Genomic DNA, 115,343 nt, shown 5'->3' with positions numbered 1-115,343 from the left:
ACGACGTACATAACGCGCTGAGCCGCAATACCAGTATGAACGCCGATGAAGTCGAGCGGGCCACTGACGCCCTGATGCGCGATAAACAGCGGATGGCCGCCGAGGCGAAAAACCGGCTGGAAGACATGGAGCAGAATATCAACACCCTGCGCGATGAAGCGCAGCAATGGCAAGAGCAGGCCAAACAGAAAGCCGCGGCCGCCGCTAAAGCCATTGCCAAATCGGCGCTCTGGTCGTTCGTCGCGCTGCTTATCGGCGCGGTGGTGAGCGCATTCTGCGGTTTATGGGGCGTACGCGCCACGCACCGTCACCGTTTTTAAGGCCTTTTTTCGCAGCGAAATGCAGCAAAAAGCAGGCTAATCGTCAAGCCGGCCATGGGCCGGCTGATGTTGTCCCCGACGCACCGCGAAACGCGCCTCAAGGCGGCTGACGCCCATTCCGTTGACCTTCCTGACTTTAATTTGCACCGGGATCCGTTCCTTCATGGCCTCGACGTGGCTTATCACGCCAATCATCTTGCCGCCGGCGTTCAGCGTATCCAGTGCGTCCAGGGCGATATCCAGCGTTTCGGCGTCCAACGTGCCGAAGCCTTCGTCGAGAAACAGGGAATCAATGCGGGTTTTGTGGCTGACCAGGTCCGAGAGCGCCAAGGCCAGGGCCAGACTGACCAGGAAGCTTTCGCCGCCGGACAACGTCCGGGTATCCCGCGCCGCTTCCGCCTGCCAGGTGTCAACGACTTCCAATTCCAGTTCGGCGTCATCTTTGCGTCGCAACTGATAGCGATCATGCAGGCGCAGCAATTGCCGATTGGCCAGACTCACCAGATATCCCAGCGTCAGGCCCTGGGCGAATTTACGGAATTTGTCGCCCTCCCGGGACCCTATCAACTCATTGAGAAAACCCCAGTCCGCATAGGCCGCTTCGCCGGCGGCAATGGCCGCGATCAGCGTCTGTTGTTCCTGCAAACGCGCCTGGTGGCCCGCCAATTGCTGGCGAATGCCGCCCTGATGCCGGGCATGTTCCGCCAAACGGCCGTTTATCTCGGCCAGACGACGTTCCACGTCGGCCGGCTGCGCTTCCTCCTCAAGCGTCGGCGGGCGCTGGGCGGCGAGTTCCCGCCATGCCGACTCCGCCTGTTCGAGCAATGCCCCGGTTTGCTGCCGCCTTGCGGTAAGCTGCTCGCGCAAGGCTTGTAACCGTTCCCGCGTTTCGGGGGGCAACAAGGCCCCTTGCAGCTCGCCGGTATCGGCGAAGGGGCTGCGGCGCAATGCGTCGTCCAGCGTGTCGGCGGCCTGCCGCGCCGCCTGGGCCAGCGTCTGCAATTGTTGTCGCTGGGCGTCGATAGCGCCGTTCAATTGCTGCAACCGTTCCCGAGCCTGTTGCAACTGCTGTTCCGCCCGCTGCCTGGCCTGCTCCAGCAGGTTGTCTTGCTGGCGAAGCGCTTCCCCTATCCGCGCCACGCTCTCATCGCCTATCAGCGAGCGCCGTTCCTCTCTGGCCCGCGCCAGTTCATTATCGGTTTGCAAACGTTGCCGCTCGCTGTGTTCCAGATCTTTTTCCCGTTCCGCCAGCGCATCGCCCAGATGACGTATCTCGCCCCGCAGAGCGGCGACGGCGGGTGTTAACGCCTGTTGCCGCTGTGATTGTTCTGACCAGGATTGCCACTCCCGCTGCCGGTCCGTCATCCACGGGTCAATGGCGTGATCTTCGGGGACGGTGAGCCCCCTGGGTTGTAGATCCGCCGCAATCTCTGTGGTCAGGCGGGCGATAAGCTGGCGCTGGTCGTCCAGGCGTCGGGCGACCAGCGCCAGATCCCGCTCGGCGGTTTCGCGCCGTTGATCATGCAAGGCCAACCGGCCGGCGGCCGTTTGCCAAGCGGTTATGGCCTCATTGGCGGCATCGCGGGCTGCCTGCCATTGCCGGTCGGCCTGCCTGCGCGCCTCAAGCTGCTCGCCAAGCGCCATTTCCCGCGTCTCTTGTTCCGACAGCCAGTCTTCCGCGCTCGATGCGTCATCGGTGAGCGGTCGGCAATCCAGCGCCGCGGCCAGCCGACGCCATTGCCGGTCGGCGGCGGCGATATCGGCTTCGCGTCGTTGCCGCTCGGTCTCGGTCTGATCCCGTTGCTGTTGCAGTAAATGGTGGCGGGTTTCGGTCTCAATGCTTTGCGCGGTCAATGTCGCCACCTCTTCCTCCAGCGCGTGACGGCGGCTTGCGGTCTCGGCCGGCGCGGTCCGGGGAAGCAGGGTGGCGAAAGGATGATCCGTGGCGCCGCATAACGGACAAGGCTGGCCCGGTTGTAATCGGGTTCGCTGTTCTTGCAGGTCGCTTATCCGCAGTTCCAGTTCATGACGGGCGGCGACCTCTTCCAAGAGCGAGGATTTTTCCATCCATTGCCGCCGACGGGTATCGTGGACGGCGGCCAGGTCGCCGCATTCGACGTCCAGTCCGGACAACCGCGCGACAATCGCCGCCAGATCCTGCTGGTGCCGCCGATATTGCAGCAAACTCCGTTCCAAGGCATTCCGTTGCGGACGCCGCCCCTGGCTTAACCGCCAGGTTTCTTCCAGCGTGGCGATGGGCATACACTGTTCGCGCGCGTCCCGCTGTCGCGCCTGGCGTTCGACGTCGACCCGCGTGCTATCCGCCCGCCGCCGGCGCTCGTCGGTTTCGGTTTGCAAGGCGCGGTATTCTTCAAGCCATTGCCGTTGCTGTTGCGACAGCGCGTCTTTTTGCCGGGCCAGCTCGTCCGCCGTCTGGCATTCCCGCCGCCGTCTGTCGAAGCGTTCACGCCATAACGGCAACTGCGCGCCCCAATGCCGGTGGTTGTCATGACCGGCCAGAAACCGCTCGACGTCGGACAATTGTCGTTCAGTCCGGGACAGGTCGGCTTGCATGCCTTCCAACGCCAGGCGTTTTTGCTGCTGCTGCGCCGCCAGGGTTTCCGTGGCGCGTCGTTGTGATTCGGCTTGTCGCGCCAAACCGGCTATCGTCTGATCCAGCGGGGTGATCCGCTCGTCTATTAATTGCTGTTGCCGCTGATGGTACGCCATTTGCGCCTGGCAGGCTTGGCGGGCGCTGTCCAGCGCATCTTCCAGCGGCCGAATCCGCTGTTGTTCCTGTTGGCGCAGAGCGATTTGCTGGTCCAGCGACTGCGCCGACTGGCGTTGACGGAGCGCGTGTTCGGCAGACGCGTTCAGCAGGGGCCGCAAAGCCTCCGCCGGCTCGCCGCGCGCCAGCCGGGACAGTTCCGGTTCGGCCAGAGTCAGGGCTCCCTCGGCGTCTTCTTTTTTTCCCCGAGCGCCGGTAAGCGCCTCATCCAGCCGGCATCGCTGATTAAGCCAGTCCAGATGCCGTTGTCCCGTGCGCTGTTCCTGTTGTAACTGTAATTCCGCCGCTTGGCTTTGCCGCAAATCATCGGCGAGCGCCGCCAACTGCGATTCACTCAGGAGTTGGATGGCGGCGGCGCGCAGTTGTAGCGTGTCCAGTTGTGCCTTGGCGGCTTTGTGCCTCTCAAAGACCTCGGCGGAGATCCGGCCGTAAATATCGGTTCCGGTCAATTCTTCCAGCAGCTCGGCGCGTTGTTTGGCATCGGCATTGAGAAAAGCGGCGAACTCCCCCTGGGCCAGCAGCATGGATTTCGTGAACCGGCCAAAATCCAGTCCGGTGATTTCCGCCACCTTCCGCCGCTTATCGTTGATTTTATCCGCCAGGATCCGGCCGTCGTCAATGCGGGCCAATTCAGCCCTGACCGGTTGCAGATTGCCCTGGGGATGGTTTTTGGCCCGCCGCTGACTCCAGAAGGCCCGATAACCGACGCCTTTGACCTCGAATTCGACCTCGGCCAACGCATCGGCGGTATGCCGGGTCATCAGCTCCTGACCGGGGTTATCGCCGAGGCGGGGCGTTTGATGGTAAAGCGCCAGGCAAATGGCGTCGAGCAAAGTGGATTTGCCGGCGCCGGTCGGGCCGGTAATGGCGAATAACGATGTGCGATCAAAAGGCGCGGCGGTGAAATCGATTTTCCACTCCCCTTGCAGGGCATTAAGGTTTTTCAGCCGCAAGGTCAGAATTTTCACGATGCTTGCTCCTCTGGCGGTGACGCGAGCCGCAGATCGGCCACCACTTGGGCGTAAAGCTGGCGAATGCGCTCCAGATCCGCCGCTTCTTTGCCCGCGACCTGCGAGAGGCGCCGTTCAAATACCTCCTCGACGCTCAGTTCGGCCAGGGTTTCGCGCGGCGATTGCGCCAACGACCGGAGCCGTTGTTCCCGGTTGCGGCGCAGCAGCACGATTTCCACCGGCAGATCGGCGGCCGTTTGCCGTATCCGTTGTTGAATATCGTTTAGCCAGTCGTCGGTGGTCACTTCGATATCCAGCCAGATGGGCTGCCCGCCCTGGCTGCTCTCCAAGGCGCGCAATTGGGTTTCGATTTGTTCCGCCGTTCCGCTCAGCAGGCGCATGGGTTGGACTTCCGGTATGGGCAGCGGGGTGATTTCCGCTTTCCGGCCGTCGGCGAACGTCACCAGATTGACCTGTTTGGTTTGCCCCGCCTCATCGAAGCTCAGGGCGATGGGCGAACCGCAGTAATGTATGGGAGGATCGACATTGACGACCTGGGGCCGATGAATATGACCCAGCGCGAGATAATCCACCGGCGGGAATCGCTGGGCGGGAAACGCCTCAAGACTGCCAATATAGATATCCCGCACCGACTCGCTGGTACTGGCGCCCACCACGGTCAGGTGTCCGGTGGCGACGATGGGCACCGGCGACGGCAGGGTGGAGCGCAACGCCAGCGCCTGCTCATGGCATTGCCGGTAATGGTCTGCGATGGCTTGCGCCAGCGCGCGCTGTTTATCATCGGCCGATTCCCCAGGCCGGCTGGCCAGCAGATCCCGTGCGCGTAAAAAGGGGACGGCGCACAAAATCGCGCCGGGTTTTCCGTTACGCTTATTAAGCGGAAAAACCTGTTGTCCATCGGCCCGCGCGATAACGCGGGTATGGAGGCACGCCAATAAGTCACGCGACTCGTTGAGGGTGGCCGCCGCGTCATGGTTGCCGCCGAGCACGATAAGCTGACAACCGGTAGGCTGTAGATCCGTCACAAAACGGTTGAACAATTCGCGCGCGTAACTGGGCGGCGTACCGGTATCGAAAATATCGCCGACCACCAGTACGGCATCGACGTGATACCGTTCGACCTGTTCAATGAGCCAACGGAGGAAAGTCTGATGTTCCCTGGCGCGGTTTTTGGTATAAAACGACTGGCCCAGATGCCAGTCGGAGGTATGGATGATTCGCATGCAGCCCCGGCGAGATTCCTCTTGTCAGGGCAAAAGTATACTCCTAACCGCCGGTCGCCGCCGCCGTAAAAGTTTATACTCGTCATACTTCCCGCCGCCTTTTGCAGGCTGCGACCGACACCCCAGCGGCCTTGCCGGCTATGCGCCTGGGGGTGAGCGGCGGCTTGTTTCTCGCCGTGGATCCGCCGTTGGCGGTTCACATTTGTTCCCGACGGATCTGCCGCTCACATGCCGCCGGGATGCGACTTGACGTATTAAGAGCCTATTTCCGACAATCGTGCAGAAAAAGCCCGCTATTTTCTATGCTTATAATGGCTATGCTTAATTAATAAATCTGTCATAAAAGTGACGCATAATGCCCGGGCACGATAACCGCAGAGTATAATGGCAGGGAATTTATGGCAAAACGCATATTAGTCGTGGAAGATGAAGCGCCCATCCGTGAAATGGTCTGCTTTGTTCTCGAACAGAATGGTTTCCAGCCTATCGAGGCGGAGGATTACGGCGGCGCGGTCAATCGTCTGGTGGAACCGTATCCGGATCTGGTTTTGCTTGACTGGATGCTGCCCGGCGGTTCGGGGATTCAGTTCATCAAATTGATGAAGCGCGAGGCACTGACCCGGGACATTCCCGTCATGATGCTGACCGCGCGCGGCGAAGAGGAAGATCGGGTGCGTGGTCTGGAAGTGGGGGCGGACGACTATATTACCAAGCCCTTCTCGCCTAAAGAGCTTCTGGCGCGGATTAAAGCGGTTATGCGGCGGATTTCGCCCATGGCGGTGGAAGATAAAATCGAAGTGCAGGGGCTAAGCCTGGATCCCTCATCGCACCGGGTCACGTCTAATGAGTTGGCATTGGATATGGGGCCGACCGAATTCAAGCTGTTACATTTTTTCATGACGCACCCAGAAAGGGTATATAGTCGCGAGCAGTTGCTTAACCATGTATGGGGCACTAATGTGTATGTTGAAGATCGCACGGTGGACGTGCATATCCGCCGCTTGCGCAAAGCGCTTGAAACCGGCGGACACGATCGCATGGTTCAGACGGTACGAGGCACGGGGTATCGTTTTTCGGCCCGATACTGAATGGGCGACAAAGGAGAACGGCTTGTGCTAGAACGTTTATCCTGGAAGAAACTGCTGCTCGAACTGGCGCTATTCTGCCTTCCCGCCTTGGCGCTATCGCTTATTATCGGCCATTTACCCTGGCTGCTGGCATTGTCGTTGCTGGCGGCGTTATTGCGTAATTACTATTATCAGTTGCGGTTGTCGTGGTGGCTTTGGGTCGATCTTAGCCGCACGCCCCCCGTGGGGCGCGGCAGTTGGGAACCGTTGTTCTACGGACTACACCAGATGCAGTTGCGCCATCGCCGTCGCCGGCGCGACCTGGTCACCTTGTTCAAACGGTTTCGCAGCGGCGCGGAGACCTTGCCCGACGCGTTGGTCATGTTGACCGGCGACGGCCATATTTTCTGGTGTAACGGGCTTGCGCAGCAATTGCTGGGTTTCCGCTGGCCGGAAGACAACGGCCAGCATATCCTCAATTTGATCCGTTATCCTGAATTCAACGATTATATGCAGCGCCAAGGGTTTCAACGTCCGCTGACACTGAATATGAGCAATCAGCGTTATGTGGAATTCCGGGTGATGCCCTATACGGACGATCAGCTCTTGATGGTGGCGCGCGATGTGACCCAAATGCGTCAACTGGAAGGGGCCCGGCGGAATTTTTTCGCCAATGCCAGCCATGAGCTGCGCACACCCCTGACCGTGCTACAGGGTTATCTGGAAATGATGGACGACGAGAATATGGACGCCGCGTTCCGCGCCAAGGCCATCCATACCATGCAGGACCAGACGCGGCGCATGGAGCGCCTGGTCAAGCAATTACTGATGCTCTCGCGCATTGAGGCGGCGCCGCAAGGGGATACCTGCGAGAACGTGGATATCCCCGCCATATTGAAACGTTTGCAGCAAAGCGCGGCCGGGTTAAGCCAGGAGCGTCATGAAATGGTCTTTCGGATCAATGAAAAGCTCCGGGTACGCGGCAACGAAGAACAACTGCGCAGCGCCATGTCGAATCTGATTTATAACGCGATAATTCACACGCCCCCCGGCACCCGCATCGAAGTCTGCTGGCAGCGCACGGTCGGCGGCGCTGAATTCCAGGTAAGCGATAATGGTCCCGGCATCGCGCCGGAACACATTCCCCGCCTGACCGAACGATTCTATCGCGTGGACAAAGCCCGTTCCCGGCAGACCGGCGGCAGCGGGCTGGGGCTGGCCATCGTCAAGCACGCGCTAAACAATCATGACGCCCGGCTGGACATTATCAGCGCACCGGGGGAGGGCACCCGGTTTTCCTTCACCTTGCCGAACCGGTTGATAGTTTCCGCCCCGGTGGCGGAAGACGGGGCTTTGTCTTCGCCATCCATTGAGTCCTGATGGACCCGCCCCCGGGTGAACAACGCCTTCCATAAGACTATTTTATGGAATTCCTGCGACGCATTAAGCTATGATATGGCCGGATTTGTGGTATTTTTGACATTATCCACTGTGTTTTTGGATTTTTTTCGGATAAATGCCCAGTATTGACCCCGCGCTCTTGTATTACATCGTCCGACCGGTTTAAAGTGCGCCGTCCTGGCCGGCGCCCCCTCGCGTATGCATCTATGCTCAATCGTCTGGACCGTCGCCTGCGGCCAGGCGGCGTATAACGTGCGGATCGCCGGCGCGGCGATTGGCGGCCGCGTGATGATATCCATCACTTTTTCTTATTTATAAAGGCATTATAGGGTTTCATGAGTCAGCGTTTAACGACCAGAGATATTCTGGCATTGGGATTTATGACTTTCGCGCTGTTTGTCGGCGCCGGCAATATCATTTTCCCGCCAATGGTGGGTCTACAATCCGGTCCTCATGTGTGGTGGGCCGCGGCGGGTTTTCTGGTGACGGCGGTGGGGCTGCCGGTGCTGACCGTGGTGGCGTTGGCCAGGGTCGGCGGCGGCATCGACACGCTGAGTTCGCCCATCGGCCGTAAGGCGGGGCTGCTGCTGGCGGTCGTCTGCTATTTGGTGGTGGGGCCGTTATTCGCCATTCCGCGTACCGCGACGGTCTCTTTCGAAGTGGGTATGGCACCCTTTACCGAGCCGGGCGCCAAGCCGCTGTTTTATTACAGCCTGGTCTATTTCATTTTGGTTGTCGGCATTTCCCTGTATCCGGGCCGTCTGCTGGATACCGTCGGACATATCCTGGCGCCCCTGAAAATGGCGGCCCTGGCGGTCCTGGGCATCGCGGCCCTGTTTTGGCCGGCGGGCGCGCCCATTCCCGCCAACGAAGCTTATACCCTGATGCCGTTTTCCACCGGGTTTATGAACGGCTATCTGACCATGGACACCCTGGGGGCCATGGTGTTCGGGATCGTCATCGTCAACGCCGCCCGTTCCCGCGGCGTGGATAGCCCCTCCCTGCTGACCCGCTATACCATCTATGCCGGCCTCATCGCCGGTATCGGCCTGACGGCGATTTATATCACCCTGTTCAAACTGGGCTCCGGCAGCGGAGTGCTGGCGCCTTCGGCGCAAAATGGCGCCGAACTTTTGCATGCCTATGTGCAATTCCGGTTTGGTAACGGCGGCAGCGTTTTTCTGGCGGTGTTGATTTCCATCGCCTGCATGGTGACCGCGGTCGGGCTGACCTGCGCCTGCGCCGAATTTTTCAGCGCGCGGCTACGCTGTTCCTACGCAAAACTGGTTATTGCGCTGGGACTGTTTTCCATGCTGGTGTCCAATCTCGGCCTGAGCCATCTGATCCAGTTCTCCATGCCGGTGCTAACGGCGATTTATCCTCCCTGCATCGTGCTGATCCTCCTAAGCTTCACGTTACACTGGTGGCACCGTAGCGCCCGGATTGTCGCGCCGACGATGCTGGTCAGTCTGATATTCGGCTGCATCGGCGCGTTGCGCGCATCGGCGTTCGCCGGCGCCTTGCCTGGCTGGATGGGCGATTTGCCCTGGTCGACGCAGGGTCTGGCCTGGCTGCCGCCGACATTGCTGATGGGGGTTATCGCCGCGGTTTACGATCGCTACGGCACCCGGCATGAGGCCGCGGCGCATTAAGCGACTTGCGGCATTTTCCGTTGTTTTTAGCCATGACGCCGCCGCCGTGGCTTTTTGTTCAACACAGGGCAATAGGGTTATGCAACAGACACCCACCACATTGAAACGCGGGCTCAGTACCCGCCATATCCGGTTCATGGCCCTGGGATCGGCCATCGGCACCGGCTTGTTTTACGGCTCCGCCGACGCGATACAAATGGCCGGCCCCAGCGTACTGCTGGCTTACCTGATAGGCGGCGTGGTGGCTTATATCATCATGCGCGCCCTGGGGGAGATGTCGGTACATAATCCCAGCGCCGGTTCCTTCTCCCGCTATGCGCAGGATAATCTGGGCCCGCTGGCCGGTTATATCACCGGCTGGACCTATTGTTTCGAAATTCTGATCGTCGCCATCGCCGATGTGACCGCCTTTGGCATTTATATGGGGGTATGGTTTCCGGCAGTGCCGCATTGGATCTGGGTGCTCGCCGTGGTATTGGTCATCGGCGCCGTCAATTTATTGCACGTCAAGGCCTTTGGCGAACTGGAGTTTTGGTTTTCCTTTTTCAAGGTCGCCACCATCGTGGCAATGATATTGGCCGGACTGGGGATTATCTTCTGGGGCATCGGCAACGGCGGCCGGCCGACCGGCATACATAACCTCTGGAGCCACGGCGGTTTTTTCAGCCACGGGGCGATGGGCATGATTTTGTCGCTGCAACTGGTCATGTTCGCTTATGGCGGTATTGAAATCATCGGCATCACCGCCGGCGAGGCCAGCGAGCCGGAGAAATCCATACCCCGGGCCATCAATTCCGTCCCCTGGCGCATACTGGTTTTTTACGTGGGGACGCTGGCGGTGATTATGTCGCTTTTTCCCTGGAACCAGGTCGGCACCGCCGGCAGTCCCTTTGTGCTGACTTTCCAAAAACTCGGCATCCCCACCGCCGCCGGCATTTTGAATTTTGTGGTGATTACCGCCTCGCTCTCGGCCATCAACAGCGACGTGTTCGGCGTGGGCAGGATGCTGCACGGCATGGCCGGACAGGGACACGCGCCGGCGGTTTTCGCCCGGGTATCGCGCCAGGGTATTCCCTGGGTCACCGTACTGGTTATGGTGGCGGCGCTGCTGGTGGCCGTTTACCTCAACTACCTGATGCCGGAAAAACTGTTCCTGGTTATCGCTTCGTTGGCCACCTTCGCCACTGTCTGGGTGTGGATCATGATTTTGTGCTCGCAGGTGGCGTTTCGCCGCTCGCTGAGCGCAAAACAGGTGCGCGCCCTGGCCTTCCCCCTTCCGGGCGGCTCGGCGACCTCGCTGGCGGGCATCGTGTTCCTGGTTTTTATTATCGGCCTGATCGGTTATTTCCCCGACACCCGGGTGTCCTTGTACGCCGGCGCGATTTGGGTGCTGTTGCTGTTGGCGGGATATACCTTGACGCAGCGACGCGCCGCCGCCGCGCAAAGCCGCTGACCAAGCGCCCTCGCCGGCCTGTCGGGGCCTATCCCAGTGGACGCATTGGCAAGTTGACTGGCCCTGAAGGGGTAGGGGTTTAACATGGCCCTGCCTGCCAGGGTCTGAATCAGACGGCGCATCGGATAAAAAAAACCCGACGGCAACGCCGGCGGGTCTTATTGCGACAAGGGCGAAAACCCCGGTCCTACTTACAGGTTATTGAAGTGCTCAGACAGGTATTTGGCGACGCCGGCCGGGGACGCGCCCATGCCTTCACGACCTTTTTCCCATTGCGCCGGGCAGACTTCGCCATGTTCTTCATGGAACTGCAACGCGTCGACCATGCGGATCATTTCGTCGATATTGCGGCCCAGCGGCAAATCGTTAACCACCTGGTGGCGGACAATGCCTTCTTTGTCAATCAGGAAAGAGCCGCGCAACGCAACGCCGGCATCCGGATGTTCGATACCATAGGCCCGGATGATTTCATGTTTGACGTCGGCCACCAACGGGTAACGAACTTCGCCGATACCGCCTTTTTCCACCGGCGTTTGACGCCAGGCGTTATGGACAAACTCGGAGTCGAAGGAAACGCCGACGATTTCCACGCCGCGCTGCTGGAATTCCTCAAACCGTTTATCGAAAGCGATAAGCTCGGACGGACAAACGAACGTGAAGTCCATCGGCCAGAAAAACACCACCGCCGGTTTGCCCTTGATAAAGCTTTTGAGGTTAAAGTCATTGACGATTTCACCACTTCCCAGAACCGCTGCAGCGGTAAAGTCGGGTGCTTGACGAGTTACCAGGACCATGTGTACTCCTGTAAAATGCGGTTAGGTTTAGAAGAATGGGTTTAATCAAAACGTGACAAGTATAGTTTCACCCCGCCGCGCATTAAAGCCCATGGCGCCAATCGATGAGATAGTTCACACCTATTGATATGATTACTATTTCTTTTTTATATTACAAATTAACCCTTTTTACAAAAATAACAAGAAAGCGTCTTACTGGCCTTTTCGAAACATCGCCGGGGCCAATCAGAGAAAGACCTCCGGCAATTGGCCGGTGGCGGCGGTGTGGCGCGCCAGCCGCAGCATATCCGGGTAGAGTTCCCAAAAGCGGCTTTCCAGCGCCGGGTAATGCCGCGCGATTTCCGGATAAATGTGCCCCAGGGCGGAAAGTCTTGGGCGTCGCTCAGCCATCCGGCATAAAACCTGTTCCAGGAATAGCGGCTCGGCATAGCGCTCCAGCCAGCGCTCACGCCATAGCGCACGGTTCAAATGGCGAAACGGCTCCGGCGAGGCGGGCAGGGCCGGCGTAATGGCCGCTTCGGCCATCCGGGCGAAGCGGGATAAAGACATGTCCGGCTCCAGTCGCGTCCAGTGGCGGGCCAAAAAATGGTCCCAGACCACGTCCAGGGCGATGGGCGATACCCGGCGAACGTCGGCGCCGAATAATGCCTTGGCGTTTCTCACCGCTGGATGCGTATCAGTCAGACCGTCGATGCGTCGATGCAAACGGATGCCGGCCGCCACCGCGGGCGGATAGCGGCCGTCGGGATTGCCGCGGACATAATCGGCCATCAGGTTGCCCAGCAGGGAACTGCCGGCCGTGGCGGCGAGATGCAGGTGCGCAAGAAAGTTCATGATACGAGTATACATCAGACAAAACTTCGCCGTAGCCGCTTATTTCTTGCAGGTCGTGCCGCATAGCCCTAGACTAGGCCGCCTGTTTTTTACGTAAGTGAATTGCCATGCGTGTCGCCGATTTTTCCTTTGATTTGCCCGAACAACTGATTGCCCGCTATCCCCGAACACAGCGTAGCGCCTGCCGCCTGCTCGGGTTGGACGGGCCTACCGGGGCATTATCCCACGGCGTATTCACCGACCTGCTTGATCAGTTGGCGGCCGGCGATCTGCTGGTGTTTAACAATACCCGGGTGATCCCGGCCCGGCTATATGGCCGCAAAGCCAGCGGCGGTAAAATCGAAGTACTGGTGGATCGCATTCTTGATGATCACCGGGTATTGGCGCTCGTTCGCGCCTCGAAAGCGCCGAAGCCCGGCGCCGTACTGCTGTTGGGCGACGACGAGAGCTTGTCGGCCACGATGCTCGCCCGTCACGACCAATTATTCGAGCTCGGTTTCGATGACCCGCGCGATGTGTTGACCCTGTTGAACGCCGCCGGCCATATGCCCCTGCCTCCCTATATCGATCGTCCGGACGACGCCGCGGACCGGGAATTGTACCAGACGGTTTATGGCGAACGTCCGGGGGCGGTCGCCGCGCCCACTGCCGGATTGCATTTCGACCAGCCCCTGCTGGACGCGCTGCGCGATAAAGGTATTGAGATGGCCTTTGTCACTTTGCACGTGGGGGCCGGTACATTTAAGCCGGTACGGGTGGATAATGTCGAAGAGCACGTGATGCATTCCGAATATGCCGAAGTGCCCCAATCGGTGGTGGACGCGGTATTGGCCTGTAAACAGCGGGGCAACCGGGTGGTGGCGGTGGGAACGACATCGGTGCGTTCTCTGGAAAGCGCTGCCCGCGCCGCGGGGGATCAGGGTATTTCGCCGTTTTTCGGCGACACCGATATTTTTATTTTCCCCGGTTACCGCTTTCGGATTGTCGATGCGTTAATCACCAATTTCCACCTGCCGGAGTCAACCTTGATTATGCTGGTATCGGCCTTTGCCGGTTACGGCCACACCATGGCGGCCTACCGCGAAGCGGTGGCGCGGGAATACCGGTTTTTCAGTTACGGCGACGCCATGTACATTACCCGCAACGATCGGGCCGGCGAAGACCAGGTCGGCCGGCCCTAAAGCCACACCCTGCCGGCTGGCGCGCCGCCAGCCGGTTTCATTGCCGCTGCGCGCGCAGTCGGCGTTATCAGCATCGGACTGTTTCTCTGATGTCGGAGGATATGTGAAGTACCAATTAATCAAAACAGACGGTCCGGCGCGGCGCGGCCGCCTGCTGTTCGAACGCGGTGTCGTGGAGACGCCGGCCTTCATGCCGGTGGGTACCTATGGCACGGTAAAGGGCATGACGCCGGAGGAAGTGGCCGCCACCGGCGCGCAGATCATCCTGGGCAATACGTTCCATTTGTGGTTGCGTCCCGGTCAGGAAGTCATGCGTCAGCATGGCGACCTGCACGATTTCATGCAGTGGCACGGCCCCATTCTTACCGATTCAGGCGGTTTTCAGGTGTTCAGCCTCGGCGATATCCGCAAAATAACCGAGGATGGCGTGCATTTCCGCAACCCCATCAACGGCGACGCCATCTTCCTCAGCCCGGAAAAATCCATGGAAATCCAGTATGATTTGGGTTCCGATATCGTCATGATTTTTGACGAATGCACGCCGTATCCGGCTGAATACGATTTCGCCCGCCGCTCGATGGAAATGTCGTTGCGCTGGGCCGAGCGCAGCCGCCGCCGTTTTGACGAATTGCATAACCCCAATGCCCTGTTTGGCATCATCCAGGGGAGCGTTTACGAAGATTTACGCGATGTTTCGGTAAAAAGACTGGTAGAGATTGGCTTTGATGGTTACGCTGTGGGCGGCTTGGCCGTGGGCGAGCCGAAAGCGGATATGCACCGGATTCTCGAACATGTTTTGCCGCAGATCCCCGCGGATAAACCCCGCTACCTCATGGGCGTGGGCAAACCGGAGGATCTCGTCGAAGGCGTGCGCCGCGGTATCGATATGTTCGACTGCGTCATGCCGACGCGCAATGCGCGCAACGGCCATTTGTTCGTGACCGGCGGCGTGGTGAAAATCCGCAACGCCGCCAACAGAAATGATTTGTCGCCGCTCGACGAGCACTGTGATTGCTACACCTGTCGCAATTATAGCCGTGCATACTTGCATCATCTCGACCGTTGCAACGAAATACTCGGTGCCCGCCTGAACACCATCCATAATCTGCGGTATTATCAGCGTCTGATGGCGGGTTTACGCCAGGCTATCGATGAAGGTAAATTAGAGCGGTTTGTTGAAGAGTTTTATGGACGGGCCGGCAAAGCCGTTCCGCCTTTAGTCGTTGAGTTCAATTACAATGAGGGAATTTAAATGAGCTTTTTCATTTCCGACGCCGCAGCCGCAACAGGCGGACCGTCCCAGGGAAGTCCCATCTCCCTGGTAATCATGCTGGTGGTGTTCGGCCTGATTTTTTATTTCATGATCCTCCGGCCCCAGCAAAAACGCACCAAAGATCACAAAAAGCTGATGGACTCCATCGGCAAGGGCGATGAAGTACTGACCACCGGCGGCTTGGTCGGGCGCGTAACCAAAATTGCGGATACCGGCTATATTGCGATTGCGTTGAACGATACCAACGAAGTGGTTATAAAGCGTGATTTCGTGGCCGCTGTCTTGCCGAAAGGTACGATGAAAGCGCTGTAATAACTGATTTTCCCCAAGGGAACTGCCGTGTTGAACCGTTATCCTTTATGGAAGTACATCATGATTATCCTGGCATTGCTCGTCGGGCTTCTCTATGCGCTTCCAAACCTTTATGGTGAGGATCCGGCCGTGCAAATCACCGGCGCGCGGGGTGCCGCCGCCAGTGAAGCGACGCTGGTCCAGATCCAAAACATCCTAAAAGAACAACATATCACCAGTAAATCCATTACCCTGGAAAACGGCGCCATCCTGGCCCGTTTTCCCAATCCGGACGTGCAGTTGCACGCACGGGAAGTGTTGCTCAACGCCCTTGGCGAGAATTACGTCGTGGCGCTCAACCTGGCGCCGGCCACGCCGTTCTGGCTTTCCGCCGTGGGCGCCGAGCCGATGAAGCTGGGTTTAGATCTGCGCGGCGGCGTCCACTTCCTGATGGAAGTGGATATGGACACCGCCCTGGGCAAATTGCAGGAACAGACCATGGACTCGCTGCGCGGCGATTTGCGGGATAAGGGCATTCCGTATGCCACAGTGCGCAAGTCCGACAATTACGGCGCGGAAGTGACTTTCCGCGACGGCGCCACCCGCGATCAGGCGATAAGCTACCTGAGTCCCCGCCATCGTGATCTGGTCATCAGCAGCGTGGGCGATAATGCCCTGCGCGCCGTCATGACGGATGCCCGCCTGCGGGAAGCGCGGGAATACGCAGTACAGCAGAATATCACCATCCTGCGCAACCGGGTGAACCAACTGGGCGTCGCCGAGCCGCTGGTGCAGCGCCAGGGCGCCGATCGTATCGTGGTCGAGCTGCCGGGTATCCAGGACACGGCCCGCGCCAAGGAAATCCTCGGCGCCACCGCCACCCTTGAATTCCGCCTGGTGAACACCACCGTGGATCGGGCCGCCGCCGCGGCCGGACGGGTTCCGGGCGATTCGGAAGTGAAATATACCCGGGACGGTCAGCCAGTGGTGCTTTACAAGCGGGTTATCCTGACCGGCGACCACATCACCGATTCCACCTCCAGCAGCGACGAATACAACCGTCCCCAGGTCAACATTTCCCTGGATAGCACCGGCGGCAACGCCATGTCCAATTTCACCAAGGACAATATCGGCAAACCGATGGCGACCCTGTTTGTGGAATACAAGGACAGCGGCAAGAAAGACGCCAAGGGCCGGGCGATACTGGTCAAGCAGGAAGAAGTTATCAATGTCGCGACAATCCAGTCTCGACTGGGCAACAGCTTCCGCATTACCGGCATCGACAACCCCAACGAGGCCCGGCAACTTTCCCTGCTGCTGCGCGCCGGGGCCTTGATCGCGCCGATTCAGATCGTCGAGGAGCGGACCATCGGCCCGACGCTGGGCATGCAGAATATCACCCAGGGGCTGGAAGCCTGCTTGTGGGGCCTGGTGGCGTCCATCGTTTTCATGGTGGTGTGGTATCGCAAGTTCGGCATGATCGCCACAACGGCGCTTATCGCCAACCTGGTGCTGATCGTGGGCATCATGTCCTTGCTGCCGGGGGCAACGCTGACCATGCCGGGCATCGCCGGGATCGTCCTGACCCTGGCGGTGGCGGTGGACGCCAACGTGCTTATCAACGAACGCATCAAGGAAGAACTTCGCAATGGACGTACCGTGCAGCAGGCCATCCATGAGGGATACAAAGGCGCGTTTTCCAGTATCGTTGATGCCAACATCACCACGCTTATTACCGCGATAATCCTGTATTCGGTGGGTACCGGCTCCATCAAGGGCTTCGCCATCACCACCGCCATCGGGGTGGCCACCTCGATGTTCACGGCTATCGTCGGCACGCGCGCCATCGTGAACCTGCTTTACGGCGGCAAGCGGATCAGCAAACTGTCTATCTAGGAGTATGTTGTGGCACAACAACATAAGGTTGAGGATTTAAATTACGGCCGTAAAGTGTATGACTTTATGCGCTGGGATTATGTCGCGTTCAGTATATCCATAACGTTGCTTATTATTTCGGCAGTGCTGATGGTGACCCGCGGCTTCAACTGGGGCCTGGATTTTACCGGCGGTACGGTCATCGAGTTGAACCTCAGCAAAACCGCCGATCTGGACGCCATGCGCAATGCTCTGGAACATGCCGGCTTCAAGGAGCCGGTGATCCAGAATTTCGGCAGTAGCCGGGATGTCATGGTCCGCATGCCGCCGGTTCAAAACGGCGCCGGCCAGGAATTGGGCAACCAGGTGCTATCGGTCATCAAACAGTCCTTCGATCAGAACGCGTCCGTCAAACGCATAGAGTTCGTCGGGCCGTCCGTGGGCAGCGATCTGGCCCAGGCCGGCGGCATGGCGCTGCTGGTGGCGCTTATCTGTATTCTGGTTTATGTCGGCTTTCGGTTCGAGTGGCGTCTGGCCCTGGGGGCGGTACTGGCCCTGGCCCATGACGTGCTGATCACCATGGGGGTTTTGTCGCTCTTTCATATTGAAATCGACCTGACCATCATCGCCTCGTTGATGTCGGTCATTGGGTATTCGCTTAACGACAGTATCGTGGTGTCCGACCGTATCCGGGAAAATTTCCGTAAAATCCGGCGCGGCAGCTCCTATGAAATCATTAATGTGTCGCTGACCCAAACCCTCAGCCGGACGTTAATGACCTCCGCCACCACCTTGGTGGTGGTGCTGATGCTGTTTATTTTCGGCGGCCCCATTCTGCACGGCTTCTCGCTGACGATGCTCATCGGCGTGACCATCGGTACGGCGTCTTCCATCTATGTCGCCTCCGCGCTGGCCTTGAAGCTTGGCATGAAGCGTGAACATATGCTGCAGCAAAAGGTCGAAAAAGAGGGCGCCGATCAGCCTTCGTTGTTGCCTTGATGACACGGTGATTGCGCTCCCCGTCCGTATGCGTGGGGGGTGTCGCGCCGTGGCGGCCAGTGGCCGTGCCTTTCGTAAACCCCGCCCGTGCGCGCGGGGTTTTTTATTTCATGCCCGCTCCAACACCAGAATGGGTCTAACTGCGCCGCCCATTGTCGTGGGGCGAACTGTCGCACCAAGCGCCGCGCCCCAATCCGTTATTCCCGGGACAAGGGCGGGGTGGCGTCCGCCGCCGCCGGCGAAGTCGGGGTAATCGGCAGAATGTCATGCACGCGGATAAAACCAATCTGTTCCGGAGCCAGCCCGCTCAGGCGCAGCTCAAGGGTGGCTTCCGGTTTGGGCAGCAGGGCGGTGGGCACGACGATGGGCTGGCTGAGCGCATCGGCGGTCAGCGGCCTGCCGGTCGCGGGGTCCACCTGGCCCCAATCCACCATGGCGTGGAAGGCGCGCAGGGGCGTGTTGTCAGCGGTGCGGATGCGCAGCAGCGCCCTGGAGCCATTGGCTTCCGGATCCACCCGGTCGAGGGATACCATCAGTCGCCCGATCCGGCTATCCACCTGGGCCGCCGTCTGGGCAGCCGGATAGATATACACGCCGCTGGTGGATTTTTCGTTGAGGCTGTTTTGCTGCATCAGCGCCGAGACCTGGGTATTGAGGGAATCCACCTGCCTATTGAGCTGGCCCATTTCAGCCTTGAGCGCGGGCGCTCCAGGGCCGCGTTGTTGCGCACACCCGGCCAGCAACCCCCCGGCGGCAATGCATAACGCTAAACGATAACCGATTGGCATAACGGCTCTTTCCTTATTTTACCGACAAATTACAGCTTAGCCCGTAACCTGGCAAAAGTCATGATGTGAAAGGCGCGTTGCCTCGCAGATCCCGGCGCTTGCGGGGCAATACGCTTTGTTGTCTCGCCCGTTCGCGCTAAAATGACATACCCTTATGGCTGTCCAGGAAGCATTATGCATTGCCCTTTTTGTTCTGCAGTCGATACCAAGGTTATTGATTCCCGTCTGGTGGGCGACGGTTCCCAGGTCCGGCGGCGTCGGCAATGCCTGGTTTGCAACGAACGGTTTACCACTTTCGAAGTGGCGGAACTGGTATTGCCGCGGGTCATCAAAAGCAATAATGTCCGTGAACCCTTCAATGAAGACAAACTGCGCGGCGGCTTCCTGAAGGCGCTGGAAAAAAGGCCCGTCAAATCCGATGATGTTGAAATGGCCATCAATCATATCAAATCACAACTGCGGGCGACCGGCGAACGCGAGGTGCCCAGTAAAATGATCGGAAATCTGGTGATGGATGCGTTGAAAAAGCTGGATAAAGTGGCTTACATCCGTTTCGCCTCCGTTTATCGCAGTTTCGAAGATGTGCGCGAGTTCGGCGAGGAAATCGCCCGTCTTCAGGATTGAGGCAAGGTTATGCAACAAGATGAATTTTATTTGGCCCGGGCCTTCTCACTGGCCCGCCGCGGTCGATTCACCACCACGCCGAATCCGAATGTCGGCTGCGTCATTGTTCGCGATGGCCGCGTTGTCGGTGAAGGCTTTCATTGGCGCGCCGGCGAACCCCATGCCGAAGTCAATGCCCTGCGCATGGCCGGCGATGCGGCGCGGGGCGCCACCGTATATGTCACTTTGGAGCCGTGCAGCCATCAGGGCCGCACGCCGCCCTGCGCCGATGCCCTGATCGCCGCGGGCGTGGCCCGGGTGGTGGTGGCGACCCAAGATCCCAATCCGTTGGTGGCCGGCCGCGGGTTGCAGCGGCTGCGCCAGGCCGGCATCGAGGTACGGCACGGATTGATGTTGGATGAGGCCGAAGCGGTCAATCCCGGTTTTCTCAAACGCATGCGCACCGGTTTCCCTTACCTGCAGCTCAAACTGGCCGCGTCGCTGGACGGCCGTACCGCCATGGCATCCGGGGAAAGCCAGTGGATCACGTCCGAACATGCCAGGCGGGACGTACAGACCTTACGCGCTCAAAGCTCGGCTATCCTGACCACCAGCGCGACGGTCCTGGCCGACGACCCCTTACTGACGGTCCGCTGGCCGTCGTTGCCGGCTGCGGTTCGCGAGCAATATCCCGAAGAGGCGTTGCGCCAGCCGGTGAGGGTCGTCATCGACAGCCACAACCGCGTCACGCCGTCGCATCGCCTGTTCTCACAGGCGGGGCCCGTCTGGCTCGCCCGTTTGCAGGCCGACGAGCAGGCCTGGTCGTCATCGGTGGAGCAATTAACGCTGCCCGCCGGCGACCAGGACAATGCGCGCGTCGATTTGGTGGTGCTGATGATGCAACTGGCCCGGCGCCAGATCAATAGCGTTTGGGTCGAAGCCGGGGCATCGCTGGCCGGCGCCTTGCTTGAAGCCGGTCTGGTGGATGAGATCATTCTTTATCTGGCGCCCAGGCTGCTGGGGGAGGGGGCGCGGGGGCTGTGCGCATTGCCCGGTCTGGAAAAACTGTCCCAGGCGCCGGCTTTCTCGCTGACCGATCTTCGCCAGATCGGGCCGGACATCCGGCTACGGCTTAAACCGCGGTATTCGGAGTAATCCGCGCGCGCAGCCAATCAAAAGTTATGTTAGAATCCGCCCCCTTGTAGGGCCGTTATCGCCATTTGCCAATCGAAGGAAAGCCATGAACGTTATCGAAGGTGTTGTTGCCGCCCCGGATGCCCGCATCGCGATCGCTATCGCGCGCTTTAACCATTTCATCAACGACAGCCTGCTGGAAGGCGCCATTGATGCCTTGAAACGCGTGGGCCAGGTTAAAGACGACAATATCACCGTGGTATGGGTACCCGGCGCCTACGAGCTGCCGCTGGCGGTTCGGGCGCTGGCCGACAGCCGCCGGTTCGACGGGATAGTGGCGCTGGGCACGGTTATCCGCGGCGGTACCGCCCATTTCGAATACGTCGCCGGCGAATGCAGCTCCGGCCTGTCCGCGGTGGCGGCCGCCAGCGAGCTGCCGGTGGCCTTCGGGGTGCTGACCACGGAAAGCATTGAGCAGGCCATTGAACGGGCCGGCACCAAGGCCGGCAACAAAGGCGCCGAAGCCGCGATGACCGCCCTGGAAATGATCAATGTACTCAAAGCCATCAAAGCGTAAGTAAGGGGAATTCAGTGAAACCTGCTGCTCGTCGCCGTGCGCGTGAATGTGCCGTCCAGGCGCTTTACTCATGGCAGTTGTCTCATAACGATATTGCCGATATTGAGGTCCAGTTCCTGGCGGAACAGGATGTCACGGATGTGGATATCGCTTATTTTCGCGAGCTGTACACCGGTACGGCGACGCATGCGGCGGAACTGGACCAGTTGATGGCCCCTTACCTTTCCCGCCAGTTGGACGAACTCGGCCATGTCGAGAGGGCGATATTGCGGTTGGCGCTTTTCGAGCTCAGTAAACGACAGGATGTGCCTTACAAAGTGGCCATCAACGAAGCTATCGAACTGGCGAAGACCTTCGGCGCCGAAGACAGCCATAAGTTCATCAATGGCGTGCTGGACAAGGCGGCTCCCCAACTCCGTCCCGGACGTAAATAAGGCGGGTGCGGGCCTCGGGGCCTGACATGCAACGAACAATATCTGGATAGGTTATGGCCAAAGGCGAATTTGATCTGATTACCCGTTATTTTGACCGGGTAAGAAGCGTGCGCCGGGATGTCGTGCTTGGCATAGGGGATGATTGCGCGCTCCTGACGGTGGACGAAAAACGGCTGCTTGCGGTCAGCTCCGACACCCTGGTGTCCGGTACGCATTTTTTGCCTGACATTGCGCCGGGCGATCTCGCCTCCAAATCCCTGGCGGTTAATTTAAGCGATCTGGCCGCCATGGGAGCGGACCCGGCCTGGCTTTCCCTGGCGCTGACCTTGCCGTTCGCCGATGAAAACTGGCTGGCCGCATTCAGCGACAGCCTGTTTGCGCAACTGGACTATTATGGCATGCAATTGGTGGGCGGTGACACGACCCGCGGCCCGCTAAGCCTGACGATGACCATCCACGGGCTGGTTCCGGCCGGTCGCGCCATTACCCGCGCCGGCGCCAAAATCGGCGACTGGATCTATGTTACCGGTACGCTGGGCGATAGCGCGGCCGGTCTGGCGTTGCTTCAGCGGAAAATAACCTCTGATTCCGCCGCGGACGAAGCCTATCTCATCGGGCGGCATCTGCGGCCGCAACCACGGATCCTGCAAGGGCAGGCTTTGCGCGATTTGGCCAGTGCCGCCATCGATCTGTCCGATGGCCTGATTTCCGATCTCCGGCATATTCTCGAACGCAGTCAATGCGGCGCGCGCATCCATCTTGATGATCTGCCGCTCTCCCAAGCGCTTCGTCGTCAGGCCGAGCCCGGACAGATTTTGCGCTGGGCGCTTAGCGGCGGGGAAGACTACGAACTTTGCTTCACCGTTCCGGAGATCAACCGCGGCGCCCTTGACGTGGCGCTGGGGCATGCCGGCGCCGATTTCACCTGTATCGGGCAAATCATGCCGCGCAGCGAAGGGTTGCAGCTATTGCAGAATAATCGTCCCATCGACCTTGACTGGCGGGGTTATGATCATTTCAATGACGGCGGGTCGGCATGACCGGTGAAGCGGCACCGGCAATGAGTCGCATCCGGCTCAGTAACCCCTGGCATTTGCTGTCAACCGGTTTCGGTAGCGGGTTATTTCGCTGGATGCCGGGCACGGTGGGGTCGCTGGCGGCTATTCCTTTCTGGTGCCTGCTGATACTGCTGCCCTGGCAAATGTATTCGCTGGTGGTGCTGCTGGCCATTTGCCTTGGCGTATATGCCTGCCGCCAGACCGCCCGCGACATGGGCGTGCATGATCACGGCTGCATCGTCTGGGATGAATTCGTCGGCATGTGGATTACTCTGATGGCCCTGCCGGCCAATAACTGGCGCTGGGTATTGGCGGGGTTTGCGCTGTTTCGCCTGCTGGATATCTGGAAACCCTGGCCCATCAGGTGGTTTGACCGCAATGTGCAGGGCGGCATCGGCATCATGATTGACGATATTATTGCCGGTATCGTCGGCGCGGCGGCTCTATACTGGCTCGGCCATTACTGGCCGTTGTCCTGACCTCCGCGCGCGCTCGTTTTTCAGGGCGTCGGCCAATCAGGCGAAGCCAACGGGGAAATGCGGTGAGTAGGCTGTTTCCAGCTCGGCTATTTCCTCTGAATCAAGCTTAACCTCAAGCGCCCCCAACAAATCCGCTAATTGATCCGGGCGCGATGCGCCAATGATGGGCGCGGTGACCGCTGGCTTGCTCAATACCCAGGCCAGCGCGATCTGCGCCCGCGAGATACCGCGTGTATCGGCCAGCACGCCGACGCGTTCAGCGATACGAGCGTCAATCTCCTCAGTGGATTCATACATGGCTTTACTGACCTGGTCGGATACCGAGCGGGCGGTGGTCTCGCCCCACGGCCGGGTCAGCTTGCCGCGAGCCAGCGGACTCCAGGGCAATACCGCAATATTCTCCCAGCGGCAGAGAGGGTGCATTTCGCGCTCTTCCTCGCGTTGGATCAAGTTGTATTGATCCTGCATACTGACGAAGCGCGTCCAGCCGTGCATATCCGCCGTATACAATGCGCGGGCGAACTGCCAGGCGTACATGGAGGATGCGCCGATATAGCGGGCCTTGCCGGCTTTGACCACGTCATGCAGGGCTTCCAGGGTCTCTTCCAGGGGCGTGTGGTAATCCCAGCGATGAATCTGAAACAGGTCGACATAATCGGTACCCAGCCGGGTCAGGCTATCGTCGATGGATTGCATTATCTGCCGACGCGACAGGCCTTGCGGCAGGTTGCTCATTTCGTGATAAACCTTGGTCGCCAGAACCACTTCGTCACGGCGGACGAAATCCTTCAACGCCCGGCCGACGATCTCTTCGCTGCCGCCATCGGAATAGCTGTTAGCGGTATCAAAGAAATTGATACCGGCATCAAGGGCCTGTTTGATAAGCGGCCGCGAGCTTTCTTCCGGCAGTGTCCAGGCATGTTTGCCGCGGGTCGGTTCGCCGAAGGTCATACAACCCAGGCATAAACGAGATACACGAAGATCTGTGTTGCCTAACGTGGCAAACTCCATGGCTGCCTCCTAATTGCAATGCTGATTATTTGTTCAAAAAATAATTATAACTTTAAATAATTAAAGTTGCATCGCGGCGGTGATTTATCAGGCGCGCCGTGATACTCCCTCCTGCAAGGCGGGGGGAGGATATCGGGGGTTCAGGCATCAAACGCGGGGGCCGCCGCCGCGAAGGATCTGTGCGTCTTTATCGTGTTTTTTGCTATATCACAAGGAATTTCAACTGACCATGGACGAAAATGCGACCCATTCTTTTATTCACTTTTTTCTCTACGCATCAGGCGACTGATTGACGGGAAATCCATGTCCACATCCAATAAACTCACGGTCAGTATTCTGGCTTGTATGGTGCTCGGCATTGTTGCCGGCGCCCTGGTACATCAATTTGCCGCGCCGGAAAGCGCGCGCGCCTATGCCGCTAACATCACCCTGCTGACCGACATCTTTCTCCGGCTGATTAAGATGGTTATTGCGCCGCTGGTTTTTACTACCCTGACCGTCGGTATCATGAACATGGGCGATACCTCCGTCATCGGCTCTCTGGGCGGTAAAGCGTTTGCCTGGTTTATCGCTTCTTCGGTGATATCGATTCTTATGGGATTGACGGTGGTCAGCATGCTTCAGCCCGGCGCCGGGCTGAACCTCCCCATCCCGTCCCAGACGATGGATACCGGCCTGGCCGCCGACAGCATGTCCTTAAAAACCTTTATCGCTCACACGTTTCCCACCAGTATCATTGATGCGATGGGGCATAATGAAATATTGCAGATCGTGGTTTTCTCGCTGTTCTTCGGTATCGCCGGCGCCTCGCTCGGCGCAAAATTCAACAAGCCGCTGTCGGACGGTCTGAACGTCGTTTCGCATATCATGTTGAAGGTTACCGGCTATGTGATGTTTATGGCGCCCTTGGCGATTTTCGCGGCGGTATCGTCGGTCGTCGCCAAGGAAGGACTGGGCATTTTGCGTAACTACGCGTCGTTTATCGGCGGCTATTATCTGGCTGTGGCGCTGTGCTGCCTGATGATGATCGCGTTTTGCTATACCCTGTTGAAATCGGCGACTTTTCATTTGCTGAGTTTGCTTAAAGAGCCGGTCATCCTGGCATTCACCACCAGCAGTTCCGAGGCCGCCTATCCTAAGACACTGGAACAATTACGTCGGTTCGGGTGTCCGGGCAATATCGCCTCCTTCGTGCTGCCGTTGGGCTATTCATTTAATCTGGTCGGATCGATGATCTACTGTTCATTCGCCGCCATGTTTATCGCCCAAGCTTATAATATCCGGTTAACCGGCGGTGAAATCGCCATGCTGATGCTGACATTGATGATGGCGTCGAAGGGGATTGCCGGCGTTCCGCGTTCGGCGCTGGTGGTGCTGGCGGCGACGGTGCCCAGTTTCCATATTCCTGTCGCGGGCATTCTATTGCTAATGGGGATTGACCATGTGCTGGATATGGGGCGTTCGGGCATTAATGTCCTGGGCAATGGCCTCGCCACCGCCATGCTGTCCCGTACTGATATGCGCCAGGATGCGGCCGCGCAGTGGCAAGAAGACCATTGAAAAAATGCGGTCCGTTAATGGGATGAAATAAAATCTGAATCAATAGGCGGCGCAGGCAAGGCGAAATCCGCCTTTAGCCGCCGGGTTTCGCTTTTCGGGCTGAGGCCGAACAATCGCCTGAACTCCCGGCTGAACTGCGAGGCGCTTTCGTAGCCCACCGCCAGACCGGCCGACGCCGCGGTCAAGTCGTTGCGCACCATCAATAGCCGCGCCTGATGCAGTCGCACCGATTTCAGATATTGCATGGGCGACGTCTGGGTGATGGTTTTGAAGTGGCTGTGAAAGGTCGGCACGCTCATCCCCGCCTCGGCCGCCAACGCCGCGACATCCAGATGGCGCTGATATTCGCCATGGATGCGCCGTATGGCCTTGGCTATTCTGCCGAACCGCCCCTGCATGGACAATGCCGCGTGCAACACCGCGCCTTGTTCCCCGGACAGAACATGGTAATAGATTTCCCGAATTAGCGCCGGGCCGAGAATTTCCGCTTCCAACGGCCGGGCCATGGCCTCCAGAAAACGCAATACCGATTCACTGAACCTTCGGTCCATCGGGGTTGACAACATACTTTGCGGGTCCGCCGGCAAAACGGTCTCGCGTCGGTTTATCTGCACCAGCAAGTCTGCCGCCATATTGAAATCCAGATGCATATAAATGGCGAGCAAGGGTTCTTCGGCCGAGGCATCGGTTTCCATAATAAAAGGCACCGGCACCGACACGGCCAGATAATGCTGACTATCGTACAGATACACCCGCCGACCCCAAGTACCCCGTTTCCGTCCCTGACAGACGATGACGATGCCCGGATCGTATAATACCGGTGTACGCGCAAGCGGCCGGTCCGAACGCAAAAAACGGATATCGGGCAGCGGCGAGACGTTATAGCCTTCCTTGGGCGCCAGGCGCCGCAGTAACGCGACCATGCGCCGCCGCAGCGCGTCATCGTAATCCGCTTGTTCCACCCTTATCTCCCTGACCAGAGATGATCAGGCAGGTATTATGCCATTACTTCCCTGATGATCCAGTTTTCTCATAGGAATAGACAATAAAAACAGATTAACCGACATCGGCATTCTTTCCCTTGAACGGTACCATGCTTGTCCCTAGTCAGTTACGGAGTCGAATTCATGAAGCCATCCAACCAAACCGCAATCGGCCTTGCGCCAAACGGCCCCAAGGTACCCAAGACCCTGCTTATCACCGGCGTCAGTAGCGGGTTCGGCCGCGCGCTGGCCTGCGCGGCGCTCTCGGCCGGCCACCAGGTTATCGGTACGGTACGCAATGAGGTGGATAAAGCCGCTTTCGAATCCCAAGCGCCGGGCCGGGCACAGGCCATTTTATTGGATGTGACCGATATCCGGCGCATCGACGGTCGGGTAAACGAGCTGGAAACCCGCTATGGCCCCATTGACGTGCTGGTGAATAATGCCGGCTACGGGCATGAAGGCATATTGGAGGAATCGCCCCTGGAAGAGATGCGGCGGCAGTTCGACGTCAATGTCTTCGGCGCGGTGGCCATGATTAAAGCCATCGTGCCGCATATGCGCGCGCGGCGTGCCGGGCGTATAATTAATATCACGTCCATGGGCGGCATGATCACCATGCCCGGCATCGCGTATTATTGCGGCAGCAAATTTGCGCTGGAAGGCCTATCCGAGACGCTGGGAAAAGAATTGCAACCTTTCGGCATCGCGGTAACCGCCGTCGCGCCCGGTTCGTTTCGCACCGATTGGGCCGGCCGCTCCATGGTACGCAGCCCCCGCGTCCTGGCCGATTATGATCAACTCTTCTCCCCCATCCGCCAGGCCCGCGAAGAGAAACACGGCAAGCAACTTGGCGATCCTGATAAAGCGGCTCAAGCCATCCTGACGTTGATAGACCATCCCCAACCGCCGGCCCATCTGTTGCTGGGCAGCGATGCCCTGACGCTGGTGCGGCAAAAGTTGCGTGATTACGCCGAGCAACTCGATGCCTGGGAAGCATTGACCCGTTCCACTGATGGTTGATTAAATCGGTGATATCCAGGCGGCGCCATACTGCCCACCCCACAAGCGCCTTCCTGTGGCTTGTGGGCCGCGTTTGCCCGCCGCGCGGCAGCACAAAGTATTTAAAGTTTAAACCTGTGATACATGCTGAAAGATAAAATTGATTAACACATGACTCTCGCTTGTCGCCGGCAAAAGTCCTATGTCGCGGACAACCCTTTGTTATTTCTCATTCGGCGAATTTGCGGAGGGAAACAATAAATTGATATTTATTGTATCATTCAATAATCTCAGTATTACACAATCAAATATATCTATTTTGATTATTATTATTCATCTTTTTCGTACTACCAAAACGTTAATTAAACGATATAGTAAAAACCGGAAGATAATAGTTAATGGGACAATGGCATGTTCCGGCATTTACTTTGAAATAGATTCATCATTATTCAAGTGGCCTCTTTGTTGGCTATGCGCCGGCAACGCGCAGTGGGACGATCATTACCGTAAAACCGTCATCGGGGCGCCGTCATTCATAAGGAATTCGTCGGCCATATCCACCTGTTTCTTAAGGACCCGTTTGCATGAGGCACTTGCCCGCTAAGCCCATAAAGAAAATGCGTTCCCGGAGCGGTTTTACCGCGTGGTTTTCATTAAACGAGCGGGTCACTGGCGGTCTGTTGCTCTTGGCTATCCTACTGTCCTGGCCGGCTTGGCCGGCGAGGACGGCAATGGACGGCGAATCGGCGCCCTCGGGGGTATATGGCACCGTCAACGCCGGGTTTGCGCTGGATGAAGATGATCGGCACGACGTCAGTTCCCTTGATGTGTTGGCGCCATTACTGGAAGGTCCCGATTCGTTGATATTCGCCCAATTCGGCGGGCGCAATCAGGATAGCCGCAATACCGTGAATCTGGGCGCCGGCGGCCGGTTATTCATACATCGCTGGATGCTGGGTCTCAATGCGTTTTTCGATAATGACGCGACAGGCAAAAACCGGCGTCTGACATTGGGATCGGAAATTCGTACCGATTATATCAATTTGTCCGCCAATATTTACTATCGCCTGACCGATGAGCGTCAGTCGCGGGATTTCAGCGCCCTGGATGAGCGTCCGGCGACCGGCTATGACATGCGGGGCGAAGCCTATTTGCCGGCGCTGCCGCAGTTGGGCGCCAAAATGGTGTTTGAGCAATATTTCGGCGAAGGCGTCGCCCTGTTCGATAAAAATATCCGCCTGGACAGCACGCGGGCATTGACGGTCGGCCTGAGTTTTACGCCCATCCCCTTGCTGACGCTGGCGGCGGAAGAACGTGCCGGCAGCGGCGATCAAAGCGACAGCCGTATTAGCCTGCGAATCATTTATCGTCTGGGACTCCCTTGGCGGGAACAAATCGATCCTCAGGCCGTCGCCCGTATGCGGCTACTGGACGTCAGCCGTTACGATGCGGTGGACCATGAAAACCTCATGGTGCTGAATTATCTCAGGCCGCGTTAAACACGGCTTAACAGCGGCAAAACACCCATTCAGGACGCGGAACGACCCCTTGCCGGCAATCGTCCTCTTGCCGTGCCGCCTGCCGCATCAACGGCTATCCTGGGGCAGCCAGTCGCGAATCTGTTTAAGGATACCCGCGCTGTCCAAACCGACATCGGCCCGGATTTCCGCCTGGGATCCTTGCGGGACGAACCGGTCCGGCAGACCGATGTTCAACACCGGCGTCATCAAGCGTTGCCGTAGTACATATTCATTAACGCCACTGCCGGCGCCACCCATCACGACGTTTTCCTCCACCGTGATCAGCGCCTCGTGATTGGCGGCCAGTTCCAAGATCAGTGCTTCATCCAAGGGTTTGACGAAACGCATATCCGCCAATGTGGCGTTCAATTGCTCCGCCGCCGCCTGGGCGGCAGGCAGCAGGGCGCCGAAGTTTAGAATGGCGATATTCGCGCCTTGCCGGCGTATGACGCCTTTGCCGATGGGTAAAGGCGCCAGCGGCGAGAACGCCGCGCCGGTGCCCGCCCCGCGAGGATAGCGTACCGCCGCGGGGCCGGCGTCGTAATGGTATCCGGTATAAAGCATCAGGCGGCATTCGTTTTCATCGCTGGGCGCCATGATCACCATATTGGGGATGCAGCGCAAATAAGAAAAATCGAAAGCGCCCTGATGAGTCGGTCCATCGGCCCCCACGATACCGCCGCGGTCAATGGCGAACAATACCGGTTGCCGTTGCAGGGCCACATCATGGATCACCTGGTCGTAAGCCCGCTGCAAGAAGGTGGAATAAATTGCCACTATCGGTTTATAGCCGCCGATAGCCAGACCGGCGGCAAAGGTCACCGCGTGCTGCTCGGCGATGGCCACATCGAAATACTGGGCCGGAAATTGCCGTGAAAACGCCACCATACCGGAGCCTTCCCGCATGGCCGGCGTAATGGCCATCAATTTCGGATCATTGGCGGCGGTCTCGCACAGCCAGTCGCCGAAAATGGCCGAATAGGTCGGCGGTCCCCCGGCCTTCTTGGGCAAGGCGCCGCTTTGCGGATCAAATTTCGGCACCGCATGCCAGCCGATGGGATCTTTTTCCGCCGGGGCGTATCCCTTGCCTTTCTTGGTCATGATGTGCAGAAACTGCGGGCCTTTCATTTCGCGCATATTCTTAAGCGTATGCACCAGACTCAACACATCGTGCCCGTCCACCGGCCCAATATAATTAAAACCCAGTTCTTCAAACAACGTGCCGGGTACCACCATCCCTTTGATATGCTCTTCAGTCCGTTTCACCAGTTCCTTAATGGGCGGCAGGCCGGAAAGGACTTTTTTGCCTCCTTCCCGCAACGTCGCATACAGTTTGCCGGACAAAATCTGAGCCAGGTGATTATTCAGGGCGCCGACGTTTTCCGAGATGGACATCTCGTTATCGTTAAGGATAACCAGCAGGTCGGATTTAATGTCGCCGGTGTGGTTCATCGCCTCGAAGGCCATGCCGGCGGTGATGGCGCCGTCGCCTATCACGCACACTGTACGGCGGCCCTTGCCCTCGTGTTCCGCCGCGACCGCCATGCCGAGCCCGGCGCTGATGGACGTGGAGGAATGGCCCACCGACAGGACGTCGTATTCGCTTTCTTCACGCCAAGGGAAGGGGTGCAGACCGTTTTTCTGGCGGATCGTGGCGATATGGTCGCGTCTTCCGGTCAGGATCTTGTGCGGATAAGCCTGGTGGCCCACATCCCAGATAACATGATCGAACGGGGTGTTATAGACATAGTGCAACGCCACCGTCAACTCCACCGTGCCGAGCCCCGAGGCGAAATGGCCGCTTGAGCGGCTGACGCTATCAAGCAGAAACTGCCGCAGCTCATCGCACAGTTTGCCCAAACTCTCTTTGGGCAATAACCGCAGCTCCGCTGGGATGTCGGCCAGTGCGAGCGTTGGGTATTTCGTTATATCAAGGCTCATCGGATACTCATACCTGAGGAAAAAACAGCCACTATCACGGATTTACTTGTCGCGTTCGATGACGAACCGGGCCAACGCCGCCAACGTAGAAGTATCATAGCCCAGGGCGGCGACATATTCTAAGGATGCTAATGATTCATTGTGCAAATCACGGGCTTTTGCCCGCGCGCCATCCAGTCCAAGCAGCGCGGGATAAGTATTTTTACCCAAGTGCTGATCAGCTCCCTGACGCTTGCCCAATATTGCGGTATCGCCCACCACGTCAAGAATATCGTCCTGGACTTGGAACGCCAGTCCGATAGCGGTGGCATAGCGATCCAAATAAGGCAACGCCTGCCTGCCGGGCTCGCCGGCGGCCAGCGCGCCAAGCTTGACCGCCGCCCGGATGATATCGCCGGTTTTTCGCCGGTGTATGGTTTCCAGCGCCGGCAGTGAAACCGTTCGACCCTCCGCCGCCAGATCCAACGCCTGTCCCAGGCACATGCCGCCGGCGCCGCTGGCCTGGGCCAGCGTTGAAATCATCGCTAACCTGTCCCGATCCGCTAGCGACGGCACCGGCGCATCGGCCAGGATGGCGAACGCCAGGGTTTGCAGCGCGTCGCCGGCCAGGATGGCGGTCGCTTCGCCGAACCGGATATGGCAGGTCGGTTGGCCGCGACGCAAATCGTCGTCGTCCATGGCCGGCAGATCGTCGTGAATCAGCGAGTAGGCGTGCACGCATTCGATAGCCGCGGCCGGCGCATCCAGGGCGTCCGGCGTCAAACCGAACAGCCGGCCGGTGTTATAGACCAAAAACGGCCGTAATCGTTTACCGCCCAATAGCGCGCCATAACGCATGGCCTGCACCAGGGACTCGCCATTGTCCAGCGTCGCAAAGAGGCGATCCAGCGCCTGATCCACACGCTCATGGCTGGCCTGAAGCAGCAGGGCGAAATCTGTCATGACATTATTCCGATTCGGGCGTAAACGGCGTTAACGCCGCGTTCGGGTCGTCGCTAAGCAGAATCTGTACGCGTTGCTCGGCCTGTTGCAATGTTTGCTGGCCCTGGCGCGCCAACTGCACGCCCTGTTCAAATGCGCCAAGGGCCTCTTCCAGCGGTAATTCGCCGGACTCCAGGCGGTTGACTATTGCTTCCAGTTCTTTGAGGGCCGTTTCAAAACTGGCCGGTTGTTCGGTTTTTTTCGGCATAGTGTAATCGATCTGTTGACAGGCTGCATTTACCCTTGGGTATGATAAAACTGTAAACGTTAGCTCAGTGTGCGATGATAAGCAAATAGAGCCTCAATCCGGTGGCGGAAAGTGTTATACTCCGCGCCTCGTAAGGTATCGGCGATGCCCGCGCATGGGGCGGCGACGCCGTTAATACCGCATTACGCATTATACGACGCAATACCCGGCGTCGCCTTTGAATGATCTTATAACGACAAGCGCCATGAAGTTTATCATTAAACTGTTTCCGGAAATCACGATAAAAAGCCAATCCGTGCGATTGCGTTTTATAAAAATCCTGACCAGCAATATACGAAATGTGCTGAAACCCCTCGATCAAACGCTGGCGGTGACGCGTCACTGGGATCATATCGAAGTCCGCGCCGATGATGAACGCCGCCGTGGGGATATCGCCGACGCGCTGACGCGCATTCCCGGTATCCACCATATTCTCGCGGTGGAAGATAGACCTTATGCGGATATGCACGATATCTATCTGCAGGCGCTTGAGCTGCATCGGGGAAACCTGGTCGGCAAAACCTTCTGCGTCCGGGTAAAACGGCGCGGCACCCATGATTTCACCTCGCAGGATGTCGAGCGCTATGTGGGCGGCGGCCTTAACCAGAATGTGCCGGGCACCAAAGTCAAACTGACCCGCCCGGAGGTTACCGTTCACCTGGAAATCGAGGATGACCGTTTGCTGCTGATCACCGGCCGTTATGAAGGCTTGGGCGGTTTTCCCATCGGCACGCAGGAAGACGTTCTGTCGCTCATATCCGGCGGTTTTGACTCGGGGGTGTCCAGCTATATGCTTATCCGCCGCGGCTGCCGGGTACACTATTGTTTCTTCAATCTCGGCGGCGCCGCGCACGAGATCGGCGTAAAACAGGCCGCCCACTATATCTGGAATCGTTTTGGCAGCTCCCATCGGGTCCGCTTTATCGCTATTGATTTCGCGGCGGTGGTGGGCGAGATCCTGGAGAAGGTGGATGATGGCCAGATGGGCGTGGTGCTCAAACGCATGATGGTGCGGGCGGCGTCGAAGGTGGCCGAACGTTACGGTATTCAGGCGCTGGTGACCGGCGAAGCCCTGGGTCAGGTTTCCAGTCAAACACTGACCAACCTGAGCCTGATTGACAGTGTTTCCCCGACGCTGATTTTACGGCCGCTTATCTCCCATGATAAAGAACATATCATCGACCTGGCGCGCCAAATCGGCACCGAAGACTTCGCCAAAACCATGCCGGAATATTGCGGGGTCATCTCTAAAAGTCCGACGATTAAAGCGGTCAGGCAGCGAATCGAGCAAGAAGAGGCGAATGTTGATTTCGCCATACTCGATAAAGCGGTGGCCGAAGCGCAGAGCATGGATATTCGCGATATTATCCGGCAATCCCACGATGAGTCGGTCATGGAGATAGAGACCGCGGCGGAAGTCAAGGAAAACGAAATCGTGTTGGATATTCGCTCGGCGGACGAACAGGAAAACCAGCCGTTACGGCTGGAGAACATTATAGTGCAAACCTTGCCGTTCTATAAACTCGGCAGCCAGTTCGGCGCGCTCGATCAAAGCAAATCGTATTTGCTTTATTGCGAGCGCGGGGTCATGAGCCGGTTGCAGGCGCTTTATCTGCGCGAGCAAGGATTTGCCAACGTCAAGGTTTACCGGCCCTGACGTCCGTTCGGCGGCGCTTTGCGTTCAGTGGCGGTAATCCTTGATGCCCAGCGGGAGCACAAGCTGCGAAGCCACATCGGCCGCCCGGTCGCCGCCTAGTAGAATAGCGATGATTTTTAAGGCGAAATCCATTGCCGTCCCCGGCCCTTGACTGGTGAGCAACCGGCTGTCCGGGTGATAGACCCAGCGTTCGTCACGCCACTGCGCCGGCGGTATACGGTCTTTAAACGCCGGAAAACCGGTCATCGGCACGCCCTGGAAAAGCCGGTGATGCTGCAAAACGACCGCGGGCGCGGCGCAAATGGCCGCCACCACTTTACCCTGTTCCTGGAACCGGCGTAGGATCTTCACCACGCGCGGGTCGTCCCGCAATGCTTCGGCGCCCTTGGCGCCGCCGGGCAGCACAATGACGTCGAACGGCTTTTCGTCCACGTCGCCTAAAACGGCGTCGGCGAGCAGCCTGACCCCTCGTGAACAGCGGACTTCCCGTTTGCCGGACGAGCCGGCGGCGGCGGTTGTTACCGCAATGCCGGCTCTGACCAGCAAGTCGATGATGGTGACGGCTTCGGTTTCTTCACTCCCAGTTGCCAGACATATCAGTGCCGAGACGGTCATAGCGATCCTCCTTTTGCTTGATAAGCTCGTACAGTCGTTGATTCGCCGGCACATTGATGCCGTGTATCCGCGCGCGTCGCACCAGGTATCCGCTGATATAGTCGATTTCGGTGTGCCGCTGGGCGCGAATGTCTTGCAGCATCGATGAGGTATTGCCGGCGGTGCTTCTAATCACCTGTCCGACATAAAACAGCAGACTTTCGTAGGAGGTATGGAAACCCTCCCTGTCCATGACTTCCGCTATTTCACGGCAAATCGCCTCGATTTCCTCGGTATAGCGTTCAATTTCACCATTCTTGCAACCGTAAGCCGCGGTGAGGGGGTTAATGACGCAGTTGGATGCCAACTTCAACCAGCAGGAGGCGGCGATATTGTTGTGCCAGGCAACGTCTGGCAGCGCGTCATGCAAGATTTCCGCCAACTGGCTGATGGTTTGCGCGTTGGGGGTCAGCGGACCGATTCGGGTCGTACCGCTGTAGACATGGACGATACTGCCGTTTTCATGCCGATAGGCCGCATGGGTCGTGATACCCTGCAGCAAGGGTTGACTCATGGCGGGTAATTCTTCCCGCGTACCCAGTCCGTTATGCAGCAGCAAGACGGCGCAATCCGGTTTAAGCAAGGGCAACAGGCTTCTCAACGCGCCGGAAACTTGCCAGGCTTTCAGCGTGACCAGCAGCAGATCGCTTTGCGCCAGATGGGTGTTGTCATTGGCGGGCAATTGATAATGAAAGGTCTCCCCCAGCGGCGATACCACATTGACGAGACAATGGGATTGCGGCACCCGCAGCCAGCCTTGCAGATGATGTCCCTGGCGGTGTAATCCCGCCAGCCAGAGCTGACCTATCGCTCCGCAACCCAAAACGGTAATATTCATGTTTCCAAACCTTTGTGTAGAATGATTCTTCGCCCGGCTCACAGCGCGTTGCGACAGTTTAATTATAGACTTTTACGCTATCAGATTACGCAACACGTCGCGCCATGGAGATGCCATCGGTGATGGCGGGCTTTTGTATCTGGCAAACCAAGCAGGTATGATGCTTGCCAAAGTCTACTTGATGGAGATTCATTATGCCTTCATTTGATATCGTTTCAGAAATAGATATGCAAGAAGTTCGCAACGCGGTGGAAAACGCCAGTCGCGAACTAACGACCCGTTGGGATTTTCGCAACGTGCCGGCCAGTTTTGAACTCAATGAAAAAAATCAGACCATCACGACCAAAAGCGAGTCGGAATTCCAGGTACGGCAGTTGCTGGAAATTTTACGGGAAAAATTAGCCAAGCGCGGTATCGAAGGGGGCGCCATTGATGTGCCCGAACAAATGGAACACAGTGGCAAAAGCTACAGTCAGGAAGCGAAGCTTAAACAAGGTATCGATACGGCCCTGGCTAAGCAGATAGTCAAACTGATCAAGGACAGCAAGCTGAAGGTACAGGCGCAAATTCAGGGCGAACACGTCAGGGTGACCGGCAAATCCCGCGATGATCTGCAAAGCGTTATTGCCCTGGTGCGCGGCGCCGAACTCGGTCAGCCCTTTCAGTTCACCAACTTCCGTGACTGATTTTACCCTTCGCATGTTAAATCGCATCGCGGCGGCAAGTGGGCGACACATTCAACGGAAGCGAATTTGTACCGCCAACGACGGACCAGGTTCCTTACCGACGGGTATGTCGTTTATCAACCACCGCGAAAGCGCGCCAGTGGTTTAGCGTAGGTGGCGGGTATGATTTAACAAAACAACGTCTGAAATGTTGTCCCGGACAAAAGGTCCATAGATTGACGGCATCGAGGCATCCAGCAATGGCGGTATGTAAGTGGTGGAATTGAGGGCATCGCCAATGGCCGGGTGGAGGGAATTATGCACATAAGAAAGACTCTTTAGTATTGGCAGAAGAATAAAATGGGTGCTAAGTAACAACCGGAAGAGAATATGCGGCAAGAACCATATCTTTGGGAAAGCAACCGGCCTGGAGGGTCGGCTTTTGCTATTTTTGATTTTTCTAATTTCCTTAAGAAAGTCAAGCCCTGAGTTTTTTATTTTTTTGCGGGGACGTCGAGGTTGAAAATACGTGAGTAGAGTGCTGTTTCTAGAGGCAACCTGTTTCGATATTTCCATCTGTTTTCTCCTTGATTGTCGGATCGTACTGAATAATTCATGCCAGCCGCTTGCGGCGCGCCGATGGTGAGTACCCTTATCGAAAATACCTGTATTCATGCAATGGGCCATGGGTAAGAGACAAAATATACTCACATCCAATTACTCCAGACGCTTGGCTCACTCTATGTCGGTGGAACGGACCTGACCGGCGTGAGGGTAATGTAAAATATGATGAGTCTGCTTCAATTTATCAACATTGATGAAATGACTCAATGAAATGAGTTATTAGGGGCATCCTTTCGGGAATGACATTGTCATTTTCTTTATATTTAATCTCGCTGTGCTTCGATGTGTTCGCAATATTAAATTTATCCTCGTCATATTCCAAGTTGCCTCTTTGTTGGCCGCGCCCGTTCGCCCCAGTCAGCGCATTATCCATGCTCCTGGGGACCGAGAGAAACGTCCCGTCTCTCGCCGAGGTCCTATCAACCAAGAATCTTGCAGACGAGTGTGTCGGCTTTGAGGAGAATAGAGGTTGTTCATAAAACAGTATATGTCAAAAAGAGTGTCCATTGACGATGAGTTAATCTCGTTTTGCCAAAACGAAAGCGACCGGCGAGCGGCCCGAAATCTGTTCGATACACTGAAGAGGGTTAGGGCAAGACAAAATCCGCAGTGGTTTGAACCGGCTATAAAAAATATTCGCTCGATCAAGCATGTAGCGCTTTGCTGGCTCTATGCCGCCGGTGTCGGGCCGGCGCGGGGAAGCGGCCGCTACAGCGCAGTGACGAAACCTTTCGACGTCATGGCCGCCTATGACTCCGGCGTGCCACTAGACAGGAAGCTCCGGTCTGTTTTTAGCCAGCCGCTAACACATGAAGCGCCGATAATACCCCCGCGCAACGCGCCTTCCGCGGTAAACGGCACGTTATCGCGTCTTGTGGGATTATATTCCCCCGAGGAAAGCCCGATTAGGTACAGTCATGCCTATCTGCCATCCGACAAAGTGAGTCGCGGTAATATCGAGGAATTTCTTATCGGCAAAGGCCTATTGACGAAAAGGCAGGCCAGTCTCGATTACCATGTTATCAACGCCGCCGTGGCGTACATGAAAGGTGACCCGCAGGGATTGGAGCGAGTGGTTGGCGTGTTGACGCAATCATCGGGCCTATTCGGGGCGAATGATGGGGAAACGCTCACCCTCGACGTGCAGAAGAAAACGTTGCGGTCGTGGATGTCATCGTTGTTGTTTCACCGAGGTGTCGATTATTTTATCGTCGATGCGTTCAGGCAATTGCAGCATGGCGATGGCAAAAGAAACGCCATTACCATGCCCAGGCTCCATCAGTCACTCAAGGAACAAGATTATCATGACACCAGCGATAGCAGGCCAAAAGGCGAACTGACCGCCTTGGCGAAATCCTATATCTTCGAAAACATTATCTTACCGGCCATCCCGACCCTCCAAATGCACCCTCTATCGCAAACGCCGCTGGTGGGAACATTGGAGTGGGGCTATCTCCATATTGGATTGTCATTCGCTATTAATGCCGACCTGGATTGGCAGGTATTATCCCATGACGAGCTTTCGGCTTTAGGGATGATGCTGGAAACCGCCTTGCGGTCAGGTTTGATGAAATACGCGCATATCAAAAGCGTTATTTTGCCAGCTTTGCTTTATTATGTTTTGTCTCATGATTCGACAGGTCAAAAAGTGAAATATGAAGAATTATTCGGCAACCGTGAGATAAACCGTTCAATCCTTATAAATTACTACACTGCCTGTGATAAGTTGGAGAGTCAGCGAAATCCCGAGACCTATTTCTTTGAGGTAATGAGTAATTACCTTAACAGAACTAAGCTGGCAGAGGAAGTTATCCGGCTGGATTGCGCGACGGAATCTATCCCTTTAGCCGGTACGATTGAAAGATATAAAGACAATCACGCTAACAGCCGTTGTTCTGATTTTGTGGGTATCCGCTCTGGCGTTAACGCCTCCTTGCCGGATCTTAATCTTCTTTTCCATCAGCAAAACGCTGAGATTGCCGATGCTTTCCTGTTATTTGATAAACGGCGGATTCTATTAGCGTTCAGTTATTTGCTGACTGATGAACGGGTGTTTTTACAGGAAGCTAAAATTACCAAGGCCAAAGTGACTTTTTCTCACCGTTTAAAACCGCAAACAGTGTGGGGATATATGGGACGGCCGCATTACAACGCGCTGATGATGGCTGAAAACACGGATTTATTTATCGTTGAAAGCGCGTACCGGGATGCAATTTATGCCTTGGTGGGCCACGACGACGCCTATCAATTTCGTCGAATTGAACAGAACATATCCTCGTTGTGGGATCTGACCAGAACCGCGTCGCTCAAACTGAAGCATGATGCCGATATTCACTGTGCCATTGTCGCTGAGAACAGTAAAATACTCAAAGCCCCCCATGACGATATCGATTTTTTTGCCGAACGCATTGGCGCGGTACACCGGCAACGTTTGCTGACCAGACTGAATGAATCCGGTTACGATGCCACGCTCCAGGAACAGATCAAGGATTTCCTGTTATCATTGATTCCTTTGCATGATTGTATCAGCCAGGTCATCAAGAAAAATCAACAAGCCGCGGTGATGGCTTGTAGCGCCGATGCATTGGCGTTGATCCCGATAATGGGTCATGGCGCCAAACTTGCCGGGCGCATGGCGTTTAACGTGGGTTTCGGCGCGCGGATCGCATTGCGGCCATTACTGGCAGGCACGTCTATCAGACACTTTTTAAAGACGCATGCGAAAATCGGCATATTACGGTTGGCGGAGCATGCCTTTATACCCGCTTCACAGGAACTTAATCGGCAATTTATGGCGCAACTTGGAGTGGATTTTCTCCGCTTGTTTGATCCGGGCATTGAGCTTACCGGCCGAATCGGTTATTCCACATTGAAACAGACCAGTGAAGCGGCGCTTAAAGTCGGTAATGATTTACCCATCTTAAATAAAATCGCTCTAATGCTGAGACAAAAGCTGGCGGTATCCCAAGCATTATCGACGACACATATTTTCTGCATGGCCCATCATCCTGTTTTGGGCCGAAAAGTGCCGGTGGTTCGTCTGTCCGGCGATAGATTCCGGGGCAAGGATATCTACGTCAGAGTGGATCCCGAGAGCGGCGATCCCTTTGGCTTGAAGTACACCTTGAGCGCTGATCGGATTTTACAGCGTATTCCAACCCGCATGGCGCTAAGACTGCGCAATCTGCTAGACCAGGGATTAGGCGGCCTGGGGGCGGTGACCAGCGGTCGTCGCTGGCAGACAAACGGTGTCATCGCCGCTGCCGAGGGTAGGGAAACCTACATGGACGTTCAGTTGTATCAACATGATCCCGCGACCAACGCCGTACATCACGAAAACAGTCCGGCCGACCAGGCTGACAGTTATGATCAATTCTGGCGAAGAATGTACGAGCGGGAAAAATACAAACCGGTACAATTTCACATTCGGACTCACGGCATAACGGAAAGCGAGGCGATCCTGTTCCCCGAGCTCGGCGTCCCCCTGTGGCAGGAAAGTATTGACGCGACGGAATATGAAAGGGCTATTGCCCTATTAAGCCCTCAGGAAAAGCGGGCGGTGCGCACCTGGACGCTTATTGAAAGCGATGGGAAAAGCTATAGCGATGGCACGCCCAACCTCACCAAACAATTCCAAGCGCCGATCAATGTGGAAATCAATGAAAAACTGCGCAACGGGATACCGTTCAATTATGAAGAACAACAAGTATTCACTGGGTTAATCAGTTTCCTTTCCAAAAATATTCCCCGGCAAGGCGGCAGTTATCTGCGCGTGGCCGAATACCTCGACTACGATGCCATCCCTTGGCGCAATCGGATCGCTGTGGGCGATATCGTCACCAATTATCCGCAATTTATGAGTGTATCGGCCGACAGTCAATTTGCGCGTTTGTTTGTGGAACAGGCCGCCGAAGACGGTCCCTGGCAGGCCAATGCCATGGCGGCGGTCATTCTTTATCGCTTTGACAATGCGCAAAAATGCACGCCATTGTTGCCGATGGCTGCCAGTACGGTCATTCATGAAGTGGAATATCTTTATCCGCCGGCCAGTTTTTTCCGGGTCAAAGGCATCAGTATCGCGACTGGCATTTCAGAATTTTTACATCCCAAGATACGGATAGGGGTGATTTTAGAAGAAATCGAAGGCATCCCCTTGGCGGCGAAAAATCTTTTTACGGGGGCGCTGAAACAGTATCGGCTGCCCTCGCTATACTCCACGGCTGTCCACCCAGCTTAGATTATCCTGCTAGACCGCGTCCACCAAACGCTCCAGTTCCAGTCGGTTGGTACGTTTGGTGTCCACTTTGACATAGGCGCTGCGTTCCTCCGGCACCACAACCACTTCGGTTACCCCGGGTTGTGATTTCAGCTTTTGTTCCAGACCACCGTCTTTCGCCGCCAAGGCGGACAGAGTCAGGCGCAGGCTACTGACATAGGGGGGTTCTTGAAGACGGATACTGACTCCCCACCAAACCAGGGCGACGGCCACCCCGCACAGAAATACCAGGCTGGCGCCGGAAGACTGGAACAGCCAGCCGCCCAGGCTACCGCCAAGCGCGACGCCGAGGAATTGACAGGTGGAATAGATACCCATGGCGGTACCTTTGTAACCGGCCGGCGATTCTTTGCTGATAAGCGAAGGCAAAATCGCTTCCATAATGTTAAATGCCAGGAAAAATAACTGTACGCCGACAAAAATGATCCAGAGCCGATGTCCAGCCAGCCATAACAGCGCTTCGGCCAACGCCAGAACCGTGATACAGCCCATAAATACCCTTTTCATGCGCCTTTTCACTTCGGCATAAATGATAAAAGGCACTACCGCCGCAAACGAAATAAGCATGGTCGTCAAATAGACTTTCCAATGATCGGCGGCCGGCAATCCGGCTTTTATCATCATCGGCGGCAAAGCGACAAAGCTGGACATCAAGAGGGTATGCAGGCAGAAAATACCGAAATTCAGTTTCAGCAATTGGGCATTGGCCAGCACTTTGGAGAAACTGCCTTTGACGATGCCGGATTCGCGATTAAGTACATGGTTTTTGGCGCTGGGTACCACCGCCAGCGTCAGCACAACGCCCAACAGCGCCAGAGCGGCAATACACCAGAACAAGGCATGTAAGCCGAGTACATGGGTAATGATGGGACCGGCTACCATGGCGACCGCAAAAGTGATGCCAAAACTGACGCCGATAAACGCCATGGCCTTGGTACGGTTCTGTTCCCGGGTCAAATCCGATAACAGCGCCATGACCGCGGCGGCGATGGCGCCCGAACCTTGCAGGGCCCGTCCTAATATGACCCCCCAAATCGAATTCGTCATGGCGGCGATCACGCTGCCGAGCGTGAAAATCAGTAAACCGCCCACGATAAGCGGTTTACGGCCGATCCGATCGGATACCAGACCGAATGGCAGTTGGAATACCGCCTGCGCCAGCCCATAGATGCCGATGGCGAGTCCGATCAGCGCTTCACTGGCGCCTTGCAGAGCCATGCCGTAGGTGGTGAGCACCGGCAGGACCATAAACATGCCCAACATCCGCAAGGAAAATACCGCACCCAAGCCCCATGTCGCGCAGAGCTCGGTACCGGTCATTTTGTTATCGTTCATCGTTACCTCATAATACTTGAGTGGCTTATTTTACCGTCATTCTTAAGTGGGGGAAATGGATGGACTTTTAACAGATGTTACCAATGCGGCGCCTGTTACCCGCGGTAAACGGCTAATACTGACAGGGCAGGTGAGGTAAACGGAAAACAGCGCGGCGGGAAAGCGGCGAGATAAATGGGGGGGAATCGGTATAAAAAACGTCTGAGGGGGAAACGCAGCGAAAATAACCGGCAAAGCGTTCACTTTGCCGGTGAGATCGCCATTTAGCGGACATAGGATAATAAGCTGGTCGGGGACGGGACCATGAAATCCACCGACATCATCACGCTAAGTGACGTAATGGCCACGATGGAAAAAATGAACAATTTCCGCGCCCAGACACGATCGTCATTGGCCGATTTGTAGCCTTGCAGGGCCATGCCCAACCACCAGACACTGACGGATGCCGCGACCACCAGGTATTTATAACCGGCGTAGCCGCCCAGCGTCAGCATCAGCGTGGCCACCATAAAACCAATAATATAGAAGGTGATATGGTGTTTAGTGACGGATATGCCCCGTTTGACCGGCAACACCGGAATCGACGCCGCCTGGTAGTCCTTAAAGCGGAAAATGGCGATGGCGTAGGAATGGGGCATCTGCCACAGGCTGAATATGGATAACAGGATAAGCGCGCCCATATCGAACCGGTCGCTAACGGCGCAATAGCCTATTACCGGCGGCGCCGCGCCGGAAAGACTGCCAATCAAGGTGCCATAGACCGATTTGCGTTTCATATACAGGCTGTAGACGCCCACATAAACGATAAAGCCCATGACCGCCAGCCACATGGCCAGCGGATTGGCCGCCGTATACAGCACAATGAAGCCTGCGATGCCCAGCGCGGTGGCGTATGCCAACGTGACTCTTGGCGTGATAAGCCCCTTCACCAGGACGCGGTTTTTGGTCCGCTCCATTTTCCTGTCGATATCCCGGTCGATGTAATTATTGAAAACACAACCGGAAGCAACCACCAGGGAAACACCGAGCAGCGTGGCAAGAAACAGCGGCGGGTCGATACGGCCTTGGGAAGCCAATAAAAAACCGCCGATAACGGAAATGAGATTACCGAAGATAATCCCTGGCTTGGTGACTTGCAGGTATTTGTTCATCATCGGGATCGCGCTCTATTAATGGCTCATCAGATTATGGTTCAGGTACCACATAATCCAGAGAGAGCCCGCAACGAGAATAAAGATGATCAAGACGGCGAAAACAAAAGCCACCAGGTTCCATCGCTGTTCCGAAGATGTATCCAGATGCAGGAAACAGATCAGATGGACAATGATTTGCACCACCGCGCAAATCACCAATACCGCGATAAGCGTTTCTTTGGCCGCCGAACCGGACATCACCATACCAAATGGGATAACGGTTAAAATGATCGACAATATAAAACCGGTCAGGTAGGTTTTCAGGCTGCCATGACTGGCGCCGCCGTGCCCGGTCGTGGAATGACTGCTCATCACAAGGCCCCCATCAAATACACCACGGTGAATACGCAAATCCAAACCACATCAAGGAAATGCCAGAACAGGCTCAGGCACATCAGGCGGGTTTGATTGGTGGCGTTCAGGCCGCGGCGCCAGACATGCGCCATCATCACCAAAATCCAGATCAGGCCGGAAGTGACATGCAGCCCGTGGGTGCCCACCAGCGTGAAGAACCCGGAAAGGAAACCGCTGCGATCCGGGCCAAAGCCTTCGCCGATCAGATGATGGAACTCGTAAAGTTCCATGCAGATAAAGCCCAGACCGAACAAAAAGGTGAATCCCAGCCAGGTGATGACCTGATTCTTTAGCCCTTTGTGCATGGCCAGGATGGCCATGCCGTAGGTGATGCTGCTGATAAGCAGAAACAGGGTTTCGACCAGTACGAAGGGCAATTCGAAAATGTCTTTGCCAGTCGGCCCGCCGGCCACGCTGTTGACTAAAACGCCATAAGTCGCGAACAGGCTCGCGAACAAAATGCAGTCGCTCATCAGGTAGATCCAGAAGCCAAATACCTTTATGGCTCCCGCATCGTGATGCCCATGCGCGGCATGGGCGTTATCGTGATTAGTCAGAGTCTCAGTTGACATTGTTCAGGCCTGCTTCGCTGATTTGTTCAAAATGCCGGTTTTCGATACGTTCCACTTCTTCGACAGGCACGTAATAATCCACGTCTTCGTTAAAGCTGTGGGCAATCCAGGTCACTATCATGCCGGCAAAGCCGATAATGGCCATCCACCAGATATGCCAAATCATGGCGAAACCGAACACCAGGCTGAAAGCGGCGATAATGACGCCGGCGCCGGTATTCTTCGGCATATGGATTTGTTCGTAGGCCTGCGGTTTCTTATAGGCCGTGCCGTCTTCTTTCATCTGCCAGAAGGCGTCGCGATGATTATGCACATCAGGCACCAGGGCGAAGTTGTAAAACGGCGGCGGTGAGGATGTGGACCATTCCAGGGTGCGGCCGCCCCACGGGTCGCCGGTCAAATCGCGGTTCTGGTCGCGCTGGATGACACTGACCACAATTTGGATAACCTGGCAGAGAATGCCCAGGGCGATAAGCGCCACGCCGCCGGCGGCCACCACCAGCAACGGATGGAATTCAGGATCGATTTGCTGGCTCAGGCGACGGGTCATCCCCATAAAGCCCAACGCATACAACGGCATAAACGCCACGTAAAAACCGATAATCCAGAACCAGAAGGCGCGTTTGCCCCAGGTTTCGTTCAGGGTATAGCCGAAGGCCTTCGGCCACCAGTAGGTCATGCCGGCGAAGCAGCCGAACACCACGCCGCCGATGATGACGTTATGGAAGTGGGCGATGAGGAACAGACTATTGTGCAGCACGAAGTCCGCGCCGGGCACCGCCATCAGCACACCGGTCATCCCGCCGATGGAGAAGGTGATGATGAAGCCCACGGTCCAGAGCATGGCCGAACTGAATACAATGCGTCCCTGGTACATGGTAAACAGCCAGTTGAAGATTTTCACCCCGGTGGGAATGGCGATAATCATCGTCATGATGCCGAAAAACGAATTGACGTTGGCGCCGGACCCCATGGTGAAGAAGTGGTGCAGCCAAACGCCGAACGACAGCACGGTGATGGCGATGGTGGCCCACACCAGCGAAGTGTAGCCGAACAGACGCTTCTTCGAGAAAGTGGCCACCACTTCGGAGAAAACCCCGAACACCGGCAGCACCAATATGTACACTTCCGGATGACCCCAGGCCCAAAACAGGTTGACATACATCATCATGTTGCCGCCCATGTCATTGGTAAAGAAATGGGTGCCCAGGTAGCGGTCCAGGGTGAGCAGCGCGATGGTCACGGTCAGGATGGGAAACGCCGCGATGATAAGCACATTGGTGCACAACGCCGTCCAGGTGAACACCGGCATCTTCATCATCGGCATGTTCGGCGCGCGCATCCGCAGAATGGTGGCGAAGAAATTGACGCCGGTAAGCGTGGTGCCGATACCGGCTATCTGGATGCTCCAGATCCAGTAATCCACCCCGACGCCGGGACTGTACTCCTTGCCGGCCAGCGGCGGATAGGCCACCCAGCCGGTCTGGGCGAATTCGCCGACGCCCAGGGAGATATTGATGAGAATGACCCCGACCACGAAAAACCAGAAACTGATGGAATTCAGGAAAGGGAAGGCCACATCCCGCGCGCCGATTTGCAGCGGCACCGCCAGATTCATCAGCCCGACCACGAACGGCGTAGCCATGAAGATAATCATGATCACGCCATGGGCGGTCACGACCTGATCATAATGATGGGGCGGAAGGAAGCCCGCCTCGCCGGCCGAGGCCAGCGCCTGCTGGGAACGCATCATGATGGCGTCGGCGAAGCCGCGCAACAGCATCACGAAAGCCACAATCATGTACATCACGCCGATTTTCTTATGATCGACCGAGGTGAACCATTCATTCCAAAGATATTGCCATTTGCCAAAATAGGTGATTAAGGCCACGATGACCAGCCCAATCACGATGATGGCGGCCACGGTAACCATGATGATGGGTTCGTGATACGGAATCGAATTCAGTGTTAATAATCCGAACATCGTTTTATTCCTCGGTTCCGGTGTGAGAATGTCCGTCCATGTCCATACCCGTCCCGGCGTTTTTCTGCATGTTCATGGCATCGTCCGTGCCCGAATGATCCGGGGCATTTCCGCTCCTTTGCGAAACGGCATCATGCGGCGTGCCCATGTCCGCGTCCGCGTGCTGGGTCGTGTCCATGCTCATGCCTTTGCCCATGAATTTATTGATGATGGCGCTGTATAAACCCGGCTTGACGCTGGCGAAATATTCCACCGGATGATTCTCGCTGGGGGCGGCCAACTGCTCATAGGCAGCCATGGTATTGAGCGTCTCCGGGGAGGATTTCACTTTGTGGACCCAATCTTCGAAACTTTGTTGATCCGGCGTGGCGATGGCGGTGAATTTCATGCCGGAAAAGCCGCGGCCGCTGAAGTTGGATGAAATGCCCTTGTAGGAGCCGGCTTCATTGGCAATCAGGTGAAGCGTGGCGTTCATGCCGGCCATGGCGTAAATCTGGCCGCCGAGCCGGGGGATGAAGAAGGAGTTCATCACTGAGTTGGAGGTAATGCTGAACCTGATCGGTACATTGACCGGGAAGGCTATCTGATTAACGGTGGCGATACCCTGTTCGGGATAAATGAACAGCCATTTCCAATCCGTCGCCACCACTTGGATATTGATGGGTTTCGCGTCGGAAGCGATGGGCTTGTAAGGGTCCAGCGCATGGGTGGATTTCCATGTCAGGATCGCCAGGAAAATGATGATAAGGATAGGCACCGTCCAGACCACCAATTCCACTTTACCCGAATGGGACCAATTGGGGCTATATGTCGCCTTGGTGTTGCCGGCGCGGTATTTAATGGCGAAAACAAGCGCCATGACGATGGCGGGCACAACCACCAGCAACATCAGCCCTAGGGCGGTCAGTATCAGTGAACGCTGCTCTAGTCCGATCTGTCCTTTGGGATTCATTAATGCCATATCGCAACCGCTTAGCAAAACGGTTGCGGATATCAATGACAGAATCCCTATACTTTTATTGTATTTCCTGCGTCTCATCTAACGACCTCAATAAAAAGGGCTCTAATGTCGTTTCTTGTGTGTGGGCATTTTACGGGAAGGTTGCAGTACTGTAAACACGCTTAAGGTTATGTCAGAGACATGTTTCCGGCTACTGCGAGCGGTATCATGATTCAAGAAAATTATGACAAAATATGAACATGCACAAAGGCTTAGTGGGAAATGCGTTCGCAGGTGATTTTTCTCACGCAATAAAGCATAAAACCCGTCCGTTATTATCAAAAAATTAACACTCACGCATCATCAAGCGACAAGTAAGCTACAAAATGACAAATACGTCCGCGCCAAAACAATACGGTATCTAAACTATCACTGCGGTGATGTGATGTAAAAAAAAACTCCGGATACAAAAATAGGTCGTTTTATATACTTCCTTGATACATTTCCGCGACAAACGAGCAGAGAGCCCGGCCTTCTTTAATCTGTCCTTTAAGCCGCCGCCCGGCGCAGCGAAAGGACATCCAGCCAGCAACCGGTCCCGAACGCCATGGCGATCAGTAATGCGCCGCTTTGCCAGCAGAACTCGGCGATCGGGCCGGCGGCCGCCCAACTCAGCGATCGCAATAACAGCATGAGCAGCCCCAGGCCGAGCAGCAGCGCGCCAAACAACATCAACCGTAGCGCCCAACGATAAGCGCCATGGTAATGGCGCCGTCGGGCGAACACGCCGGATTCCTGCGCGTCTTTCAATGTCAGCCGGCATAACATCAAAATAATCAGGCCGGGAAAGCCGGCGACGATGGAAAAGGCGTAAAACCAGGCCCAACCGTGCAGTTCAACAAACCAGCCGGCTATGGGCCCCACATAGACCCGGCCGATAGCCGAGAGCGCGGAGAGCAGCGCGAACTGGGTGGCTGAAAAGGATTTGTTGCATAAGGTCATCAGCAAGGCGACAAATGCCGCAGTACCCAGGCCGCCGCACAAATTTTCGATAAAGATGACCGCCGCCATGGTCGCCAGGCGTGGTTCGGTGACCGTGAGAAACCAGTAACCGGCATTGGAAAGGGTTTGCAGCAGTCCGAACAGCAACAGGGCCCGAAACAACGACAGGCGCTGCATTAAAACGCCGCCCGCCAGCGCGCCGACGATAGTGGCCAGCAGGCCGAGGGTTTTATTCACCACGCCGACCTCGCCGGCGGAAAACCCGGCGCCGCGAATCAAAAACGTGGTACTCAGGCTGCCGGCGAAAGCGTCGCCGAGTTTGTAGGTGACAATCAGCAACAGCATCAGCCAGGCATTGTCGCGGCTGAAAAAGTCCCGCAAAGGTTCGACGATGGCCTGCTCCAGGCTGCGCGGCGCGGGGATGGCATAATCCGGTTCCGGCGCCGCGAGCGTGGCCGCGACGCCGACCAGCATCAGACCGGCCATCAGCCAATAGGTGTTGTGCCATCCCAGCCAGCGATCGGCCAGCCACAGCGCCAGTCCGCCGGAAACCAGCATGGCCAGGCGATAACCCAGCACAGAGACGGCGGCGCCGGTTCCACGCTCTTGCGCCGGCAGCAGATCGGTTTTATAGGCGTCGAACACGATATCCTGCGAGGCGGAGCAAAAGGCTACCCAGACCGCCAACAGCGCCATGGCGCCCAGGTTGGCGATCGGGTCCAGCCCGGCCATCGCCGCCAGTCCGGCGATGATGAGCAATTGGGTGAGCACCAACCAACCGCGTCGGCGGCCGAGCCGGGGCGGCGCATAGCGATCCATTAGCGGCGCCCAAAGGAATTTGAATACATAAGCCTGACCCACCAAGGAGAAAAAACCGATGGTCTGTAAATCGACGTTCGCCACCGTCATCCAGGCCTGCAGGGTACCCGAGGTCAAGGCCAACGGCAGTCCCGAGGAGAATCCCAGGAAGAGCAGCAGCAGGGAACGTGGTTGCAGCAAAACGGCGGGGCTTAGGCGATGTGCGGACATAGGCGGCGAGTCGGCGGTTTTCACTGGGGGAACGAAAGCCCGCCCGTCGACGGCGGGCGGGCTTCCGGCGTAACCATGGAATGAACGCGGGGCGGATTAATGCGCGTTTTCCTTGATAAATTGGCTGATGCTGGTGTCTTGCGCCATCGCGCTGATGACATCGCTCAGCACGCTGTTGACGGCACTGGTGATTTTGGCGTTAGTGGCCGTCAATGCCCCCTGGACACTATAGGTCGATTGATAATGCTTGATTTGCTTGTTGCCGTTTTTGGCCGTGGCGATGATGGAGATATCGGCGTTGGTGGTGATGCTATAGCGCAGATTGCCCTCGGTCACATCGGCGTAGAGCTTATTAACGATGATCTGTAGGTCGACCGCGCCATTGGGTCCGATCATATAGCCGCGGGCGGCCATTTGTTTTTCCAGCACTTCCTGAAGCAGGAAGCGCAGGTCGCGGGAGGGGGTCAGGGTGACCAGCTGGCCGTCGCGGTTAACCCGGGCCAGGGCCTGATCGGGACGTTGGTCGGCGCCGTTGATGCTCACGGTGATACCCATTAAGGTGGGATCTTGCGGCGGCAGGTCGATTTTCGGGGTTACTTCAAGCGTGGTGCTGGTACTGGCGCAACCGGCGAGCGCCAACACCGCCAGTAAAGGGAAAAACCATTTTTTCAGCATATTCGTCTTCTCAATCATCAAGATGCACGGGGGGGAGATAAATAGCCCACATGATAGCATCGCCGCCGGCCGGGGGAAGATCAGAATCACGCTAAATTGTGTTAATTAACGTCAGCTTCTCCATCGGACCGCTCGGCGGGGGGCGGTTTAACGGCGGCGGACCCGCTTGGCCTAGGCAGAAATGGCGCGATCCTGTACGCGCGCTAACGTTTCGGCGTTTTTGGACAAAAATTTAGGATAATATGACTATACGTTAATAAAAAGTCGGCTAAAGTTTAATTGTCGGTATAGCGCTCGGCCTATGCGGTAAGGAGAAAACCATGTTACGCGAGCAGATTGAAGCGAAAATAAGGGCTGCGTTTGATCCGGTGTATCTGGAGGTGACTGACGAAAGTTATCGACATAATGTTCCCGCGGGGTCGGAGAGCCATTTCAAAGTCGTGCTGGTAAGCGATTGCTTCGCCGGCGAGCGCATTCTGACGCGCCATCGTTCTTTATACGCGACACTGGCCGAAGAGCTTGCCGGTCCGGTGCACGCCCTGGCGTTGCACACCTATACGCTAAAAGAATGGGCCAGCCTGCAAAACGCCGTGCCGGCATCGCCGCCCTGCCGCGGCGCGGGGCTGCTCGCCTAGCCCTTGGTCTGACCTACCCGTTTCCCATCGGCGGCGCAAAGGATGATCGGTTGGATCGCCGGCCCTCACGCCGTCTTTTTTCTGCGACGTTCCCTCACGGCGGTTACCGCGTCGTGACGGCGCCTCGGGCCTATCATCGGCAATGAAAATGCGTCACGACCCATGGGGCATGCGCTTGCCGCCGCGTCACCACTGGAAGTCTCTGGGTGTGTCGCTTTTTTCATGAAACGGCCGCCGGGCCATTTTCATTTTATGTGCGCTATGACTCTCTGTATGTTGCAATTTACGCGCTGTTCTCGACTCATAAACCCTATGCCGCTATAATGCCGCGTCTTATATTTCCGGAATGTATTCGGGACGCTTCTGACGACGACGGGAAAGAGGCCGCTCTTTATTCGGGCGGGCCCCCGGTTTTCTGAGCCTATCCCGGCAGGCGTTATTGGCGCGGCCGGCATGCATGCGGATAACGGGCGGAAATCCGTACCTGATCCCGTTAGCGTGGCGCCGGGAAATGACCAGCGTCGCCCGGCGCCGACCCGGTATGTGAGATAACCCTGACGGGATGGGCGCCAAGAGGCCGTTTTCACGTCAGCGGACCTGGATGACCGCTTCTTTGAAAACGGCTTCTGGAGTTGACCGAGCACTGTGATTTTTTGAGGTAACAAGATGCAAGTTTCTGTTGAGACCACTGAAGGCCTGGGGCGTCGCGTAACTATTACCGTTGCCGCCGACAGCATTGAGCAAGCGGTAAAAAGCGAACTGGTGAACGTCGCCAAAAAAGTTCGCATTGACGGTTTCCGCAAGGGAAAAGTGCCGATGAACATAGTGGCGCAACGCTATGGCGCTTCGGTACGTCAAGACGTGCTAAGCGATCTGATGCAGCGTAATTTCGTCGATGCCATCATCCAGGAAAAAATCAATCCGGTCGGCGCCCCCGACTATGTTCCCGGCGATTATAAGCACGGGGAAGATTTTACCTATCATGTTGATTTTGAAGTCTATCCAGAAGTCGAATTAACGGGGCTGGAATCCATCGAAGTCGAGAAACCGGCGGTCGCCGTTAACGAAAGCGATGTGGATCAGATGCTCGAGACGCTGCGTAAGCAGCAGGCCGACTGGAAAGAAACTGATCGCGCCGTGGGCGCCGAAGATCGCGTGACCGTGGATTTTAGCGGCACGGTCGACGGCGAGGAGTTCGATGGCGGCAAAGCCAGCGATTTCGTGCTTGCCATGGGACAGGGCCGGATGATCCCTGGATTCGAGGACGGCATCATGGGTCATAAGGCCGGCGAAAGCTTCGATATCGACGTGACGTTCCCGGATGATTACCATGCGGAAAATCTGAAAGGCAAGGGCGCAAAATTCGCCATTACGTTGAAAAAGGTTGAAGAGCGCGAATTGCCGGAACTGACCGAGGCGTTCATTAAACGGTTCGGCGTGGCCGACGGTTCCCTTGAGGGCTTGCGTGCCGAAGTACGCAAGAACATGGAGCGCGAGCTGAAAAACGCCGTGCGCAATCGCATCAAGACCCAAGTGATCGACGGGTTGATCAAGGCCAATGAGATCACTGTTCCGGGGCGGCTGGTCGAGAGTGAAATCGATGTTCTGCGCCGTCAGGCCGCGCAGCGGTTCGGCGGCAACGAAAAACAGGCGTTGGAATTGCCGAGGGAACTGTTCGAAGAACAGGCTAAACGCCGTGTCCAGGTCGGGTTGCTGTTGGGCGAGGTTATTCAGTCCAACGGCCTGAAAGCCGATGAGACGCGGGTCAAAGCCCTGATTGAAGAGATGGCTTCCGCTTATGAAGATCCCCGTGAAGTCATCGAGTTTTATGCTAAAAACAAAGAAATGATGGACAACATGCGCAATGTCGCTCTGGAAGAGCAAGCGGTGGAAACCCTGCTGTCCAAGGCGAAGGTGACTGAAAAGGACATCTCGTTCAACGAACTGATGAATCAGCCAAACGTGGCTTAATCGGTCCCCAGGGCGGTCCGCCCTGGGTGGCGCGCAGTGATTATCACGACTTGCCCGTCATCCCTTGATGGCGGGCTTTTCATTTTTACAGGTGTGTCGGGGAGTGAAAAAGACTTATCACCGTCGCGAAACAGCCGCATCGGACGCTTTTCCATCCGCAAAGAACCCGCGGACGCGCTTGAAATCCAGCCGACGAACCCCAATTAATGAATGAAACAAGTCATAACGCAATGCAGGGACACCCGGGGAACCGACCAGCGAGGGCTGCACCCTTGGCTTGGAGGTGGTGATTGATCCACTTCTCAAGTAAAATCGGTAATAATGGCGCCAAGCTATATTTATCTAGGAGATGATGATGTCATACAGTGGCGAAAAAGATCAATACGCACCCCATATGGCGTTGGTGCCGATGGTGGTTGAGCAGACGTCCCGCGGAGAACGTTCTTACGACATCTTTTCGCGCCTGCTGAAAGAACGGGTTATTTTCATGACCGGCCAGGTGGAAGACTACATGGCCAATCTGATTGTCGCGCAGATGCTGTTCCTTGAGGCGGAGAATCCTGAAAAGGACATCTATCTCTATATCAATTCGCCGGGCGGCGTGATCACCGCCGGCATGTCCATTTACGACACCATGCAGTTCATCAAACCCGACGTCAGTACCATTTGCATGGGGCAGGCCGCGTCCATGGGGGCGTTCCTGCTGACCGCCGGCGCCAAGGGCAAGCGTTTTTGCCTGCCGAATTCACGGGTCATGATCCATCAGCCGCTGGGCGGTTTCCAGGGCCAGGCCACCGATATCGAGATCCATGCCAAGGAAATTCTCAAGGTGAAGTCCCGCATGAACGAACTGATGGCCAAGCACTCGGGGCAACCTCTCGAAACGATAGAAAAAGACACGGAACGCGATCGTTTTCTATCCGCCGATGAGGCGGTAAACTACGGTTTGGTGGATTCCGTGTTAAGCCATCGCGATTGAGGCGAAACTCTGATTACCGATAGACTATAGTTACAGTAAAGAGTCATTCGAGTAGACTGTGGCTAGCGTGTCGGTTTTACGTGGAGTGGCCGCGTTGCCGACGGGGTGGGCTTGCGGGACAAAGACGAGAGAAAGAGGTTTACTGATGACAGATAAGCGCAAAGACGGTTCAGGAAAGTTGCTGTATTGCTCTTTCTGCGGTAAAAGCCAGCATGAGGTGCGGAAGCTGATCGCCGGTCCGTCAGTGTATATCTGCGATGAATGCGTCGATTTATGCAATGACATCATTCGCGAAGAAATCAAGGAAGTTGCTCCGCACCGGGAACGCAGTGCTTTGCCGACGCCCCATGAAATTCGCCACCATCTGGACGATTATGTCATCGGCCAGGAAAAAGCGAAAAAAGTGCTGGCAGTGGCGGTGTACAATCATTATAAGCGCCTGCGCAATGGCGATACCACCAATGGTATCGAACTGGGTAAAAGCAACATCCTGCTGATAGGCCCAACCGGCAGCGGGAAAACCCTGCTGGCCGAAACGCTGGCTCGTTTCCTGGATGTGCCTTTCACCATGGCGGATGCCACAACGCTGACCGAAGCGGGTTATGTTGGCGAGGATGTGGAAAATATTATTCAGAAATTGTTGCAGAAATGCGATTACGATGTGCAAAAAGCCCAGCGCGGCATTGTGTATATCGATGAAATCGACAAAATTTCCCGTAAATCGGATAACCCGTCGATTACCCGTGACGTCTCCGGCGAAGGCGTACAACAGGCGTTGCTCAAATTGATTGAGGGTACCGTCGCCGCCGTGCCGCCGCAGGGCGGGCGCAAACATCCGCAACAGGAATTCTTGCAAGTCGACACCTCCAAAATCCTTTTTATCTGCGGCGGTGCGTTTGCCGGCCTGGACAAGGTGATTGAACAGCGCACTGAAACCGGTCGCGGCATAGGTTTCAGCGCTACCGTGAAGGGCAATGCCTCCAAAATCTCCGAGGGGCAACTGCTTTCCCAGGTGGAGCCGGAAGACTTGATCAAGTTCGGTCTGATCCCCGAATTCATCGGCCGTCTGCCAGTGCTGGCCACCTTGAGCGAGCTAAATGAAGAGGCGCTGATCCAGATCCTCAAAGAGCCGAAAAACGCCCTGACTAAGCAATATCAGGCGTTGTTCAATCTGGAAGGGGTAGAGTTGGAATTTCGCGACGAGGCCCTGATCGCGATCGCCCGCAAAGCCATGGCGCGTAAAACCGGCGCTCGTGGATTGCGCTCCATCGTTGAAGGCGCCTTATTGGAAACCATGTACGAGTTGCCCTCCCAGGATGGCGTCGAGAAAGTGGTTATCGACGAGTCGGTCATTGAAGGTCAGTCCGAACCCTTGTTGATCTACGGTAAACATGAGGCTCAGCAGGCGTCCGGCGAATAACCGGGCCGGCGGGGTCGCAAGCGGAAAGCAAGGGTGTGCGCCCGTGATTCAGTCAGATTCAGACCATGGCCGCGGGAGCCCCGGAACCCTGGAGATCAGGCAACCGGGGCGTGTCGATGAGCAACAACGGTAGGCCATCGGCCGGCGGGCGTTGGGTATTTCTGCGACCTCCTTTCTGCACTCAGGGGGCGTCTGCGCCTAGGATGCATAAGCGATCACCGTTACGGCGCGTTTTCAGCGACTTATCAAATACACTCCAGATGCTTCGAGTTGCACCGCGGCGGCAAGTGAGCGGCACATTGCTCGGGAACGCCTGTGAACCGCCAAAAGAGGCAAGTTGAAGCGCGATGGGGAGATTATTCTTCATTTGTTTTTCCACTATTCTGGCTGTTGAATATAAGTGATTCGCCCCCATATTTACTCTAAATACTTTGGGTTGCAGCGCGGCGGCAAACAGGCGTGTCCCCAGGAGCATACCGACTATGCGACTGGGGTGAGCGAACGCAGCCGACAAAGAGGCAACGTAAAGTATGACGAGTATACTCAATCACCTAATGTTGAAACTGGCGTAAGCCGCGTTTTGCGAATCCCCTTAACCTGGCGGAAGCTAAACTAAGAGAGAGCTCTATGAATGCTGAGCGTTCCGAACGCATAGAAATCCCCGTATTGCCTTTGCGCGACGTGGTGGTCTATCCGCATATGGTCATCCCGCTGTTCGTCGGGCGGGAGAAATCTATTCGGTGCCTTGAAGCAGCCATGGACAGCGACAAGAAAATCATGCTGGTGGCGCAGAAAGAAGCCTCTACGGATGAACCGGGTATTAACGATCTCTTTTCAGTCGGGACCGTCTCTTCGATTCTCCAGATGTTGAAATTGCCCGACGGTACGGTGAAAGTACTGGTCGAGGGATTACAGCGCGCCCGCATTACCACCTTGTCCGATAGCGGTGAGCATTTCGCCGCCCAGGCTGAATATTTCGCTACTCCCGAAATCGACGAGCGTGAACAGGAAGTGTTGGTTCGCACGGCGATCAATCAATTCGAGGGGTATATCAAACTTAATAAGAAAATACCGCCCGAAGTTCTGACGTCATTGAATAGTATTGACGACGCTCCTCGCCTGGCTGATACCATTGCCGCCCATATGCCCTTGAAACTGGGCGATAAGCAATCCGTGCTGGAAATGGCCGATGTGACGGAGCGGCTTGAGTACCTGATGGCGATGATGGAATCGGAAATCGATCTTTTGCAGGTGGAAAAGCGTATCCGCAACCGCGTCAAAAAACAGATGGAAAAAAGTCAGCGCGAGTACTATCTGAATGAGCAAATGAAAGCCATTCAGAAGGAGCTCGGCGAAATGGACGACGCGCCGGACGAAAACGAGGCGCTGAAACGCAAAATCGAAGCGGCGAAGATGCCCCGCGAAGCGCGGGAAAAAACCGAGTCGGAGTTGCAAAAACTGAAGATGATGTCGCCGATGTCCGCCGAAGCCACGGTGGTGCGCGGTTATATCGACTGGATGTTGTCTGTGCCCTGGCATGCGCGTACCAAGGTGAAAAAAGATCTGGTGAAGGCGCAGGAAGTGCTGGACAAGGACCACTACGGTCTGGAGCGGGTGAAGGAGCGGATCCTGGAATATCTGGCGGTACAAAGCCGGGTCAGCAAAATAAAGGGGCCGATTCTGTGCCTGGTGGGGCCGCCGGGGGTGGGTAAAACGTCTTTGGGGCAATCCATCGCCCGCGCCACCGGACGTCAGTATGTGCGCATGGCGCTGGGCGGCGTGCGCGATGAAGCGGAAATCCGCGGACATCGTCGCACGTATATCGGTTCAATGCCGGGTAAGCTTATCCAGAAAATGTCCAAGGTCGGGGTAAAGAACCCGCTGTTCCTGCTGGACGAAATCGACAAAATGTCTTCGGATATGCGTGGCGATCCCGCCTCCGCTTTGCTGGAGGTGCTGGATCCCGAGCAGAACGTGACGTTCAACGATCATTATCTGGAGGTGGATTACGACTTATCCGACGTGATGTTCGTGGCGACCTCGAACTCCATGAATATCCCGGCGCCGCTCCTGGATCGTATGGAAGTCATCCGTTTGTCGGGCTATACCGAAGACGAAAAGCTGAATATCGCCCGCGAGCACCTGTTGGCGAAGCAAATTGAACGCAATGCCCTGAAGCCCGGTGAGTTGACCATTGAGGACAGCGCGCTGATCGGCATCATTCGCTACTACACCCGCGAGGCGGGGGTGCGTAATCTGGAGCGGGAAATTTCCAAGTTGTGCCGCAAGGCGGTCAAAACCCTGCTGATGGATAAGACCACCAAGCATATCCACATTAGCGGCGACAATCTGAAGGATTATTTGGGCGTCCAGCGTTTCGATTACGGCCGCGCGGAAGGGGAAAACCGGGTCGGACAGGTCACCGGCCTGGCCTGGACCGAAGTCGGCGGCGATTTACTGACCATTGAAACCGCTTGCGTGCCCGGTAAAGGCAAACTGACGTATACCGGTTCCCTTGGCGAGGTCATGCAGGAGTCTATCCAGGCGGCCTTGACCGTGGTGCGCGCCCGGGCGGATAAACTGGGGATCAATGCCGATTTTTATGAGAAAAGGGATATCCACGTGCATGTGCCGGAGGGCGCCACGCCAAAAGACGGTCCCAGCGCCGGTATCGCCATGTGCACGGCCCTGGTTTCCTGCTTGACGGGCAATCCGGTACGGGCCAGCGTCGCCATGACTGGCGAGATCACGCTGCGCGGTCAGGTCCTGCCCATCGGCGGATTAAAGGAAAAACTGTTGGCGGCGCATCGAGGCGGAATCAAGACGGTGTTGATTCCCTATGAGAACAAACGCGATTTGGAAGACATGCCGGCAAACGTCATCAATGATCTGGATATCCATCCAGTTCAGCGGATCGATGAAGTCCTTACGCTGGCTTTGCAAAACTCGCCGTTCGGCATGGAAATCGCCGCCGCGGCGGTGAAATAGTGATTAGACATAACAGATACCGTTAAAATTGGGGCTGACAGGTGAAATCCCGCTTGCCAGCCTTTTTTTGTACCGTTAAGTTAGGTAGCTGTCTGGCCTGGTCGGTATTTGCTTTACGCTTGCCAGTACATAACAGGCTTGGTATAACAGCTGCGCTGTCGCGTTTAAGGAAAAATCCGCCGCGACGAGAGAATTTTAGAGGGGATGAAAAAGTGAATAAGTCACAACTGATCGACAAGATTGCCGCAGGTGCTGATATTTCCAAAGCGGCCGCCGGACGTGCATTGGACGCCATTATCGGTTCGGTAACCGAAACGCTGCAGCAGGGCGACGATGTCGCGCTGGTGGGTTTTGGCACGTTTACCGTTCGTGAACGTTCCGCCCGGACGGGCCGTAATCCGCAGACCGGAAAAGAAATTAAAATCCCGGCGGCCAAAGTACCCGGTTTCCGCGCTGGCAAAGGGCTGAAAGACGCCGTCAACTGATTGTCGCACCGTTGTTTTTGCGTCGAACTATTACCTGACGCAGCCGGACGGGTAGGGTAGAATACAGGGCGCATCTCCAGATGTGCCTTTTTTGTTTTTTTTATCTCTTCTGACAAAAGGGCATCACCGTTGTCAGAAAAATGACTCAACACATTCGAATGCGTCGGGGCGGCGAGCGCGAGCGTCTACGGTATGCGGCCGGGACGGCGGCGGGCGCCCGTTTCGAGGCAAGGGGATGAATGAAGAGTATAGCTTTGGCGCGCAGCCGTCCCCGGACACGGCAGGGGGGCGGAATGACACTGCCGCGCAGGGTTTTATTCATATTACAGCGGAGTGTTGTCACACCATGATGGACAATTTACGCGCGGCCGCCAACCACGTCGTGCTCAAAGTTATTCTGGCTATTATCGCCATCTCATTCGTGCTGACCGGGGTAGGCAACTATCTTATCGGCGGCAGCGGCGATTATGCCGCGAAAGTCAATGGTCAACAAATCAGCCGCGCGCAATTGGAACAAGCGGTGCAAAACGAACGCAACCGACAGCAGGAGGCGATGGGCGACAGTTTCTCGACGCTGGCCGGCAACGAAGGCTATATGTTGCAAATGCGCCGGCAGGTCCTTTCCCAACTGATAGACGAAACGCTACTGGACCAATATGCGCAAACCCTGGGTCTGGCGGTGAGCGATCAACAGATCAAGGACGCCATTTTCGCCATCCCGGCATTTCGCACCAACGGTAAGTTCGACAACGACAAATACCGATCCCTTATCAATAACATGGGGCTGACGCCCGACCAATACGCCCAACTGATGCGCAAACAGATGCTGACCCAGCAACTGATTCAGGGACTGGGCGGCACGGCATTCATGCTGCCGGCTGAAACCGATCGCCTGCTGGCGCTGGCCGTACAGGATCGTAAGGTGCGTCTGGCCACCCTTAACCTCGATAAACTGATGGCCGCGCAGACGGCCACCGATCAGGAAATCCAGGACAGTTACGACCGGAACAAAGGCGCCTACGCGTCTCCCGAGTCGTTTAAGGTGGCCTATATTTCCATGGACGCCGCGGCCATGCAGGATAACATCACCGTCAGCGACGATGAAATACAAGCCTATTACGACCAGCACAAAGATCAGTTCACCCAGCCGGAGCGCAAGCGTTACAGCATCATCCAAAGCAAAACCGAGGCTGATGCCAAGGCTATCCTCGCGCAATTGCACCAAGGCGCCGACTTCGCCACGCTGGCCAAACAAAAATCCACCGATGTGATTTCGGCGAAAAACGGCGGTGATATCGGCTGGATGGAGGATGCGGCCACCGTTCCGGAACTGAAGCAGGCCAATCTCACCGAGAAAGGCCAACTGTCCGGGGTGATTTCGTCCTCGGTGGGCTATTTGGTCGTGCGGCTCGATGATATCCAGCCGGCGCAAACCAAGCCGCTGTCCGAGGTGCGTGGCAGCGTTGCCGACAAGGTCAAGCAAGAGAAGGCCGTGGATGCCTATTACGCCTTGCAGCAAAAAGTGAGCGATGCCGCCAGCATTGATAACGAATCCCTGGCATCCGCGGAGACCGCCGCCGGCACCAAGGCGATTGAGACGGATTGGTTCACCCGCGACAACGTTCCGGCCGCCCTTAACTTCGAGCCGGTCAAACAGGTGTTGTTCGACGGTTCGCTGTTGGGTTCCAACGGCGCGCCGGGCAGTAATTCCGACGTCATTACCGTGGATGGCGATCGGGCGTTAGTCATGCGTATCATCGATCACAAACCGGAGAGCACCAAGCCGCTTGAGGCGGTGCGCGATCAGGTCGCGCAGCAGGTCAAACGCGCCAAAGCCGCGCAGCAGGCCAGGGCTGACGCTGAAAAGCTCCTGACGGCGCTCAAGGAAGGCAAAGGGGATGAGGCGATGAAAGCGGCCAACGTGTCGTTTAGCGAGCCGCGGGACTTTGATTCGACCCGCCAGAACGATCGGTTGAGCGAGGCCGTGTTTGCCTTGCCGCAGCCGCAGCAAGGCAAATCCACCTACGGCATCTCCACAGACGATCAGGGAAATATTGTTCTGATATCCCTGGATCAGGTAACGCCGCGTAAACTCGCTGACCAGCAGCGCAGTCAGATTGTCGCCCAGTTAAATCAGGGCATGACCGGCGTGACCTTTGATTCGTTGCTCAATAACTTGCGCAGCGAGGCCAAAATTAAACTCGGCTCAGCGGCGCAAACGCAGTAGCGCTCAAAAAAATTCTGTTATTGTTGCAACGAGACAAGGCCCCTGCGGGGGCCTTTTGCATTTTCGAGGGTTGTCTATTGTCCCTTTCGTCTGATAACGGCATGCTTTGCCGGTGCCACAACAAGGAGAAAGCACAATGAGAATGTTATGGAATTCCCCCCTCGCTATCGTCATATCCGCCGGTTTATTTTTTATGCCCTTGAGCACCGGCGCCGTTGTACATGACGGCTCCCCGACTATCGCCGTCGGCGAAAATGAACAGACGGATGCGGTGGGTGCGGCCGCGCCGGCGGAGGAAGCCGCCGGTTTGACCGAATTGCCGTCCGCCGATCAGCTGAAAGATTCCGACGATCCGCTTAACGATACCCCGACGGCCAAACCGGCTGACGACAGTCGGCAGCCGGACGGCGCCACACATGCTGATTCAACTGGCGAGTCTGCCGCTTCTGCGCTGGAAGGCAAGCGGGATCAGGCGACGCAAACCGACGATACGAGCGGCATGGACAAATCGCCGCGCGCTGGCGACAAGAAAGGGTCAGCCGCGGATTCCAGTCAAGACGATGAAGACCAGGATTTGAAAGTCAATATTAATACGGCTGATGAGGATGAGTTGGTGGAAAGCTTGAAAGGTATAGGCCCCACCAAAGCCAAGGAGATTGTGAAATACCGGGAGAAGCACGGACCTTTCAAGCGGATTGATCATCTGAAAAAAGTCAAAGGAATAGGGCCGGCTATATTTGAAGAAATAAAATCCCAGTTGGAGCTGTAAGCCTGATCTGATTAGGTAAATTAAACTCTAAATACTTCGAATTTCATCGCGGCGGCAAGCGGGAAAGTCCTCTGAAGCATAACTGACTCTGTAACTGGGGGTGAGCGGGCGCAGCCAACAAAGAAGCAACGTGAAGTATGACGAGTATTACCAAATGGGCTTTGATGGCAAAGACGCCAACAAAGCCCCAACACCTTGCACTGTCTGATGCTTAACATGATGTCCCCGCCCCGACGTTCTTCACCCCCGTCGCATAACGGTCAATGTCCCCGAGGGCCGCGCGCTTGCCGCGGTGCTGATACGGGAAAATATCGAGTTTATCTCTGATAATCTATTGAATTCTAATTTTTTTGTCGTGAAGTGCGTTTGCAGATATCGGCCCATGCTTTTCAGCCATACACTTAAAGTGTAGCATTTTTTTGATATTAATATTAAATTTTTATGACACACTGGACAATGACATCTAACTTTCCTACCGTAATGATTCTTCTATAAATAGGAAAACATAATGAGTGAGACAGCGAATTTAACGATCAAAATACCTCTTGCATTGAAGGAAAAAATAAAAGCGCTGGCGGAATCCAAAAACACTTCAATGAGCGCGGAAATCGGCGCCATGCTAGAGTGCAGCTTGAGTGAAGACGCTGCGCTCGCGCACGGGGATCAGGTAGCGGATGAAATTGATAATCAGCATACTGAGGAAATTACCGAGCAGCCATTTACGAATGGTGAAATAAAAAAACTGCGTGCTCTGCTGAATGCGGCGACGAAAAAGAAATCCAAGAAAAAATAACTCAATGTCTGCGCCGCCGTTGTGAACATCCCTACCCAGGAGGCAAACCGCTCGTCCCCTGGGGAGATGACGCTTTGCGTTAAGCGGGCAAGGCGGTTTTTCGCCTCATCTCGGCGGCGACCCGATCAGGATCGCTCAAGTAGGTTTGCAAACCCCTGGCGCGTAAATGACAGGCCGCGCATTGGCCGCAACCGTCGCCCTGGATACCATTATAACAGGTCAGTGTTTCGTGGCGCACCTTGTCCAGTTGATGATAATAATCCGCCAGCGCCCAGGTTTCAGCCTTGTTCAGCCACATCAGCGGCGTGACGAAACGTATATCGCGGGCCATGCCCAGGCTGACGGCCTGGTTCAGCGTTTTGATGAATTCATCCCGGCAATCGGGATAGCCGGAGAAATCCGTTTCGCAGACCCCGGTGATGACGGTTTGCGCGCCCACCTGGTATGCATAAATGGACGCCAGGGTGAGAAAAAGAATATTGCGGCCGGGCACAAAAGTTGAGGGCAGGTCCCCTGCCTGTTCGTCAAAATTCGGCAGCGGGATATTGTCCCGGGTCAAACTGCTGGCAGCCAACTCATTGAGCAGGCCCACATCGATGACTTTGTGGATTCTAGCGCCCAGTTCATGGGCCAGCCCGCGGGCAATGTCAATTTCCGCCCGATGACGCTGGCCGTAATCGAAAGTAACGCAATCGACCTCATCGTATTGCGTTAACGCCTGAATAAGGCAGGTCGTGGAATCCTGACCGCCGCTAAAAACCACCACAGCTCGTTTCATGACGCGACTCGTTTTTACCGTAACTGGAAAAGGCTATGTTACTGCCTTAAGTCGCCGCGGCAAAGCCGTGATTCGGTCCCGGCTACATATCCTCCAGCGCCTGCCGCCAGGGGGTGAGAGAGCCGAGATGCTCGCGTAGCCAGACAGGATTGTAATACGTTTCCAGATAACGGTCTCCGCTGTCGCATAACAGCGTCACGATGGCGCCTTGCCGTCCCTCATCCCGCATGGCGCGGGCCAGTTGCAGCGCCCCCCACATGTTTGTGCCGGTTGAGGCGCCGACCCGGCGGCCGAGAATCGGCTCCAGCCAGTGCAGCACGGCGATGCTGGCCGCGTCGGGCACCTTTAACATTTCATCAATGACGCCCGGAATAAACGAAGGCTCCACCCGTGGTCTGCCAATGCCTTCGATAAGGCCGGCTGAGGAAAGGGTGATATGCGGGTCGCGCTGTTGGTAATAATCGTAAAAAACGGAATTCTCCGGGTCGACCACCACCAGGCGGGTGCGGAATCCCCGGTAACGGATATACCGGCCGAGCGTGGCCGAGGTCCCGCCGGTGCCGGCGCCCATCACAATATAAGCCGGTTCCGGGTAGGGCTCGTGTTCCATCTGGCGAAAAATGCTGTCGGCGATATTGTTATTACCCCGCCAGTCGGTGGCGCGCTCGGCATAGGTAAATTGGTCCATATAATGCCCCTGCAACGACTCGGCCAGGACACGCGCTTCTTCATAGAGCTGGCTGCAATGTCCGACAAAGTGGCAGCGGCCGCCATAAAAGGCGATTTGTTCGATTTTCCGTTTGGCGGTGCCCTCCGGCACGACCGCGATAAACGGCAGACCCAGTAATCTGGCGAAATAGGCCTCCGACACGGCGGTGCTTCCCGACGAGGCTTCCACGATCGGCGTGTCTTGCTCGATCCGGCCATTACAGAGGCCATATAAAAACAGCGACCGGGCCAGGCGATGTTTCAGGCTGCCGGAGGGATGGGTACTTTCGTCTTTCAGGTAAAAATGGATACCGGGAAAGGAGGGTAATTGCAAACGCATAAGATGCGTATCGGCCGACCGCTGGGCGTCCGCCCGTATTTCGCTGATGGCCTGTTGGCGCCAGGATGTGTTCATGTTGTGTTTTGGTGTGGAAAACGTAACGATAGCTTACGGTGAAGCCGGAAAAAAAACGTTGCTTTTTTCATAGCAAAAGGCTGTCATAGGAGAAAATTTTTCTCTTATGGGCAACTAACGTGGATAAAATTGACCGCAAACTCCTGGCGTTATTGCAACAAGATTGCAGTATGCCGCTACAGGCGCTGGCGGAAGCGGTCAATCTGACCGCCACGCCTTGCTGGAAGCGCCTAAAACGTCTAGAGGACGACGGCGTCATTCGTGGTAAAGTGGCGTTGCTGGATCCCGCGCAGTTAGGGCTGGCGCTGACGGCGTTTGTTCTTATCAAAACCCAACAGCACAACAGCGATTGGTATCGTCTCTTTGTCAATCAAGTGCAGGATATGCCTGAAGTTCTGGCTTTTTACCGTATGGCCGGCGAGTATGACTATCTGATGCGTGTGTTGGTGAAGGACATGAAAAGTTATGACGACTTCTACAAACGGCTGGTTAATGGTGTGCCGGGGTTGATCGATGTGACGTCCAGTTTCGCCATGGAGGAAATCAAAAATACCACCGTATTGCCGGTTTAAACCCGGTTGATGGTAAGTTGTGCCGCGCCGGTCGTCAGCGAAATCAGCATCATTGCGCGATTTGGCGGGTAAGGGCACGGCGGCATTTTCCAATATCGAGCATTCTTATCATTATCCTGCTTATGCCAACGGGCAACCAGGGAGTGGGCGGTCGCATACTTCTGGAACGGTAATTCGTGAAATTTTTCGTACAACTGAACTGGTATTTTCGTCGAGAGTGGCGGCGCTATCTGGGGGCGGTGTTGTTGCTGATCCTCATTGCCTTGCTACAACTGATTCCACCTAAGCTGGTGGGCATTATCGTCGACGGCGTCACCGGGCATCGGGCCTCGAACCGGATGATCATGCTGTGGCTCGGCGCCGTGGCGGCGATCGCCCTGGTGGTGTACCTGCTGCGTTATGTCTGGCGTTTGCTGTTATTTGGCGCTTCCTACCGGCTGGCGGTGGAGCTGCGCGCCCGTTTTTATCAGCTGCTGAGCCGGCAACTACCTGATTTTTACCTGCGCCACCGCACGGGCGATTTGATGGCCCGCGCCACCAACGACGTGGATCGGGTGGTGTTCGCCGCCGGCGAGGGCGTGTTGACGCTGGTGGATTCCCTGGTTATGGGCTGCTCGGTTCTGGTGGTGATGAGCTTGCAGATAAGCTGGCAACTGACGCTGTTGTCTTTGGCGCCGATGCCGGTTATGGCGGTCATCATCAAGTACAATGGCGACGAATTGCATCGCCGCTTCAAATCGGCGCAAGCGGCGTTCTCATCCTTGAATAACCAGACCCAGGAAAGCCTGAGCGGTATCAGGATGATCAAGGCATTCGGACTGGAAGACTATCAATCCGATCGCTTCGAGCAGGTGGCCGCCGATGCCGGAGCTAAAAATATGCGGGTGGCGAGAATCGACGCCCGTTTTGAGCCGACCATTTATCTGACGGTGGGGTTCGCGAATATGCTGGCCATCGGCGGCGGAAGCTGGATGGTTATGCAAGGCGAGTTGACCCTGGGACAACTCACCAGTTTCATCATGTATCTTGGCCTGATGATATGGCCGATGTTGGCGTTGGCCTGGATGTTTAATATCGTCGAACGCGGCAGCGCCGCCTATGCCCGCATCCGCCAGACCCTGGAAGAAGAACCCGGAATCAAAGCGGAAGGGCTGGCCTTGCCGCCAGGCGCCGGCACATTGCGGGTGGAACTGACGGGTTTTTACTATCCCGGCGCGCAGCAGCCGGCTTTGCGCCATATTCGCCTGACGCTGCCGCCAGGCAAAATTCTGGGGATCTGCGGCCCCACAGGCGCCGGCAAGAGCACATTGCTGGCGTTGATTTTGCGCCATTACGATCCGTCCCGAGGGGAAATCCGGTTTCACGATTTACCCCTTGACGCAATCAGTCTCGAGCAATGGCGCGGGCGGCTGGCGGTCGTCAGCCAGACGCCGTTCCTGTTCTCCGATACCGTGGCGCGTAATATCGCTCTGGGAAGGCCGGATGCTGAAGAGCGGGATATTGAGCGGGTTGCCCGCCTGGCCTGTGTGCATGAGGATATACTCCGTTTGCCCGAGGGTTACGCGACCCAGGTGGGTGAGCGGGGCGTCATGTTGTCCGGCGGACAAAAGCAGCGTATGTCCATTGCCCGCGCCCTGCTGCTGGATGCGGAGATCTTGGTGCTTGATGACGCGTTATCCGCCGTCGATGGCCGCACCGAACACCTTATCCTGGACAATTTGCGGCAATGGGGCGCGAATCGCACGCTTATTATTACCGCTCATCGCCTCTCCGCCTTGCTTCACGCCGACGAAATACTGGTTCTGTCACACGGTGGGGTACAGCAGCGTGGGCAACATCAAGCGTTGGTGGAGCAATCCGGCTGGTATCGCGACATGTTTCGCTACCAACAGTTGGAAGCGGCGTTTTCCGGCGACGCCGACCGGCCGGAGGCGATAGATGCGTAAGTGGCGGACACTCTGGCCGTCGTTGAAGCGGCTGCTTTCCTACAGCGCGCCTTACCGCATCCCCCTGTTGCAGGCCATGGCCATGTTATGGCTGGCGGCGGGCGCGGAAGTGGCCGGCCCGGCGATTATCAGTTATTTTATCGATCATATTTTGCCGCTGAAAACCTTTCCGGCGCTGCCGATCGCGCTGTTGGCGCTGGGTTTTATCGCCTTGTTGTGCCTGTCCGCCTCCTTGCGTTATTTTCAGGCGCTGTTGTTCAACCGGACCGCCCTGGCCGTGGTGCAAACGCTGCGGACCGAGGTGATGGACGCCGCGCTGCGTCAGCCGCTCAGTACTTTCGATAATCAGCCGGTGGGGCAGCTTATCTCCCGTGTGACCAATGATACCGAAGTGGTCAAGGATTTGTTCGTTACGGTGATGGCCACGGTGCTGCGCTGTTTCGCTCTGATAGGCGCCATGCTGGTGGCGATGTTTGCACTGGATTGGCGCATGGCATGCGTCGCCTTGGTGATGTTCCCGGCGATAGCGATAGTGATGATGATTTATCAGCATTACAGCACGCCGATTGTCCGTCGCCTGCGCGCCTATCTGGCCGATATTAATGACGGCTTCAATGAAGCCATTAGCGGTATGAGTATCATCCAGCAATTCCGACAGCAGCGGCGATTCGGCGACAGGCTGGCGGAAGCCAGCGAGGCCCATTATCAGGCCAGAATGCAGACCTTGCGGCTGGAGGGATTTCTGCTGCGGCCGTTATTAAGTCTGTTGTCGGCCTTGATATTGTGCGGGCTGTTGGCGCTGTTTGGTTTCAGTCCGGTGGGCACGGTGGGGGTGGGCGTCCTCTATGCCTTTATTAATTATCTGGGGCGGTTGAACGAGCCGCTGATTGAGCTGACTTCCCAACAGGCGATGTTGCAGCAGGCGGTGGTGGCCGGCGAGCGGATCTTCGAGCTGATGGACGGCGATCGGCAGCAATACGGCGGCGATAACCGCCCCCTTGCCAGCGGCCGCATTGATATCCGCGATCTGACGTTTGCTTATCGCGCCGACGCGCCGGTATTAAGACGGATTTCCCTGACGGTACCGTCGCGACGGTACCGTCGCGCAATTTTATCGCGCTGGTGGGGCATACCGGTAGCGGTAAAAGCACGCTGGCGAATCTGTTAATGGGCTATTACCGGATAGTCCACGGACAGTTATGGCTGGACGGTCGGCCCATTGAACAGCTCTCCCATCAGGTGCTGCGGCAAGGCATCGCGATAGTGCAGCAGGATCCGGTGGTCATGGCGGATTCGGTCTTCGTCAATGTTACGCTCGGGCGCGCCATCAGCGAGCAGCAAGTCTGGCTGGCGTTGGAACAGGTGCAATTGGCCGGGTTGATACGGGAACTGCCTGGCGGGTTGTACGCGGAACTCGGCGAGCAAGGCAATACCCTGTCGGTCGGCCAGAAACAGCTACTGGCTCTGGCCAGGGTTCTGGTGTTGACGCCGGAAATCCTGATCCTGGACGAAGCGACGGCCAATATCGACTCGGGGACGGAACAGGCCATCCAGCGAGCACTGGCGGTTGTGCGCCGACGCGCCACGTTGGTGGTGATAGCCCACCGGCTTTCAACCATCGTCGATGCGGATGACATTCTCATGCTTCATCGCGGAGAGGTGGTGGAGCGGGGGGCCCATGAGCAACTGTTACGCCGACATGGCCGCTATTATCAGATGTATCAGTTGCAATTGGCCGGCCGGGCGCTTGATGCCGGACTGCCGTCGCCCGCCGCCCGCCCGGCGTAGCGGCCGGATTAACCGGCGGGGCGGTTAATGCCCGTTCATTGCGCGAGGGCGATGGGTGAGACAATGGCGCGAATTTATGCCTGAAGGCCGGTGATCTCGACCCGCACCGCAATCGGGCAAGAAGTCGTCGGCTTAAGCCATTATGCACTCAAAAAACGCATCATGCTCCGTTTCAGTGCGCGCCGGCTCCCCATCACTGGACGCGGTGCCGGTCCGCCGGGTGTTTTAAGCCATCCAGGCTTTAATTACAGGCATCAAGACGTAAATTTTCATGTCAAAACATTTATGGCACATGCTTTGCTTTAATCAGGCGTAGTGATCGCGAGTTCGGATCCAAATTCTTGAGGGGGAAGATATGAAGTTGGTAACCGTGGTGATTAAACCATTCAAATTGGAAGATGTGCGAGAAGCACTATCTGCGGTGGGCATACAAGGGCTGACGGTCACCGAGGTGAAAGGGTTTGGACGGCAAAAAGGCCATGCCGAACTTTATCGCGGTGCCGAGTATAGCGTGAATTTCCTACCCAAGGTGAAAATCGACATCGCCATCGCCGATGATCAGCTTGATGAAGTCATTGATGTGATTAGTAAAGCGGCCTACACCGGGAAAATTGGTGATGGCAAGATATTTGTCGCGGAATTACAAAGGGTTATCCGTATTCGTACCGGTGAAACCGATGAAGCAGCACTTTAACGACACGCGCGAATTTTGTGGATAGGGATGAGTTGAAAATGAAAAAAATCGTATCAGTAACCGGCCTGACGGCGTTGGCGTTGCTGCCGTCATGGGCCATGGCCGCCGCACCTGCGATCGATAAGGCCGATAATGCCTTCATGATGTTGAGCACCGCTTTGGTGCTATTTATGACCATGCCCGGCATCGCCTTGTTCTACGGCGGTTTGTTGCGGGGCAAGAATGTCTTGTCGATGTTAACTCAGGTGGCCGTCACTTTCGCTTTGGTCTGCGTATTGTGGATGATTTACGGTTACTCGCTGGCCTTCAGCGATGGCAATCCCTTCTTCGGCGGCTTCGGCTGGACCATGCTGAAAAATATCGCCCTGACCGCGCCAATGGGCACTTTCTACCAGTTGATCCATGTCGCGTTCCAATGTTCGTTCGCCACAATCACCGTGGGTCTTATCGTCGGCGCGCTGGCTGAACGTATCCGTTTTTCGGCCGTACTGATTTTCGTGGTGATTTGGCTGACTTTCTCGTATCTGCCGATGGCACACATGGTCTGGGCGGGTGGCTACCTGGCTTCCATGGGCGCGTTGGACTTCGCCGGCGGTACGGTTGTGCATATCAATGCCGCCAGCGCCGGTCTGATCGGTGCTTATATGCTGGGTAAACGCTCCGGCTTCGGCAAGGAAGCCTTCAAACCCCATAACCTGCCGATGGTATTCACCGGCGCGGCCATTCTGTATGTGGGCTGGTTCGGCTTTAACGCCGGTTCCGCCAGCGCCGCCAATGAAATCGCCGGCCTGGCATTCCTCAACACCGTCATGGCTACCGCTGGCGCTATCCTTTCCTGGGTATTCGTTGAATGGATGCTGCGCGGCAAGCCTTCCTTGCTGGGCGCTTGCTCCGGCTGCATCGCCGGGTTGGTCGCCATTACCCCCGCCGCCGGTTTTGTCGGTGTCGGCGGCGCGCTGGTCATCGGACTGGTGGGTGGCGTCGCTGGCCTGTGGGGTGTCGTTGCGCTGAAAAAATGGCTGCACGTGGATGACGTTTGCGACGTCTTCGGCGTGCACGGCGTGTGCGGTATCGTTGGCTGTCTGCTGACCGGCGTATTCACCTCCGCTTCCCTTGGCGGCGTTGGTTATGCCCAGGGTGTGACCATGGGCCATCAACTGTGGGTACAATTGTACAGTGTCATCGTTTGCCTGGTGTGGTCCGGCGTGGTGGCTTTCGTCGGCTTCAAAATTGCCGATATCGCTGTGGGTTTGCGGATTCCCGAAGAACAGGAACGCGAAGGGCTGGATGTCAACAGCCACGGCGAAAGCGCCTACAACGAATAACGGGTTTTATTGCAGTGGCGGCCTGGCGACGGGCCATTACAATAAGAACGACGACCGGGGCGGTAACGCCCCGGTTTTTTTGGGGGGGACAAGTGTTAGCGCGTCTTCATGCGTATCAGCCCCTCTTGCGCCGTGCTGGCCACCAATAGCCCCGTGCGGGTGAAAAAGCGTCCGCGAACATAGCCGCGGCCGCCCGAGGCGCAAGGGCTGTCGATGGCGTAGAGTAACCAGTCGTCCAACCGTACCGGCCGATGAAACCACATGGCATGATCAATGGATGCGATAATCAGGTTGGGATCCAGGAAGCTGATGCCGTGAGGCTGCAAGGCGGTGGGCAAAAAATTGAAATCCGCCAGATACCCCAACAGGCATAGGTGACTGTCGTCGTCGTCCGGCAGCGGGCCATTGGCTTTTAGCCAGATGTAGCGCAGCGGATCGTCGGTTGCATTGTCCAGGGGATGATGAAAATTCACCGGACGCATGTCGAATGCCTGCTCACCGGCAAGCGTCCGGCGCAGCAGGGGGGGCATCCCCTCAGTACGCCGGGCGATAAGGTCGGGCTCACCGATCAGGGCCTCCGGCTCTGGTACCTGCGGCATGGTATCTTGATGTAATACCCCGTTCTCGGGCCGTTGAAAAGAACCGGTCAAATAGAAGATTTCCTGCCCTGACTGCTCGGCGATAACCTGGCGCGTACTAAAACTTTTACCGTCGCGCAGCGAAACGACCCGGTAAACAATGGGCGAGCCACTGTCGCCGGGGCGCAGAAAATAGCAGTGGTAGGAATGCAGGCCGCGTCGATCCGGCACGGTCCGCAAAGCGGCGTGCAACGCCTGGCCCATCACTTGTCCCCCGAAGACCTGCGGCAGCCCCATGTCTTGGCTTTGGCCGCGAAACACGCCATCGCCTATTTGCTCCAGATCCATTAGCGCCAATAATCGTTGTAATGTGCGATTCACCTCTTTGCCCCTAACAAAAGCGCCCCGAGGAGCGTCGGCCGGCCATGCCGCCCATGTTCTATTCCAAGCGTTATCGCCGGCCGGCGGCGATAAGACGCGAATATGGCCGGCAGGAAAATATCAGGATCCTGTGCCATCATTAATGCATTGGGTGGTATTAACCACTATGCGCTCACCACCGCTGGTGGTGACATGGTCAACAAAAATTAAAAGGAGAAGTTCATCATGAAACTCTGGCAAGTCATGGGCGGTGTCGTTTTTGCGGCCACCCTGGCCGGCTGTGCCGATAAAGGGCATCAGGTCGCGACTCCCGCTTTCGCCACACCGGGAACGGCCCAGCAAAACAACGCTATCCGGCAACCGACGGTGAGTGGCTCGGTATGGATCAGGCAACGCATAGCCCTGCCCCCTGACGCGGTGCTGACCGTGACCCTATCCGATGCAAGCGTGCCCGACGTACCCTCGACCATTATCGCCCAACGGGTGATGCGCACCAACGGCCGGCAGGCGCCATTCAGTTTCCTGCTCCCTTATGCGCCGTCTTCCATACGGCCTAACGCCCGCATCCTGCTTAGCGCGGCGGTGACGGAGAATGGACGCGTCACCTTGATGACCGAACAGGTTAAACAGGTGATCACCAACGGCAATACCAAGCAGGATTTGACATTGATACCGGTTACATCGGTGGCGTTGCCCACCCGGACATTGCCGGCGACCACTGTTCCATCAAGCTCGCCGACTCAGGTGACGCCATCCAGCAGCGTTCCCGCGCCAAGCCAGATGTAATATCCCGGCCTTTCTTTGCCGACGGGCATGTCGCGAAGGGCTAACCCGGCCTCCTGATCATATCTGCCAGCGGTAGCGCTTGAGATCGAGATACCCGCGAACGTCCAGTTCGACGCCTTCGGCCTCAAGGGCTGCTTTTTGGCGGTGGAAACCGGCATCTGGCAAGGAAATGCCGCCCATACGGTTGACCACCCGATGCCAGGGAAGCCGGGTGCCCGAGGGTAAACGGCTAAGTATTCCCCCCACTTGCCGGGCGGCGCGCGATGAACCGGCCAAACGGGCGACATCGCCGTAAGTGGCGACATTGCCTCGGGGGATGGCGTTAACGACTTGAAAAACGCGCTGTCGAAAGGAGTCCGTTGGCTCATCCATTTTTGCTGCTATCGGCCTGACATTAACGAGACACCATGTTGACATAGATCGCCCAAAGCGGGAAGAGGGCAATGAGCGGCCAAGGCGGCAGGGTGTTTCGACCAAGAAATCAGCGCTTAAAACACAGCGTCTTGCATTTAGTCGGGGCATCGCCGATAATGCCCGCGCCTGGTTAATCCAGGCAGTCCATGGAGGCCCCGTTGGTGCTCCCGCAACACTACCCTGCGAACCCGGTCAGGTCCGGAAGGAAGCAGCCGTAGCAGGCGATGTGTGTGCCGGGATGCCGCTGGCGGGGCCTCCACCCACCTAAGCGTTTCGCAAACGTTACACTCACCCTCACGGATAGATTTCCAGAACGGCGATTCACACCACGGCGGCAGACGCGTCGGACACGAATTTCCGCCATTCATAACGGGCTCTGGGTAAGTGATGGGAGTCTCTCATCGCCCCGGGCGCATCGGCCAAGGCGATGACTGGTGCGAGTCAACGCCAGGCTGTAGCCCGGTAATGGCGTGAATATACCCACACGCCGATTGCGTCAAATAGGGACGGCGAATGTCGGTAATAGGTTTTCTGTCCATTGTGTTGTCCAACCCCGGCGGGACTGAGGCGAATACGTGACCGGCGATAATAGGAAGACAGTGTATTGCTGGCGGGCACTTCCAGGGGATCATGGTTTATCCCGGCTGAAATTAACCACTGGTAAATCCTATTTAAACCGCTCTTGATGCTGCCAAGATATTCCCTCAGGCTATATTGCGATAATGGATGAATGATATGAAAGTAAAACCGGATATCCGGTAAACATCGGTTAAGCTTATGGTCAACAAACAACGCCATGAGCAGAATCGGCGATCCCTTTCATAAAAGAAACCCAGCTCATTTATATGAGCGAGGATAGATATTAGTTATACTATTACGAGGGGCGTCATTCACTTGACACTATCTGACATACTTCCAGACGGAAACTGGAACCTTGTCATACAGTTTATCCATAGTCAGTTCCGCGAGTCGATGGTCGGCGGCGGAGTTGAATATCTCGAGTTCATCATCGGAAAGTTCATATCTGTTCTTTTCAATGACACGTTCCAACGTATCCAGCGTTCGGCATTTCCGCAACCGCATTAAATAGTCGATTTTTTTCATAATGGCCTTTAAAGTTATGTCTAATGTTAAAATATTATTTACTATTTAAGAAATACAGAGTTCCGTCTCTGAGAAAGTTCCGAATAAACGAGAGCGGCTGGCACGCCAACGTCGAATGTCCAGGGCGTTGATGCCGTAGCTGCTAAATAGCGTAAATGTATCATCTAAAAAGGATTCGACCTGTTCGGTCAGCTCGCTTTCATTGTGGTATTTGAGTTTGAAGCTCACCATATATGACGCTATATGATCGATTAATTCATTCATCTGCAAATTGATGCAGGAAGCAGGATCATTAACCCAGCCATGATAACTGTTCCCCAGGCTGGCGATACCCTCATCGTAAAGCGTAGCACAAAGGTATTTTAGCTGTGCGATATCATGTCGTTTGGGCGAATACTCATCCATATCAACCCTCCTAGGCAGAACGAATTACCTTAAGCGCTAATCGAGGGGATCGCCAATACCGCCGTCCCGGTCGACTCAAAAACCCCTTTAAAGATAGAAGATTTAACGAGTATAGCACATTCTGTCTACATTAACTTATAGTTCCATACCAGCGCAATTTATATCACACGCGACGTCGCCGATTTTTCGCCACTCCGGCTTGGCTCGGGATACCGTCGGTACGGTTTGGATAAGTGAACTTTGTTATATTGAAAATGCATTGAAAAAGCATTAAAAGCGCAGTGCTTAAGCTGTTCAAGGCCCGACGACCGGTTGAGCAATGACTCTTTTCTTCACGCTTGCTTCACTCTTAATATTATTACCATTTCAAGTCCTATTGGACAGATTTTATTGCCAAAAAATTATGACAATACATTGCAGGTTAACCGAAAGCATGACAATTTCCTGGCATTTCATCGCCCCGGCGATATGCGGGCGACAACTGCCCATGAAAAACGGATTGCCGCGCCCTGTGTCTCCGTCATCCCAGTAGTAGGATGGTGTTTGGCGCGGCCAAATTCAAGGCTATATTCGCTAAATATTTTGAGTTGCGCCACTGCGGCAAGCGGGAAAGTCCACAGCGGCATGGATAACTCTGTGACTGGGGCGAACGAGCGGCCCCTATACAAAGAGACAATTCGTATGAGTTGAGGCAGATGGGCGTTGACGGCTATCTTTTCTTTCCGCCGCCCTGAACGGCCTTGAAACGCGGATGGGATTTGCAAATGACGTAGATGCGTCCGCGCCGGCGGACGATCTTGCAATCTTTATGGCGTGTTTTTGCTGAGCGCAGCGAGCTTAATACCTGCATGTTGATTTTACCTTAGACGGCGGAATTTTTAAAAAACCGGCCGAATCGTTGTTCAAAGCGAGCTGTACTGCCTTCTTTGTCGATGATCCGCTGTTTACCGGTGTAATAAGGATGCGATTGCGACGACACGTCGATCGTCGCGTAGGGATAGGTTATCCCGTCAATTTCGATGGTACGGTTGGTTTTCAGCGTTGAACCAATTCTAAAATAGGTATTTGCGCTGGTATCGTGAAAAACCACTGTACGGTATTCGGGATGAATACCAGGTTTCATTTTGCCTCCACATGTTATGTTATAACATAATTATTATTCTATCGTATTTTCTTCGCCTGTCAATTGCTGGGAAGTATCGCCGGGAGGGTTTTTCACTGAGCCGGCAAAGTGGCTCAAGAGGGGGCATGTTGCCGGTAAAAGAAAAGGCCACTTACGTGGCCTTGTCTCAATGTGACGCATTAATGCCGGGAAAATCCTTATTCCTCGGTGTGCGGCGGGGTATTCTCGGTTTTCCCGCCGAAACGGCGCCGAACCACCACAAAGAATACCGGGACAAAGTAAATGGCCAGCAGGGTCGCGGTCACCATCCCGCCCATGACCCCAGTGCCCACCGCATTCTGCGCGCCGGAACCGGCGCCGGTACTGATGGCCAGCGGCAGCACGCCAAGGATAAAGGCCAGCGATGTCATCAGAATGGGGCGCAAACGCATGCGAACTGCTTCCAGTGTGGCTTCCACCAGTCCTTTGCCTTCCTTCTCCATTAAATCCTTGGCGAATTCGACAATCAGAATGGCGTTCTTGGCGGACAAACCGATCGTGGTTAATAGCCCCACCACGAAATAGACGTCATTGCTCAAACCGCGCAGCGTGGCGGCCAGCAACGCTCCTATAACCCCAAGGGGCACGACCAACATTACCGCGAAAGGAATAGACCAGCTTTCGTACAAGGCGGCCAGGCAAAGGAAGACGACAATCAGCGAAATGGCATACAACGCTGGCGCCTGGTTACCCGACAACCGTTCCTGGTAAGACATCCCGGTCCAACTATAGGTGATACCAGCGGGCAACTTGGCGGCCAATTGCTCCATCATCGCCATGGCCTCGCCGGTACTCTTGCCGGGGGCCGCTTCGCCCTGGATTTCCATGGACGGCAAACCGTTATAGCGTTCCAGGCGCGGCGAACCATATTGCCAATGGCTGGTGGTCACGGCAGACAACGGCACCATCTGTCCGTCAGAGCCCCGGACGAACCAATTGTTAATGTCGGTCGGCAGCATGCGGAACGGCGCGTCGCCTTGGACATAGACCTGTTTAACCCGCCCGCGATCGACGAAGTTATTAACGTATTCGCTGCCCAATGCCGCGCCGATGGTCGTGTTCAGGTCGGAAAGGGACACTCCCAGCGCCTGCGCTTTTTCCTGATCCACATCCAGCTTGAACTGCGGCGTGTCCTCCAGACCGTTGGGGCGGACCCCTACCAGCATATCCGGATGCTGGGCGACCATGCCCAGCAACTGGTTACGCGCCTCGGTCAACTTCTCATGGCCCAATCCGTTGGAATCAATCAATTCAAAGTCGAAGCCGGTGGCATTGCCCAGCTCGACGATGGCCGGGAGGTTAAAGGACAGAGCGATACCGTCTTTGATTTTGGAAAATGCGGCGTTGGCCCGTCGAATTATGGCCGGCACCTTGTTCTCGCTACCGTTGCGTTCGCTCCAGTCCTTCAGGCTGGCAAAGGCCAGGCCGTTGTTCTGACCACGTCCGGAGAAACCGAAGCCGCTGACGGTAAACACCGAATTGACGTTATTTTTCTCGTCGTGGAGGAAATGATGGGAAACCTGATCGAGCACCGCCTGTGTGCGTTCCTGGGTCGCTCCCGCCGGCAGTTGCACCATGGTCAGAAAGACCCCTTGGTCTTCGTCCGGCAGGAAAGAGGTGGGCAGGCGGACAAACAACAGCGCCATGCCGATCACCAGCAACAGGTAGATGATCAGGTACCGGCCGGTGCTGTTGAGGATCTGCCCGACGCTATCGGTATAATGGTGCGTACTTTGGCTGAATTTTTTATTGAACCAGCCAAAGAAGCCGGTGGTGATGCCATGATCGCCTTTTTTAACCGGTAGCAGCAGCGTGGAGCACAATGCCGGCGTCAAAATCATCGCCACCAGTACCGACAGGATCATGGCGGATACGATGGTGATGGAGAACTGGCGGTAAATAACGCCGGTAGCCCCGCCGAAGAAAGCCATCGGCACGAACACCGCCGACAGGACCAGCGCGATGCCTACCAGCGCGCCCTGAATTTGACCCATGGACTTGCGGGTGGCCTCTTTGGGACTCAGACCCTCTTCGGCCATGACCCGCTCGACGTTCTCCACGACCACGATGGCGTCATCCACCAATAACCCTATCGCCAGTACCATGGCGAACATGGTGAGGGTATTGATGGAATAACCAAAGGCGTTGAGGATGGCGAAGGTCCCCAGCAGCACAACCGGCACCGCGATGGTCGGGATCAGGGTGGCGCGGAAGTTTTGCAGGAACAGGTACATGACCAGGAAGACCAGGATAATGGCCTCAACCAGGGTTTTGACCACTTCCTGTATGGATATCTTCACAAATGGCGTGGTGTCGTAGGGATAAACCACTTTCATTCCCGCCGGGAAGGTCGGTTCCAGGCGCGCCAGTTCCGCCTTGACCGCTTTGGCGGTATCCAGCGCGTTGGCGCCGGTGGCCAGTTGAATGCCCAGACCGGAGGCGGGACGGCCGTTGAACTTGGCGATAACGTTATAATTTTGGCCGCCCAGCTCAATGCGCGCCACATCCCGTAGCCGCACTTGCGAGCCATCCGGGTTCACCTTAAGCAAAATATTGCCGAATTCCTTCACGCTGGTGAGCTGGGTCTGCACGATAATCGAGGCGTTGAGCTGCTGATTATTGGTCGCCGGTAAACCGCCCAACTGGCCGGCGGCGATCTGGCTATTCTGCGTTTCCAGCGCGCTGATGACATCAACCGGCGTCAGCTGATAGTTATTCAGCTTGTTCGGATCCATCCAGATACGCATGGCGTACAGCGAGCCGAACAACTGGAAGTTGCCCACCCCCTGGGTCCGACTGATGGGATCCTGGATATGCGACCCCACGAAGTCGGAGATGTCCTGCTGGGTCATGTTGGGATCATCGCTGATGAAGCCGACCACCATCAGGAAGCTGGAACTGGATTTCTGGATCTTGACGCCTTGCTGCTGCACTTCCTGCGGCAGCAACGGCATCGCCAGTTGCAGTTTGTTCTGGACCTGCACCTGGGCGATATCCGGATCGACGCCGGAATCGAACGTCAACGTGATCTGCACCGTCCCGGACGAGTCGCTGTTAGACGACATGTACAACAGGTGATCGATGCCGTTCATATTTTGCTCGATCACCTGCGTCACGGTATTTTGCGCCGTTTCGGCGTCCGCGCCCGGGTAAGTGGCGGTAATCTGGATGGCCGGCGGCGCAATGGCCGGATACTGCTCGACCGGCAACCGGATTATCGATAACGCGCCGGCAAGCATGATGATAATGGCAATCACCCATGCAAAAATAGGGCGATCTATAAAAAACTTAGCCATGAGAGTTATCCGTTCCTGTTAAGACTTGCTGGCGGTTTCAGGCTGCGCGGTTTGCGCCGATTGGGGCTGGGCGTCGACTTCCTTGGCGATAACCGGTATGCCGGGCTTGACCTTTTGCAAACCGGTAACGATAACCCGATCGCCTTCCTTCAGACCGGCCGTGACCAGCCACTTGTCGCCGATGGCCTGCGGCGCGGTCAACTGACGCAAGGCCACTTTGTTGTCCGGACCGACCACCATTGCCGTCGCCTGGCCGCGGGGGTCATGGGTAATTCCCTGCTGGGGGACCAGCAGCGCGTTTTCGTTCACGCCCTCATCCAGCCTGGCCCGAACGAACATGCCGGGCAGCAGGGCATCGTTCGGATTGGGGAATACGGCGCGCAGCGTAATGGAGCCGGTGGTTTCATCCACAGTGACATCGGAAAATTCCAGGGTGCCGGTTTGCGGATACAGACTCCCGTCTTCCATCAAGAGACGAACTGTCGCCTTGCCATCGATTTGTTTTAGCGTGCCGTTGTTCAGTTCCTGTTTCAGACGCAAAAAATCATTGCTGGACTGGGTGACATCCACATACATGGGGTTCAATTGCTGCACGACCGCCATGGCGGTGGTCTGGGCATTGGTGACCAGGGCGCCTTCGGTGTAGGCGGATTTGCCGATACGGCCGCTGATTGGCGAGGTTACCCGGGTATAGGCCAAATTAATGCGGGCGGTTTCCAACGCCGCCTTGGCCGCGACCACGGCCGCATCATTTTGCTGCAAGGTGGCGACCGCGGTATCGTAATCCTGCTTGCTGACAAAATGGGTGGGCAGCAGTTTTTTATAACGCTCGACAGTCACGCGGGCGATATTGGCGTTGGCCTGGGCTTGCGCCAGATCGCCGTTGGCGCTGTCGTAGGACGCTTGATACGGCGCGGGATCAATCTGGTAAAGCGACATCCCCGCCTTGACATCGCTGCCTTCGACGAAGTTTCGCTTCAGAATAATGCCGTTGACCTGGGGGCGGACTTCAGCGATGCGAAAAGCGGCGGTCCGGCCGGGTAGTTCGGTGGTGACATTCAAGGATTGTTTTTTTACGGTCACTACGCCGACTTCGGGAGCCTGTTGCTGATGTGCCTGTTGGGCTTCTTTATTGTCACATCCAACAAGACTAAAGCTGCCTGTAAGCATCAGAACGGCTGCCAGAGGCAGAAGCCCTCTGTTTTTGCTCATAGATAAACCTCAAGAGTCCGATTTTAAAATGAAAAGTTGATCAATGGATCACAAGCCAACAAACCTATTGCTGCGTAACAATGAGCCTTATGCTATGTTACATACATTCGTGAATGTATGTAAATCACAAGACCCCCGAAAAAAAACGCCATGGCACGAAAAACCAAACTTCAGGCCCAGGAAACCCGGCAACACATATTAGACGCCGCGGTCCTGGAGTTTTCACGCCGAGGCGTATCCGCCACGTCGTTAGCCGATATCGCGGCGGTGGCGGGGGTGACCCGTGGCGCCATCTATTGGCATTTTAAGAATAAAGTCGAGTTATTTAATGAGATTTGGCGTAACGCTGAATCCAAAATTTACGCATTAGAGCTTGAGTATCAAGCAAAACATCCCGATGATCCACTTTATGTTCTTACCGAGACATTGATTTACATTCTCCAAAGCACTGTTTCCGATACAGAATGGCGCGCACTGATGGAAATTGTATTTCATAAATGTGAATTCGTCGGCGAAATGGCTTTATTCCAGGAAGTCCGGCAGGAATTGTACGCCGAATGCTACGAGCGGATCGAGCAAATCCTTGAAAATTGCATTGCGCATCAGCAGCTACCGGCGGATTTGCATTGCCGTCGCGCCGCCATACTACTCCGCGCCCATATGACCGGACTTATGGAAAACTGGTTGTTTATTCCAGGCACCTTCGATCTTAGCGGTAATTCCCGACTGTGGGTCGCCTCACTCATTGATATGCTGAAATTTTGTCCTTCCCTACGGCACGACGCGGAAGCAAACGACGCCGACTAGCGCAAAAAAACGGTTCTTTACGGCGGTTGTTACAACGGCGGCTTTTTCTCCTGTTGGCGGGTTTTTGTCAAAAAATCCTTTTTGACGATTTCCAGCGCCGCCAGAACCAGCTTTGGGTCAAGACTATTACTTTCCAGCAGCATAATCAGATCCACCGCCAATTTGATCTCCGGAGATTCATTTTCAAGCTTCACTGACCTCTCCCGCATGGCTTCCGGCCGCTAATAAGGAAGAGAGTATAATTGAAATCGGTATCATGACAAATAGTAAGCGCATCATTAAAAAATAAAATGGAAATTATCCGGCCGCACCGCTGTCATCACGCTCAATTTGCTGCTCAAGCCGCGTCAGCGCTTGTCGACAGCGCGCCAGTCTTCCTTCCAGTGCGGCGATTTCCCGTTGCAACTGTTGTTGTCGAACCGGGTTGCCGGCGTCGCGCAACAGGCTTTCCCTATCGCGGATAAGGTTAGTTAAGCGTCGCGCGTAATCCTGGTGTTGAGCGAGCCGGGCATAAGGATCCGTTGGCTGTTCCGCCGGTGGTCGGCGGCGCAAATTTCCCGTCGCGATTTCCCGCGCCAGCGCGGTTATTTGATCAACGAGACGTTGCGCCAGCCAGGCCACCTGCTCGGTCCGAGCCTGTTCGGCCGCTTCAGTCAGTTGGCGCAGTGTGCGCTGGCTGTCGGTCAGATAGTCGCGAAGCGTCGTGCCGCGGCATTGGAAAAGGCGGTGATCGAAACGGGACTGCGCGATGGCGTCGGCGTCGGAGGAATCGATGCGTTGGGCCAATTCCGTCAACCGATCGCTCAACGTCTGTATTAAAGAAGATGATTGCACGTCCTTTACCTGTCGTTGAAGGACTTCTGAAAGCCGCCGTCCTTGCCGCCCGCCCTAAATGGCAGGGAACATCGGCGCGGATAGGCGGAATATGTCTTTCGCGCGCCGGCGGGATCCCGGGCCGCGGCCGTAATCGCCATGAAGCCGCTTTGTCCGGCGGTTGATGTTAAACAATAAATCACCGGATGGCGATGCGCCAATGTTGCAATTTTCTGCCGGTTTGCCTAAATTTGGTCGCTTTCCCGCGCGGTAATTCCTGCCAGTTCATGATAGCCTGTATTGACTCGCGGGCTGGTTCCCATGCCCGCGCGGAGTGTCTTTCCCTTAGTTTCAGGCGCAAATATGATGACCGCTATGGATCCTCAGCTCGAACTCATAAAAAATAGTATCAAAACAATCCCTGATTACCCTAAACCAGGCATTTTTTTTCGTGATATCACCAGTCTGCTGGAACGGCCTGAAGCGTATGCCGCCACCATCAGGCGGCTAAGCGACCATTATCGCGGCACGGGACTGAGCAAGGTGGTCGGTACCGAGGCCCGCGGTTTCCTGTTCGGTGCGCCGGTGGCGCTGGCGCTGGGCGTGGCCTTCGTACCCGTTCGCAAACCCGGCAAGCTGCCGCGCGCCGTGTTAAGCGAAAGCTATGAACTTGAATACGGCGTCGATACGCTGGAAATCCACCAGGATGCCGTCCAACCCGGGGACAAAGTGCTGGTGGTGGATGATTTACTGGCCACCGGCGGTACCATTGAGGCGACGGTGAAGTTGATCCGCCGGCTGGGCGGCGAGGTTCGCGATGCGGCTTTCGTGATAAACCTGGCCGACCTTGGCGGCGAGGAACGTCTTAAAGCGGCGGGCGTGCGAAGTTATAGTCTGGTGGCTTTCCCTGGCCACTGATCCATATCGGCCTCGCACTTCTGCGCGAGGCTGTGTTAGCATTATCTCCTGTTTATCGACTTTTCGCGAGCCATGAGCTATCAGGTCCTTGCCCGTAAATGGCGCCCGCAGACATTTTCCGATGTGGTAGGTCAGGAACATGTGCTGACGGCGTTGACCAACGGCCTTTCAATGGGCAGGATTCACCATGCTTATCTTTTGTCGGGCACCAGGGGGGTCGGTAAGACCACCATTGCCCGTCTGCTGGCCAAAGGATTAAACTGCGAGACCGGCGTCACCGCCAGCCCGTGCGGCGTCTGTGATAACTGTCGCGAGATAGAGCAAGGCCGTTTCGTCGATTTAATTGAAATCGACGCCGCGTCGCGGACCAAGGTGGAGGACACTCGCGACTTGCTGGATAACGTCCAGTATGCGCCGGCCAGGGGCCGCTTCAAGGTTTATCTGATCGATGAAGTGCACATGCTCTCCCGGCACAGTTTCAATGCGTTGCTCAAGACGCTGGAAGAGCCGCCGTCACATGTCAAATTCCTGCTGGCGACCACGGACCCGCAAAAGCTGCCGGTCACCATTTTATCCCGTTGTCTGCAATTCCACCTCAAGGCCCTGGATGTCGGGCAGATCCGCGGTCAACTGGAATATATCCTGCAACGTGAGAATATCGGTTACGAACCGCGCGCCCTGCAACTGCTGTCCCGCGCCGCCGACGGTAGCCTGCGCGATGCCTTGAGTTTGACCGATCAGGCTATCGCCATGGGCGGGGGACAGGTTTCCGCCCAGACGGTGGGCGACATGCTTGGCGCCTTGAATACCGAGCAGCCCTTGGCGCTGATCGAGGCGTTGGCCGCCGCCGACGGCAATGCCATGATGGCGCAATTGGCGGAGTGTGTGGCGCGCGGCGCGGATTGGGAAATGCTGCTGGTGGAAATGCTGACGCTGCTGCATCGCATCGCCATGGGGCAATTGCTGCCGGACATGCTGGCCGAGGATGACGACGCCGCCGTCGCGTCGCGCTTGCGTGAACTGGCCAAACGGATCCCGCCAGCCGATTTGCAGCTTTATTACCAGACATTGTTGGTGGGCCGTAAGGAGTTGCCCTATGCGCCGGATCGGCGCATGGGCGTGGAAATGACGTTGTTGCGAGGATTGGCTTTCCACCCCCGGTCGGGCGCTGCGCCGTCGGACGGCGGCGGGGGAAAAAAAACCGTTCCCGGTGACCGGCGCCGCCAAGAAGGCGCGGCGTCCGGTGAAACCTCGCCGGTAAACGGCGCGTCGTCGCCCCGCGCTCCCGCCTTTGTCTCCCCATCCTCTTCTCGGACCGCCGCGCCCGACAAGCAGGGTAGCCGCGGCGGACAACATTCCGTGCCGGTTTTTGTTTCGCCGGGTCATTCCGCCGCAATCAGCGGCAATCCGTCCCTTGGCGCCGCGCCGGCTCCTGTTTCGAAGGGCGATGCCGGCGATTATCCCGATTTAAGCGCCCAACTGGACGACGAAACGGCCTATGCTTACGCTTTGGCGGATGATGCAGGCGAACCGGGCACGGGGGGCGTCCCGTTATCGCCGGGGCCGGCCGTGGTCAATGGAGCCGACGCGTTGCCGGCTGACTTGCCCAATAGCACGGCGCAATTGCTGCAAGCCAGAAACGCGCTGTTGCGCCATAGCGAACAGCAGAAATCACAGGCGACGCGGCCCGTGTCCGCCCCGACGCGGCAAAAACCGGGCAATGGCGCCCTCGAGCGCCTGGCCGCGGTTACCGAAGAGGCGCAACACCGCCGCCCCGCGCTCGAGCGGCAATCCAATGCCGATAATGAGGCCAAGCCGGAGGCGTATCGCTGGAAAGCCAGCGTAGAGCCTGAGCCGAACGAACCGGTGGCGACGCCCAAAGCGTTACGGACCGCCCTCGAACATGAAAAAACGCCCGAGTTGGCGCTGCGGCTGGCGGCCGAAGCTATTTTACGCGATCCCTGGGCCGCGCAGGTGGACCGGCTGGCATTGCCCAAATTGGTTCAGCAACTGGCGCTGAACGCGTTTCGCGAAGATGTGGCGCCGGGCAAAATCCGTTTGCATCTGCGTTCCGGCCAGCAGCACCTCAACTCTTCCTCTTCCCGCGACGCACTGACGTCGGCCCTGGGCGCCGATTTGGGCGCGCCGGTTGAATTAACGGTGGTCGCTGACGATAATCCCGCGGTGCGTACTCCGCTGGAGTGGCGTCAGGCCATTTACGAAGAAAAATTGCAGCAGGCGCGCCAAGCGATTATCGCGGATACTCATATACAAACGTTGCAGCGTTTTTTTGATGCCGAATTGGATGAGGACAGCATCCGTCCTGTTTAACCTCCGCACTGCGGCAAATAAGCCCTGATGCGGTTAGCTAAGAGAGAGAAAACTATGTTTGGTAAAGGCGGCATGGGCAATCTGATGAAACAGGCTCAGCAGATGCAGGAAAGAATGCAGAAGATGCAAGAAGAGATCGCCCAGATGGAAGTGACTGGCGAATCCGGCGCGGGGCTGGTTAAAGTGACCATCAACGGGGCGCACAATTGCCGTCGGGTGGAGGTGGACCCCAGCCTGCTTGAGGATGACAAGGATATGCTGGAAGATCTCATCGCCGCGGCCTTCAATGACGCGGCCAGACGTGTCGCAGAGACCCAAAAGGAAAAAATGGCGTCGATTTCCAGCGGTATGCCGCTACCCCCCGGTTTTAAAATGCCGTTCTGATGCAGACCAGCCCGTTACTCGAAGCCTTAATGGAGGCATTGCGCTGTCTACCGGGCGTCGGCCCCAAATCAGCGCAGCGCATGGTTTTTCACCTGTTGCAGCGCGATCGCGGCGGCGGGGAGCGTCTGGCCCAGGCGCTGACCCGCGCAATGGCTGAAATCGGTCATTGCGCCGATTGCCGGACATTCACCGAGCAAGAAATCTGCAACATCTGCGGCAATCCCCGCCGTCGGCAGACCCGGCAGATTTGCGTGGTGGAAAGTCCCGCCGATATCCAAGCCATTGAACAGACCGGGCAATACGCCGGACGTTATTTCGTGCTTATGGGGCATTTATCGCCGCTCGATGGCATCGGCCCCGATGATATCGGCCTGGGGCGCTTGCAAGAACGCCTGGCCGGCGAGGATATCGCGGAAGTGATCCTGGCGACCAATCCCACGGTGGAAGGTGAAGCTACTGCCAACTATATTGCCGAGATGTGCGCGAGCCACGGCGTGCTGGCCAGCCGAATCGCCCACGGCGTGCCCGTGGGTGGCGAGCTGGAAATGGTTGACGGCACCACGCTATCCCATTCCCTGGCCGGTCGCCATCCCATCAAATTCTAACCATGGCGGGGCGATTTGCTCCGGCCTTGCCCGTTGAATCGTCCGGTCTTTTTTGTTTTCGGGCTTGAAAAACCCCGCTGTTGTCCCCATTTCGAATTCATCGCAGTGCGCGGCGGGGTCCGGCGTCATGAATCATGACGGGACACGGCTAAACGCACGCCTGACTGTTAGCTATCTGGACTGAGGTAAGCATAGGTATGAAAGGACAAGAAACGCGCGGCTTTCAATCTGAAGTGAAACAACTGCTTCAGTTAATGATTCATTCACTTTATTCCAATAAAGAAATTTTTATACGCGAACTCATTTCCAATGCCTCCGATGCGGCGGATAAATTGCGCTTTCGCGCCTTGTCCCAGCCGGATCTGTATGAGGGGGACGGCGAATTGCGCGTTCGTCTGTCTTGCGATAAGGAAAACCGGACGCTGACCATCAGCGACAACGGTATCGGCATGAGCCGGGATGAAGTCATCGACAATTTGGGCACCATCGCCAAATCCGGCACCAAGGCGTTTTTGGAATCCATGGGTTCCGACCAGTTGAAAGACAGCCAGTTGATTGGGCAGTTCGGCGTCGGCTTCTATTCTTCGTTTATTGTGGCCGACAACGTCACGGTTCGCACCCGCGCCGCCGGAACCGGGGCCGATCAGGGCGTTTTCTGGCAGTCCGCCGGGGAAGGGGATTATACCATCGCCGATATCGCCAAACCGGAACGGGGTACCGAAATTACCCTGCATTTGCGCGAAGGAGAGGATGAATTCCTCGATAGTTGGCGGCTACGCAGTATTATCAGCAAATATTCCGACCATATCGCCCTGCCGGTGGAAATCGAAACCCGCAGCGTCCCGGAAAAAGAAGATAACGCCGAGGAGCCAAGCGCCGATGCCCAAAACGCCGAAGAAACCGTTACCTGGGAAAAAATCAACAAGGCCCAGGCGTTATGGACGCGCAGCAAAGGCGAAATCAGCGATGATGAATATCGGGAATTCTACAAGCATATCTCCCATGATTATTCCGATCCGCTCTCCTGGAGCCACAATCGCGTGGAAGGCAAACAGGAATACACCAGTTTGTTGTATATTCCCGCTCAAGCGCCGTGGGATATGTGGAACAGGGAACATAAGCATGGCTTGAAGCTTTATGTCCAACGCGTGTTCATCATGGATGACGCAGAACAGTTCATGCCTAATTATTTGCGGTTCGTTAAGGGTCTGATCGATTCAAATGATCTGCCGTTGAATATCTCCCGTGAAATTCTCCAGGACAATCGTGTAACGCAGAACCTTAAAAGCGCCCTGACCAAACGTGTCCTGCAAATGCTGGAAAAACTGGCCAAGGATGAAGCGGAAAAATACCAGACTTTCTGGCAACAGTTTGGCCTGGTATTGAAAGAAGGACCGGCGGAAGATCAGGCCAATGCCGAAGCCATCGCCAAGTTGCTGCGTTTCGCATCGACGCATAATGACGGACCGGAGCAGACCGTGTCGCTGCCTGATTATGTAGGCAGAATGAAAGAAGGGCAGGAAAAAATCTATTATCTGACGGCCGACAGCTATGCCGCCGCCAAGAGCAGTCCGCATCTTGAACTGCTGCGCAAGAAAGGCATCGAAGTTTTACTGCTTTCCGATCGAATCGACGAATGGATGATGAGCTATTTGACCGAGTTCGATGGCAAGTCGTTTCAATCGATCAGTAAAAATGACGCGTCACTGGATAAATTGGCCGATGAAGAAACGCCAGCCGAGCAGAAAGAGGCCGATAAAGCCCTTGAGCCGTTTGTCGAACGGGTGAAAACGCACCTGGGCGAGCGGGTCAAGGATGTGCGGCTGACCCACCGTTTGACCGATACGCCGGCCATCGTCACCACTGATGCCAACGACATGACCACCCAAATGGCGAAACTGTTTGCCGCCGCCGGTCAGAAGGCGCCGGAAATCAAGTATTTGTTTGAACTCAATCCGGATCATCCGCTGGTGAAACGGGCCGCCGATATCAATGATGAAAGTCATTTCGGTGAATGGATCGATCTGCTGCTGGATCAAGCGCTGCTGGCGGAGCGGGGCGCCCTTGACGACCCGAACCAGTTCATTCGTCGCATGAATCAATTGCTTATTCAATAATCGTCGATGGCGATTTTTTGCCGCATCGCATATCGCTTTTCGGGGCCGGACCGGCCCCGAAGTGTTTTTTGGCGCATCATTTGGTGGGCACGGTCGACGGCCCCGATCGGGCATGAATCCGAAAGCCGCCGAAAATCCTCTACCGTTGCGGCCATACCTTGAGCCAGGCCATATACTAGTGGTAAGGTTGAGCGTTTTCTTATTTTTTATATTTAGCGTAAGTAAGGGGATAGACCCAATGCGTATCATTTTGCTGGGGGCGCCGGGCGCCGGTAAGGGCACTCAGGCACAATTCATTATGGAAAAATACGGTATTCCGCAAATTTCAACCGGCGATATGTTGCGCGCCGCGGTGAAAGCACAATCCGAATTGGGAAAACAAGCCAAGGAATTGATGGATGCCGGTAAACTGGTCACCGATGATCTGGTCATCGCGCTGGTGAAGGAACGCATCAAGCAGGATGATTGCCGCAATGGTTTTCTGCTGGACGGCTTTCCCCGCACTATTCCACAGGCCGACGCGATGAAAACGGCCGGCATTAACGTTGATTATGTACTTGAATTCGCCGTACCGGATAGCCTGATCATCGAGCGTATTGTCGGACGACGGGTTCATGCCTCTTCCGGACGGGTCTACCATGTTAAATTCAACCCGCCCAAAGAAGAAGGCAAAGACGATTTGACCGGCGAACCACTCACCACCCGCAAGGACGATCAGGAAGAGACGGTTCGCAAACGGCTAGTGGAATACCACCAGCAGACCGCGCCGCTGATTAATTACTATCGCCAAGAAGCGGATGCCGGTAATACCCGCTATTTCCGCATTGATGGCACCCGCAAGGTTCGTGAAGTGAGTGACCAACTGGCCGATATTTTAGGCTAATCCCCCCCGCTGCCGGCAGTTCGGACCCTATCCGGGCTGCCACCTATCGTAATGATTTTTATTATCATCGATTATCGCCACTCCGACATCCGGTTTTCGGCTACACTGTCTTCTTGTTGAACGCCCGGCGGCTTTTGTTGCTTAACAAGCCGTCGCCGGTCAAATCTTAATGGGAAGGAAAGGTCATGGATCAGGAAAAAAAGGGGGTGTTGCTGGTCAACCTCGGCACGCCCGATGCGGCGACGCCCGCGGCGGTAAAACGTTTCTTGGCCGAGTTCCTCAGCGACCGGCGCGTGGTGGATACACCGCGCTGGCTGTGGCGGCCGATATTATACGGCATCATTTTGCCGTTTCGTTCTCCCAGGGTGGCGAAGCTTTATCGCAGTATATGGATGACGGGAGGCTCGCCGCTACTGGTATATAGCAAACGTCAGCAAGCGGCGTTGGCCGCCCGGTTGCCGGATGCGGTAGTGGAACTGGCCATGAGCTATGGCCGTCCCGAGTTGCCTGGCGCTTTGCGCCGCCTGCTGGCGGCAGGCATCAGTGAACTGGTGGTGCTGCCGCTTTATCCCCAATATTCCAGTTCCACCAGCGCTTCCATCTGGGATGCGGTGGCCCGGGTCCTGGCCGGCTGCCGCAAGCTGCCATCCGTGCGATTTATCCGCGACTATGCCGATCACCCCGCGTACATTACCGCGCTGCGCGACAGTATCTCTGACTCTTTCGCCAAGCATGGCCGGCCGGATCGGCTGATACTGTCCTTCCACGGTATTCCGCAACGCTATGCCCGGGACGGGGACGATTATCCGCAGCGCTGTGAGGATACCCGACGCCTGCTTGTGGCGGCGCTGGATTTCCCTCCTGAACGGATAATGCTCACTTTCCAATCCCGTTTCGGCCGCGAACCCTGGCTGACGCCGTATACCGATCAAACGTTGGGGGGCCTGCCGGCGCAAGGCGTCCGGCATGTGCAGATCCTGTGTCCGGGTTTCTCATCGGACTGCCTGGAAACGCTGGAAGAAATCAATGTCCAAAATAGAGAAATCTTTTTGCACGCCGGCGGTGAAAAATACCACTATATACCCGCGCTTAACGACAGCCCCGCGCAGATTGCCTTGTTTTGCCAATTGATCGGCGGGTCCGGCCCTTGTTTTGGCCAGCGCTCAGAAGGGTAGCGCTTCCTGGCGGCTTTCCATCGGATCCATGGGTTGGGCGCCTTCTATTTGCAGCAGGGCTATCATGCTGCCGGCGATTTCCCTTTCGCCCATGATCACCTGGTTCGCGCCGCGTTCAAGGATATGCCCGACTTCATCGTCATAATGGGCGCGGGCGATAATGGTTAAATCCGGGCGCCTTTGTCGTGCCATGGCGACGATTTCCCCCGACTCGAAACCGTTGGGGATGGTCAATAATAGCCAGCGGGCGCAATCCAGGCGGGCCAATGACATAATCTCCGCCTTGGCGGCGTTGCCAAGCACCACGTTGACACCCTGTTCGCGTAGGGCCTCAACCCGGGCGCGGGCATTTTCCACCACCACCAGCGGCATGCCCGCCTCGGCCAGCCGGGCGCCTATCAGACTTCCGACCCGTCCGTAACCCACCAGCAGTACATGATGACAGATTTCCATCGGCGTCTGTTTTTCTTCGCCGCCATGCTGTTCGTTATACAGGTCTTCGTCGCCATCGTCACGGGCGAGATAGCGCTCCAATAGGGCGAACAATAGCGGGTTGATCATGATGGACAATATCGCGCCGGCCAACACCAGGTTTTGCCCTTCATCGCCCAGCATACCCAGCGCGATGCCCAGCCCCGCGAGGATAAAGGCGAACTCGCCGATTTGCGCCAGGCTGACTGAAATGGTGAGCGCGGTGCGAACCGAGTGGCCGAACAATCTGACCAGAACGAACGCCGCCGCTGATTTGCCCAGCAAAATAATTGCCAGCGTGGTCAGAACCGCGGCCGGCTCGTCGATAATGATCAAGGGGTCAAACAGCATGCCCACCGAGACGAAAAACAATACCGCAAAGGCGTCGCGCAGCGGGAGGGTATCCTGCGCGGCGCGGTGGCTGAGCTCTGACTCGCTCAGTACGACCCCGGCGAAAAACGCGCCCAAAGCGAAAGAGACATCAAACAGTTTCACCGCGCCGAAAGCAATGCCCAACGCCATGGCCAGCACCGATAGGGTGAAAAGTTCCCGCGAACCGGTGCCGGCGCTTTTGACCAGCACCCAAGGCACGACGCGGCGGCCGACCACAATCATCAGCGTAATGAACGCCACCACTTTCCCGAGGGTAAAAGCCAAATCCGCCCACAATTGCGGGTTGCCCGCCAATCCGCCGTCGAGCAGATCGCCATAGGCCGGCAACAGTACCAGCGTCAACACCATGACCAGATCTTCAACAATCAACCAGCCGATGGCGATGCGGCCGCGCTGGCTGTCTATCAGTTGCCGCTCCTCCAGCGCCCTCAACAGCACCACTGTACTGGCCGTGGACAGACACAGGCCGAATACCAGGCCATTTACCGGCGTCCAGCCCAATACTGAGGAAAACACCATGCCAAGCAGGGTGGCGACGGCGATTTGCGCCACGGCCCCTGGTATGGCGATGGATTTCACCGACATGATGTCTTTGAAGGAAAAATGCAGACCCACGCCGAACATCAAGAGGATAACGCCAAGCTCGGCCAGTTCGGGGGCCAGCGACGTGTCGGCGACGAAGCCGGGAGTATGCGGTCCGACCAGTACGCCCGCGACCAGATATCCCACCAGGGGCGAAACCCGCAACCGGTTGGCAAGGGCGCCTAGCAGAAAGGCGAGAACCAGACCGCCGACAATGGTGTTGATGAGTGGTGTGGCATGATGCATCCCGACTCCTCGATAGGCAACGCCAGAAACAAAAAGTTACATATCAAGTGTATGGCATGGGCGGCCAATTTGGGTAGAAATTAATTGTCAGGTTATGAAAAAAGGCATATTGGGGAAAAAAGCTGAACCGGGGTTTTACTCCGTTACCGGATCGCCATAAATCGGTTCGCCGAGGGCGCGCCCGTTCGCCGCGAAATCGCATTTTTGCGGAAACGGGGGGCTTGCTAGCGGGGATTAGGCAGGAAAACCGTCAAGATCCCCAACAGGGGCAGATAAGCGCAGATTTGATAAACAAATTCGATGCTGGTCATATCGGCGATATGACCGAGCACCGCCGCGCCAAGGCCGCCCATGCCGAAGGCGAAACCGAAAAACAGTCCCGAGACCATGCCTATCCTTCCGGGCAGCAGTTCTTGGGCATAGACCAGGATGGCGGAAAACGCCGAGGCGAGGATCACGCCGATGAACAGCGTCAGCACGCTGGTCACCAACAGCGAGGCATGGGGCAGCCACAGGGTGAAGGGCGCCACGCCGAGAATGGAACCCCAGATGACATATTTGCGGCCGATGCGATCGCCTACCGGACCGCCGATCACGGTGCCGACCGCCACCGCCAATAAAAAGGCGAATAAATGAAGCTGCGCCGCCTGGACCGACAGGCCGAACTTGTGCATCAGATAGAATGTGTAGTAACTGCTGATACTGGCGAGATAAAAGTATTTGGAAAAAATCAATATCAATAAAATGACAATGGCCCAGACCACCTTGCGCGTCGGCAGGCCGGTGGCCACTGAGGACAGGGCCCGAGGCGTCTTGGGCGCCGCCATCGTGTGGCGATACCATTTGCCCACTTGCAGCAAGATAATCGCGCCCAGCAACGCGGCCAGCGAAAACCAGGCGATATGTCCCCTACCGTAGGGGGCGATAAACAGAGCCGCCAGCAAGGGGCCGAGCGAGGCGCCGAAATTGCCGCCCACCTGGAACAACGATTGGGCCAGACCGTGGCGGCCGCCGGAAGCCAGACGCGCCACCCGCGAGGATTCCGGATGGAATACCGAGGATCCGGTGCCCACCAGCGCGGCGGCGGCCAACACCCAGGCAAAATTTTGAGCGGTCGCCATCAGCAGCAGGCCCAGCAGGGTAAAGCTCATGCCGACGGGCAGCGAAAACGGCTTGGGATGCTTATCGGTATAACTGCCTATCAGGGGTTGCAGCAGCGAGGCGGTAATCTGGTAGGTCAGGGTGATCAGGCCGACCTGAGTAAAGCTCAGCGCGAAGGCGGACTGCAACAACGGATAAATCGCCAGTATCAGGGACTGGATCATGTCGTTAAGCAGATGCGCCGCGCTGATGGCGGCCAGCACCGAATAAACCGTGCGTCGCCTGGGCGCCGTCTCGTCGCGGGGGGCGGAAAGGGTTCGTTCGCTCATGGGAATCCCGCTAATCCTGGCCGTCGCGTTTGGCAATATCGGCAAATGTCGCCGACAATAGGCGCCCGAGATCGCCCGGTTGCAATTCAATATCCAGGCCGCGTTTGCCGCCGGAAACGTAAATAGTGGTAAAGTCCCGCGCCGGTAAATCTATCACGGTGGGCAGGCGTTTTTTCTGGCCCAGGGGGCTGATGCCGCCCAAGAGATAGCCGGTGGTCTTCTGCGCCAGCACCGGATCGGCCATCTCGGCCTTTTTGGCGCCCAACGCCCGGGCAACCTTTTTCAAATCCAGTTGCAGCGCCACCGGCGTGACGGCCACAGCCAGTTGCCTGGCCTCGCCGTTTAGCGATACCAGCAGTGTCTTGTAGACCTGCTCGGCGTTCAATCCCAGCTTTGCAACCGCTTCGTCGCCGAAATGGGTTTCGTTGCTGTCGTGCTCATAAGGATGAAGGGTAAACTCGATATGGTTCTTTTCCAAAAACGTTACCGCAGGGGTCATGATCGCAACCTGGATAGCACCCTAATGACGAAATGACTAGGTTAACTTACCCGGTTCGGAGGGTAAATGCCGGCGGTTAAAAAAATTCACTGCCGCAACAAAGAGGGCAGATTCTGATCGCCGTAAAGATGCAGGGCCCCGACCGCCACGACATAGACCCCGGACGGCAGTTCTTGCAGCGCGGTTCGCCAGCGCCGATTACGTTCGGTCATCAGATACTGATACAACTCGCCGCTGAAGGTGGAAGGAAAAGCCTTGGCGATGTCGGCCGGGCCGCGATGCACCCACCAACTGATCATGGTTTGCAGCAGGCGGGCATTGGTATGCCAGTGGCTTAGGGTATCCAGCAATAAAGCGTTGCCCTGATCGGGCAATTGTCGCAGTAGATCCAACTGTTCGTCAGGCCCTTCCAGTTCGATAATGGGAATATTCATTTCCCTGGCCGCCTGAATTAATTGGTAGTCGATGCCGTAGGCGGCGCGCAATCCCAGCTCCTCAGCCTGGCGGGCTTGTAGCATCAAGGCGATATGCCAGGCGGGCAGACTGGCCAAGGCGCCCTCATCCAGACCATATTCCGCGCATAAGCGCCGCAAGGTCGCCAAAGGATCCGGCGGCAGCCGCTCGGCCAGCGGCGTCATCACCGGTTCCTGATTGGTCAAGGGCGCGCCAACGGTGATATCCGCCTCCACCACCAGCGCGCGGGCGTCGCGCAACAGCGTCATTAGACTGGCGGGCAGCGGGGACATATCCCGCGTACCCATATGAATGCTGCCCACCAGATGCAGCAGCCGTTCCGCCGGCAACGGAATGTCCATTCCCGGCCAGTCATAGGCCGGCCGGGATATCCCTCCCAACGCGGCCGCCAGCCATCCCCACAATTTTTTCATCATTCGCCGTCCCGCCGTCCCCGTCGTCGCATCACCCTAGGGTAGCATGAAGGCGTGGGAAGATTATGCTTTTGGTTTAAAGCCTATCAACCGGTTGGCATTGCTGACGACGGTAATCGATGACAAGGCCATGGCGGCTCCGGCCACCACGGGATTGAGCAGCGTGGCGGTGAAAGGATAAAGCACGCCGGCGGCGATAGGAATGCCAAGGGCATTATAGACGAAGGCGCCCAGCAGATTTTGCTTCATATTGCGCAAAGTGGCCTTCGCCACCGCCAAGGCGTCGGCAACGCCGTGCAGGCTATGGCGCATCAGGGTGATAGCGGCGGTTTCAATAGCCACATCGCTGCCGCCGCCCATGGCGATGCCTACCTCCGCCTGGGCCAGCGCCGGCGCATCGTTGATACCGTCGCCTATCATCGCGACCCGATGGCCTTGCTGTTGCAACTGGCGAATGGCCTCGGCTTTGCCGTCCGGCAGCACGCCGGCGATGACGCGATCAATACCGGCTTCCCGCGCCACGGACTGCGCTGTCTCGGCGTTATCGCCGGTCAGCATCACCAGGGTATACCCCTGATCGTGCAGCCGCCGTAATGCCTCAGCGCTATCGGCGCGCAACGGATCCCGGATGGCGAATAACGCCGAGGGCTTATCGCCGGTCGCCAGGATTACCGGTGTGGCGCCTTGCTCGGACCAATAGCGGACCCGCTCGGCCAATGGACCGATATTCACGTGATGTTGCGCCATCATGGCCTGATTGCCCAGTAACAGCCGGACGCCGTCGACGTTGCCGCTGACACCCAGTCCTCGAAGCGTGCGAAAGGCGGAAACCTCGGGCAAGGGCGCTTGCCCGGCTTCATCGGCGATGGCGCGGGCCAGGGGGTGATTGGAGCCGCGTTCCAGCGCCGCGGCCAATTGCAGCGCCCGGTCCCGATCGCCTTGCTCAATGGTTTCCACCGCCACGACCCGCGGCCGGCCTTCGGTCAGGGTCCCGGTTTTATCGAACACCAGCGTGTCAAGGGTGGTGGCGTGTTGCAACGCATCGGCATCGCGTACCAAAACGCCCAATTCCGCCGCCCGGCCGATACCGGCGATGATAGACATGGGCGTGGCCAGGCCCAGCGCGCAAGGGCAGGCGATAATCAGTACGGTGGTGGCGATGACCAGGGTATAAACCATTTGCGGCGCCGGGCCGACCAGGTACCAGATGGCGGCGCTCAATAGGGCGATGGCGACCACTGCCGGGACGAAGACCGCCGAAATACGGTCGGCCATTTGACCGATGGCGGGTTTGCTGCTTTGCGCCTGGCGAACCAGGCGAATGATACGCGCAAGGGTGGTCTGGTTGCCGATGGCGTCGGCACGGAACAGGGCGGTGCCATCCTGAACCACGGTGCCGGCATGGATTCTCGCGTCGGCGGATTTTTCCCGCGCGGCCGGTTCGCCGGTCAGCATGGATTCGTCAAGCCAGATCTCACCTTGGGTAATGACGCCGTCCACCGGTACCCGATCACCGGCGGTGAGTCGTAATATCATGCCCAATTGTACTTCCGACAACGGCACGGAGCGCTCGCCTTGCCCGGTAACGACTTTGGCGGTGGGCGGCGTCAGATCGAGCAAGCGTTTCAGCGCCTGGGAAGAACGCTGCCGCGCCCGTTGTTCCAAAGCGTGGCCGAGATTGATGAGGCCGATTATCATGGCGCTGGCCTCGAAATACAGATGCCGGGCCGCCATTGGGAAGACCGACGGCCACAGTACGATGCTAATGGAATAAAGCCAGGCGGCGCCGGTACCCAACGCCACCAGCGTATCCATCGTGGCGCCGCCGTTCATGAGGCTGCGCCAGGCGCTACGGTAAAAATGGCCGCCGGCGATGATCATGACCGCCAGCGTCACCAACCCCACGGCCAGCCAGGGCAGGCGGTTTTGCGCGGTCAGCGTCATGCTGCCGCCGAACACGCCCCAGGCCATGAGCGGTATGCCGAGCGTCAGCGCCAGCGCTGATTGCCAGCTAAAGCGCCGCATGGCGTGGCGGGCGCTTTGTTGTTGACGCTCACGGCGTTCGGTTTCATCGCGAATAATTTCGGCGCCGTACCCGGCGCGTTCCACGGCATCGATTAACGCCTGACCGTCGGGGGAACCCATGACCAGCGCGCTGCGTTCCGCCAGATTGACTCGCGCTTTATCCACCCCCGGAACCTGCTGGAGCGCACGCTCCACTCGGGCGACGCAACTGGCGCAGCTCATACCGTTTATCAGTAACTGTAGGCTGCCGTCGTCCGCGGATTGATGCGGCGTATCCGCCGCGGTTGCCGCGTCGGCTTGAACCGACGCGTCATTTGCCGGAAAAGAGATTGCCGCTGCCAGAGAGTCCGGCGCTGAATGAGAGAGTGTCAGCGGCTCAGTTTTTGGGTAGACGGAACCCTCCGGCAAGCTGGCCTGATAGCCGGCTTTTTCCACGGCATCAATAAGACTCTGCGCGTCGGCGGTGCCGTAAACGCTGGCGTGGTTGAGTTCGACGACGGCCGCGCTGACGCCCGGCACCGCTTCCAGTGCTTTGCGGGTGCTGGCCACGCAATGATTACAGGAAAGGCCGGATAACGCCAATTCGGTATCGCCGTGCCCCGCCGGGGTCGCATCATAACCGGCCTGGCGGATACTGTCGATCAGGGCTGACGCCGACGCATCGCCGGTGACGGCGGCATAATCCAGCGCGACGGCGGCGTTTGCCACATCATCGCGGGATTCGAGCGTTTCCCTCACGCGTTTGATACAGTGATCGCAGGAGAGCCCCTGCAATGCGAGAACAATGGTTTGTGACATGACGTGCTCCTTTACATGGTAAGCGTCCCGGACCGGTTGACACGGAACGGGACGTTTCGATGTAATAGAGCTTAAACCTTGCCGCAAGGGGAAGGTCAAGGGGGGGAATGAATATTAGCGATGTGGCGAAAAAAACCGGGCTGACCAGCAAGGCCATTCGGTTTTATGAGGAAAAAGGCCTGGTCAGACAACCGACCCGCCGCGCTAACGGTTATCGCAGCTATGACGCGCGACACCTTGAAGAGCTGACCTTATTGCATCAGGCGCGGCTGGTGGGGTTTAATCTCGACGAGTGCCGGGAATTAATCGCGTTGTTCAATAATCCGCAACGGCACAGCGCCGATGTGAAAAGACGCACCTTGCAAAAAGTCAACGATATCGAGCATCACATTGAGCAGCTGCAAGCCATGCGCGAACACCTGCTGGCTCTGGCGGACAGCTGCCCCGGCGATGACGGCGCCGAATGCCCCATCATCGATAATCTCGCCGGCTGTTGCGACCACGACCACCACCATCCATAATGACCGGCGCGGGGTCGTCATGCCCGTTCAAAGCGGACGGACGCGCAGGGTAACGCCTTCCGCCGCGATCACCACCACGGAACAGCCGGCCGCCAGATCGGTATCGCTTACCGCCCGCCAGGTTCCATCGCCGACACGGACACGGCCGATGCCGTTCACCACAGGTTCTATCAAAATGGCATGGGTCCCCACCAATTGAGCGCCTCGCTGGTTAAGGAGCGATTGCGCGGCGTTTTTGTCGCGACCGCGCAGCCAGTACCACCATGCGACGGCGGACGCCACGGTAAGCAGGGAAAAAAACACCCCCTGCCAGGCCCAGTCCAGCGGCAAGACCCAGGACAGCAATCCCACCAGCACCGCGGCGATGCCGCTCCACAGCAGGTATCCGCCGGCGCCCAGCATCTCGGCGGCCAGCAATGCCCCGCCCAGGGTAATCCAGAATCCGTGCGGATACGACATGATCGCGGCCAGCATCACTATTTACCCCGGCTTTGCCTGCTCTCGCCGATAAGCTCGGCGATACCGCCGATGGCGCCCATCAGATTGGTGGCGTCCAACGGCATCATGATGACCTTGCTATTGTCGGCGGAGCCGATTTTGTTTAGGGCATCGGTGTATTTCTGGGCGACGAAATAGTTTATTGCCTGTATATTACCCGCCGCGATGGCCTCGGAAACCATTTTGGTGGCCTGCGCCTCGGCCTGCGCCGCCCGTTCGCGCGCTTCGGCCTGTAGGAAGGCCGCCTGGCGTTCCCCTTCGGCATTGAGTATCTGCGACTGCTTTTCTCCCTCGGCCCGCAGGATGGCGGCCTGGCGGACGCCCTCCGCTTCCAGGATATTCGCCCGTTTGGTGCGTTCGGCCCTCATTTGCGCGTTCATGGCCGCCACCATTTCCGCCGGCGGACGGACATCGCGGATTTCGATGCGGGTGACTTTCACACCCCAGGGGTTGGTGGCGTCATCGACAATGTGCAATAAGCGGTTATTGATCATGTCCCGCTGGGAAAGCATTTCGTCCAGTTCCATGGCGCCAAGCACCGTCCGGATGTTGGTCATGGTCAGATTGAGGATGGCCTGTTCCAGATTGCTGACCTCATAGGCGGCGCGCGCCGGCTCGACCACTTGAATAAAACAGACGGCGTCAATGGTGACGTTGGCATTGTCCTTGGAAATGACTTCCTGGGAAGGCACGTCGAGAACCTGCTCCATCATATTGATCTTGCGGCCGATTCTGTCCATGAACGGCACCACCAGATTCAAGCCCGGGGGCAGGGTGTGGGTGTAGCGGCCGAAACGTTCCACCGTCCACTGGTATCCCTGCGGGACGATTTTTATTCCCGCCCAGACGATAACCAGGGCAACAACAACCAAAATAGGAATAACCGTTAACATAGCTGAGATCTCCATTTCTTGCACTCAGGTGGGGCTAAGGGGCGTCAATTTCAGACTAGACGATAATCGGCCCCAAACAGCATGGCGTGGTTTACCCCGTCAGTTCCATAATACGCCCTTACCGGCGTGGTAACGTCGAATGACGCGGGAAATTCGGCATAACCGGCAGGCGCCAAAGGCTGGACCGCTTTGCCAGGTCAAAGCGGCGTAAAAGAACACCCGTCGGCCGAATGTCGGCCGACGCTGGCGGTGCGGGCGGGGAGGAAAATCCCCCCGAACGGCATCGCCTCAGTAGAGCAGCGAATAAAGCTGACGACGGTATTTCCCCGCCAACGCGTCGCCGGTACCCAGGGCGGCCAGGATATCCATCAGCGTCTTGCGCGCTTCGCCTCCGGCGGCGGCCAGATCCTTGCGCAAATGACCGGTGAGCAGTTCCAGCGCTTCTTCATTGCGGCCGACTTGCTGCAATTGTAGAGCCAGTTGCACCGCCAGCGCCGCATCCTCGGGGGCATTTTTCACCCGTTCCTGCAATTGCTGTATTTCGGGCGTGTCGGCGGCTTGCTTCATGAGATCGATTTGCGCCATCAGGCCTTGATAACGGGTATCTTTGTCCTGTAACGGGAAGACCGCCAGCACCGCTTCGGCATCGTCGATGCGCTTGAGCTGGATGTAAGTTTCCGCCAGCAGCAGGCCGGCTTCGCTGGATTTGTCGGTCAGTTGCCATGCTTCTTTGAGCAGCGGCAGGGCTTCGGCATAAGCTCCGCGGCCCATCAGCTCGCCGGCCTCGGCCATTTTCAGCTCGGCCGGGTTAGGCAGGGCCCGTTGCAGCAAATCACGGATCACGTCTTCCGGTTGCGGCCCCTGAAAACCGTCCAGCGGCTGGCCGTCTTTGAAAAGATAAACGGTAGGAATGGCCCGCAGACCGAACTGGGCGGCAATATGCGCCTGGGCGTCGCAGTCCACCTTGGCCAGAATGAACTGGCCGGCGAATTCCTGCGCCAGTTTTTCGATGGCCGGCGTCATTTGCTGGCAATGTTGGCTGCGCTCCGACCAGAAGTAAAACAACACTGGCTGGGACATGGATTGTTCCAGCGTTTGCTGAAGATTGGTTTCATCTATATCAACAAGGGTGGCTTGAGCTAACATGAAATTTTCTCTCGTCCGTTTTAGCGATATATGGGGGCGTTTTCCCCCATCTCAATGCCCGCCGCGTAAAATCCCTTCCAGGCAACGATCCGGCAAAATACGGCGTAACAGCGATAAACTTTGCGCCACCAGCGTAACCGGATAACGCGTTCGCGGCCGGGGATGTTCCAGTGCGTGGTGCAACTTGGGCAGTACGGCCTGCGGCGGCAAGGTAAAGCGTTTAGCGATACCGGGGTTGGTCACCGGCTTGTCCGCCATGGATTGCCGGACATTGCCGGTAAAAGCGGTGCTGATGGGCCCGGGTTCGATCAGACTGACATAGAGACCGGTACCGTGCAACTCCATGCGCAGGGTTTCCGACCAGGCTTCCAACGCGAACTTGCTGGCGGCGTAGGCGCCCCGGCCCGGCGTGGTCACCCGCCCCATAATCGAGCTGGTCTGGATAATCCGGCCTTCTCCATGGGGTAACATGGCCGGCAGCAGACGCCGCGTCAATTGATGAACGCCGAAGAAATTGCTGGCGAACTGGTGTTCCAATTGCTGCCGGGTCAGGGATGATAACGCGCCGTAGAGACCGTAACCGGCATTGTTGAACAGGGCATAGAGGCGATGGCCGGTGAGGGCGATCACTTGGTCGGCGGCGGCATCGACACTGTCAGGGTCGTCCAGATCCAGCAGCAGGGTCTCGAAGCCGGCTTCTACGAGCCGCCGAACATCGTCTGGTTTTCGGCAGGTCGCCATCACCCGGTAGCCCCGTTGCCGCAAATCCGATGCCGCCGTCAGACCAATACCGCTGGAACAACCGGTAATCAATACGGTTTTTTGCATAACTTTACCCATTACGTTGCCCGGCGGCGGCCGAATCATGCTGTAGTAGCGGGGTGAGCCGCGCCGACATCCAATCGGCGATGAACGACTGCGCCGCGGGACTGGGATGAATGTTGTCGTCTTGCATCCATTGCGGTTTGAGATAGACCTGCTCCATAAAGAATGGCAGCAGCGGCGCCTTGTACCGCCGGGCCAGATTCGGGTAAATGGCGCTGAATGCTTCGGTATAGCGGCGCCCATAATTGGGAGGCAGACGAATCTGCATCAAGAGAGGGCGGGCTCCCGCGGCTTCGGTCAGTTCGATGGCCTTGGATAAATTCTGGCGGATTGCCGATGGCGGAAAACCGCGCAAACCGTCATTGCCGCCCAGTTCAATCATAACCCATTTCGGCTTGTACAATTTCAGCAGGGCCGGTAGCCGCGCCAGCCCCTGGCCGGCGGTATCGCCGCTGATGCTGCCATTAACGACCCGGACGCCGCCGGGGTTGCCCCGCCATTTCGCATCGAGCAAGGCGGGCCAGGCTTGATCGGCCGACATGCGATAGCCGGCGCTAAGACTATCGCCCAAAATCAGCAAGGTATCCGCAGCGATAGCACGTAAACTAAAAAGGCCCAATAGCAAAAGGATGGGAATATGCCAGCGGGAAACGTTCTTGAAGTTCATCATCTTATTAAGCACGTCGGTCAGGGGGAACATCAGCTTACCATCCTCACCGGTGTCGAGCTGGTTGTCAAACCGGCGCAAACTATCGCTCTGGTGGGGGAATCGGGTTCGGGCAAATCCACTCTGCTCGGCATCCTGGCGGGATTGGATGACGGCAGCGCCGGCGAGGTGCGGCTGCTGGGGCAAAACCTGGCCGATATGGATGAAGAGGGTAGAGCGGCCTTGCGGGCCGCGAGCGTTGGCTTTGTTTTTCAATCCTTCATGTTGGTGCCCACCCTAACCGCGCTGGAAAACGTGCAGTTACCGGCATTGTTGCGGGGTGAAAGCGAGCGGGGCAGCCGGGATCAGGCACGGCGTCTGCTGGAGCAACTGGGCCTGGCGAAACGGCTGGCTCATTTGCCGGCGCAATTGTCTGGCGGCGAACAGCAACGGGTGGCCCTGGCCCGGGCATTCAGCGGTCGACCGAAGATTTTGTTCGCCGACGAACCCACCGGCAACCTGGACCGCAATACCGGCGAACGTATCGCCGAGTTATTATTCACCCTGAATCGCGAGGCCGATACCACGCTTATTCTGGTCACCCACGATCTGCAACTGGCCGCCCGTTGCGAACGACGATTGCGGTTGCAAGACGGTTTATTGCTGGAGGTGGCATGATAGCGCGCTGGTTTTGGCGGGAATGGCGTTCTCCGTCGCTATTGATAGTCTGGCTGGCGCTCACCTTGTCAGTGGCCTGCGTGTTGGCGCTGGGGAATATCAGCGATCGGATGCAAAAAGGCATTGATCGTCAAAGCCGTGATTTTCTGGCGGCGGACCGGGTATTGCGCAGCGCGCGGCCGGTGGATGAAGATTGGCTGCGCCGGGCGCGCGCCGATGGATTGACGGTCAGCCGGCAAATCGCCTTTATGACCATGGTGTTCGCCGGTGATAACGTGCAATTGGCCGATGTCAAAGCCGTCGACGGGCGCTATCCGTTGTACGGTCATTTAGCGACCCGCCCGGAACGCCTTCGCTCGCGGCCTGGTTCCGTGCTGGTGGCGCCGCGTTTGCTGGACTTGCTTGGCCTCAAGGCGGGCGATGAATTGGATGTGGGAGACGCCAGTCTGCGTATCGACGGAGAGGTCTTGCGGGAGCCGGACAGCGGATTCAACCCGTTCCAAACCGCCCCCGCCATTATCATCAACGTGGCGGACGTGGTAAAAACCGGCGTCGTTCAACCCGGAAGTCGTGTGACCTGGCGGTACATGTTCGCCGGCACGGAACCACAGCTTTCATCATTTGAGGATTATCTGCTGCCCAGGCTCGGCGCCGGGCAGCGCTGGTCTGGCAGGGACACCGGCAACGGCCCGCTGGACGCTTCCATCACGCGATCCCGATCGTTTTTGGCGCTTTCCGCCCTGTTGACCCTGGTGCTGTCGGTGGCGGCGATGGCGGTGGCGATGGGCCACTACTGCCGTAGCCGCAGTGAACTGGTGGCCGTATTGAAAACCTTGGGCGCCGGACGGCGTACCCTGATGACGCTGGTCATCGGGCAATGGCTGGCGCTATTGGCGTTCGCCGGTCTGGCTGGCAGTCTGATTGGGCTGGCGTTCGAATACGCCTTGATCCGCCTGTTGGCGCCGGTGCTGCCGGCCGCTTTGCCGAGCGCGGGCATTTGGCCGTGGTTGTGGGCCCTGGGCGGACTCGTGGCGGTGTCCCTGATGGTGGGCGCGCGTCCTTACCGCCAATTACTGGCCACCCGCCCTATACGGGTTTTACGCCGGGACGCCGTCGCCCCGGTGTGGCCGCTGCGCTACTATATACCGGCGCTGCTGGTGATTGTTCTGGTTCTGCTTATCGCCCTGGTGGGCGTTGGCGGCGTGTTCTGGACGCTGGTGGGCGGCGGCGCGGCGTTGTCCCTGGCGCTGGCCGCGGCGGGTCTGGGGGCGTTATGGCTATTGCGGCGTCTGGCGGTCGGCGGCCTGACTCTTCGATTGGCCATTAACCGCTTGTTGCGCCAACCCTGGATCACCTTAAGCCAGTTGGCGGCGTTCTCTTTGTCATTTATGTTGTTGGCGCTGCTGCTGGCGATGAGGGGGGATCTTTTGGATCGCTGGCGTCAACAACTGCCGCCGGATAGCCCCAATTACTTTTTACTGAACATCACCGCCGATCAAGTGCCGGAGGTTCGGGATTTCCTGTGGCAAAACCACATCGCGCCCGGTGCGTTCTATCCTATCGTCCGGGCTCGTCTGACCGGCATCAATGGCCGTAAAGCCACCGATGTTATCCATGAGGACGATCCCGGCGGACGGACGGTCAATCGGGAATTGAATCTCACCTGGAAGAAAGCGCTTGCGCCTGATAATCCCTTAATAGCCGGACAATGGCCGCCCGGCCCCGGGGAAGTATCCATTGAGCGGCGGGCGGCTGAGGATTTGCATTTGCGGATCGGCGATACCTTGACCTTTACCGGCGATACCCAGGCATTCAGCGCCAAAGTCAGCAGCGTGCGCCAGGCGGATTGGGAAAGCCTGCGACCCAACTTTTTCTTTATCTTCCCGCCCGGTTCGCTTGATAGGCAGCCGCAGACCTGGCTGACCAGTTTTCGCTATCACGGCGACGCGAAGCGTTTGTCGCAACTTAATCGCCAGTTCCCCACGCTGAGTTTGTTGGACGTCGGCGCGATTTTGCGCCAGATAAGCCAGGTTTTGCTGCAGGTCGGCCGTGCGCTGGAGGTCATGGTGGGGTTGGTAATGGTGTGCGGCGCACTGTTGCTGGCGGCGCAGGTGCAGGTGGGCATGCGACAGCGGCAGCAGGAACTGGTGGTATACCGCACGCTGGGCGCCGGTAAAAAATTGCTGCGGGCCACATTATGGTATGAATTCGCCCTGCTGGGGTTTGCGTCCGGTTTGGCGGCCGCCGTGGGCACGGAGGCGGCTCTGGGCATTTTACAACAGCGAGTGTTCAATTTTCCCTGGCGGCCCGACTATCAAATCTGGTGGCTGCTGCCGTTGTGCGGCGCGTTATCCCTGTCACTGTGCGGCAGCGCGCTCGGACTCACCCTGCTCAGGGGGCGCGGTGTCTATCGCCGGTATCAGCCCTAGCCGGGCATAGACGCCACCCGGCCGGATCAGCTATGAAGCCGGCGTTAACATGCGGCGCGCCCACAAGATGCTCTCCTGGTATTCGGGTGGCAAATCGGGCGCCAGCCGCGCCAGCGCGTTGGCGATCACTTGGCTGTCAGGATGCGTCAGGTTGAGGTGGCCGACTTTTCGGCCAGGCCGAACTTCTTTGTCGTACCAATGTAAATGTATCAGCGGATGCGCCAGCCAATGTGTATTGAGCTCAGTACCGATGATATTCACCATCGCCGAGGAGCTATCCACCACCGGTTGCGGCATGGGCAGCCCCAGAATAGCCCGCAGATGCAGCTCGAACTGGCTAATGGATGCGCCGTTCTGGGTCCAGTGGCCGCTATTGTGCACCCGCGGCGCCAACTCATTGATGAGCAGACAACCATTGAAAATGAAACATTCCATGGCCATTACGCCCACATAGTTCAAATCATGCATAATGGCCGCCAGCATTGCCTCCGCCCGGCGTTGTAGGGCGCTATCGGGTTGCGGCAATGCGACGCTGGCACGAAGGATCCCCTCTTGATGCACGTTGTGGGTCAGGGGATAAAACACGCAGGCGCCGCCGGAGGATCGCGCGCCGACCAACGATACCTCGCCGGAAAAGGCAATACCCTGCTCGACGATACAACCGCCATAACAATCCTGGGGCAGCGTGGCCTCTTCGCCGGGCGTTAACCGCCACTGACCACGGCCGTCATAGCCCCCTGTGCGTCGTTTGACGACCGCCAGCACGCCGAAGGAATTGAATATCTGCGGCCATTGCGCGGCCGCGCTGAGCGCCTCCCACGGGGCGGTGGCCAGACCCAGCCGGTCCAGCAGCTGTTTTTGCGTCAGCCGATCCGCCAGCAACGGAAACACGTCGCGATTGACAAAGTTGTCATGGCGGGCCAGTTCCAGCGTCAGGGGCGTTTCAGGCCAGCGCTCGATTTCGGCGGTGATGACGCTGCGCGAATAAGGCACCGACTCGGGTTCGGCGTCCGTCCCCACAGGGAACACGGAAACGCCAAGCGGTTCGCCGGCCTGGCGCAGCATGCGTCCCAATTGCCCGTTACCCAGGATACATACCGGCTTCATGCCTCCTCCCGCGGGTCCGGATGGGCCAGCACCTCATCGGTTTGCGCCTGCCGCCAGGACGCCAGACGCCGGGACAACTCGTCGTCATGCAACGCCAGTATCTGGGCGGCCAGCAAACCGGCGTTGGCCGCGCCGGCCTTGCCGATGGCCAGCGTGCCCACCGGGATGCCACGCGGCATCTGGACGATGGAATACAGGCTATCAACGCCGCTCAGCGCCGCGCTTTGCACCGGCACGCCAAGTACCGGCACCAGCGTTTTGGCGGCCAGCATGCCCGGCAAATGGGCCGCGCCGCCCGCGCCGGCGATGATCACCTGATAGCCCGTCGCCGCCGCCTGTTCGGCGAAAGAAAACAGCTTATCCGGAGTTCGATGCGCCGAGACGATTTCCACATGGTAGACCACATGCAACGCGTCAAGGATCTCCGCGGCATACTGCATGGTCGCCCAATCGCTTTGGGATCCCATAACGATGGCGACGCCGGCCGGGGCGTGAGTGGATGGCATGCGCGTAATGCTCCTGTGATTTTATTGACAGCTCGCCGGCATAGCGGGATACCGACGGAAGAGGGCGTAGAGCATAACATGTGTCGCCGTCGAGGAAAACGGTTGCGTGGTTAGGGAAAAGCGGAAATGGGGCCGGTTTTACCCGCCGAAAGGGAATTCCACCAGTTCAACGCCATGGGCATCGACGCGGATCATCGAGCCCCGCTGATGCCAGGCGCCCAATACCGCGCGGCGTACTGTACCGGCCGCAATCGGTTCGATATGGACTGCCGGGCGATGAGTATGGCCGTGGATGATCCACTCAACCTGATGGCGTTCCGCCAGTTCTCTTACCGCTCGCGGATTGACGTCCATAATCTCCAGCGGCTTGGCGCGGTTGGCTTGGCGACTGCCGGCGCGCATTCGTTCGGCGATGCCGAGACGGCAACGCAGCGGTAGGGCGAGAAACAGCCGTTGCAGCCAACGCCGACTGACCCGCCGGCGGTAACGTTGATAGGCCAGATCATCGGTACATAGGGTATCGCCATGCAGGATCAATATCGGCCGTCCGTCCAGTTCCAGTCGTTGCGTCGGCGGCAAAAGCGTCATGCCGCAGGCATCGGCGTAGCGGCGGCCAAGTAAAAAATCCCGGTTGCCGTGGATGAAATAGCAAGGCACGCCGCGCTGGTGCAGGGTCCGCAACGCCGCGGCGACCCGACCGTGCAACGGCGCGGGATCATCATCGCCGATCCAGGCTTCGAACAGATCGCCCAAAATATACAGCGCGTCGGCACGCACGGCCTCGGTTTGCAAAAAATGCAGAAAACCGGCGGTAATCGCCGGTTCCTTGTCGCTAAGGTGTAGATCTGCGATAAACAGCGTCGTCATTGCTGCGATGATTATTCGTCCACGGTCACGCGTGTGATAACGACATCCTCTTTCGGCACATCCTGATGCATGCCGCTGCGCCCGGTGGTCACAGATTTGATTTTGTCCACCACCTCCAGCCCGTCAGTGACTTCGGCGAAGACGCAATAGCCCCAACCGTCGGCCCGCTCGGAGCGGAAATTCAAGAAGTCATTGTCCACGACATTGATAAAAAATTGCGCCGTGGCGGAGTGCGGATCATTGGTGCGGGCCATGGCCAGCGTGCCGCGATTATTTTTCAGACCGTTATTGGCCTCGTTCTTAATTGGCGCCTGGGTTGCTTTTTGGGTCATGCCGGGTTGAAAACCGCCGCCCTGAATCATAAAACCATTAATGACGCGATGGAAAATGGTATTATCGTAAAAACCGCTGCGGCAGTAATTGAGGAAGTTCTCGACGGTGAGAGGAGCCTTATCGGCGAAGGTTTTAATGACAATGTCGCCGTGATTAGTGTGGAAAGTGACCATAAATAGTTATCCTACGAATCGGAAAGGAAGTTGTTCACTAACGTGAGCAAACAGACCGAACTTATAACATAAGTCCGGCCGTGAGTCAGCATGTGACGCCGTTTTGTCCTGTTTCCTTTTCTCCCGGCGGCGGTTTTGCAATTGGGCGCCGCCGCTCTGACGTTGGATAGGGGCCGCCCTTGCATTCCCGTCGGCTTCGGGTTTCAATATCCCGTCCGCCGGCAACCCGGCTAAACTTACCGGAAACGCGCGTACTTCGTTACCACCATGGAATGAATCTAGATGCTCAAGATTTTTAATACGCTGACCAGACAGAAAGAGGAATTTAAACCTATCCATGCCGGTAAAATAGGCATGTACGTGTGTGGCATCACGGTTTATGATCTCTGCCATATTGGCCACGGCCGGACTTTCGTGGCCTTCGATGTGGTGACCCGCTATCTCCGCTTTAAGGGTTATCAGGTTGATTATGTGCGCAATATCACTGATATTGACGATAAGATAATTCACCGCGCCGCCCTGAATAATGAGACCATTGGCGATCTCACCGATCGGATGATTGCCGAAATGTATCGCGACTTCGATCAGCTGAATATTTTGCGCCCCGATCATGAACCCCGCGCAACGCGCCACATCGCCGATATCATTGAATTGGTGGAAATACTGCTGCGCAAAGACCATGCCTATGTTGCCGATAACGGCGATGTGATGTTCGCGGTAGCCACCGACCCGTCCTACGGCGCGTTATCGCGCCAGGACCTGGAACAGTTACAGGCAGGCGCGCGGGTTGAAGTGGCGGATGCCAAACGCAATCCCATGGATTTCGTGTTGTGGAAAATGTCCAAGGCCGGCGAGCCAAGCTGGCCCTCGCCTTGGGGCGCAGGCCGTCCCGGCTGGCATATTGAATGCTCGGCCATGAATTGCAAGCAACTTGGCAATCATTTCGATATCCATGGCGGCGGATCGGATCTGATGTTTCCCCATCATGAAAACGAGCTGGCCCAATCAGGTTGCGCCCATGACGGACCTTACGTTAATTACTGGATGCATTCCGGTATGGTAATGGTTGATCGGGAAAAAATGTCCAAGTCCCTGAACAACTTTTTTACTGTGCGTGATGTGTTGCACTATTATGATGCCGAAACAGTACGTTATTTTCTGATGTCCGGCCATTATCGCAGTCAACTGAATTACAGCGAAGAAAACCTCAAGCAGGCGCGAGCGGCGCTGGAGAGGCTCTATATCGCCTTGCGCGGGACCGATCCGGCGGTGGTTCCGGCTGGCGGCGAGGCGTTTGTGGACCGATTCAACGCGGCGATGGACGACGATTTCAATACGCCGGAAGCGTATTCGGTGCTGTTTGATATGGCGCGGGACCTGAACCGTCTTAAAGCGGAAGATCCCGCCGGAGCGAACGGCCTGGCGGCCACTCTGCGGCAATTGGGCGAGGTGCTCGGACTGCTGGGGCAGGATCCTGAGCAATTCCTGCAAAACAGCGCCGGCGCCGGTGGTGATGACAACGCGCGGATCGAAGCGTTGATCAAGCAACGCAACGATGCCCGCAAGACTAAGAACTGGGCATTGGCGGATGAAGCCCGTGCCAAGCTTACCGAAATGGGCATCGTGCTGGAGGATGGTCCGCAAGGGACTGTGTGGCGCCGTGGCTGACGGCGCCGCTTTCGGCGGTTCACGCCGCCGTTCACGCGATGACTTTTATTACCTGCCCGTGATACGCCACTTGCTGTGATGCCTGGATTTTACAGCGTTTGCGAGTTTCCACCATGCCGTCCACCGTGACCTGCCCGTCATCGATAACGATTTTGGCCGCCGCGCCGCTTGGACACCAGCCTAAAAATTTCAGTAAATCGCACAATGCGATATGGGGATGCCCCGCCAAAGAAAACGTGTCCATAATGCTATGCCTTCAGGATGCGCTATCGTGAAATTCCTCGCAGGCCTGCAAGGTGTTCTGAATTAGGGTAGCCACCGTCATCGGCCCGACCCCGCCCGGCACAGGGGTGATGTAGGATGCGCGCTGCGAAGCGACGGCGAAATCCACGTCGCCGACCAGCTTGCCGTTGTCCAGACGGTTGATGCCCACATCCAACACCACCGCGCCCGGCTTGATCCACTCGCCGGCGATAACGCCCGGCTTGCCGACCGCCACCACCAGAATATCGGCGTTTTCGATATGCCGCTTAAGATCGCGGGTGAAGCGGTGAGTAACGGTGACGGTGCAGCCGGCCAACAGCAGTTCCAGGCTCATGGGCCGACCGACGATATTGGAGGCGCCCACCACCACGGCATTAACGCCGTAGGTATCGATCTGGTAGCGTTCCAGCAGAGTAATAATGCCCTTGGGCGTGCAGGGCCGCAGCAGCGGCGCGCGCTGGCATAACCGGCCGACGTTATAGGGATGGAAGCCGTCGACATCCTTATGCGGCGCTATACGTTCGAGTACATTGATATTGTCCATGCCTGGCGGCAGCGGGAGTTGGATCAAGATACCGTCTATGGTCTGGTCGGCGTTCAACTGATCGATGAGCGCCAGGAGTTCCGGCTCGGTGATCGAGGACGGTAAATTATACGACCGCGAAACGAACCCGACATCCTCACAGGCCTTGCGTTTGTTGGCGACATAGATTTCCGAGGCGGGATTATCCCCCACCAACACCACCGCCAGCCCAGGCGCGCGTTTCCCCGCGGCCCGCCGCGCCTTGACCTGGGCGGCGACTTCATTTCTGACTTGCTGGGCAACGGTTTTACCATCAATGAGTTTTGCGACCATCGGTATTGCCAATCCATCCATTCAGCTTGCTGAGATGGGCTATTTTGGCAGAAGCGCGGCCTGCTGTCAGGCACTGAATGCAAACCATTTGCTTATCATCCGAGCACTTGACCCGAAAGCCATTGACTGGACCGGGCGGCTACGTATAATCCAAACGCGTTAACCGTCTCCCATCCTCGCGCCCTTAGCTCAGTTGGATAGAGCAACGGCCTTCTAAGCCGTAGGTCACAGGTTCGAATCCTGTAGGGCGTACCATTTAAAATCAATAGGTTAAGCTTCTCTCTTTTTCTCCTCAAAATCGCAAAGTGCCAGATTAGTGACATGAAACCCGATTATGTCGTCTAATTTCTTTGCGTGTTCTGTGAGATGATTAGGCGAAAGATGGGCATAGCGACGAACCATTTCGATGCTTTCCCATCCGCCCATTTCTTGCAATGCTGATAATGGAACCCCGGCTTGTACTAACCAGCTCGCCCATGTATGTCTCAGATCATGGAAACGAAAATCTGTGATGCCAGCACGGCGGAGGCCAGTCCGCCATGCTGAATTATCATCGACGCGCATTTTTCTTACTTCTTGCGTTTTTGTTCCATCTGCCCGGTGCCATGCGCTGGTATGGACGAACACATAACGCGAGTGTCGGCCTATCTGGTCTCGCAACACCTTACAGGCCGTATCGTTCAGTGCTACGCCGATTGCCTTCCCTGCCTTGGCGTTCTCAGGGTTTATCCAGGCAACTTTCCTTTGCAGGTTTATTTGTTGCCATTCCAGATCGATGATGTTGGAGCGGCGCAATCCGGTAGCCAGCGCAAATATAACCACTGGCTTAAACCCCTCCGGCATGCATTCAATCAATCTGCCGGCCTCTTCCTCGGTCAGCCAGCGGATCCGTTTACTGATTGGTTTCCTTGTCTTGATTATTGGAGCCTGCCGCAACCATTTCCATTCATCGGCCGCTATCCGTAGCAGGCTGCGAATGAATGATAGGTACTGGCTGCGAGTGGAGGCCGATATCAGCTTTTCTTTATAATCAGGTATGGGCAATCCCTTGCGTATCGCGGCGTCCCTGCGGGTCTCCCAGATGCGTCTATGGCGACGGTCAATCATTCGTGATGTGGCCGAGACGATTTTATCTTCCGTGATGCTCGATAACGCCTGTCCCTGGAAATGTCCGAGAAAAAACTCTATTTTAGTGCGGTCATCATCAAGGGACCGCTTGAGGTCCTTCTCATTTAGCCAACGTAAACACGCCTGATCAAACGTGTGTTCCGCTATCTCCCCCAGACGCTCAACCCTCCATGCCTCGGCCTTTAACTTATCGTAGAGTTCCTGCGCCTGTTTCTTGTCTGTCGTGCCAAGGCAGCGCCTAATTCTTTTTCCACTTGGCGCGACGAAATCGCAGTACCAATTTCCGTAACGTTGCTTGAGAGCCATACCTCATTTTCCCTCTGTGTATGGCCGTCCTCTGCATTCACGGCCTGATTGTGAGTTTTCCGGCGGACATAATCAATGCAGTCCGACCTCAAAATTTCCAGTACCCCACCACCATTGGGGCCACTTTTCCCGGCTGGCAGACGTTTAGATGCAATGAGAGATCGGACGGTGCGCGGGCTTTTTTTGAGGAATTTCGCGGCTTCTATGAGAGTAAACACCTCATCGCCGATATTGATATCGGTCATACTTCACCTCGTTGCTCCCTGTCGATAAGGCGCACAAAATAGGCGAGCCATTGTTTTGCTGGATATGTACCCGGCGGAAGGCATTGGATTTGTGCGGCGTATTTATCGAGATGGGTGGTAAAAATTGAGTCGTATTCGGTTTTTGGTTTACCTTTGATGGACTTCAGGATTTCATCGCGGCATCGTCGGGCCACCGAACGGAGGGCGTTCTCTATTTCAGGCGACATACTCCTTTACTCCGGATGAATTTTTCATGCCGCCTGCTGATGTTCTTTGCAGTTGGGACTTAGCCATAGACATTCAGTTCTGATAACAGACCCTTTTTTTCCTGCTGCCGAGGATTGTTTATTTTCCTTTTTCCATCCGATCAGCATGTCGTTATACATTTCAGTATCGTAACCGCTGATTATTACCATGCCCCGCAGATGTGTGACGGCATCTATCAGACATAAATGCTGCTGGTCATCCATTTCATGCCTGTAATATTTGCTGGTCATTACGCGAGTATCGTGAATATATGGTGGATCAACGTAATGTAACGTCTGCTCGTCATCATGGTCTTGCATGCACAAAATAGCGTCACGATTTTCAACGAGAACGCCGTCAAACCGTTGTCCAACGGCCGCTAGATTATCCGGCATTCTCGACCATAGATGCTGGGCGGTAGCGCATGGGCGCTTAGTATCGAGGCGAAATCCAGTCGTACCCTTTGTTGCGCCGGCTGATCCGAATCCCATTGTTGCCCGAACAACCAAACGCCTAGCGCGCTCTACTGCGGTATAGGCTTTTTCATAGGCTCCCATGAACTCATCTCGGGAGTAGTGGGTAAGAATGCAAGCCTCGACCAATTCGGCCCGCTGCTCAGCATTTCGGAGAACGGTGAATAGGTTTACCACATCACTATCCAAATCGTTGTATACCTCGGCATAACTACGTTCCTTGCGTAATAGCACCGATGCCGCCCCGCCAAATGGCTCGACGTAACAGGTATGTGACGGGAAATGGTTTATTATCCATGGCGCAACACGGAATTTACCGCCATGATAGCGGATGGCTGGATGCTTTATTGTTGTCATTTTCCCTCCCGGTATTCCGTCAGTATTTGCAGAATTTCGTCGCGGCCGTCCAACTCTGAGAATATTTCCGACGGCGCGTCATAGAGTAGTTCGCACAACCGGCGGGATGATTTGGCGCTGAATTGCGGCTGAGCGATTGACTTTGTGACTTTCGCCTTTCCCTGAGCTTTGGCTTTCTCAACGTCGACGGCCAACGATTCCCCCGCTGATTCACCCTCCTTGCGTACCCGGTCAACGGCCACGTCAACTGCCACCTCGCCGGATTTCACCATTTGCTGAACGTCATGATTGGAGCGAGAGAGGATCATCAGGCGGTCAACCGTGGCCCGTGATTTGTTTATTTTTTTGGCTATCTCATCGGGTGATAGGTTGAATGCAGCCATCTCGCGGACAACGGCGGACTGTTCCAGCGGTGTTAACGGTAATTGATTGTTACTGGTCATAATGCGGGCCAGGCGGTCAACGTCGTTGCCGTCAAACGGCGTAACGGCTATCCATTCAACTGGTTTACCCGATTCTCGGCAGCGTTCGTAACAACGGCGCCGGCGATGGCCCTCCACGACCCAGACGCCGCCGTCATCCCGCGCCTGTACCTCCAATGCCGGTACAATTCCGCCGCCCATCAGAAATTGGAACAGTTCATCGTCTGCCAGTCGGGTACGTTCATCATCATCGCGTTTGTTGAAACCGGGTTTAACGTGGATATCGTCCAGACGAATAAACATGCCAGAATCAGTGCGTTTCAAAATTCCATTATTTTTCATTTGCCGAAATGAATTCGCCATTATCTACTCCACTCTCGAGTTATTGCCATCTGACAATATTCAGCCCGGCACAATGTCCATGCCAAATTTTCACCTGCTGCCAATTTATATGCCTGCTGCCAAATATCCTGTGCCTCTGAAAATTTATTGGCGCGCTCCAAAGCGGCAGCTTTTGCTGCTAATTCTGCGTAGCTCATGCGACCTCCGGTTCTTTCGGCGCCTGATTGAATGCCAGCTCTATTTCCACACAGAATAGGGCTATACGCTTCTCCAGCGCTGCCATGGACTCTATATCAGCCTCACGGGCATCAATCATTATTAAGGCATTAACAAGTTGGCTAATGCGCGGATAGAAACCGATCTGTTTCAGGTAGGACTCGCCGGCGTTTTTGCCGTCTTTGAACCTCATTTTCTGGTTGAGGATGAACTGATATTTATCGGACGTGATGACGTACCGATCTCCGATAGAGATTTGCATATGGGATATCCTGAAATTATGATGATTAGGATTTACGTTCGGCGGGGGATTTAGGCATCAAACCATTTCTCCCCGAGAACATGTTTTATTTTCTCGACGGACACACCAAGGATTTCAGCTAACGATGCGTATGTGTCGCTTTGTTCTTGATAGTCGCTAAACTCTGCGCGCAGCCCGCGAAAACATACTGCACAATCATGAATTTCACTGAACTTCTTCGCCACTTCGTCGCAAATCAGACATCGTTTAAAATCAGCCGGTTCACCATCCCATACGCCAGAATAATAAACGTATTTATCACCGGGCATAATAGGATGTCGGCATTCACAGCATTTGTGTTGTTTTCGCGCCGTTCTGGTGATTTCTTTAAAACAAGACGGGGCGTCTATATCGCAGTAGTCCATCACTCACCGTCCTTGTCCGCGCTGATCGGATGGGCCTCATAATGTGGAACGGACTCTCCGGTTACTAAAAAATGCCGCTCAGGCTCACCATCCACGGCG

Annotated in this window: 106 protein-coding genes, 1 tRNA gene, 1 other RNA gene and 1 pseudogene (1 of these 109 running past the window's edge); 52 read left to right on the top strand and 57 right to left on the bottom strand. The window is 56.6% G+C overall.

Annotated elements, in window-relative coordinates:
- A protein-coding gene (locus tag FCN80_RS10810; RefSeq protein ID WP_136990170.1) for a TIGR04086 family membrane protein crosses the window boundary here: on the top strand, positions 1–320 show its end. 712 nt of this gene lie to the left of the window's left edge; only the last 320 of its 1,032 coding nucleotides appear in the window; its start codon lies off the left edge, out of view; it ends in the stop codon at positions 318–320.
- A 36-nt stretch (positions 321–356) separates the two neighbouring features.
- Here the strand turns inward: FCN80_RS10810 and FCN80_RS10805 are convergent, their stop codons facing one another.
- Together FCN80_RS10805 and sbcD are read right to left on the bottom strand one after the other, a co-directional pair.
- Entirely contained in the window at positions 357–4,076 is a 3,720-nt protein-coding gene (locus tag FCN80_RS10805) for an AAA family ATPase (protein WP_136990169.1), read from the bottom strand.
- Positions 4,073–5,302, bottom strand: coding sequence for an exonuclease subunit SbcD (sbcD, locus tag FCN80_RS10800; RefSeq protein WP_136990168.1), 1,230 nt, complete (start codon positions 5,300–5,302; stop codon positions 4,073–4,075). The genes FCN80_RS10805 and sbcD overlap by 4 nt, the downstream gene beginning before the upstream one ends.
- Positions 5,303–5,700: 398 nt before the next feature.
- Here sbcD and phoB point away from each other — a divergent pair, with 398 nt between their 5' ends.
- The 4 genes from phoB (at position 5,701) to proY (ending at position 10,875) form a co-directional block, all read left to right on the top strand.
- Positions 5,701–6,390 (top strand): phosphate response regulator transcription factor PhoB, encoded by a 690-nt coding sequence (gene phoB / locus FCN80_RS10795; RefSeq protein ID WP_136990167.1) that lies wholly within the window; start codon positions 5,701–5,703, stop codon positions 6,388–6,390.
- Between the two features lie 24 nt (positions 6,391–6,414).
- Entirely contained in the window at positions 6,415–7,749 is a 1,335-nt protein-coding gene (gene phoR / locus FCN80_RS10790) for a phosphate regulon sensor histidine kinase PhoR (protein ID WP_136990166.1), read from the top strand.
- 356 nt (positions 7,750–8,105) lie between these two features.
- Positions 8,106–9,422, top strand: a complete 1,317-nt coding sequence (brnQ, locus tag FCN80_RS10785; protein ID WP_136990165.1) for a branched-chain amino acid transport system II carrier protein — start codon at positions 8,106–8,108, stop codon at positions 9,420–9,422.
- Between the two features lie 79 nt (positions 9,423–9,501).
- On the top strand, positions 9,502–10,875 hold the full coding sequence (gene proY / locus FCN80_RS10780; RefSeq protein ID WP_136990164.1) for a proline-specific permease ProY: 1,374 nt from the start codon (positions 9,502–9,504) through the stop codon (positions 10,873–10,875).
- A 191-nt stretch (positions 10,876–11,066) separates the two neighbouring features.
- Here the strand turns inward: proY and FCN80_RS10775 are convergent, their stop codons facing one another.
- Together FCN80_RS10775 and FCN80_RS10770 are read right to left on the bottom strand one after the other, a co-directional pair.
- Positions 11,067–11,669 (bottom strand): peroxiredoxin C, encoded by a 603-nt coding sequence (locus FCN80_RS10775; RefSeq protein WP_136990163.1) that lies wholly within the window; start codon positions 11,667–11,669, stop codon positions 11,067–11,069.
- Positions 11,670–11,894: 225 nt separating this feature from the next.
- Positions 11,895–12,518, bottom strand: coding sequence for an acyl carrier protein phosphodiesterase (locus FCN80_RS10770; RefSeq protein ID WP_230492607.1), 624 nt, complete (start codon positions 12,516–12,518; stop codon positions 11,895–11,897).
- 92 nt (positions 12,519–12,610) lie between these two features.
- On the opposite strand from FCN80_RS10770, the gene queA reads away from it, so the two are divergent.
- From queA to secF, 5 genes are all read left to right on the top strand, one after another.
- Positions 12,611–13,684 carry a tRNA preQ1(34) S-adenosylmethionine ribosyltransferase-isomerase QueA gene (gene queA, locus FCN80_RS10765; protein WP_136990162.1) on the top strand — a complete coding sequence of 358 codons (1,074 nt, stop codon included), beginning with the start codon at positions 12,611–12,613 and terminating at the stop codon, positions 13,682–13,684.
- Between the two features lie 103 nt (positions 13,685–13,787).
- Entirely contained in the window at positions 13,788–14,936 is a 1,149-nt protein-coding gene (tgt, locus tag FCN80_RS10760; RefSeq protein WP_136990161.1) for a tRNA guanosine(34) transglycosylase Tgt, read from the top strand.
- Positions 14,937–15,269, top strand: coding sequence for a preprotein translocase subunit YajC (yajC, locus tag FCN80_RS10755; RefSeq protein WP_136990160.1), 333 nt, complete (start codon positions 14,937–14,939; stop codon positions 15,267–15,269).
- A gap of 27 nt (positions 15,270–15,296) precedes the next feature.
- Positions 15,297–17,144, top strand: coding sequence for a protein translocase subunit SecD (secD, locus tag FCN80_RS10750; RefSeq protein WP_136990159.1), 1,848 nt, complete (start codon positions 15,297–15,299; stop codon positions 17,142–17,144).
- A 9-nt stretch (positions 17,145–17,153) separates the two neighbouring features.
- Positions 17,154–18,122, top strand: a complete 969-nt coding sequence (gene secF, locus FCN80_RS10745; protein ID WP_136990158.1) for a protein translocase subunit SecF — start codon at positions 17,154–17,156, stop codon at positions 18,120–18,122.
- Between the two features lie 197 nt (positions 18,123–18,319).
- Here the strand turns inward: secF and FCN80_RS10740 are convergent, their stop codons facing one another.
- Positions 18,320–18,910, bottom strand: coding sequence for a SadB/YajI family lipoprotein (locus tag FCN80_RS10740; protein ID WP_136990157.1), 591 nt, complete (start codon positions 18,908–18,910; stop codon positions 18,320–18,322).
- Between the two features lie 174 nt (positions 18,911–19,084).
- Between FCN80_RS10740 and nrdR the strand changes: the two genes are divergently transcribed.
- The 6 genes from nrdR (at position 19,085) to pgpA (ending at position 23,195) form a co-directional block, all read left to right on the top strand.
- Positions 19,085–19,534: a transcriptional regulator NrdR gene (gene nrdR / locus FCN80_RS10735; protein ID WP_136990156.1), complete on the top strand. Its 450-nt coding sequence runs from the start codon at positions 19,085–19,087 to the stop codon at positions 19,532–19,534.
- A gap of 9 nt (positions 19,535–19,543) precedes the next feature.
- A complete protein-coding gene (ribD, locus tag FCN80_RS10730; protein WP_136990155.1) occupies positions 19,544–20,668 on the top strand; it encodes a bifunctional diaminohydroxyphosphoribosylaminopyrimidine deaminase/5-amino-6-(5-phosphoribosylamino)uracil reductase RibD in 1,125 nt (374 codons plus the stop codon).
- An 85-nt stretch (positions 20,669–20,753) separates the two neighbouring features.
- A complete protein-coding gene (gene ribH, locus FCN80_RS10725) occupies positions 20,754–21,224 on the top strand; it encodes a 6,7-dimethyl-8-ribityllumazine synthase (RefSeq protein ID WP_136990154.1) in 471 nt (156 codons plus the stop codon).
- Between the two features lie 14 nt (positions 21,225–21,238).
- Complete coding sequence (gene nusB / locus FCN80_RS10720) at positions 21,239–21,658, top strand: transcription antitermination factor NusB (RefSeq protein ID WP_136990153.1); 420 nt, start codon at positions 21,239–21,241, stop codon at positions 21,656–21,658.
- Between the two features lie 53 nt (positions 21,659–21,711).
- Positions 21,712–22,698, top strand: a complete 987-nt coding sequence (gene thiL, locus FCN80_RS10715) for a thiamine-phosphate kinase (RefSeq protein WP_136990152.1) — start codon at positions 21,712–21,714, stop codon at positions 22,696–22,698.
- Positions 22,695–23,195, top strand: a complete 501-nt coding sequence (gene pgpA / locus FCN80_RS10710) for a phosphatidylglycerophosphatase A (RefSeq protein WP_136990151.1) — start codon at positions 22,695–22,697, stop codon at positions 23,193–23,195. Before thiL ends, pgpA begins: the two co-directional genes overlap by 4 nt.
- Before the next feature lie 36 nt (positions 23,196–23,231).
- Here the strand turns inward: pgpA and FCN80_RS10705 are convergent, their stop codons facing one another.
- Complete coding sequence (locus FCN80_RS10705; RefSeq protein ID WP_136990150.1) at positions 23,232–24,206, bottom strand: aldo/keto reductase; 975 nt, start codon at positions 24,204–24,206, stop codon at positions 23,232–23,234.
- 303 nt (positions 24,207–24,509) lie between these two features.
- Here FCN80_RS10705 and FCN80_RS10700 point away from each other — a divergent pair, with 303 nt between their 5' ends.
- Positions 24,510–25,766, top strand: coding sequence for a dicarboxylate/amino acid:cation symporter (locus tag FCN80_RS10700; protein ID WP_136990149.1), 1,257 nt, complete (start codon positions 24,510–24,512; stop codon positions 25,764–25,766).
- Positions 25,767–25,780: 14 nt separating this feature from the next.
- Here the strand turns inward: FCN80_RS10700 and FCN80_RS10695 are convergent, their stop codons facing one another.
- Complete coding sequence (locus FCN80_RS10695; RefSeq protein WP_230492606.1) at positions 25,781–26,728, bottom strand: AraC family transcriptional regulator; 948 nt, start codon at positions 26,726–26,728, stop codon at positions 25,781–25,783.
- A 165-nt stretch (positions 26,729–26,893) separates the two neighbouring features.
- On the opposite strand from FCN80_RS10695, the gene FCN80_RS10690 reads away from it, so the two are divergent.
- Complete coding sequence (locus tag FCN80_RS10690) at positions 26,894–27,772, top strand: oxidoreductase (RefSeq protein WP_136990148.1); 879 nt, start codon at positions 26,894–26,896, stop codon at positions 27,770–27,772.
- 563 nt (positions 27,773–28,335) lie between these two features.
- Complete coding sequence (locus FCN80_RS10685; RefSeq protein ID WP_136990147.1) at positions 28,336–29,250, top strand: inverse autotransporter beta domain-containing protein; 915 nt, start codon at positions 28,336–28,338, stop codon at positions 29,248–29,250.
- Between the two features lie 87 nt (positions 29,251–29,337).
- Here FCN80_RS10685 and dxs read toward each other — a convergent pair whose 3' ends face one another.
- Genes dxs through xseB form a run of 3 tightly spaced genes read right to left on the bottom strand, consistent with a single transcriptional unit; the run spans position 29,338 to position 32,401 of the window.
- The gene (gene dxs, locus FCN80_RS10680) at positions 29,338–31,212 is read right to left on the bottom strand and encodes a 1-deoxy-D-xylulose-5-phosphate synthase (RefSeq protein WP_136990146.1); all 1,875 of its coding nucleotides are present in this window, start codon (positions 31,210–31,212) and stop codon (positions 29,338–29,340) included.
- Between the two features lie 42 nt (positions 31,213–31,254).
- The gene (gene ispA, locus FCN80_RS10675) at positions 31,255–32,154 is read right to left on the bottom strand and encodes a (2E,6E)-farnesyl diphosphate synthase (RefSeq protein ID WP_136990145.1); all 900 of its coding nucleotides are present in this window, start codon (positions 32,152–32,154) and stop codon (positions 31,255–31,257) included.
- A 4-nt stretch (positions 32,155–32,158) separates the two neighbouring features.
- On the bottom strand, positions 32,159–32,401 hold the full coding sequence (gene xseB / locus FCN80_RS10670) for an exodeoxyribonuclease VII small subunit (protein WP_136990144.1): 243 nt from the start codon (positions 32,399–32,401) through the stop codon (positions 32,159–32,161).
- 244 nt (positions 32,402–32,645) lie between these two features.
- Between xseB and thiI the strand changes: the two genes are divergently transcribed.
- Positions 32,646–34,097 carry a tRNA uracil 4-sulfurtransferase ThiI gene (gene thiI / locus FCN80_RS10665; protein ID WP_136990143.1) on the top strand — a complete coding sequence of 484 codons (1,452 nt, stop codon included), beginning with the start codon at positions 32,646–32,648 and terminating at the stop codon, positions 34,095–34,097.
- A gap of 24 nt (positions 34,098–34,121) precedes the next feature.
- On the opposite strand, the gene yajL is transcribed toward thiI, so the two are convergent.
- Positions 34,122–34,712: a protein deglycase YajL gene (gene yajL / locus FCN80_RS10660; RefSeq protein WP_136990142.1), complete on the bottom strand. Its 591-nt coding sequence runs from the start codon at positions 34,710–34,712 to the stop codon at positions 34,122–34,124.
- On the bottom strand, positions 34,672–35,589 hold the full coding sequence (gene panE, locus FCN80_RS10655; RefSeq protein WP_136990141.1) for a 2-dehydropantoate 2-reductase: 918 nt from the start codon (positions 35,587–35,589) through the stop codon (positions 34,672–34,674). The genes yajL and panE overlap by 41 nt, the downstream gene beginning before the upstream one ends.
- A 194-nt stretch (positions 35,590–35,783) precedes the next feature.
- Here panE and FCN80_RS10650 point away from each other — a divergent pair, with 194 nt between their 5' ends.
- A complete protein-coding gene (locus FCN80_RS10650; RefSeq protein WP_136990140.1) occupies positions 35,784–36,275 on the top strand; it encodes a YajQ family cyclic di-GMP-binding protein in 492 nt (163 codons plus the stop codon).
- A gap of 144 nt (positions 36,276–36,419) precedes the next feature.
- On the opposite strand, the gene FCN80_RS10645 is transcribed toward FCN80_RS10650, so the two are convergent.
- On the bottom strand, positions 36,420–36,830 hold the full coding sequence (locus FCN80_RS10645; protein ID WP_136990139.1) for a hypothetical protein: 411 nt from the start codon (positions 36,828–36,830) through the stop codon (positions 36,420–36,422).
- Between the two features lie 535 nt (positions 36,831–37,365).
- On the opposite strand from FCN80_RS10645, the gene FCN80_RS10640 reads away from it, so the two are divergent.
- Entirely contained in the window at positions 37,366–41,115 is a 3,750-nt protein-coding gene (locus tag FCN80_RS10640; RefSeq protein ID WP_136990138.1) for a hypothetical protein, read from the top strand.
- Between the two features lie 9 nt (positions 41,116–41,124).
- Here FCN80_RS10640 and FCN80_RS10635 read toward each other — a convergent pair whose 3' ends face one another.
- The 8 genes from FCN80_RS10635 to FCN80_RS10600 form a co-directional block, all read right to left on the bottom strand.
- Entirely contained in the window at positions 41,125–42,489 is a 1,365-nt protein-coding gene (locus tag FCN80_RS10635) for an MFS transporter (RefSeq protein ID WP_136990137.1), read from the bottom strand.
- A gap of 263 nt (positions 42,490–42,752) precedes the next feature.
- A complete protein-coding gene (cyoE, locus tag FCN80_RS10630) occupies positions 42,753–43,643 on the bottom strand; it encodes a heme o synthase (RefSeq protein WP_136990136.1) in 891 nt (296 codons plus the stop codon).
- Between the two features lie 15 nt (positions 43,644–43,658).
- Complete coding sequence (locus FCN80_RS10625; RefSeq protein ID WP_136990135.1) at positions 43,659–43,994, bottom strand: cytochrome o ubiquinol oxidase subunit IV; 336 nt, start codon at positions 43,992–43,994, stop codon at positions 43,659–43,661.
- A complete protein-coding gene (locus FCN80_RS10620) occupies positions 43,994–44,608 on the bottom strand; it encodes a cytochrome o ubiquinol oxidase subunit III (RefSeq protein ID WP_136990134.1) in 615 nt (204 codons plus the stop codon). Before FCN80_RS10620 ends, FCN80_RS10625 begins: the two co-directional genes overlap by 1 nt.
- Positions 44,598–46,592, bottom strand: coding sequence for a cytochrome o ubiquinol oxidase subunit I (cyoB, locus tag FCN80_RS10615; RefSeq protein ID WP_136990133.1), 1,995 nt, complete (start codon positions 46,590–46,592; stop codon positions 44,598–44,600). Before cyoB ends, FCN80_RS10620 begins: the two co-directional genes overlap by 11 nt.
- Positions 46,593–46,596: 4 nt before the next feature.
- A complete protein-coding gene (cyoA, locus tag FCN80_RS10610) occupies positions 46,597–47,631 on the bottom strand; it encodes a cytochrome o ubiquinol oxidase subunit II (protein WP_136990132.1) in 1,035 nt (344 codons plus the stop codon).
- Between the two features lie 450 nt (positions 47,632–48,081).
- Positions 48,082–49,563 carry a muropeptide MFS transporter AmpG gene (gene ampG / locus FCN80_RS10605; RefSeq protein ID WP_136990131.1) on the bottom strand — a complete coding sequence of 494 codons (1,482 nt, stop codon included), beginning with the start codon at positions 49,561–49,563 and terminating at the stop codon, positions 48,082–48,084.
- A 96-nt stretch (positions 49,564–49,659) separates the two neighbouring features.
- Complete coding sequence (locus FCN80_RS10600; protein WP_136990130.1) at positions 49,660–50,238, bottom strand: lipoprotein; 579 nt, start codon at positions 50,236–50,238, stop codon at positions 49,660–49,662.
- Between the two features lie 320 nt (positions 50,239–50,558).
- Here FCN80_RS10600 and bolA point away from each other — a divergent pair, with 320 nt between their 5' ends.
- The 9 genes from bolA to FCN80_RS10555 all read left to right on the top strand — a co-directional run bounded on the left by bolA (position 50,559) and on the right by FCN80_RS10555 (position 62,505).
- Positions 50,559–50,873, top strand: a complete 315-nt coding sequence (gene bolA, locus FCN80_RS10595) for a transcriptional regulator BolA (RefSeq protein ID WP_136990129.1) — start codon at positions 50,559–50,561, stop codon at positions 50,871–50,873.
- Between the two features lie 666 nt (positions 50,874–51,539).
- Positions 51,540–52,844: a trigger factor gene (gene tig / locus FCN80_RS10590; protein ID WP_136990128.1), complete on the top strand. Its 1,305-nt coding sequence runs from the start codon at positions 51,540–51,542 to the stop codon at positions 52,842–52,844.
- Between the two features lie 394 nt (positions 52,845–53,238).
- Positions 53,239–53,823 carry an ATP-dependent Clp endopeptidase proteolytic subunit ClpP gene (gene clpP, locus FCN80_RS10585; protein WP_230492612.1) on the top strand — a complete coding sequence of 195 codons (585 nt, stop codon included), beginning with the start codon at positions 53,239–53,241 and terminating at the stop codon, positions 53,821–53,823.
- 145 nt (positions 53,824–53,968) lie between these two features.
- The gene (gene clpX / locus FCN80_RS10580; protein ID WP_136990126.1) at positions 53,969–55,243 is read left to right on the top strand and encodes an ATP-dependent protease ATP-binding subunit ClpX; all 1,275 of its coding nucleotides are present in this window, start codon (positions 53,969–53,971) and stop codon (positions 55,241–55,243) included.
- A 627-nt stretch (positions 55,244–55,870) separates the two neighbouring features.
- Positions 55,871–58,231: an endopeptidase La gene (gene lon / locus FCN80_RS10575; protein ID WP_170975365.1), complete on the top strand. Its 2,361-nt coding sequence runs from the start codon at positions 55,871–55,873 to the stop codon at positions 58,229–58,231.
- 212 nt (positions 58,232–58,443) lie between these two features.
- The gene (gene hupB / locus FCN80_RS10570; protein WP_136990210.1) at positions 58,444–58,716 is read left to right on the top strand and encodes a nucleoid-associated protein HU-beta; all 273 of its coding nucleotides are present in this window, start codon (positions 58,444–58,446) and stop codon (positions 58,714–58,716) included.
- Between the two features lie 346 nt (positions 58,717–59,062).
- Positions 59,063–60,943: a peptidylprolyl isomerase gene (gene ppiD / locus FCN80_RS10565; protein ID WP_136990124.1), complete on the top strand. Its 1,881-nt coding sequence runs from the start codon at positions 59,063–59,065 to the stop codon at positions 60,941–60,943.
- A 136-nt stretch (positions 60,944–61,079) separates the two neighbouring features.
- Positions 61,080–61,712 (top strand): ComEA family DNA-binding protein, encoded by a 633-nt coding sequence (locus tag FCN80_RS10560; RefSeq protein WP_136990123.1) that lies wholly within the window; start codon positions 61,080–61,082, stop codon positions 61,710–61,712.
- 508 nt (positions 61,713–62,220) lie between these two features.
- Positions 62,221–62,505, top strand: a complete 285-nt coding sequence (locus FCN80_RS10555) for an Arc family DNA-binding protein (RefSeq protein WP_136990122.1) — start codon at positions 62,221–62,223, stop codon at positions 62,503–62,505.
- Positions 62,506–62,584: 79 nt separating this feature from the next.
- Here the strand turns inward: FCN80_RS10555 and queC are convergent, their stop codons facing one another.
- Both queC and FCN80_RS10545 read right to left on the bottom strand, forming a co-directional pair.
- Positions 62,585–63,283: a 7-cyano-7-deazaguanine synthase QueC gene (gene queC / locus FCN80_RS10550; protein WP_136990121.1), complete on the bottom strand. Its 699-nt coding sequence runs from the start codon at positions 63,281–63,283 to the stop codon at positions 62,585–62,587.
- An 82-nt stretch (positions 63,284–63,365) separates the two neighbouring features.
- The gene (locus FCN80_RS10545; RefSeq protein ID WP_136990120.1) at positions 63,366–64,406 is read right to left on the bottom strand and encodes a PLP-dependent cysteine synthase family protein; all 1,041 of its coding nucleotides are present in this window, start codon (positions 64,404–64,406) and stop codon (positions 63,366–63,368) included.
- 119 nt (positions 64,407–64,525) lie between these two features.
- On the opposite strand from FCN80_RS10545, the gene FCN80_RS10540 reads away from it, so the two are divergent.
- The 6 genes from FCN80_RS10540 (at position 64,526) to amtB (ending at position 70,731) form a co-directional block, all read left to right on the top strand.
- Complete coding sequence (locus tag FCN80_RS10540; protein WP_136990119.1) at positions 64,526–64,978, top strand: Lrp/AsnC family transcriptional regulator; 453 nt, start codon at positions 64,526–64,528, stop codon at positions 64,976–64,978.
- Between the two features lie 176 nt (positions 64,979–65,154).
- On the top strand, positions 65,155–66,924 hold the full coding sequence (locus tag FCN80_RS10535) for a SmdA family multidrug ABC transporter permease/ATP-binding protein (RefSeq protein ID WP_136990118.1): 1,770 nt from the start codon (positions 65,155–65,157) through the stop codon (positions 66,922–66,924).
- Positions 66,917–68,092: an ABC transporter transmembrane domain-containing protein gene (locus FCN80_RS10530; RefSeq protein WP_306767869.1), complete on the top strand. Its 1,176-nt coding sequence runs from the start codon at positions 66,917–66,919 to the stop codon at positions 68,090–68,092. Before FCN80_RS10535 ends, FCN80_RS10530 begins: the two co-directional genes overlap by 8 nt.
- Positions 68,047–68,712: an ATP-binding cassette domain-containing protein gene (locus FCN80_RS27235; protein WP_306767868.1), complete on the top strand. Its 666-nt coding sequence runs from the start codon at positions 68,047–68,049 to the stop codon at positions 68,710–68,712. The genes FCN80_RS10530 and FCN80_RS27235 overlap by 46 nt, the downstream gene beginning before the upstream one ends.
- Positions 68,713–69,067: 355 nt before the next feature.
- Positions 69,068–69,406, top strand: coding sequence for a P-II family nitrogen regulator (gene glnK / locus FCN80_RS10525; RefSeq protein ID WP_009639071.1), 339 nt, complete (start codon positions 69,068–69,070; stop codon positions 69,404–69,406).
- Positions 69,407–69,444: 38 nt separating this feature from the next.
- Positions 69,445–70,731 carry an ammonium transporter AmtB gene (gene amtB, locus FCN80_RS10520; RefSeq protein ID WP_136990117.1) on the top strand — a complete coding sequence of 429 codons (1,287 nt, stop codon included), beginning with the start codon at positions 69,445–69,447 and terminating at the stop codon, positions 70,729–70,731.
- A gap of 95 nt (positions 70,732–70,826) precedes the next feature.
- Here the strand turns inward: amtB and tesB are convergent, their stop codons facing one another.
- Positions 70,827–71,690, bottom strand: coding sequence for an acyl-CoA thioesterase II (tesB, locus tag FCN80_RS10515; protein WP_136990116.1), 864 nt, complete (start codon positions 71,688–71,690; stop codon positions 70,827–70,829).
- A gap of 225 nt (positions 71,691–71,915) precedes the next feature.
- Here tesB and FCN80_RS10510 point away from each other — a divergent pair, with 225 nt between their 5' ends.
- Positions 71,916–72,476: a YbaY family lipoprotein gene (locus FCN80_RS10510; RefSeq protein WP_136990115.1), complete on the top strand. Its 561-nt coding sequence runs from the start codon at positions 71,916–71,918 to the stop codon at positions 72,474–72,476.
- 57 nt (positions 72,477–72,533) lie between these two features.
- Here FCN80_RS10510 and FCN80_RS10505 read toward each other — a convergent pair whose 3' ends face one another.
- On the bottom strand, positions 72,534–72,848 hold the full coding sequence (locus tag FCN80_RS10505; protein ID WP_136990114.1) for an MGMT family protein: 315 nt from the start codon (positions 72,846–72,848) through the stop codon (positions 72,534–72,536).
- Between the two features lie 198 nt (positions 72,849–73,046).
- Here FCN80_RS10505 and ffs point away from each other — a divergent pair.
- Positions 73,047–73,143, top strand: an RNA gene (gene ffs, locus FCN80_RS10500) — signal recognition particle sRNA small type.
- 647 nt (positions 73,144–73,790) lie between these two features.
- On the opposite strand, the gene hha is transcribed toward ffs, so the two are convergent.
- The 6 genes from hha to FCN80_RS10470 form a co-directional block, all read right to left on the bottom strand.
- On the bottom strand, positions 73,791–73,994 hold the full coding sequence (gene hha / locus FCN80_RS10495) for a hemolysin expression modulator Hha (RefSeq protein WP_136990113.1): 204 nt from the start codon (positions 73,992–73,994) through the stop codon (positions 73,791–73,793).
- A 45-nt stretch (positions 73,995–74,039) separates the two neighbouring features.
- Positions 74,040–74,399, bottom strand: a complete 360-nt coding sequence (tomB, locus tag FCN80_RS10490) for an Hha toxicity modulator TomB (protein ID WP_136990112.1) — start codon at positions 74,397–74,399, stop codon at positions 74,040–74,042.
- A 709-nt stretch (positions 74,400–75,108) separates the two neighbouring features.
- Entirely contained in the window at positions 75,109–75,249 is a 141-nt protein-coding gene (gene ykgO / locus FCN80_RS10485; protein ID WP_136990111.1) for a type B 50S ribosomal protein L36, read from the bottom strand.
- A gap of 12 nt (positions 75,250–75,261) precedes the next feature.
- Positions 75,262–75,522: a type B 50S ribosomal protein L31 gene (locus FCN80_RS10480; RefSeq protein ID WP_136990110.1), complete on the bottom strand. Its 261-nt coding sequence runs from the start codon at positions 75,520–75,522 to the stop codon at positions 75,262–75,264.
- A gap of 197 nt (positions 75,523–75,719) precedes the next feature.
- On the bottom strand, positions 75,720–78,857 hold the full coding sequence (locus FCN80_RS10475) for an efflux RND transporter permease subunit (protein ID WP_136990109.1): 3,138 nt from the start codon (positions 78,855–78,857) through the stop codon (positions 75,720–75,722).
- An 18-nt stretch (positions 78,858–78,875) separates the two neighbouring features.
- Positions 78,876–80,069, bottom strand: coding sequence for an efflux RND transporter periplasmic adaptor subunit (locus FCN80_RS10470; protein ID WP_136990108.1), 1,194 nt, complete (start codon positions 80,067–80,069; stop codon positions 78,876–78,878).
- 150 nt (positions 80,070–80,219) lie between these two features.
- Between FCN80_RS10470 and acrR the strand changes: the two genes are divergently transcribed.
- Complete coding sequence (gene acrR / locus FCN80_RS10465; RefSeq protein WP_136990107.1) at positions 80,220–80,876, top strand: multidrug efflux transporter transcriptional repressor AcrR; 657 nt, start codon at positions 80,220–80,222, stop codon at positions 80,874–80,876.
- Positions 80,877–80,905: 29 nt separating this feature from the next.
- Here the strand turns inward: acrR and FCN80_RS10460 are convergent, their stop codons facing one another.
- Together FCN80_RS10460 and priC are read right to left on the bottom strand one after the other, a co-directional pair.
- Positions 80,906–81,070, bottom strand: a complete 165-nt coding sequence (locus tag FCN80_RS10460) for a YbaM family protein (RefSeq protein WP_136990106.1) — start codon at positions 81,068–81,070, stop codon at positions 80,906–80,908.
- 103 nt (positions 81,071–81,173) lie between these two features.
- A complete protein-coding gene (gene priC, locus FCN80_RS10455; protein WP_136990105.1) occupies positions 81,174–81,710 on the bottom strand; it encodes a primosomal replication protein PriC in 537 nt (178 codons plus the stop codon).
- Positions 81,711–82,055: 345 nt separating this feature from the next.
- Here priC and apt point away from each other — a divergent pair, with 345 nt between their 5' ends.
- The 7 genes from apt to hemH all read left to right on the top strand — a co-directional run bounded on the left by apt (position 82,056) and on the right by hemH (position 90,102).
- Entirely contained in the window at positions 82,056–82,607 is a 552-nt protein-coding gene (gene apt / locus FCN80_RS10450) for an adenine phosphoribosyltransferase (RefSeq protein WP_136990209.1), read from the top strand.
- Positions 82,608–82,679: 72 nt separating this feature from the next.
- Positions 82,680–84,938 (top strand): DNA polymerase III subunit gamma/tau, encoded by a 2,259-nt coding sequence (gene dnaX, locus FCN80_RS10445; RefSeq protein WP_136990104.1) that lies wholly within the window; start codon positions 82,680–82,682, stop codon positions 84,936–84,938.
- A gap of 54 nt (positions 84,939–84,992) precedes the next feature.
- Entirely contained in the window at positions 84,993–85,322 is a 330-nt protein-coding gene (locus FCN80_RS10440) for a YbaB/EbfC family nucleoid-associated protein (RefSeq protein ID WP_136990103.1), read from the top strand.
- Entirely contained in the window at positions 85,322–85,927 is a 606-nt protein-coding gene (gene recR / locus FCN80_RS10435; protein WP_136990102.1) for a recombination mediator RecR, read from the top strand. Before FCN80_RS10440 ends, recR begins: the two co-directional genes overlap by 1 nt.
- A gap of 197 nt (positions 85,928–86,124) precedes the next feature.
- Positions 86,125–88,044, top strand: coding sequence for a molecular chaperone HtpG (htpG, locus tag FCN80_RS10430; protein WP_170975364.1), 1,920 nt, complete (start codon positions 86,125–86,127; stop codon positions 88,042–88,044).
- Positions 88,045–88,282: 238 nt separating this feature from the next.
- A complete protein-coding gene (adk, locus tag FCN80_RS10425; protein ID WP_136990100.1) occupies positions 88,283–88,927 on the top strand; it encodes an adenylate kinase in 645 nt (214 codons plus the stop codon).
- Between the two features lie 185 nt (positions 88,928–89,112).
- Positions 89,113–90,102 carry a ferrochelatase gene (hemH, locus tag FCN80_RS10420; protein WP_136990099.1) on the top strand — a complete coding sequence of 330 codons (990 nt, stop codon included), beginning with the start codon at positions 89,113–89,115 and terminating at the stop codon, positions 90,100–90,102.
- Here the strand turns inward: hemH and ybaL are convergent.
- From ybaL to copA, 5 genes are all read right to left on the bottom strand, one after another.
- Complete coding sequence (ybaL, locus tag FCN80_RS10415) at positions 90,091–91,794, bottom strand: YbaL family putative K(+) efflux transporter (RefSeq protein WP_136990098.1); 1,704 nt, start codon at positions 91,792–91,794, stop codon at positions 90,091–90,093. The two genes, hemH and ybaL, sit on opposite strands and share 12 nt — an antisense overlap.
- Positions 91,795–92,018: 224 nt before the next feature.
- Positions 92,019–93,224 carry an MFS transporter gene (locus FCN80_RS10410; protein ID WP_136990097.1) on the bottom strand — a complete coding sequence of 402 codons (1,206 nt, stop codon included), beginning with the start codon at positions 93,222–93,224 and terminating at the stop codon, positions 92,019–92,021.
- 10 nt (positions 93,225–93,234) lie between these two features.
- Positions 93,235–93,723: a Cys-tRNA(Pro)/Cys-tRNA(Cys) deacylase YbaK gene (gene ybaK / locus FCN80_RS10405; RefSeq protein WP_136990096.1), complete on the bottom strand. Its 489-nt coding sequence runs from the start codon at positions 93,721–93,723 to the stop codon at positions 93,235–93,237.
- An 86-nt stretch (positions 93,724–93,809) separates the two neighbouring features.
- Complete coding sequence (locus tag FCN80_RS10400) at positions 93,810–94,613, bottom strand: TraB/GumN family protein (protein ID WP_230492604.1); 804 nt, start codon at positions 94,611–94,613, stop codon at positions 93,810–93,812.
- Positions 94,614–94,673: 60 nt separating this feature from the next.
- Positions 94,674–97,433 carry a copper-exporting P-type ATPase CopA gene (copA, locus tag FCN80_RS10395; RefSeq protein WP_136990095.1) on the bottom strand — a complete coding sequence of 920 codons (2,760 nt, stop codon included), beginning with the start codon at positions 97,431–97,433 and terminating at the stop codon, positions 94,674–94,676.
- 107 nt (positions 97,434–97,540) lie between these two features.
- Here copA and cueR point away from each other — a divergent pair, with 107 nt between their 5' ends.
- Positions 97,541–97,954 (top strand): Cu(I)-responsive transcriptional regulator, encoded by a 414-nt coding sequence (gene cueR / locus FCN80_RS10390; RefSeq protein ID WP_136990094.1) that lies wholly within the window; start codon positions 97,541–97,543, stop codon positions 97,952–97,954.
- A 27-nt stretch (positions 97,955–97,981) separates the two neighbouring features.
- Here the strand turns inward: cueR and FCN80_RS10385 are convergent, their stop codons facing one another.
- From FCN80_RS10385 to tesA, 5 genes are all read right to left on the bottom strand, one after another.
- Positions 97,982–98,413, bottom strand: a complete 432-nt coding sequence (locus FCN80_RS10385; RefSeq protein WP_230492603.1) for an NfeD family protein — start codon at positions 98,411–98,413, stop codon at positions 97,982–97,984.
- Positions 98,414–98,430: 17 nt separating this feature from the next.
- Positions 98,431–99,360: an SPFH domain-containing protein gene (locus FCN80_RS10380; RefSeq protein ID WP_373880327.1), complete on the bottom strand. Its 930-nt coding sequence runs from the start codon at positions 99,358–99,360 to the stop codon at positions 98,431–98,433.
- 273 nt (positions 99,361–99,633) lie between these two features.
- Entirely contained in the window at positions 99,634–100,491 is an 858-nt protein-coding gene (locus FCN80_RS10375; RefSeq protein ID WP_136990091.1) for a co-chaperone YbbN, read from the bottom strand.
- Between the two features lie 51 nt (positions 100,492–100,542).
- Positions 100,543–101,319: an SDR family oxidoreductase gene (locus FCN80_RS10370; RefSeq protein WP_136990090.1), complete on the bottom strand. Its 777-nt coding sequence runs from the start codon at positions 101,317–101,319 to the stop codon at positions 100,543–100,545.
- Positions 101,320–101,323: 4 nt separating this feature from the next.
- Positions 101,324–101,986: a multifunctional acyl-CoA thioesterase I/protease I/lysophospholipase L1 gene (gene tesA, locus FCN80_RS10365; protein ID WP_170975363.1), complete on the bottom strand. Its 663-nt coding sequence runs from the start codon at positions 101,984–101,986 to the stop codon at positions 101,324–101,326.
- Between tesA and ybbA the strand changes: the two genes are divergently transcribed.
- On the top strand, positions 101,954–102,640 hold the full coding sequence (gene ybbA / locus FCN80_RS10360; protein WP_136990088.1) for a putative ABC transporter ATP-binding protein YbbA: 687 nt from the start codon (positions 101,954–101,956) through the stop codon (positions 102,638–102,640). The two genes, tesA and ybbA, sit on opposite strands and share 33 nt — an antisense overlap.
- On the top strand, positions 102,637–105,069 hold the full coding sequence (gene ybbP, locus FCN80_RS10355) for a putative ABC transporter permease subunit YbbP (protein WP_136990087.1): 2,433 nt from the start codon (positions 102,637–102,639) through the stop codon (positions 105,067–105,069). Before ybbA ends, ybbP begins: the two co-directional genes overlap by 4 nt.
- 30 nt (positions 105,070–105,099) lie before the next feature.
- Here the strand turns inward: ybbP and purK are convergent, their stop codons facing one another.
- The 4 genes from purK to ppiB form a co-directional block, all read right to left on the bottom strand.
- Complete coding sequence (purK, locus tag FCN80_RS10350; protein WP_136990086.1) at positions 105,100–106,176, bottom strand: 5-(carboxyamino)imidazole ribonucleotide synthase; 1,077 nt, start codon at positions 106,174–106,176, stop codon at positions 105,100–105,102.
- A complete protein-coding gene (gene purE / locus FCN80_RS10345) occupies positions 106,173–106,682 on the bottom strand; it encodes a 5-(carboxyamino)imidazole ribonucleotide mutase (RefSeq protein ID WP_136990085.1) in 510 nt (169 codons plus the stop codon). The genes purK and purE overlap by 4 nt, the downstream gene beginning before the upstream one ends.
- A 138-nt stretch (positions 106,683–106,820) precedes the next feature.
- Positions 106,821–107,549 (bottom strand): UDP-2,3-diacylglucosamine diphosphatase, encoded by a 729-nt coding sequence (locus FCN80_RS10340; protein ID WP_136990084.1) that lies wholly within the window; start codon positions 107,547–107,549, stop codon positions 106,821–106,823.
- An 11-nt stretch (positions 107,550–107,560) separates the two neighbouring features.
- Positions 107,561–108,055, bottom strand: a complete 495-nt coding sequence (ppiB, locus tag FCN80_RS10335; protein ID WP_136990083.1) for a peptidylprolyl isomerase B — start codon at positions 108,053–108,055, stop codon at positions 107,561–107,563.
- 282 nt (positions 108,056–108,337) lie between these two features.
- Between ppiB and cysS the strand changes: the two genes are divergently transcribed.
- On the top strand, positions 108,338–109,723 hold the full coding sequence (cysS, locus tag FCN80_RS10330; RefSeq protein ID WP_136990082.1) for a cysteine--tRNA ligase: 1,386 nt from the start codon (positions 108,338–108,340) through the stop codon (positions 109,721–109,723).
- Between the two features lie 31 nt (positions 109,724–109,754).
- Here cysS and ybcJ read toward each other — a convergent pair whose 3' ends face one another.
- Both ybcJ and folD read right to left on the bottom strand, forming a co-directional pair.
- Positions 109,755–109,967 (bottom strand): ribosome-associated protein YbcJ, encoded by a 213-nt coding sequence (gene ybcJ, locus FCN80_RS10325; RefSeq protein ID WP_136990081.1) that lies wholly within the window; start codon positions 109,965–109,967, stop codon positions 109,755–109,757.
- A 12-nt stretch (positions 109,968–109,979) separates the two neighbouring features.
- Positions 109,980–110,864, bottom strand: coding sequence for a bifunctional methylenetetrahydrofolate dehydrogenase/methenyltetrahydrofolate cyclohydrolase FolD (folD, locus tag FCN80_RS10320; RefSeq protein WP_230492602.1), 885 nt, complete (start codon positions 110,862–110,864; stop codon positions 109,980–109,982).
- Between the two features lie 157 nt (positions 110,865–111,021).
- On the opposite strand from folD, the gene FCN80_RS10315 reads away from it, so the two are divergent.
- Positions 111,022–111,098: transfer RNA gene (locus FCN80_RS10315), tRNA-Arg, on the top strand.
- 15 nt (positions 111,099–111,113) lie between these two features.
- Here FCN80_RS10315 and FCN80_RS10310 read toward each other — a convergent pair.
- The 8 genes and pseudogenes from FCN80_RS10310 to FCN80_RS10275 form a co-directional block, all read right to left on the bottom strand.
- A complete protein-coding gene (locus FCN80_RS10310) occupies positions 111,114–112,277 on the bottom strand; it encodes a tyrosine-type recombinase/integrase (RefSeq protein ID WP_136990079.1) in 1,164 nt (387 codons plus the stop codon).
- Between the two features lie 131 nt (positions 112,278–112,408).
- A pseudogene (locus FCN80_RS27420) lies at positions 112,409–112,522 on the bottom strand (helix-turn-helix domain-containing protein); the annotation flags it as partial.
- On the bottom strand, positions 112,519–112,749 hold the full coding sequence (locus FCN80_RS10300) for a hypothetical protein (RefSeq protein ID WP_136990077.1): 231 nt from the start codon (positions 112,747–112,749) through the stop codon (positions 112,519–112,521). The pseudogene FCN80_RS27420 and the gene FCN80_RS10300, both read right to left, overlap by 4 nt.
- 24 nt (positions 112,750–112,773) lie before the next feature.
- A complete protein-coding gene (locus tag FCN80_RS10295) occupies positions 112,774–113,598 on the bottom strand; it encodes a DNA adenine methylase (RefSeq protein WP_136990076.1) in 825 nt (274 codons plus the stop codon).
- Entirely contained in the window at positions 113,595–114,383 is a 789-nt protein-coding gene (locus FCN80_RS10290; RefSeq protein ID WP_136990075.1) for a chromosome partitioning protein ParB, read from the bottom strand. Before FCN80_RS10290 ends, FCN80_RS10295 begins: the two co-directional genes overlap by 4 nt.
- On the bottom strand, positions 114,383–114,559 hold the full coding sequence (locus tag FCN80_RS10285; RefSeq protein WP_136990074.1) for an ANR family transcriptional regulator: 177 nt from the start codon (positions 114,557–114,559) through the stop codon (positions 114,383–114,385). The genes FCN80_RS10290 and FCN80_RS10285 overlap by 1 nt, the downstream gene beginning before the upstream one ends.
- On the bottom strand, positions 114,556–114,840 hold the full coding sequence (locus FCN80_RS10280) for a DUF5405 family protein (RefSeq protein ID WP_136990073.1): 285 nt from the start codon (positions 114,838–114,840) through the stop codon (positions 114,556–114,558). Before FCN80_RS10280 ends, FCN80_RS10285 begins: the two co-directional genes overlap by 4 nt.
- Before the next feature lie 50 nt (positions 114,841–114,890).
- Positions 114,891–115,244: a hypothetical protein gene (locus FCN80_RS10275; protein ID WP_136990072.1), complete on the bottom strand. Its 354-nt coding sequence runs from the start codon at positions 115,242–115,244 to the stop codon at positions 114,891–114,893.
- Between the last annotated feature and the right edge of the window lie 99 nt (positions 115,245–115,343).

The organism is Martelella alba (assembly GCF_005217455.1).
Taxonomy (GTDB): domain Bacteria; phylum Pseudomonadota; class Gammaproteobacteria; order Enterobacterales; family Enterobacteriaceae; genus Acerihabitans.
The sequence above is the reverse complement of the archived record's forward strand: the minus strand, read 5'-3'. Positions and strand labels throughout refer to the sequence as shown.

Coding starts and splice junctions, on each gene's coding strand:
- sbcD (WP_136990168.1), bottom strand. CDS start 5,302: ATGCGAATCATCCATACCTCCGACTGGCATCTGGGCCAGTCGTTTTAT.
- phoB (WP_136990167.1), top strand. CDS start 5,701: ATGGCAAAACGCATATTAGTCGTGGAAGATGAAGCGCCCATCCGTGAA.
- brnQ (WP_136990165.1), top strand. CDS start 8,106: ATGAGTCAGCGTTTAACGACCAGAGATATTCTGGCATTGGGATTTATG.
- proY (WP_136990164.1), top strand. CDS start 9,502: ATGCAACAGACACCCACCACATTGAAACGCGGGCTCAGTACCCGCCAT.
- FCN80_RS10775 (WP_136990163.1), bottom strand. CDS start 11,669: ATGGTCCTGGTAACTCGTCAAGCACCCGACTTTACCGCTGCAGCGGTT.
- FCN80_RS10770 (WP_230492607.1), bottom strand. CDS start 12,518: ATGTATACTCGTATCATGAACTTTCTTGCGCACCTGCATCTCGCCGCC.
- queA (WP_136990162.1), top strand. CDS start 12,611: ATGCGTGTCGCCGATTTTTCCTTTGATTTGCCCGAACAACTGATTGCC.
- yajC (WP_136990160.1), top strand. CDS start 14,937: ATGAGCTTTTTCATTTCCGACGCCGCAGCCGCAACAGGCGGACCGTCC.
- FCN80_RS10740 (WP_136990157.1), bottom strand. CDS start 18,910: ATGCCAATCGGTTATCGTTTAGCGTTATGCATTGCCGCCGGGGGGTTG.
- nrdR (WP_136990156.1), top strand. CDS start 19,085: ATGCATTGCCCTTTTTGTTCTGCAGTCGATACCAAGGTTATTGATTCC.
- ribD (WP_136990155.1), top strand. CDS start 19,544: ATGCAACAAGATGAATTTTATTTGGCCCGGGCCTTCTCACTGGCCCGC.
- ribH (WP_136990154.1), top strand. CDS start 20,754: ATGAACGTTATCGAAGGTGTTGTTGCCGCCCCGGATGCCCGCATCGCG.
- thiL (WP_136990152.1), top strand. CDS start 21,712: ATGGCCAAAGGCGAATTTGATCTGATTACCCGTTATTTTGACCGGGTA.
- pgpA (WP_136990151.1), top strand. CDS start 22,695: ATGACCGGTGAAGCGGCACCGGCAATGAGTCGCATCCGGCTCAGTAAC.
- FCN80_RS10705 (WP_136990150.1), bottom strand. CDS start 24,206: ATGGAGTTTGCCACGTTAGGCAACACAGATCTTCGTGTATCTCGTTTA.
- FCN80_RS10700 (WP_136990149.1), top strand. CDS start 24,510: ATGTCCACATCCAATAAACTCACGGTCAGTATTCTGGCTTGTATGGTG.
- FCN80_RS10690 (WP_136990148.1), top strand. CDS start 26,894: ATGAAGCCATCCAACCAAACCGCAATCGGCCTTGCGCCAAACGGCCCC.
- FCN80_RS10685 (WP_136990147.1), top strand. CDS start 28,336: ATGAGGCACTTGCCCGCTAAGCCCATAAAGAAAATGCGTTCCCGGAGC.
- dxs (WP_136990146.1), bottom strand. CDS start 31,212: ATGAGCCTTGATATAACGAAATACCCAACGCTCGCACTGGCCGACATC.
- ispA (WP_136990145.1), bottom strand. CDS start 32,154: ATGACAGATTTCGCCCTGCTGCTTCAGGCCAGCCATGAGCGTGTGGAT.
- xseB (WP_136990144.1), bottom strand. CDS start 32,401: ATGCCGAAAAAAACCGAACAACCGGCCAGTTTTGAAACGGCCCTCAAA.
- thiI (WP_136990143.1), top strand. CDS start 32,646: ATGAAGTTTATCATTAAACTGTTTCCGGAAATCACGATAAAAAGCCAA.
- yajL (WP_136990142.1), bottom strand. CDS start 34,712: ATGACCGTCTCGGCACTGATATGTCTGGCAACTGGGAGTGAAGAAACC.
- panE (WP_136990141.1), bottom strand. CDS start 35,589: ATGAATATTACCGTTTTGGGTTGCGGAGCGATAGGTCAGCTCTGGCTG.
- FCN80_RS10650 (WP_136990140.1), top strand. CDS start 35,784: ATGCCTTCATTTGATATCGTTTCAGAAATAGATATGCAAGAAGTTCGC.
- FCN80_RS10645 (WP_136990139.1), bottom strand. CDS start 36,830: ATGGAAATATCGAAACAGGTTGCCTCTAGAAACAGCACTCTACTCACG.
- FCN80_RS10640 (WP_136990138.1), top strand. CDS start 37,366: ATGTCAAAAAGAGTGTCCATTGACGATGAGTTAATCTCGTTTTGCCAA.
- FCN80_RS10635 (WP_136990137.1), bottom strand. CDS start 42,489: ATGAACGATAACAAAATGACCGGTACCGAGCTCTGCGCGACATGGGGC.
- cyoE (WP_136990136.1), bottom strand. CDS start 43,643: ATGATGAACAAATACCTGCAAGTCACCAAGCCAGGGATTATCTTCGGT.
- FCN80_RS10625 (WP_136990135.1), bottom strand. CDS start 43,994: ATGAGCAGTCATTCCACGACCGGGCACGGCGGCGCCAGTCATGGCAGC.
- FCN80_RS10620 (WP_136990134.1), bottom strand. CDS start 44,608: ATGTCAACTGAGACTCTGACTAATCACGATAACGCCCATGCCGCGCAT.
- cyoB (WP_136990133.1), bottom strand. CDS start 46,592: ATGTTCGGATTATTAACACTGAATTCGATTCCGTATCACGAACCCATC.
- cyoA (WP_136990132.1), bottom strand. CDS start 47,631: ATGAGACGCAGGAAATACAATAAAAGTATAGGGATTCTGTCATTGATA.
- ampG (WP_136990131.1), bottom strand. CDS start 49,563: ATGTCCGCACATCGCCTAAGCCCCGCCGTTTTGCTGCAACCACGTTCC.
- FCN80_RS10600 (WP_136990130.1), bottom strand. CDS start 50,238: ATGCTGAAAAAATGGTTTTTCCCTTTACTGGCGGTGTTGGCGCTCGCC.
- bolA (WP_136990129.1), top strand. CDS start 50,559: ATGTTACGCGAGCAGATTGAAGCGAAAATAAGGGCTGCGTTTGATCCG.
- tig (WP_136990128.1), top strand. CDS start 51,540: ATGCAAGTTTCTGTTGAGACCACTGAAGGCCTGGGGCGTCGCGTAACT.
- clpP (WP_230492612.1), top strand. CDS start 53,239: ATGGCGTTGGTGCCGATGGTGGTTGAGCAGACGTCCCGCGGAGAACGT.
- clpX (WP_136990126.1), top strand. CDS start 53,969: ATGACAGATAAGCGCAAAGACGGTTCAGGAAAGTTGCTGTATTGCTCT.
- lon (WP_170975365.1), top strand. CDS start 55,871: ATGAATGCTGAGCGTTCCGAACGCATAGAAATCCCCGTATTGCCTTTG.
- ppiD (WP_136990124.1), top strand. CDS start 59,063: ATGATGGACAATTTACGCGCGGCCGCCAACCACGTCGTGCTCAAAGTT.
- FCN80_RS10560 (WP_136990123.1), top strand. CDS start 61,080: ATGAGAATGTTATGGAATTCCCCCCTCGCTATCGTCATATCCGCCGGT.
- FCN80_RS10555 (WP_136990122.1), top strand. CDS start 62,221: ATGAGTGAGACAGCGAATTTAACGATCAAAATACCTCTTGCATTGAAG.
- queC (WP_136990121.1), bottom strand. CDS start 63,283: ATGAAACGAGCTGTGGTGGTTTTTAGCGGCGGTCAGGATTCCACGACC.
- FCN80_RS10545 (WP_136990120.1), bottom strand. CDS start 64,406: ATGAACACATCCTGGCGCCAACAGGCCATCAGCGAAATACGGGCGGAC.
- FCN80_RS10530 (WP_306767869.1), top strand. CDS start 66,917: ATGCGTAAGTGGCGGACACTCTGGCCGTCGTTGAAGCGGCTGCTTTCC.
- glnK (WP_009639071.1), top strand. CDS start 69,068: ATGAAGTTGGTAACCGTGGTGATTAAACCATTCAAATTGGAAGATGTG.
- amtB (WP_136990117.1), top strand. CDS start 69,445: ATGAAAAAAATCGTATCAGTAACCGGCCTGACGGCGTTGGCGTTGCTG.
- FCN80_RS10510 (WP_136990115.1), top strand. CDS start 71,916: ATGAAACTCTGGCAAGTCATGGGCGGTGTCGTTTTTGCGGCCACCCTG.
- FCN80_RS10505 (WP_136990114.1), bottom strand. CDS start 72,848: ATGGATGAGCCAACGGACTCCTTTCGACAGCGCGTTTTTCAAGTCGTT.
- hha (WP_136990113.1), bottom strand. CDS start 73,994: ATGAAAAAAATCGACTATTTAATGCGGTTGCGGAAATGCCGAACGCTG.
- tomB (WP_136990112.1), bottom strand. CDS start 74,399: ATGGATGAGTATTCGCCCAAACGACATGATATCGCACAGCTAAAATAC.
- ykgO (WP_136990111.1), bottom strand. CDS start 75,249: ATGCAGGTATTAAGCTCGCTGCGCTCAGCAAAAACACGCCATAAAGAT.
- FCN80_RS10480 (WP_136990110.1), bottom strand. CDS start 75,522: ATGAAACCTGGTATTCATCCCGAATACCGTACAGTGGTTTTTCACGAT.
- FCN80_RS10475 (WP_136990109.1), bottom strand. CDS start 78,857: ATGGCTAAGTTTTTTATAGATCGCCCTATTTTTGCATGGGTGATTGCC.
- FCN80_RS10470 (WP_136990108.1), bottom strand. CDS start 80,069: ATGAGCAAAAACAGAGGGCTTCTGCCTCTGGCAGCCGTTCTGATGCTT.
- acrR (WP_136990107.1), top strand. CDS start 80,220: ATGGCACGAAAAACCAAACTTCAGGCCCAGGAAACCCGGCAACACATA.
- apt (WP_136990209.1), top strand. CDS start 82,056: ATGACCGCTATGGATCCTCAGCTCGAACTCATAAAAAATAGTATCAAA.
- dnaX (WP_136990104.1), top strand. CDS start 82,680: ATGAGCTATCAGGTCCTTGCCCGTAAATGGCGCCCGCAGACATTTTCC.
- FCN80_RS10440 (WP_136990103.1), top strand. CDS start 84,993: ATGTTTGGTAAAGGCGGCATGGGCAATCTGATGAAACAGGCTCAGCAG.
- recR (WP_136990102.1), top strand. CDS start 85,322: ATGCAGACCAGCCCGTTACTCGAAGCCTTAATGGAGGCATTGCGCTGT.
- htpG (WP_170975364.1), top strand. CDS start 86,125: ATGAAAGGACAAGAAACGCGCGGCTTTCAATCTGAAGTGAAACAACTG.
- adk (WP_136990100.1), top strand. CDS start 88,283: ATGCGTATCATTTTGCTGGGGGCGCCGGGCGCCGGTAAGGGCACTCAG.
- hemH (WP_136990099.1), top strand. CDS start 89,113: ATGGATCAGGAAAAAAAGGGGGTGTTGCTGGTCAACCTCGGCACGCCC.
- ybaL (WP_136990098.1), bottom strand. CDS start 91,794: ATGCATCATGCCACACCACTCATCAACACCATTGTCGGCGGTCTGGTT.
- FCN80_RS10410 (WP_136990097.1), bottom strand. CDS start 93,224: ATGAGCGAACGAACCCTTTCCGCCCCCCGCGACGAGACGGCGCCCAGG.
- ybaK (WP_136990096.1), bottom strand. CDS start 93,723: ATGACCCCTGCGGTAACGTTTTTGGAAAAGAACCATATCGAGTTTACC.
- FCN80_RS10400 (WP_230492604.1), bottom strand. CDS start 94,613: ATGATGAAAAAATTGTGGGGATGGCTGGCGGCCGCGTTGGGAGGGATA.
- copA (WP_136990095.1), bottom strand. CDS start 97,433: ATGTCACAAACCATTGTTCTCGCATTGCAGGGGCTCTCCTGCGATCAC.
- cueR (WP_136990094.1), top strand. CDS start 97,541: ATGAATATTAGCGATGTGGCGAAAAAAACCGGGCTGACCAGCAAGGCC.
- FCN80_RS10385 (WP_230492603.1), bottom strand. CDS start 98,413: ATGTCGTATCCGCACGGATTCTGGATTACCCTGGGCGGGGCATTGCTG.
- FCN80_RS10380 (WP_373880327.1), bottom strand. CDS start 99,360: ATGGAGATCTCAGCTATGTTAACGGTTATTCCTATTTTGGTTGTTGTT.
- FCN80_RS10375 (WP_136990091.1), bottom strand. CDS start 100,491: ATGTTAGCTCAAGCCACCCTTGTTGATATAGATGAAACCAATCTTCAG.
- FCN80_RS10370 (WP_136990090.1), bottom strand. CDS start 101,319: ATGCAAAAAACCGTATTGATTACCGGTTGTTCCAGCGGTATTGGTCTG.
- ybbA (WP_136990088.1), top strand. CDS start 101,954: ATGCCAGCGGGAAACGTTCTTGAAGTTCATCATCTTATTAAGCACGTC.
- tesA (WP_170975363.1), bottom strand. CDS start 101,986: ATGATGAACTTCAAGAACGTTTCCCGCTGGCATATTCCCATCCTTTTG.
- ybbP (WP_136990087.1), top strand. CDS start 102,637: ATGATAGCGCGCTGGTTTTGGCGGGAATGGCGTTCTCCGTCGCTATTG.
- purK (WP_136990086.1), bottom strand. CDS start 106,176: ATGAAGCCGGTATGTATCCTGGGTAACGGGCAATTGGGACGCATGCTG.
- purE (WP_136990085.1), bottom strand. CDS start 106,682: ATGCCATCCACTCACGCCCCGGCCGGCGTCGCCATCGTTATGGGATCC.
- FCN80_RS10340 (WP_136990084.1), bottom strand. CDS start 107,549: ATGACGACGCTGTTTATCGCAGATCTACACCTTAGCGACAAGGAACCG.
- ppiB (WP_136990083.1), bottom strand. CDS start 108,055: ATGGTCACTTTCCACACTAATCACGGCGACATTGTCATTAAAACCTTC.
- cysS (WP_136990082.1), top strand. CDS start 108,338: ATGCTCAAGATTTTTAATACGCTGACCAGACAGAAAGAGGAATTTAAA.
- ybcJ (WP_136990081.1), bottom strand. CDS start 109,967: ATGGACACGTTTTCTTTGGCGGGGCATCCCCATATCGCATTGTGCGAT.
- folD (WP_230492602.1), bottom strand. CDS start 110,864: ATGGATGGATTGGCAATACCGATGGTCGCAAAACTCATTGATGGTAAA.
- FCN80_RS10310 (WP_136990079.1), bottom strand. CDS start 112,277: ATGGCTCTCAAGCAACGTTACGGAAATTGGTACTGCGATTTCGTCGCG.
- FCN80_RS10300 (WP_136990077.1), bottom strand. CDS start 112,749: ATGTCGCCTGAAATAGAGAACGCCCTCCGTTCGGTGGCCCGACGATGC.
- FCN80_RS10295 (WP_136990076.1), bottom strand. CDS start 113,598: ATGACAACAATAAAGCATCCAGCCATCCGCTATCATGGCGGTAAATTC.
- FCN80_RS10290 (WP_136990075.1), bottom strand. CDS start 114,383: ATGGCGAATTCATTTCGGCAAATGAAAAATAATGGAATTTTGAAACGC.
- FCN80_RS10285 (WP_136990074.1), bottom strand. CDS start 114,559: ATGAGCTACGCAGAATTAGCAGCAAAAGCTGCCGCTTTGGAGCGCGCC.
- FCN80_RS10280 (WP_136990073.1), bottom strand. CDS start 114,840: ATGCAAATCTCTATCGGAGATCGGTACGTCATCACGTCCGATAAATAT.
- FCN80_RS10275 (WP_136990072.1), bottom strand. CDS start 115,244: ATGGACTACTGCGATATAGACGCCCCGTCTTGTTTTAAAGAAATCACC.